The 94,958-nt window shown below is 69.2% G+C and carries 89 protein-coding genes and 1 CRISPR repeat array; of the genes, 30 read left to right on the forward strand and 59 right to left on the reverse strand.

Annotated features, from left to right (window positions below):
* Positions 1-221: 221 nt before the first annotated feature.
* The 10 genes from rpmG to L3V18_RS17380 all read right to left on the reverse strand — a co-directional run bounded on the left by rpmG (position 222) and on the right by L3V18_RS17380 (position 7,194).
* A complete protein-coding gene (gene rpmG, locus L3V18_RS17335; RefSeq protein ID WP_111265111.1) occupies positions 222-386 on the reverse strand; it encodes a 50S ribosomal protein L33 in 165 nt (54 codons plus the stop codon).
* A gap of 13 nt (positions 387-399) precedes the next feature.
* Positions 400-636 carry a 50S ribosomal protein L28 gene (gene rpmB / locus L3V18_RS17340; protein ID WP_237056612.1) on the reverse strand — a complete coding sequence of 79 codons (237 nt, stop codon included), beginning with the start codon at positions 634-636 and terminating at the stop codon, positions 400-402.
* A gap of 346 nt (positions 637-982) precedes the next feature.
* Positions 983-1,324 carry a lipid-A-disaccharide synthase N-terminal domain-containing protein gene (locus L3V18_RS17345; protein ID WP_237056613.1) on the reverse strand — a complete coding sequence of 114 codons (342 nt, stop codon included), beginning with the start codon at positions 1,322-1,324 and terminating at the stop codon, positions 983-985.
* Positions 1,325-1,327: 3 nt separating this feature from the next.
* A complete protein-coding gene (locus tag L3V18_RS17350) occupies positions 1,328-2,056 on the reverse strand; it encodes a glycosyltransferase family 2 protein (protein ID WP_237056615.1) in 729 nt (242 codons plus the stop codon).
* 126 nt (positions 2,057-2,182) lie between these two features.
* The gene (locus L3V18_RS17355) at positions 2,183-3,181 is read right to left on the reverse strand and encodes an NAD-dependent epimerase/dehydratase family protein (RefSeq protein ID WP_237056616.1); all 999 of its coding nucleotides are present in this window, start codon (positions 3,179-3,181) and stop codon (positions 2,183-2,185) included.
* Entirely contained in the window at positions 3,178-3,645 is a 468-nt protein-coding gene (locus L3V18_RS17360; RefSeq protein WP_237056617.1) for a hypothetical protein, read from the reverse strand. The genes L3V18_RS17355 and L3V18_RS17360 overlap by 4 nt, the downstream gene beginning before the upstream one ends.
* A 47-nt stretch (positions 3,646-3,692) precedes the next feature.
* On the reverse strand, positions 3,693-4,646 hold the full coding sequence (locus tag L3V18_RS17365) for a ParB/RepB/Spo0J family partition protein (RefSeq protein ID WP_237056618.1): 954 nt from the start codon (positions 4,644-4,646) through the stop codon (positions 3,693-3,695).
* Entirely contained in the window at positions 4,643-5,470 is an 828-nt protein-coding gene (locus tag L3V18_RS17370; protein WP_237056619.1) for a ParA family protein, read from the reverse strand. Before L3V18_RS17370 ends, L3V18_RS17365 begins: the two co-directional genes overlap by 4 nt.
* A 266-nt stretch (positions 5,471-5,736) precedes the next feature.
* Positions 5,737-6,393, reverse strand: coding sequence for a 16S rRNA (guanine(527)-N(7))-methyltransferase RsmG (gene rsmG, locus L3V18_RS17375; protein WP_237056620.1), 657 nt, complete (start codon positions 6,391-6,393; stop codon positions 5,737-5,739).
* A gap of 186 nt (positions 6,394-6,579) precedes the next feature.
* On the reverse strand, positions 6,580-7,194 hold the full coding sequence (locus L3V18_RS17380) for a 4'-phosphopantetheinyl transferase family protein (RefSeq protein WP_237056622.1): 615 nt from the start codon (positions 7,192-7,194) through the stop codon (positions 6,580-6,582).
* A 196-nt stretch (positions 7,195-7,390) separates the two neighbouring features.
* Here L3V18_RS17380 and L3V18_RS17385 point away from each other — a divergent pair, with 196 nt between their 5' ends.
* On the forward strand, positions 7,391-8,758 hold the full coding sequence (locus L3V18_RS17385) for an AMP-binding protein (RefSeq protein WP_237056624.1): 1,368 nt from the start codon (positions 7,391-7,393) through the stop codon (positions 8,756-8,758).
* A gap of 236 nt (positions 8,759-8,994) precedes the next feature.
* Complete coding sequence (locus L3V18_RS17390) at positions 8,995-9,249, forward strand: GlsB/YeaQ/YmgE family stress response membrane protein (protein ID WP_237056627.1); 255 nt, start codon at positions 8,995-8,997, stop codon at positions 9,247-9,249.
* Positions 9,250-9,308: 59 nt separating this feature from the next.
* On the opposite strand, the gene L3V18_RS17395 is transcribed toward L3V18_RS17390, so the two are convergent.
* The 4 genes from L3V18_RS17395 to L3V18_RS17410 are packed head-to-tail and all read right to left on the reverse strand — an operon-like array spanning position 9,309 to position 12,188.
* On the reverse strand, positions 9,309-10,151 hold the full coding sequence (locus L3V18_RS17395; RefSeq protein WP_237056628.1) for an N-acyl homoserine lactonase family protein: 843 nt from the start codon (positions 10,149-10,151) through the stop codon (positions 9,309-9,311).
* Between the two features lie 15 nt (positions 10,152-10,166).
* Positions 10,167-10,664: an HPP family protein gene (locus L3V18_RS17400; protein ID WP_237056630.1), complete on the reverse strand. Its 498-nt coding sequence runs from the start codon at positions 10,662-10,664 to the stop codon at positions 10,167-10,169.
* 52 nt (positions 10,665-10,716) lie between these two features.
* The gene (locus L3V18_RS17405) at positions 10,717-11,616 is read right to left on the reverse strand and encodes a 2Fe-2S iron-sulfur cluster-binding protein (RefSeq protein ID WP_237056632.1); all 900 of its coding nucleotides are present in this window, start codon (positions 11,614-11,616) and stop codon (positions 10,717-10,719) included.
* Positions 11,617-11,633: 17 nt separating this feature from the next.
* Positions 11,634-12,188 (reverse strand): carboxymuconolactone decarboxylase family protein, encoded by a 555-nt coding sequence (locus tag L3V18_RS17410; protein WP_237056634.1) that lies wholly within the window; start codon positions 12,186-12,188, stop codon positions 11,634-11,636.
* Between the two features lie 97 nt (positions 12,189-12,285).
* On the opposite strand from L3V18_RS17410, the gene L3V18_RS17415 reads away from it, so the two are divergent.
* Positions 12,286-13,176 carry a LysR family transcriptional regulator gene (locus L3V18_RS17415; RefSeq protein WP_237056636.1) on the forward strand — a complete coding sequence of 297 codons (891 nt, stop codon included), beginning with the start codon at positions 12,286-12,288 and terminating at the stop codon, positions 13,174-13,176.
* Between the two features lie 18 nt (positions 13,177-13,194).
* Here the strand turns inward: L3V18_RS17415 and xth are convergent, their stop codons facing one another.
* Positions 13,195-13,962 carry an exodeoxyribonuclease III gene (gene xth, locus L3V18_RS17420; protein ID WP_237056638.1) on the reverse strand — a complete coding sequence of 256 codons (768 nt, stop codon included), beginning with the start codon at positions 13,960-13,962 and terminating at the stop codon, positions 13,195-13,197.
* A gap of 829 nt (positions 13,963-14,791) precedes the next feature.
* Positions 14,792-16,219, reverse strand: a complete 1,428-nt coding sequence (locus tag L3V18_RS17425; protein ID WP_237056640.1) for an aldehyde dehydrogenase family protein — start codon at positions 16,217-16,219, stop codon at positions 14,792-14,794.
* Positions 16,220-16,389: 170 nt separating this feature from the next.
* On the opposite strand from L3V18_RS17425, the gene L3V18_RS17430 reads away from it, so the two are divergent.
* From L3V18_RS17430 to L3V18_RS17470, 9 genes are all read left to right on the forward strand, one after another.
* Complete coding sequence (locus tag L3V18_RS17430; protein WP_237056642.1) at positions 16,390-16,929, forward strand: gamma carbonic anhydrase family protein; 540 nt, start codon at positions 16,390-16,392, stop codon at positions 16,927-16,929.
* 46 nt (positions 16,930-16,975) lie between these two features.
* Positions 16,976-17,410, forward strand: a complete 435-nt coding sequence (locus L3V18_RS17435; protein ID WP_237056644.1) for an energy transducer TonB — start codon at positions 16,976-16,978, stop codon at positions 17,408-17,410.
* A gap of 43 nt (positions 17,411-17,453) precedes the next feature.
* The gene (locus L3V18_RS17440; RefSeq protein WP_237056646.1) at positions 17,454-18,149 is read left to right on the forward strand and encodes an RDD family protein; all 696 of its coding nucleotides are present in this window, start codon (positions 17,454-17,456) and stop codon (positions 18,147-18,149) included.
* A 10-nt stretch (positions 18,150-18,159) separates the two neighbouring features.
* Positions 18,160-19,206, forward strand: coding sequence for a stage II sporulation protein M (locus tag L3V18_RS17445; protein ID WP_237056647.1), 1,047 nt, complete (start codon positions 18,160-18,162; stop codon positions 19,204-19,206).
* Entirely contained in the window at positions 19,203-20,981 is a 1,779-nt protein-coding gene (locus L3V18_RS17450; protein WP_237056649.1) for a DUF4129 domain-containing protein, read from the forward strand. Before L3V18_RS17445 ends, L3V18_RS17450 begins: the two co-directional genes overlap by 4 nt.
* Positions 20,978-22,162, forward strand: a complete 1,185-nt coding sequence (locus tag L3V18_RS17455) for a DUF4350 domain-containing protein (protein ID WP_237056650.1) — start codon at positions 20,978-20,980, stop codon at positions 22,160-22,162. Before L3V18_RS17450 ends, L3V18_RS17455 begins: the two co-directional genes overlap by 4 nt.
* Positions 22,159-23,211 (forward strand): AAA family ATPase, encoded by a 1,053-nt coding sequence (locus L3V18_RS17460; protein ID WP_237056651.1) that lies wholly within the window; start codon positions 22,159-22,161, stop codon positions 23,209-23,211. The genes L3V18_RS17455 and L3V18_RS17460 overlap by 4 nt, the downstream gene beginning before the upstream one ends.
* A gap of 237 nt (positions 23,212-23,448) precedes the next feature.
* Positions 23,449-24,780 (forward strand): DUF58 domain-containing protein, encoded by a 1,332-nt coding sequence (locus L3V18_RS17465; protein ID WP_237056652.1) that lies wholly within the window; start codon positions 23,449-23,451, stop codon positions 24,778-24,780.
* An 84-nt stretch (positions 24,781-24,864) separates the two neighbouring features.
* Positions 24,865-25,278 carry a hypothetical protein gene (locus L3V18_RS17470; protein WP_237056653.1) on the forward strand — a complete coding sequence of 138 codons (414 nt, stop codon included), beginning with the start codon at positions 24,865-24,867 and terminating at the stop codon, positions 25,276-25,278.
* 268 nt (positions 25,279-25,546) lie between these two features.
* Positions 25,547-30,077: a CRISPR direct-repeat array (repeat unit 28 nt; unit sequence TTTCTGAGCTGCCTGTGCGGCAGTGAAC).
* Between the two features lie 129 nt (positions 30,078-30,206).
* Here the strand turns inward: L3V18_RS17470 and cas6f are convergent.
* From cas6f to cas1f, 6 genes are all read right to left on the reverse strand, one after another.
* Entirely contained in the window at positions 30,207-30,773 is a 567-nt protein-coding gene (gene cas6f / locus L3V18_RS17475; RefSeq protein WP_237056654.1) for a type I-F CRISPR-associated endoribonuclease Cas6/Csy4, read from the reverse strand.
* A 4-nt stretch (positions 30,774-30,777) separates the two neighbouring features.
* Positions 30,778-31,815, reverse strand: coding sequence for a type I-F CRISPR-associated protein Csy3 (gene csy3 / locus L3V18_RS17480; protein WP_237056656.1), 1,038 nt, complete (start codon positions 31,813-31,815; stop codon positions 30,778-30,780).
* A gap of 27 nt (positions 31,816-31,842) precedes the next feature.
* Positions 31,843-32,844 (reverse strand): type I-F CRISPR-associated protein Csy2, encoded by a 1,002-nt coding sequence (csy2, locus tag L3V18_RS17485; RefSeq protein WP_237056658.1) that lies wholly within the window; start codon positions 32,842-32,844, stop codon positions 31,843-31,845.
* Complete coding sequence (gene csy1 / locus L3V18_RS17490; protein ID WP_237056660.1) at positions 32,841-34,184, reverse strand: type I-F CRISPR-associated protein Csy1; 1,344 nt, start codon at positions 34,182-34,184, stop codon at positions 32,841-32,843. The genes csy2 and csy1 overlap by 4 nt, the downstream gene beginning before the upstream one ends.
* A 73-nt stretch (positions 34,185-34,257) precedes the next feature.
* Positions 34,258-37,677 (reverse strand): type I-F CRISPR-associated helicase Cas3f, encoded by a 3,420-nt coding sequence (cas3f, locus tag L3V18_RS17495; RefSeq protein ID WP_237056662.1) that lies wholly within the window; start codon positions 37,675-37,677, stop codon positions 34,258-34,260.
* A complete protein-coding gene (gene cas1f / locus L3V18_RS17500) occupies positions 37,674-38,648 on the reverse strand; it encodes a type I-F CRISPR-associated endonuclease Cas1f (protein ID WP_237056664.1) in 975 nt (324 codons plus the stop codon). The genes cas3f and cas1f overlap by 4 nt, the downstream gene beginning before the upstream one ends.
* Before the next feature lie 322 nt (positions 38,649-38,970).
* On the opposite strand from cas1f, the gene L3V18_RS17505 reads away from it, so the two are divergent.
* On the forward strand, positions 38,971-41,202 hold the full coding sequence (locus tag L3V18_RS17505) for an NADP-dependent isocitrate dehydrogenase (RefSeq protein WP_237056666.1): 2,232 nt from the start codon (positions 38,971-38,973) through the stop codon (positions 41,200-41,202).
* A 90-nt stretch (positions 41,203-41,292) separates the two neighbouring features.
* Here the strand turns inward: L3V18_RS17505 and L3V18_RS17510 are convergent, their stop codons facing one another.
* The 3 genes from L3V18_RS17510 to L3V18_RS17520 form a co-directional block, all read right to left on the reverse strand.
* Positions 41,293-42,366, reverse strand: coding sequence for a DUF4344 domain-containing metallopeptidase (locus tag L3V18_RS17510; protein WP_237056668.1), 1,074 nt, complete (start codon positions 42,364-42,366; stop codon positions 41,293-41,295).
* Positions 42,367-42,465: 99 nt separating this feature from the next.
* Positions 42,466-44,166 (reverse strand): phosphoethanolamine transferase, encoded by a 1,701-nt coding sequence (locus L3V18_RS17515; RefSeq protein ID WP_237056670.1) that lies wholly within the window; start codon positions 44,164-44,166, stop codon positions 42,466-42,468.
* Positions 44,163-44,885 carry a phosphatase PAP2 family protein gene (locus L3V18_RS17520; RefSeq protein WP_237056671.1) on the reverse strand — a complete coding sequence of 241 codons (723 nt, stop codon included), beginning with the start codon at positions 44,883-44,885 and terminating at the stop codon, positions 44,163-44,165. Before L3V18_RS17520 ends, L3V18_RS17515 begins: the two co-directional genes overlap by 4 nt.
* A 293-nt stretch (positions 44,886-45,178) precedes the next feature.
* Here L3V18_RS17520 and L3V18_RS17525 point away from each other — a divergent pair, with 293 nt between their 5' ends.
* A complete protein-coding gene (locus L3V18_RS17525; protein WP_237056672.1) occupies positions 45,179-45,880 on the forward strand; it encodes a response regulator transcription factor in 702 nt (233 codons plus the stop codon).
* On the forward strand, positions 45,870-47,183 hold the full coding sequence (locus L3V18_RS17530; RefSeq protein WP_237056673.1) for a sensor histidine kinase: 1,314 nt from the start codon (positions 45,870-45,872) through the stop codon (positions 47,181-47,183). Before L3V18_RS17525 ends, L3V18_RS17530 begins: the two co-directional genes overlap by 11 nt.
* A gap of 41 nt (positions 47,184-47,224) precedes the next feature.
* Here L3V18_RS17530 and L3V18_RS17535 read toward each other — a convergent pair whose 3' ends face one another.
* The 3 genes from L3V18_RS17535 to L3V18_RS17545 are packed head-to-tail and all read right to left on the reverse strand — an operon-like array spanning position 47,225 to position 49,517.
* Complete coding sequence (locus tag L3V18_RS17535; RefSeq protein ID WP_237056674.1) at positions 47,225-47,431, reverse strand: hypothetical protein; 207 nt, start codon at positions 47,429-47,431, stop codon at positions 47,225-47,227.
* Positions 47,432-47,457: 26 nt separating this feature from the next.
* A complete protein-coding gene (locus L3V18_RS17540; RefSeq protein WP_237056675.1) occupies positions 47,458-48,075 on the reverse strand; it encodes a glutathione S-transferase family protein in 618 nt (205 codons plus the stop codon).
* A 26-nt stretch (positions 48,076-48,101) separates the two neighbouring features.
* Positions 48,102-49,517, reverse strand: a complete 1,416-nt coding sequence (locus L3V18_RS17545) for a M20/M25/M40 family metallo-hydrolase (RefSeq protein WP_237056676.1) — start codon at positions 49,515-49,517, stop codon at positions 48,102-48,104.
* A 119-nt stretch (positions 49,518-49,636) separates the two neighbouring features.
* On the opposite strand from L3V18_RS17545, the gene L3V18_RS17550 reads away from it, so the two are divergent.
* Positions 49,637-50,113, forward strand: a complete 477-nt coding sequence (locus L3V18_RS17550; RefSeq protein WP_237056678.1) for an Lrp/AsnC family transcriptional regulator — start codon at positions 49,637-49,639, stop codon at positions 50,111-50,113.
* 106 nt (positions 50,114-50,219) lie between these two features.
* A complete protein-coding gene (locus L3V18_RS17555; RefSeq protein WP_237056680.1) occupies positions 50,220-51,254 on the forward strand; it encodes a pyridoxal-phosphate dependent enzyme in 1,035 nt (344 codons plus the stop codon).
* Here the strand turns inward: L3V18_RS17555 and L3V18_RS17560 are convergent.
* Positions 51,226-51,420, reverse strand: coding sequence for a hypothetical protein (locus L3V18_RS17560; RefSeq protein ID WP_237056683.1), 195 nt, complete (start codon positions 51,418-51,420; stop codon positions 51,226-51,228). The genes L3V18_RS17555 and L3V18_RS17560 overlap by 29 nt on opposite strands.
* Positions 51,421-51,566: 146 nt before the next feature.
* Here L3V18_RS17560 and L3V18_RS17565 point away from each other — a divergent pair, with 146 nt between their 5' ends.
* The 5 genes from L3V18_RS17565 to L3V18_RS17585 all read left to right on the forward strand — a co-directional run bounded on the left by L3V18_RS17565 (position 51,567) and on the right by L3V18_RS17585 (position 55,911).
* The gene (locus L3V18_RS17565; protein WP_237056684.1) at positions 51,567-52,472 is read left to right on the forward strand and encodes a LysR substrate-binding domain-containing protein; all 906 of its coding nucleotides are present in this window, start codon (positions 51,567-51,569) and stop codon (positions 52,470-52,472) included.
* 95 nt (positions 52,473-52,567) lie between these two features.
* Complete coding sequence (locus L3V18_RS17570; RefSeq protein WP_237056685.1) at positions 52,568-53,467, forward strand: class I SAM-dependent methyltransferase; 900 nt, start codon at positions 52,568-52,570, stop codon at positions 53,465-53,467.
* Positions 53,468-53,571: 104 nt separating this feature from the next.
* Positions 53,572-53,988: a pre-peptidase C-terminal domain-containing protein gene (locus L3V18_RS17575; protein ID WP_237056686.1), complete on the forward strand. Its 417-nt coding sequence runs from the start codon at positions 53,572-53,574 to the stop codon at positions 53,986-53,988.
* A gap of 56 nt (positions 53,989-54,044) precedes the next feature.
* Complete coding sequence (locus tag L3V18_RS17580) at positions 54,045-54,599, forward strand: pseudouridine synthase (RefSeq protein ID WP_237056687.1); 555 nt, start codon at positions 54,045-54,047, stop codon at positions 54,597-54,599.
* 160 nt (positions 54,600-54,759) lie between these two features.
* Positions 54,760-55,911, forward strand: coding sequence for a hybrid sensor histidine kinase/response regulator (locus L3V18_RS17585; protein WP_237056688.1), 1,152 nt, complete (start codon positions 54,760-54,762; stop codon positions 55,909-55,911).
* A 180-nt stretch (positions 55,912-56,091) separates the two neighbouring features.
* On the opposite strand, the gene L3V18_RS17590 is transcribed toward L3V18_RS17585, so the two are convergent.
* A complete protein-coding gene (locus L3V18_RS17590) occupies positions 56,092-56,478 on the reverse strand; it encodes a hypothetical protein (RefSeq protein WP_237056689.1) in 387 nt (128 codons plus the stop codon).
* 128 nt (positions 56,479-56,606) lie between these two features.
* On the opposite strand from L3V18_RS17590, the gene L3V18_RS17595 reads away from it, so the two are divergent.
* On the forward strand, positions 56,607-57,284 hold the full coding sequence (locus L3V18_RS17595; RefSeq protein ID WP_237056690.1) for a Fe2+-dependent dioxygenase: 678 nt from the start codon (positions 56,607-56,609) through the stop codon (positions 57,282-57,284).
* 64 nt (positions 57,285-57,348) lie between these two features.
* On the opposite strand, the gene L3V18_RS17600 is transcribed toward L3V18_RS17595, so the two are convergent.
* The 4 genes from L3V18_RS17600 to L3V18_RS17615 form a co-directional block, all read right to left on the reverse strand.
* Positions 57,349-58,377: a sulfotransferase family protein gene (locus L3V18_RS17600; protein WP_237056692.1), complete on the reverse strand. Its 1,029-nt coding sequence runs from the start codon at positions 58,375-58,377 to the stop codon at positions 57,349-57,351.
* Between the two features lie 21 nt (positions 58,378-58,398).
* Positions 58,399-60,948: an ATP-dependent helicase HrpB gene (gene hrpB / locus L3V18_RS17605; RefSeq protein ID WP_237056695.1), complete on the reverse strand. Its 2,550-nt coding sequence runs from the start codon at positions 60,946-60,948 to the stop codon at positions 58,399-58,401.
* A 60-nt stretch (positions 60,949-61,008) separates the two neighbouring features.
* A complete protein-coding gene (locus tag L3V18_RS17610) occupies positions 61,009-61,449 on the reverse strand; it encodes a hypothetical protein (protein WP_237056697.1) in 441 nt (146 codons plus the stop codon).
* 93 nt (positions 61,450-61,542) lie between these two features.
* Complete coding sequence (locus tag L3V18_RS17615; RefSeq protein WP_237056699.1) at positions 61,543-62,016, reverse strand: hypothetical protein; 474 nt, start codon at positions 62,014-62,016, stop codon at positions 61,543-61,545.
* Between the two features lie 162 nt (positions 62,017-62,178).
* Between L3V18_RS17615 and L3V18_RS17620 the strand changes: the two genes are divergently transcribed.
* Positions 62,179-62,982 (forward strand): TatD family hydrolase, encoded by an 804-nt coding sequence (locus L3V18_RS17620; RefSeq protein ID WP_237056701.1) that lies wholly within the window; start codon positions 62,179-62,181, stop codon positions 62,980-62,982.
* Positions 62,983-63,045: 63 nt separating this feature from the next.
* On the opposite strand, the gene L3V18_RS17625 is transcribed toward L3V18_RS17620, so the two are convergent.
* From L3V18_RS17625 to L3V18_RS17730, 22 genes are all read right to left on the reverse strand, one after another.
* Positions 63,046-66,201 carry a spermine/spermidine synthase domain-containing protein gene (locus tag L3V18_RS17625; protein ID WP_237056703.1) on the reverse strand — a complete coding sequence of 1,052 codons (3,156 nt, stop codon included), beginning with the start codon at positions 66,199-66,201 and terminating at the stop codon, positions 63,046-63,048.
* A gap of 284 nt (positions 66,202-66,485) precedes the next feature.
* Positions 66,486-67,484: an OmpA family protein gene (locus L3V18_RS17630; protein ID WP_237056705.1), complete on the reverse strand. Its 999-nt coding sequence runs from the start codon at positions 67,482-67,484 to the stop codon at positions 66,486-66,488.
* A gap of 119 nt (positions 67,485-67,603) precedes the next feature.
* Positions 67,604-68,227, reverse strand: coding sequence for a hypothetical protein (locus tag L3V18_RS17635; protein WP_237056706.1), 624 nt, complete (start codon positions 68,225-68,227; stop codon positions 67,604-67,606).
* Between the two features lie 2 nt (positions 68,228-68,229).
* The gene (locus L3V18_RS17640) at positions 68,230-68,934 is read right to left on the reverse strand and encodes a TadE family protein (RefSeq protein ID WP_237056708.1); all 705 of its coding nucleotides are present in this window, start codon (positions 68,932-68,934) and stop codon (positions 68,230-68,232) included.
* Positions 68,931-69,461 carry a tetratricopeptide repeat protein gene (locus L3V18_RS17645; protein ID WP_237056709.1) on the reverse strand — a complete coding sequence of 177 codons (531 nt, stop codon included), beginning with the start codon at positions 69,459-69,461 and terminating at the stop codon, positions 68,931-68,933. The genes L3V18_RS17640 and L3V18_RS17645 overlap by 4 nt, the downstream gene beginning before the upstream one ends.
* Positions 69,449-69,799, reverse strand: coding sequence for a DUF192 domain-containing protein (locus tag L3V18_RS17650; protein ID WP_237056710.1), 351 nt, complete (start codon positions 69,797-69,799; stop codon positions 69,449-69,451). The genes L3V18_RS17645 and L3V18_RS17650 overlap by 13 nt, the downstream gene beginning before the upstream one ends.
* Complete coding sequence (locus tag L3V18_RS17655) at positions 69,796-70,677, reverse strand: type II secretion system F family protein (RefSeq protein WP_237056711.1); 882 nt, start codon at positions 70,675-70,677, stop codon at positions 69,796-69,798. Before L3V18_RS17655 ends, L3V18_RS17650 begins: the two co-directional genes overlap by 4 nt.
* Complete coding sequence (locus L3V18_RS17660) at positions 70,674-71,510, reverse strand: type II secretion system F family protein (RefSeq protein ID WP_237056712.1); 837 nt, start codon at positions 71,508-71,510, stop codon at positions 70,674-70,676. Before L3V18_RS17660 ends, L3V18_RS17655 begins: the two co-directional genes overlap by 4 nt.
* 15 nt (positions 71,511-71,525) lie before the next feature.
* Entirely contained in the window at positions 71,526-73,274 is a 1,749-nt protein-coding gene (locus L3V18_RS17665; RefSeq protein ID WP_237056713.1) for a TadA family conjugal transfer-associated ATPase, read from the reverse strand.
* A gap of 8 nt (positions 73,275-73,282) precedes the next feature.
* Complete coding sequence (locus L3V18_RS17670; protein ID WP_237056714.1) at positions 73,283-74,521, reverse strand: type II and III secretion system protein family protein; 1,239 nt, start codon at positions 74,519-74,521, stop codon at positions 73,283-73,285.
* 99 nt (positions 74,522-74,620) lie between these two features.
* Positions 74,621-75,430 (reverse strand): Flp pilus assembly protein CpaB, encoded by an 810-nt coding sequence (cpaB, locus tag L3V18_RS17675; protein WP_237056715.1) that lies wholly within the window; start codon positions 75,428-75,430, stop codon positions 74,621-74,623.
* Between the two features lie 13 nt (positions 75,431-75,443).
* Complete coding sequence (locus L3V18_RS17680) at positions 75,444-75,653, reverse strand: hypothetical protein (protein ID WP_237056717.1); 210 nt, start codon at positions 75,651-75,653, stop codon at positions 75,444-75,446.
* 26 nt (positions 75,654-75,679) lie between these two features.
* On the reverse strand, positions 75,680-76,360 hold the full coding sequence (locus tag L3V18_RS17685; protein WP_237056718.1) for a hypothetical protein: 681 nt from the start codon (positions 76,358-76,360) through the stop codon (positions 75,680-75,682).
* 4 nt (positions 76,361-76,364) lie between these two features.
* On the reverse strand, positions 76,365-77,213 hold the full coding sequence (locus tag L3V18_RS17690; protein ID WP_237056720.1) for a TadE/TadG family type IV pilus assembly protein: 849 nt from the start codon (positions 77,211-77,213) through the stop codon (positions 76,365-76,367).
* Between the two features lies 1 nt (position 77,214).
* Positions 77,215-78,135 carry a hypothetical protein gene (locus tag L3V18_RS17695; protein ID WP_237056722.1) on the reverse strand — a complete coding sequence of 307 codons (921 nt, stop codon included), beginning with the start codon at positions 78,133-78,135 and terminating at the stop codon, positions 77,215-77,217.
* Entirely contained in the window at positions 78,132-79,742 is a 1,611-nt protein-coding gene (locus tag L3V18_RS17700) for a TadE/TadG family type IV pilus assembly protein (protein WP_237056724.1), read from the reverse strand. Before L3V18_RS17700 ends, L3V18_RS17695 begins: the two co-directional genes overlap by 4 nt.
* Before the next feature lie 117 nt (positions 79,743-79,859).
* Complete coding sequence (locus tag L3V18_RS17705) at positions 79,860-80,132, reverse strand: pilus assembly protein (protein ID WP_237056726.1); 273 nt, start codon at positions 80,130-80,132, stop codon at positions 79,860-79,862.
* A gap of 279 nt (positions 80,133-80,411) precedes the next feature.
* Positions 80,412-80,777 carry a hypothetical protein gene (locus L3V18_RS17710; RefSeq protein WP_237056727.1) on the reverse strand — a complete coding sequence of 122 codons (366 nt, stop codon included), beginning with the start codon at positions 80,775-80,777 and terminating at the stop codon, positions 80,412-80,414.
* A 255-nt stretch (positions 80,778-81,032) separates the two neighbouring features.
* Positions 81,033-81,551, reverse strand: coding sequence for a hypothetical protein (locus L3V18_RS17715; RefSeq protein ID WP_237056729.1), 519 nt, complete (start codon positions 81,549-81,551; stop codon positions 81,033-81,035).
* 96 nt (positions 81,552-81,647) lie between these two features.
* Positions 81,648-82,700 (reverse strand): OmpA family protein, encoded by a 1,053-nt coding sequence (locus L3V18_RS17720; protein WP_237056731.1) that lies wholly within the window; start codon positions 82,698-82,700, stop codon positions 81,648-81,650.
* 406 nt (positions 82,701-83,106) lie between these two features.
* Positions 83,107-83,919: an ABC transporter permease gene (locus L3V18_RS17725; RefSeq protein ID WP_237056733.1), complete on the reverse strand. Its 813-nt coding sequence runs from the start codon at positions 83,917-83,919 to the stop codon at positions 83,107-83,109.
* Positions 83,916-84,950: an ABC transporter ATP-binding protein gene (locus tag L3V18_RS17730; protein ID WP_237056734.1), complete on the reverse strand. Its 1,035-nt coding sequence runs from the start codon at positions 84,948-84,950 to the stop codon at positions 83,916-83,918. The genes L3V18_RS17725 and L3V18_RS17730 overlap by 4 nt, the downstream gene beginning before the upstream one ends.
* 172 nt (positions 84,951-85,122) lie before the next feature.
* Here L3V18_RS17730 and L3V18_RS17735 point away from each other — a divergent pair, with 172 nt between their 5' ends.
* From L3V18_RS17735 to L3V18_RS17755, 5 genes are all read left to right on the forward strand, one after another.
* Entirely contained in the window at positions 85,123-85,890 is a 768-nt protein-coding gene (locus L3V18_RS17735; RefSeq protein WP_343226358.1) for a ferredoxin--NADP reductase, read from the forward strand.
* On the forward strand, positions 85,887-87,083 hold the full coding sequence (locus L3V18_RS17740) for a site-2 protease family protein (RefSeq protein WP_237056736.1): 1,197 nt from the start codon (positions 85,887-85,889) through the stop codon (positions 87,081-87,083). The genes L3V18_RS17735 and L3V18_RS17740 overlap by 4 nt, the downstream gene beginning before the upstream one ends.
* Before the next feature lie 110 nt (positions 87,084-87,193).
* Complete coding sequence (locus L3V18_RS17745; RefSeq protein ID WP_237056738.1) at positions 87,194-88,714, forward strand: alpha/beta hydrolase; 1,521 nt, start codon at positions 87,194-87,196, stop codon at positions 88,712-88,714.
* Positions 88,715-88,767: 53 nt separating this feature from the next.
* Positions 88,768-89,514, forward strand: a complete 747-nt coding sequence (locus L3V18_RS17750) for an ABC transporter ATP-binding protein (RefSeq protein ID WP_237056740.1) — start codon at positions 88,768-88,770, stop codon at positions 89,512-89,514.
* Positions 89,511-90,710 carry an ABC transporter permease gene (locus L3V18_RS17755; protein ID WP_237056743.1) on the forward strand — a complete coding sequence of 400 codons (1,200 nt, stop codon included), beginning with the start codon at positions 89,511-89,513 and terminating at the stop codon, positions 90,708-90,710. Before L3V18_RS17750 ends, L3V18_RS17755 begins: the two co-directional genes overlap by 4 nt.
* A 533-nt stretch (positions 90,711-91,243) precedes the next feature.
* Here the strand turns inward: L3V18_RS17755 and L3V18_RS17760 are convergent.
* Together L3V18_RS17760 and mnmE are read right to left on the reverse strand one after the other, a co-directional pair.
* Entirely contained in the window at positions 91,244-92,272 is a 1,029-nt protein-coding gene (locus L3V18_RS17760; protein WP_237056744.1) for an energy transducer TonB, read from the reverse strand.
* 212 nt (positions 92,273-92,484) lie between these two features.
* On the reverse strand, positions 92,485-93,849 hold the full coding sequence (gene mnmE, locus L3V18_RS17765) for a tRNA uridine-5-carboxymethylaminomethyl(34) synthesis GTPase MnmE (protein WP_237056745.1): 1,365 nt from the start codon (positions 93,847-93,849) through the stop codon (positions 92,485-92,487).
* Positions 93,850-94,357: 508 nt separating this feature from the next.
* On the opposite strand from mnmE, the gene L3V18_RS17770 reads away from it, so the two are divergent.
* Positions 94,358-94,633, forward strand: coding sequence for a hypothetical protein (locus L3V18_RS17770; RefSeq protein WP_237056746.1), 276 nt, complete (start codon positions 94,358-94,360; stop codon positions 94,631-94,633).
* 68 nt (positions 94,634-94,701) lie between these two features.
* Here the strand turns inward: L3V18_RS17770 and L3V18_RS17775 are convergent.
* Positions 94,702-94,958: transposase (locus L3V18_RS17775; protein WP_237052576.1), on the reverse strand; the 257-nt coding region annotated here is incomplete at its 5' end.

The following is a 94,958-nucleotide window of genomic DNA, read 5'->3' on the forward strand; positions in this document are numbered from 1 at the left end:
CCCCCCCCCCGGGGGGGGCGCCCCCGGGCCCCGGGGGGCGGCGGGCCCCGCCCCCGCGCGGGCACGGCGGCAGAACCGGTCGGCCGGGCGCGGTGCGAACGCCCCGCGCCCGGCTCGGCCCCGGAAACGCAGACAGCCCGCCGAAGCGGGCTGTCGGTGTCCCGGCAAGGACCGGGAGAAGTGTGGCAAGGGCGGCCGCGGGAAGCGACCGCGCCGCTACCTCACTTGATCTTGCCTTCCTTGTAGATCACGTGCTTGCGAACGACGGGATCGTACTTCTTGATCTCCATCTTGCCTGGCGTGTTCTTCTTGTTCTTGTCGGTGGTGTAGAAGTGGCCGGTACCGGCCGAGGAGATCAGGCGGATCTTGTCGCGCTTGGAAGCCATGGTTCAGTTCTCCTCAGATCTTCTCGCCGCGTGCGCGAAGCTCGGCGAGGACGGCATCGATACCGTTCTTGTCGATGGTGCGCAGGGCCTTGGTGGAAACGCGCAGCTTCACCCAGCGGTTTTCGCTGGCGACCCAGAACTTGCGCTCGTGCAGGTTCGGGAGGAAACGGCGACGGGTCTTGTTCATCGCGTGCGAGACGTTGTTGCCGGTCGTCGTACGCTTGCCGGTGACTTGGCATACTCGGGACATTACGCACCTCGTAAATTGGAGAGTCCGGCCATGGAGGGCCGGGCTTTTGCGGAAGGATCCGCAAACCAGTGGTGTCTCCCTTGGCCAGGGAGGCGTCGGCCCCAGCGCCGCCGGACCATCCGGGGCGGTGCGCGATACGGGAGGGTGGAACCCCGCCGGACGGCGGGTCGCTGCCAATGGCGGCCGGAATCGCGCTTCCGGGGTCGCCCGGCGGGTCGTCAGACCCGCCCGGACACAGCGAGCCGGGCATTATGCCCGTGTCCCGCCGCATGCGCAAGGTTATCCACAGCCCGGGGCCGCAGGCCGGTCCGCCGCCCGCCACCGGGCAGGCCGGACCCGGTCCGCCTCAGTGGCTGGCCTTGTCGCGGTGCCAGCCGCGGTGGCGGATGTCCAGGTACAGGCTGTAGGCGGCGGTGAACGACGGGAACAGGTTCTGGATCACCCCGACCGCGTCCTGCTTCTGCGAGAACACGAAGTAGCTCAGGGTCATCGCGCTGCCGCACAGGCTCATGTACCAGAACAGCCGCGGGATCACCGGCTTGCCGTGCCGGCGCGAGGCGATGAACTGCACCAGCCAGCGCGCGCCGAACATGAAGGCGCCGGTGAGGCCGATCAGCTTCCACGGCGACATGTGGATGCCGGTCCATTCCAGCCAGCCGATCGGGTCGTTCATGAAGTCGCCGGTCATCGCTCAGACCTCCTCGGTCCGGGTCACCTTGCCGCGCCTGATCAGCCAGGCCACACCGCGCAGGTCGCTGATGCCGACCAGCGCGCGGCCGAGGTTGTTGTACTTGGAGACGCCGGCGGTGCGGTGGCGATGGTTCACCGGCACGCTCACCGTGCGGTAGCCGGCGCGCTGCATCAGCGCCGGCAGGTAGCGGTGCATATGGTCGAAATGCGGCAATTCGAGGAAGGCCTCCCGCTCGAACAGCTTGATGCCGCAGCCGGTATCGGGCGTGTCGTCGCGCAGCATCCGTGCGCGGATCGCATTGGCCCACTTACTGGCCCAGCGCTTGCTGCCGCTGTCCTGGCGGTTCACCCGCCAGCCGGCGAACAGCCGGGTGTCGGGATCGGCGCGGTCGCGCTCGGCCAGCAGCTTAGGGATGTCGGCCGGATCGTTCTGACCGTCGCCGTCGAGGGTGGCAATCCACGGCGCGCGCGCGGCCTTGACGCCGTTGCGCACGGCGGTGCTCTGGCCGCTCTGGGTGACATGGTGGATCACCCGCAGCTCGGGCACCTCGGCCTTCAGGCCCTGCAGCACGTCGAGGGTGTCGTCGCGCGAATGGTCGTCGACATAGACGATCTCGAACGGCACCACGCCGCGCAGGGCGGCAGTGATCTCGTGCACGAGCGGGGCGACGTTGTCGCGCTCGTTGAACACGGGCACGACCACGGAGAGCGAGGGCTGGGTTTGCGTCATCGGAATGGACGGTGTCGGGGGCCGTGCGGGACGGCGAAACGGGAGCCGCGACCGGTCGCGGCGCGCACATCCTACCGCCCCCGGGCGGCGATGGCCGACTCCCCGTTCAGCCGGCGGCCTGCACGCTCAGGCGGCGTCGCCGAAGTAGTCGCGGCACCAGGCCACCACCGGCGGCAGGCCGTCCTCGATCGCGGTGCTCGGCTCGAAGCCCAGCACCTCCTGCGCACGCGCGGTGTCGGCCATGGTCTCGACCATGTCGCCCGGCTGCATCGGCTTGTAGACCTTCTGCGCCGGGCGCCCCGCAGCGCCTTCGATCACCGCGATGAACCGCTCCAGCTCGACCGGCGCGTGGTTGCCGAGATTGAACACCCGGTGCGGCGGCACCCCGTCGACGCCGCCCGGCGGCGGACGGTCGAGCGCGGCCAGCACGCCGTCGACGATGTCGTCGACGTGGGTGAAATCGCGCCGCATCCGGCCATTGTTGAACACGTCGATCGGCCGCCCCGCCAGCACCGCGCGCGAGAACAGCAGCGGCGCCATGTCCGGACGGCCCCAGGGCCCGTAGACGGTGAAGAACCGCAGCCCGGTCGCGCGCAAGCCGTACAGCTGCGCGTAGGTGTAGCCCATCAGCTCGTTGGCGGCCTTGGTCGCGGCGTAGAGCGAGCGGGGCTTGTCGATCCGCTGGTCCTCGGAGAACGGCGGCGTCGCCGAATCGCCGTAGACCGACGACGAGCTGGCATAGGCCAGGTGCTCGACGCCGCGATGGCGGCACAGCTCGAGCAGGTTGACGAAGCCGACCAGGTTGCTGTCGACGTAGGCGTGCGGGTTTTCCAGCGAATAGCGGACGCCCGCCTGCGCGGCCAGGTGCACCACGCGGACCGGCCCGAACGCATCGAACAACGCGGCCAGTCCGTCGCGATCGCACAGGTCGAGCTCGCGGATCTCGACCTCCGGGCACAGCGCGGCGATGCGGTCGCGCTTGAGCCGGGGGTCGTAATAAGCATTGAAGTTGTCCAGGCCGATCACCGCATCGCCGCGTGCGCGCAGCGCGCGGCACACGTAGGCGCCGATGAAGCCGGCGGCGCCGGTCACCAGGACGGGAGGCGGAGTGTCGTTCGTCGTCATCGGCCAAGGGTCTCGCGCGGTCGCTCGCCGGCGTCGGGTTGGATGTCGAAGGCCAGCGACAGGCGCAGGCGTGCGGTCGCCTCGCACAGCCAGGCGCTGAGATCGAAGCTGATCGGGTGCGCGCTGCTCAGTCCGATCGCCAGTTCGCAGCGGCCGCCGTCGCGGACCAGCGACTGGAATGCCGGCTGGTGCGGCGCGAGCCGGTCGAGCTGGCGGCGCAGGAAGGCCTCGAACGGCTCGTCGGTCCAGCGGCGTGCGACGTCGTCGGCAGCCGGGCCGGCCAGCTCCGCGGTGGCATAGCTGTCCCGGTGCACGCCTTCGAGCCGGTTGCCGGCCTCGGTCCGGCGCGGTTCGCCGGCGCGCCAGGCGCGCGACGGCCGCAACCCGATCTCCTCGAACAGCGGAGCCAGGTCGGCGCTGGGATGGGTGGCGCGCAGCGCCACGCGGTAACGGTAGGGATTCACGACGTCACTGTGGCGGGATGGCGTGCGTCCAGGTCGTGCGATGCGCGTCAGTCGCTCTTGCCGCGCAGCTTCTCGAGCACGCCGTCGAGCGCATCAAGGTCGCTGTAGTGGATCACCAGCCGGCCCTTGCCGCCACGGCCGTGCAACACGTTGACACGGGCATTGAGGGATTCCGAGAGTTCGCGCTCCAGGCTGACGATGTCCGCCTGCGGCGCGGCCTTGGCCGGCTTGTTCCTGCCGCTGGCCGGCAGCTTGCCGGAGGCGAGCTGCTGGACCCGGTGCTCGACCTCGCGCACCGACCAGCCATGTTCGGCGGCCTGCCGCGCCAGCGCGATCGCCGCCTGCGGCGTCAGCGTCAACAGCGCGCGCGCATGGCCCATCTCCAGCGTGCGGGTCTCGACCAGCACCCGGATCTCCGGCGGCAGCTCGAGCAGGCGCAGCAGGTTGGACACCGCCGCGCGCGAACGTCCGACCGCCTCGGCGGTCTGCGCGTGGGTCAGGTCGAACTCGTCGATCAGCCGCTGCAGCGCCTGCGCCTCTTCCAGCGGATTGAGGTCCTCGCGCTGGATGTTCTCGATCAGCGCCATCGCGACCACGGTGCGGTCGTCGACCTCGCGCACCACCACCGGAATCTCGCTCAGGCCGGCGCGCTGGCTCGCGCGCCAGCGGCGCTCGCCGGCGATGATCTCCCAGGTCTTGCCGCCGCGCTCGGCGATCTCGCGCACCACGATCGGCTGGATCACACCCTGCGCGCGGATCGACTCGGCCAGCTCGTCGAGCTTGTCCTCGTCCCAGTGCTTGCGCGGCTGGTACTTGCCCGGCGCCAGCGCATCCACCGGCAGCGTGCGCAGCACGTCGCCCGGGGCCGCCTCCAGCGCCGGCGCTTCGGCCGCGCCCTTGGGTCCGAGCAGGGCCTCGAGCCCGCGGCCGAGTCCGCGCTTCTTCGCCGCGGCGGCCTTGCCCGTCGCGTCCTTGGCGGTTGCGTCCCTGGCTGCGGTCATGCCGCCACCTCCGGTGCGCCGCCGGCGGCGACGGGCGCCGCGGTCCTGGCGGCCTGGTCGCGCTCGCGCTGGCGGCGGATCACCTCGCCGGCCAGGCCCAGGTAGGCGATGCCGCCGCGGCTGGCGCGGTCGTAGCCGACGATGCTCTGTCCGTGGCTGGGCGCCTCGGCCAGGCGCACGTTGCGCGGCACGATGGTGCGGAACACCTTGTCGCCGAAGTGACGGGTCAGCTCGGCCGAGACCGCGTTGGCGAGGTTGTTGCGCACGTCGAACATGGTCCGCAGCACGCCCTCGATCTCCAGCTTCGGGTTCAGCCGCTGGCGGATCGCCTCGATGGTCTCCAGCAGCGCGCTGATGCCTTCCAGCGCGTAGTACTCGCACTGCATCGGCACGATCACCGCATCGGCGGCGGTCAGCGCGTTGAGGGTCAGCAGCGACAGTGCCGGCGGGCAGTCGACCAGCACGTAGTCGTAGTTGCCGGCGACGTCGGCGAGCGCGAGCTTGAGCTGCTGTTCGCGGCCGTCGCGTTCCATCAGCTGGATCTCGGCCGCGGTCAGGTCGATGTTGCCCGGCAACAGGTCGAAGTCCTCGGCGGTGCGCACGATCGCGTCAGCGGCGGCGGCTTCGCCGAGCAGGACGTCGCAGATCGAACTCTCCAGCTCGCGCTTGTCGACGCCGCTGCCCATCGTCGCGTTGCCCTGCGGATCGAGATCGATCAACAGCACCTTCTTCGGCGTCCGGGCGAGTCCGGCGGCCAGGTTGACGGCGGTGGTGGTCTTGCCGACCCCGCCCTTCTGGTTGGCGATGGCGATGATGCGGGCCATGCGACTGGTTCCCCTGGCGTGTTTCGCGCGGCATGCGGCGCGCGCGGTTCTTCGGATGGCGCCCCCGGAAGGGCGGACGATGCGGGTGACCGGCGATCCCTGTCCGGGGCCGCACGCGGGGCGGCGGGCCCGATCCGGACGCAGGCCGGACTGGTGATTATGCCCGCCCCGGCCCGCCTGTCCCACCTCGCGGTCACGATCCGTTGCATCTTCCGCAGCTGAACCGGCGATCGGCGTCGCCGGACGCACGCGGACGTGCCGGACCGTCAGCCGCGCCCGACGACGACCAGGTGGCGCTCAGCGTCGAGCCCGGGCACCTCCAGCCGGACGCGGGCACGGGCCGTCCATCCGTCCGGCAGCGCGGCGATTTCATCGACCGGATCGGCCCCCTTCATCGCCAGCAGCACGCCACCGGGCCGCAGCAGGTGACCGCCGAGCTCGATGATCAGCGGCAGGGTCGCGAGCGCGCGCGCGGTGATCGCATCGAAGGCTCCGGCCTCGTCGACCGCCTCGATCCTCGATTCCAGCACCCGGACCCGGGCCCCCAGCCCCAGCTTACGTACCGCTTCGCGCAGGAAGCGCGCCTTCTTGCCATTGCTCTCCACCAGCGCGACCCGCAGGCCCGGCTTGGCGATCGCCAGCGGGATGCCGGGCAGCCCGGGGCCGGTGCCGAGGTCGGCCAGCTCGCCGCCGGCCTCGGCGATCGCGTCGACATGGGGATGCATCGCCAGCGAATCGAGCACGTGCTTGACCAGCATCTCGCGCGGGTCGCGGATCGCGGTCAGGTTGTAGGCGCGGTTCCAGCGCGCCAGCAGCGCGAGGTAGTCGAGCAGCGGCGCGGCCAGCCCGGGATCGAGCCCGAGCGCGCGCAGGCCCGCCTCGAGGGTCGGACGCAGATCGGCGGGAAGGGCGGGGACGTTCATCGGACACGCAGTTTAGGGCCTGGCCCGAGACCTGTTAAGGAAGGTCCGGGCGGATTCTCCCGGAGTTCGGCCGGAAGACGTCGATGCCCGGTTCCGATCGGTGCCCGCCCGGCACCCGCAGGTCCGGTCCAGCCACGTGAATCCTGTCGTGCGGCGCGCTCCGGACCGGCCGGAGCATTGTCGGCGTCACGAACCGCTGACGGCGCCACCCGCCGCCGCGGGGCGCCACGCCAGTGCGCCGAGATAGCCGGGTGCGGGTTCGAGTTCGCGCAGCTGCCAGCCTGCCGGCGTCCCCAGGTCCGGGTCGCAGGCCACCAGGCGCAGCCCGCCGGGCCCGTCCTCGAAGCGCAGGCGATCGAGCCCGAACGCGAGCCCGCGTCCGTGCGCCTTCAGCACCGCCTCCTTCGCGCACCACAGGCGCAGGAACGCCCGTTCGCGCGCCTGCGGATCGGCCATGCCGGCGAGCCAGGCGTGTTCGGCGGCGGCGAAGTAGCGCTCCGCCAGCATCAGCGCCCGCGGCCGCGGGCGCTGCCATTCCAGGTCGACGCCGACCCGCACTCCGCTGTCGGCCAGCGCGACCAGCAGGCCCTCGCCGCTGTGGCTCCAGTTGATGTCGCGGGCCTCGAACGGCGCCGCGATCCACGGCCGCCGCCAGGCATCGCGCTGCAGCGACAGCGCTTCCGGCGGTGTATCCAGCTGGGCCGACAGCCAGCCGCGCGCCTGCAGCTCGGCCGGTACCCCGGGCTGTCGCGGCAGCCAGGTCCAGCGGGGCGATACGGGGGCGGACGTCGGCAGGGACACGCGGTCGGGTCTCGGTCAGGTGGGGGGCAGCAGGATGCGGGCGACAAGCATGCGACCGCTCCGCCACGGACGCGCCGGCTTGGCGCCAGCTCGCCCTGCCAGCGTAAGCTACCCGGCAGGGGGCGGCCGAGGCCGCATGCAGGAATGCCGTCTGGATACACCGGCACAGGCCGGGGATCCTCCAGGACTTGGGACGATGTCAGCCGTAGTCAACTCGCCGACAGCCGACGCGACCGCCGCGCACGAACTCGCGGCCGGCGATCCCGCGCGCACGATCTGCTTCGGCGGCGACGGCGCGGTCACTCTGGCGCGGTTCCGCCGCGAGGTTCACGGCGTCGCCGCGGGTCTGCCGGACGCACCGGCGGTGATCAACCTGTGCGAGGACCGCTACCGCTTCCTGGTCGCGTTCTGCGCCGCCGCGATGCGCGGGCAGACCACCCTGCTGCCGCCGTCGCGCGCACCGGCGGTCATCGACGAGGTGCTGGCCCGCCACCCGGGCAGCTACGGGCTGGGCGACTTCGCGCCGACGGCGGCATCGTCGCGGCTGTACGCGTTGCCGGAACGCCTGCCGGAACACGACGATGCGCCGCTGGCTGTCGCCGACGACGCCCTGATCGCGGTCGGCTTCACTTCCGGCAGCACCGGCCAGCCGCGGCCGAATCCGAAGACCTGGGCCGCATTCCGCGCCAGCACCGTGCAGAACCTGGCGGCGCTGGCCGACCTGTTCGACGACCCGGCCCACCCTGCGGGCACGACTCCACTGATCGCGACGGTGCCGCCGCAGCACATGTACGGCCTGGAGATGTCGGTGCTGCTGCCGCTGCTCGGCCGGCTGGCGGTGCACCGTGGGCGCCCGTTCTTTCCCGACGACGTGGCGCGGGCCTGCGCCGACGCGGCCGCGCCGCCGCTCCTGGTCACCACGCCGGTGCATCTGCATGCGCTGGTCGAATCGGGAATCCGCCTGCCGGCGCTGGCCGGCATCGTCTCGGCGACCGCGCCGCTGACGGCCGGGCTCGCCCGCGCGGCCGAGGTCCGCTTCGGCTGCGAGGTCCGCGAGGTGTTCGGCTCGACCGAGACCTGCGTGTTCGCGCGCCGGCGTACCGCCACCGAGGACGCCTGGACGCCGCTGCCGGGCGTGCGCCTGCAGCCGCAGCCGGACGGCACCGCGGTGCAGGCGCCGCACCTGCCGGAGCCGGTGGTGCTGGCCGACCTGGTCGAGGTGCGGGGCGACGGCCGCTTCGTGCTGCACGGCCGCAATGGCGACCTGCTCGAGATCGCCGGCAAGCGCGCCTCGCTCGGCGACCTGACCCGCAAGCTGCTGGCCGTGCCGGGCGTCGAGGATGGCGTCGTGCTGCAACTGGACGAAGCCGATGCCGCCGGAGTGCGCCGGATCGCCGCGCTCGCAGTCGCGCCCGGCCTGGATGCGGCGACGATCCTGCGGGCGCTGCGCGAGACCGTCGACCCGGTGTTCCTGCCGCGGCCGCTCGCGTGCGTGCCGGCGCTGCCCCGCAACGAAACCGGCAAGCTGCCGCGGGCTGCGCTGCTGGCGCTGCTGCGAAGCTGACCGGACGGCAGCGGCGGCGCCCCGCCGCTCCGCCGTTGCTGAGGGACCTTCCTCCGCAGCCGCCATGCGTCGCCGCGCACCGGTCTGACCGGCCTGCAGGGCACGCCGACCTGCCGGGGGGCGGCTGGCGGACCCTGACGTTTTCGTCACGTCTGCCGTACCAGAGTGGGCCGCGATCCCGCGCCGGGCCACCCCGGACGGGATCGAACGACACCCCTTACTCCGGGAGGCATCGCATGGAATTCCTCATCATGTTGATCGTGGGCGGCATCGCCGGCTGGCTCGCCAGCATGGTCATGAAGACCAACGCACAGCAGGGCATCATCCTGAACGTGATCGTCGGCATCATCGGCGGATTTCTCGGCGGAATCCTGCTGCCGATGCTCGGCATGCAGCTGACCGGCTGGCTGGGCTACCTGATCACCGCGCTGATCGGCGCAATCGTGTTGCTGGCGATCGTCAACCTGTTCCGCCGCGGCAAGGTGCGCTGACGCCCGCATCGCCCGATGAAGGCCCGGCGCCTGCCGGGCCTTTTTCGTTGCCGCGGCCGTCAGTCCAGATGGCCGGGCAGGCGCGGCAGCATCTGCAGATGCTCCGGTGCATGCTGGATCACCACCCGGGCGCCGAGGTTGGCGACGATCCTCTCGATCCGGTCGATGGACGCCAGCGTATCGGCACGATCGACATTGAAGGCCGGTATCCGGCGCTGCCCGCGGTTCTCGCGGGTGTGGTACAGGTCGCCCGACAGCAGCACCGGACCGGTCCGCGGCAGCCTGACCAGCAGGACCTGGTGCCCGGGCGTGTGGCCGGGCGCGGACAGGATCCGCACCGAGCCGTCGCCGAACACGTCGTGATCGCGATCGATCGCGATCATCCGCTGCTTCGGAAGGTTACGGATCAGGGCGGGGTCGGTCCGTTGCGGCGCGGGCTGCTGCCGCAGCCACGCCAGCTCGGTGCGATTCACGATCCACGTTGCCCGGACCAACGCATCGGCATTGCCGAGATGATCGGCATGGCCGTGCGAGAACGCGAAGTAGTCGATGTCGCTGAAGTCCAGCCCGATCGACGCCAGCTGCGACGCCATCGTCACCGGCACCGTCATCGTCAGCTCCGAGCCGAGCACCCGTAGCCGCCGGCCATCACGCGTGGCCGCAAGGCCGTCGCCCAGCCCGGCATCCCAGAGCAGCACGCCGTCCGGATGCCGGATCACGAAGCAGGACGCCTGCATCGTGCGCGAATGGCCTTCGTACTCGAAGGTGTCGGAGAACTGCCCCAGGTCCTCGAACGCGAGGCGGCCGCAGTCGAGCGCATACAGACGCAGTTCCCGAGGCGGCTCTGCGGGGGCCGCGAAGCTTGCACACGCGAGCGACAGGGCGAGCAGGAGCTTTTTCATCGGATCCTCGTGGTTTCAGGTCGTGGAGCGGGGCAAGGGGTAGCGGTCGCCGCCGGGCAGCCGGTGCACGAACCAGGCGAGCAGCACCAGCGCGAGGCTGCCCGCGGCGACCGGGAACAGCAGGAAACTCCATTCCGGTCGCGCGATCAGCACCAGCAGCGGATCGGCGCCGGCCGGCGGATGGGTGACGCGCAGCACGGCCATCGCCGCGATCGCCAGCGCGACCGCCAACGGCATCGCCCACGCCGCGTCGGGCAGCCAGTGGACGGCAGCCAGCCCGATCGCGGTCGCGACCAGGTGCCCGCCGATCACGTTCGCAGGCTGCGACAGCGGGCTGGCCGGGGCCGAGAACAGCAGCACGCAGGAAGCACCGAACGGCGCCATCAGCCATGGTTGCTGCGAAACGTGCGCGAGCGCGAGCAGCACGGCGATCGCACCGCCGCCGCCCAACCCCGCGCGCAGGGCAGCCGCCCAACCGACCGCAGGCTGCGGTCTGCGCAGGAACTCATTCATCGTTGCGGCTCACGAACGCGGCGTGCACGCATCCAGGCCTCATGGGTCGGCCTCACAGATCAAGAACCAGGGTGCCGCGGGCGCGCGACACGCAGCTGCACATCACATCGCCGGCGGCGTACTCGGCCTCGCTCAACACCTCGTCCCGGTGCAGCAGTTCGCCGTCGACCACCGGTACGACGCAGGTCGCGCATTCGCCGCTCCTGCAGCTGTAGGGAATCTCGTGGCCATTGCCGATCAGCACGTCGAGCAGGTTTTCGTCGGCGCCGACCTGCAGGCGCTGACCGGACCGCCGCAACAGCACCTCGAATGCCGCATCCGCATCGTCGGCGACGGCCGCGGCGGGCACCTGCACCGGGGCCGCAGCGGCCCGCAGGCGGTCGATCTCGGCCTGCAGCGCCTGCAGCCGCGGCGCGATCTCCGCTTCGGTGTAGCGCGGGGTGATGTGCTGCGGGCAGTTCCAGTCGAAGGCCTCGACTTGCAGCACGATCCCGCGTTCGACCCGCGCGCGGTAGTCGGGCGACTCCAGCCGTGCGAGCAGCAGCGGATCGTCCTGGAACTCCACCACCCGCGCGCGCGCCCACAGCTTCAGCCGGCGGCGGCCGGGGTAGTCGACCAGGATCAGCGACACGCGGTCGTCGGCCGACACGTTGCCGACACTGATGTACTGCCGGTTTCCGCGGAAGTCGGCAAAGCCCAGGGTGCGGTCGTCCAGCACCCTGAGAAAACCGCGCGGCCCGCCGCGGTGCTGCACGTACGGCCACCCCTCCTCGCCGACGCTGGCGATGTAGAACGAATCGCGCTCGGCGATGAACGCCGCCTCGGCCGGACCGATGCGGTCGCGGCGGTCCTCGGCCAGCTCATGGCCGAGGTTGCCCTCGCGCGAACCGTGGCGCTGCTGTGCGGCCTTCACCGAAGGAGTGAAGGCCAGCTCGGCGAAACGGCGTGCCATCGGGATCTCCCCGCCGCTCAGGCGGCCCGCGCCAGGTCGCCGGCCACGACCCGGGGGAAGTCGATGTCGACGCGGCTGGCGCGGCCGATCATGTTGGTCAGCGTGTTGAGGGCGACATGGACGACGATCTCGACGATCTCCCCGTCGTCGTAGCCCGCGTCGCGCACGGCCTGCAGCTCGGCCTGGGTCACGTCGCCGAGGTTGTCCATCACCGCGCGGGCGAAGGCCACCGCCGCCGCCGCACGGGCGTCCTGCGAACCACCGGCGCGGTTGAGCAGGATCTCTTCGCCATCCAGGCCGGCCTGCGCGGCCAGCGCCGAGTGTGCGGACAGGCAATAGTCGCAGCTGTTCTGCTGGGCGATCGCCAACGCGATGCGCTCGCGCGTGGTCGGCTCCAGCCGGCCGGCACCGGCGATCGAGAACAGGCCGAGGAAGGCCTCCAGCGCGGCCGGCGACTGGCCGAGCACGCGGATGAAGTTCGGCACGCCTCCGAGCTGCTGCTTCACGGCGTCGAACAGGGGAAGGGTGTCGGAATCCGCCTGGCGGGGATCGATCAGGGCGATACGGCTCACGGTGTGCTCCAGTGGTGGGGGATGGGCACACTCTATTGATATCCAGAAATTATAGAATTCATCCATTCTGTAAATTTCTATTTCATTATTCGCAGCAATGGACCGTTTCAACGAGATGCTGGTCTTCCAGACGGTCGCCGAACGCGGCGGCTTCGCGGCGGCCGCGCGCCAGCTCGGCACGTCGGGGCCGAGCGTGACCCGCGCGGTGGCGGCGCTGGAGTCCCGGCTCGGTGCACGGCTGTTCCACCGCACCACCCGCCGGGTGCAGCTCACCGACGCCGGCGAGCGGTTCCTGCAGGAATGCCGCCGCCTGCTCGCCGATCTCGCCGAGGCCGAGGCCGTCGCCGCGGGCACCCACGCCACGCCGCGCGGCCTGGTCGGGGTGACCAGTTCGCAACTGTTCGGCCGCGCCCATGTCGGCCCGCTGCTGTGCGCGCTGCTGCGCCGGCAGCCGCTGATCAGCGTGCGCACGCTGTTCGTGGACCGCGTCGTCAACCTCTACGAAGAGCACATGGACATCGCGGTGCGGTTGGGGCCGCTGACCGAATCCTCGTTGCGCGCGGTGCCGGTGGGACGGGTGCGCCGCGTGGTGTGCGCATCACCGGCCTACCTGGACGCGCATGGCGTTCCCGCCAGTCCCGACGACCTCGCCGACCATGCCTGCATCCAGTTCACCGGCCAGAGTCCGGGGCCGGAGTGGAATTTCCGGCAGGGCCGCAGCGTACGGGTGCAATCGCGGCTGATCACCGACAGCGCCGACCTGGCGGTCGCCTCGGCGATCGCCGGCGACGGTTGCGCACGCCTGCTCAGCTACCAGGTCGAACCTGCGCTGCGGTCGGGCCGGCTGGTCGTCCTGCTGGCCGGATTCGAGCCCGCGCCGCTGCCGGTCCACGTGCTGCACCACGAAGGCATGCGCGTCTCGGCCAAGGTGCGCGCCGTGTTCGATCACCTCGTCGACGGCCTGCGCGCGGATCAGGCGCTGGCCTGAGTTCGGCGGATCGCGCGCTCAGCCCAGCTCGACCCAGGCCGGCGCATGGTCGCTCGGCCGCTCCCAGGTACGCGGTTCGCGGTCGATGCCGGCGCCGGCACACGCACCCCGCAACGCATCGGAAACCAGGGTCAGGTCGATGCGCAGGCCGCGGTCGCGGCGGAAGCCGGCCTGGCGGTAGTCCCACCAGCTGAACACCCCGCCCTCGTCGTGGTGCAGGCGGTAGCCATCGTGCAGGCCGAGCGCGTACAGCCGCTTCAGCGCGTCGCGCTCGGCGGTCGAGGTCAGGATGTGGTCGTCGTTCCAGATCTCCGGGTCGTGCACGTCGCGATCATCGGGGGCGATGTTGAAGTCGCCCAGCACCACCAGGTTCGGATGCTCGCGCAGCTCGTCGGCCAGCCAGTCGTGCACCGCATCGAGCCAGCGCAGCTTGTAGGCATATTTCTCGGTGCCGACATCCTGCCCGTTGACCACGTACAGGTTGACGATACGGAGATCGCCGACGGTCGCCGCGATCACCCGCTTCTGCTCGTCGCCGAACCCTGGAATGCCGATCTGCACGTCGCTGGCCGCTTCGCGCGAGAGGATCGCCACGCCGTTGTAGGTCTTCTGCCCGGAAAACACGCTGCGCCAGCCAGCCGCGGCCAGCGCGTCGTCCGGAAAACGCTCGTCCTCGAGCTTGGTCTCCTGCAGCGCGACGATGTCCGGCGCCGCCTGCGACAGCCACTGCTGCAGGTGCGGAAGGCGGACATTGAGCGAGTTGACGTTCCAGCTGGCGATCTTCATGGCGCGAAGTGTAGTCGACAGTTGCCGTTGCCGTTGCCGTTGCCGTTGCCGTTGCCGTTGCCGTGGATTTTGACTTTGACGTTGACCTTCAGCGACTTAAAGCCCGCCGCGCACCGCAGGCCGGAGCGGCCGTAGAGGTGCCCATGTCTGAGCGCCGCCCAGCGGCGCGAGTTTGGGCACCGTGCCGCTTCGGGCGAGGAGCACAGGGGACCGGGGCGGCATGGCCGCCCCGGCGGGCGTCAGGAGCCAGCGGTTTTGGTTACTTTTGCCAAGACAAAAGTAACCCGCCGAAGGCGGAAGCCTTTGATCTTGCTCCAAGGAATGGGAAGCCTCTGTTCAAGAGCACGGAGGCGGGAGGCCTTTGGCCTGTTCCGAGTGGACACCTGGATCGGCATGGCCAGAATCAACAGCTTCCGCCGCTGTAGCGGCGGGTGACTTTTCTTTGCCGGCCCAAAGACCGGCCCAAAGAAAAGTCACCAAAAGAAGGTGCCTTTCCCGGCACACCTCCATCGCGAGCAGACAGCCTGCCGGGATTTTTCGACACGACATCCTGTCGTGATCGAAAAACGGCGCGCGTCCATGCGCGTCGCCCTCCGGGTCTCCAATCGATATGGGCGGCTTCCTTTCAGGCACCGTCAACAACTACTCCAGAAGGAACCGCGAAACCTGGGCACGACCGTCTTTGCGACAGCTCCGGTCTGCGGTACGGGCCGAGGCGTGTCCATGCGCTTGCCTGGGCATCTTCGGAGACCCGGATCGCTCCGGGCGATCTGTCGGCGGGCTTCAAAGTCGCGGAAGACCGGATCAGAAGCGAAGCGGGGCTGGGCGGCTACTTCGCCAGCCAGCGGATCATCCGGTCGATCTTCCCGGTGTACGGCGGCTTGATCAGGTCGCTGCCGGCCCAGTGCGCCTGGCGCAGCACCGGCAACTGCTTGCTGAAGGTGTCGAAGCCGTGGCGACCGTGGATCTGACCCATGCCGCTGGGGCCGATGCCGCCGAACGGCAGGCCGTGCACGCCGAAGTGCACCAGCGTGTCGTTCACCGTCACGCCGCCGGGCAGGATGCCGTCGAGGATCCGCGCGAGGTCTGCCTCGTCGCGGGTGAACGGGTACAGCGCCAGCGGCCGCGGCAGGCGCTGGATGATCCCGATCGCGTCGTCGAGCGAGGTGTACGACAGTACCGGCAGGATCGGCCCGAAGATCTCGTGACGCATCACCTCGGCGTCCGGGCCGGGCTCGATCACCAGCGTCGGCGGCAGCAGGCGTCCGACTTCGTCGGCGGCGCCGGCCGGACTGGCACCGAACGGCGCGATCACCTGCAGGCCGCGGGCACGGGCGTCGTCCAGGTATCCCTGCAACCGGGCGTGCTGGGCCTCGTTGATGATGCGGGTGTAGTCCAACGATCCGGCGATATCGCCGTAGCGAGCACGCAGCTCGGCCACGACCGCGTCGACGAAGGCATCGCGCCGGGCGGCGTCGACCAGCACGTAATCGACGCCGATGCAGGTCTGGCCGGCGTTGATCCACTTGCCGGTGGCGATGCGGGCGGCGGCCTTGTCGACCGGAAAGTCCGGGCAGATCACCGCCGGCGCCTTGCCGCCGAGTTCCAGCGTCACCGGGGTCAGGTTCGGCGCCGCCGCCGCCATCACCTTGCGGCCGACCGCGGTCGAACCGGTGAACAGCAGGTGGTCGAACGGCAGCCCGGCGAAGGTGGCGCCAACCCCGGGACCGCCCAGCGCGACTGCGACCCGGTCGGCCGGGAAAACCTCGGCCAGCAGCTCGCGCAGCCATGCACTGGTGCGCGGGGTGTGTTCCGAGGGCTTGAGATAGACGTGGTTGCCGGCGGCGATCGCCGATACCAGCGGCATCAGCGCGAGGTTCACCGGGTAGTTCCATGGCGACAGGATGCCGACCACGCCGACCGGCACCGGGCGCACCTGCGCGCGCGCCGGCCAGAACCGCCAGCCCACCGCCGCGCGCCGGGGCCGCGCCCAGCGGCGCAGGTGGGCCAGCGCGTGGTCGATCTCGGCGATCACCACCATCGCTTCCGAGATCAGGTTCTCGTGCTCGGAGCGATGGCCGAAGTCGGCGCGGATCGCCGCATCCATCGCCGGCACCTGCGCGCGGAACGCATCGCGCAGCCGCTTCAGGTCGGCGCGGCGCTGGTCGAGATCGGGCCTGCGCGCCTGCCAGGCCGTCCGCAGCGCGCGGTGGGTGGCGACGAGCTCGTCGGGCGTGGTGTCGGCGGTGATGTCCATGCGACCGAGTGTAGTCGCACGGACGTCATGGAAAAGGGGCGATTCCGGCCGCCACCGATGGCCGGTTTGCCCCGTCCGGATTCGCGGCCGCGATCTTCCGCCGCGCCCGCATGGCCGGCGTCGTCCCGATCGCCACGCGGGCGCCACCGGCGGCCCGGTAGAATCGCGTCATGACCCTGCGCTCCTATCTCGACACCTTCCCCACCGTGGGCGAACGCGTATACGTCGACCCCGCCGCGACCGTGATCGGCGCGGTCGGCCTCGGCGACGATGTCTCGATCTGGCCCGGCTGCGTGGTCCGCGGCGACGTCAACACGATCTCGATCGGCGCCCGCACCAACATCCAGGACGGCAGCATCGTCCACGTCACCCACGAGGGCCCGTTCACCCGGCCGGGCGGGCTGCCGACGGTGATCGACAACGACGTCACCGTCGGCCACGGCGCGATCATCCACGCCTGCACCGTGCGCGAGTTCGCGTTGATCGGGATGGGCGCGAAGATCCTCGATGGCGCCGTGGTCTCGCGCTTCGGCTTCGTCGGCGCCGGCTCGGTGGTGCCACCGGGCAAGACCGTCGGCGAGGCCGAGCTGTGGCTTGGCAATCCGGCGCGGTTCGTGCGAAAACTGGAAGCGCGCGAGATCGAACAACTGCAGTACAGTGCGCAGCACTATGTGCGGTTGAAGGACCGCTACCTCGACGGGCGGAGCTGAGCCTGTCCGGTGCCACGGGAGCGGGCGGGGAGAACAGAGGCAGGGAATGGAAGGCAAGAGCGCGGCGCTGGCCGCATGCATGGCGGCGCTGGCGGGCTGCACGTTCGGGAACAACGACTACCTGCGGCCGGGCGAGTCGATCGTCGACGACGGCGTGGTCCCGGCCTGCACGGGCGACTACGACACCGCGCCGGCGCTGGTCGCGGCCAAGGCGCCGGTCTTCCCGGTCAGCATGCTCAATCCGACCCTGATCGAGGACCGCAAGACCCGCCGCCTGCCGATGAGCTGGCAGGTCGATTCCAGCTTCGATGTCGGCGCCGACGGCGTTCCGGCCAACATCCGCACCTCTGCGACCGACCCCACCAGCTTCGGCCACCACACCACGATCGCGATCCGCGCCTGGCGCTTCGCGCCCGCGACCCGCGGCGGCCTCCCGGTGACGGCGGCATGCACGTTCTCGATGTCGTTCGACCTGGGATGAGCGGATCCGTCGCACATCGCGGACGATGGTGCCGGGCCTGCTGATGCGCGGTCCGATCCTCGACACCTGTCGCGAGGTGGTCACGCCCGAGGGCGTGGCGCTGCGCCTGCCCGCCGCCGGCCCGATGCCGCGCGCACTGGCGTGGCTGATCGATCTCGCCCTGCGCCTGGCCCTGCTGTTCGTCGGCAGCCTGGTGGTCGGCGCGCTCGGTCGCGGCGCGGTGGGGCCCTTCCTGATCATGCTGTTCTCGGTGTTCTGGCTCTATCCGATCGCGTTCGAGGTGCTGTGGGGCGGCCGCACACCCGGCAAGCGCGCGCTCGGGCTGCGGGTGATCGCCGCCAACGGCGCGCCGGTGGGCTGGTTGCCGGCGTTCTCGCGCAACCTGCTGCGGGTCGTCGACATGCTGCCGTTCGGCTATGCGCTGGGCCTGCTGGTCAGCTTCGGCGACCCGTGGGGGCGGCGGATCGGCGACATGGTCGCCGGCACCCTGGTCGTCCACGACAGCCGCACGCCGCCGCCGGCCTCGACCCCGCCGGCGGACGCGCTCGCGCCGCCGATCGTGCTGCTGCCGCACGAGCAGGCCGCGCTGGTCGCGTTCGCCGAGCGCGCCCCGCGGCTGACCGCGGCCCGCCAGGCCGAGCTCGCCGAACTGGCCGGACCGTGGCTGGGCGTGCGCGGGCAGACGGCCGTGCAGCGGCTGTACGGCATCGCCAACGGCCTGCTGGGGCGGCGCCGGTGAGGGCGGAACGATGAAACAGGAAGTCTTCGTCCGCCGCCACGAGGCCGAATGGCAGGCGCTGGAACGCTGGCTCGACGCCCGCAGCGTGGCGCGCCGCGCGCGTGGCGAACGGCGCGGCTGGGACGGCATTCCCGACCACGAGATGCCGGCGCGCTACCGACGCCTGTGCCAGCAGCTGGCGCTGGCGCGCAGCCGCGGCTACAGCCCGGTGCTGACCGAACGCCTGCAGCAGATCATGCAACGCGGCCACAGCCTGCTCTACCGCACGCCACCGCCGCGCTGGCACGCCGCGCTGGAGTTCCTGCTGTCGGGCTTCCCGCGCCAGGTCCGCTCCGAGCGCGCCTGCATGTCCGCCGCGCTGGTGCTGTTCGTGCTGCCGCTGGTCGCGATTTTCGTCGCGATCCAGTTCAAGCCCGAGCTGGCGAGCAGCCTGTTCGACCCGATGCAGCTGGCCGGGTTCGAGAGCATGTACGACCCGGACGATCCCGACCGCAAGCTCGGCCGCGACAGCGAGACCGACCTGGCGATGTTCGGCCACTACATCTGGAACAACGTCAGCATCGGCTTCCGCACCTTTGCCAGCGGCCTGCTCGCCGGCGTCGGCACCGTGTTCGTGCTGCTGTTCAACGGGGTCTTCATTGGCGGGGTCGCCGGCCACCTGCAGGCTGCCGGCCACGGCGATCCGTTCTGGCGCTTCGTCGCCGGCCACTCGGCGCCGGAACTGACGGCGATCGTGATCGCCGGCGGCGCCGGGCTGCGGCTGGGGCTGAACCTGGTCGCGCCCGGACGGCGACGCCGGATCGATGCGCTGATCGACGGCGGCCGGCGCGGCGCCCGGCTGTGCCTGGGCGTGTTCGCGATGCTGGTGTTCGCCGCGTTCGTCGAGGCGTTCTGGTCGTCGATCGGCTGGATGCCGGCGGCGGTCAAGTACGCGGTGGGCGCGCTGCTGTGGGCCCTGGTGCTGGGCTGGCTGCTGCTTGGTGGCCGACACCTGGGCCCGACCTCCGCCGATGTCGACCCGATCCGCGACCCGGCCCACGGGGACGGCGGCGCATGAACCTGGAGTCGCTGACCGTCGCGCTGCGCCCGCGCACCGCCTGGGAGGCGGTCGAGCTGGGCACCTCGCTGACCCGCCGCCATGCCGCTGCGATCTGGGCGCCGTGGCTGCTGCTGACCGCGCCAATGCTGCTCCTGTGCAGTCTGCTCGCGTGGTCGCTGGAGGCGATGTGGCTGGCGCCACTGCTGATGTGGTGGCTGAAGCCGGTGTACGACCGCATTCCGTTGTACGTCCTCTCGCATGCGGTGTTCGGCGACGTGCCCGGCGTCGCCCGAACCCTGCGCGCGCAGCTGCACTGGGGCCTGCGCTGGATGCCGGCGTACCTGAGCTGGCGCCGGCTGAGCCCGGTACGCGCGCTGAACCTGCCGATCGACATGCTCGAAGGCGGTCGCAGCGCCGCCGCGCGCCAACGCCGCCGCACCCTGACCGGGCCGGTCTACGGCGTCGCCCTGCTGGCGACCGTGATCTGCCTGCATTTCGAGTTCGCGGTCTATCTCGGCCTCAACGCGCTGGCGGTGCTGTTCGTCCCGCCGGAGTACCTGTCCGACGCGTGGAGCGACTTCATGACCGTGGTCCGCGAGCAGCCGCTGTGGCTGGACCTGGTCAGCAACACCCTGATGTGGCTGGCGACCTGTGCGGTCGAACCGTTCTACGTCGGCGCCGGCTTCGGGCTCTACCTGAACCGGCGTACCGAGATCGAGGGCTGGGACATCGAGATCGTGCTGCGCCGGCTTGCCGCGCGCCTGGCCGGTGCCGCCACGCCGCTGCTGCTGGCGGTGGCGCTGGCCGGCGGCCTGCTGGTCGGCGGCGGCCTCGCGGGAGCGCCCGCCCATGCGCAGGATGCATCGCCCGCACCCGCGGACGCGCCGCAGGTCCGTCCGCTGTCGCAGCGCGGGCTCGACAAGGCCGAGCTCGACAGCGAGCGGAAGCCCGGCGCCAACGACGCTTCCGTCGCCATTGAAGCCGCCACCGACGGCGGGACGGCCGTCGACGGTGACGCGGACTCGCCGGCACGCCGCGGCGAGAGCCTGCGGAAGGCGACCCTGCCGCGGGTGTTCGGCCGTCCGCTGGCGGACGCGGACTCGCTGCGGGAGGCGGTCGTCCGCGCGTACGAGGACCCCAGCGTCAGTCCCAAGCGCAAGGTGACGACCTGGCAGCGCCGCGATCGCGACGATGACGACGAGGAAGAGGACGACGACGATCCATTCGACGGCTCACCGCTGCTGGAGGCGATCGGTGCCGCGGTCGCGCTGGTCGGCGAGTACGGCCTGTGGGCGCTGCTCGCGGTGCTGGTCGTGATCCTCGCCGCGACCTCGCCGCGCTGGATCGGCTGGCTGCGCGGCGCGGTCGCCGCGCAGCGACGCGAACCCGAGCCGGTCGCCCGCGATGCGCTGGCGGACACGGCGCCGCTGCCCGACGACATCCCGTCCGCGGCACGGAAGCTGTGGGCGGCGGGCCGGCAGCGCGATGCGCTGGCGCTGCTGTACCGCGCCGGCGTCGAGGCGATGAGCGCGCGCGCCGGCGTCGTGCTGGTGCCGGGCGCGACCGAGGCGGCCTGCCTGCGCGCGTCACGCAAGATGCCCGACACCGCCGACCGCGACGCGTTCGCGGCGATGGTGCGGTTGTGGCAGTACGCCGCCTATGCCGGGCGCCTGCCCGACTCGGCGGTGTTCGAGCAGCAGCTCGACACCCTGTCCGGGCGCTTCGGCTGGAACCGTCGCGGCCCCGTCGCGCACCGCCATCCCGATGCCGCGACCACCGGAGCGGACGCATGAGCGCGGCATCCGCCAAGGCACCGGCGGCGCGCCGTCCCGCACGGATGCTGTTGACCGCGCTCGCCGTCGTGGTCGTGCTGGCCCTGCTGGGCGCGTTCGGTTACTGGTGGTTCCAGACCCACGAGCGGGTCGACGAGGAAATCGATCTGCCGCGCAGTGGCGAGATCACCTACAACCCGCTGTACGTGCTCGGCCTGGCCCTGCGCGAGGACGGCTGGACGGTGAACGCGCGCCAGCGCCTGGATCCCGACGAGGTCGAACTCGGCGCGCGCGACACCGTGGTCGTGCTCAACGATCCGCGCCGGCTTTCGCGCACGGATGCCGACGCGCTGCTGCTCTTCGTCGCCGACGGCGGCCACCTGGTCGTGCGCACGCCGCCGCGGCAGGGTCCGGCCGGCGAACCGATGTCGCTGCAGGCCCCGTTGCTGGAGGCGCTGGACCTGGAGGTCCACGAGCGTTCGGCCGGCTGCGTGTCGCTGTCGGTTGCCGACGAGAGCGAGCACGTCGAGTTCTGCCAGGGCCGGCGCTTCGACATCGGCGGGATCGCGCCGCTGCATTCATGGCGGGACAAGGACGGCGATACCGTCTACGCGCGCATGCCGCATGGCGACGGCACGGTCGACGTGATCGCCGACCTCGATTTCGTCACCAACGACAGCCTGGACGACGGTCCGCACATCGTGCTGGCCCGGCAGTTGCTGGCGCCCAACTGGAAGGCCGGCACCGCGCACCTGTTGTACGCGGCCGAGATGCCTTCGTTCTGGCGCTGGCTGGCGGGACGCAGCTGGATGGCCTGGCTGCCGCTGCTGCTGGCACTGCTGGCGTGGCTGTGGTCGCGGATGCAGCGCTTCGGGGCTCAGCTGCCGCCGCCGATCGGCGAGCGCCGTTCGCTGCTCGAGCACGTCGTCGCCAGCGGCGAGCACATCTACCGCTACGGCTACGCGCATGTCCTGCACGGCGCGGTCCGCGCGGCCTTCCTCGCCCGCCTGCGCCGCCGCGATCCGCAGGCCGCCGCGCTGGAAGGCGAAGCCCAGGCCGCGCTGATCGCCGAACGCTTCAAGGACACCCTCGCGATCGGTGCCGACGAAGTGCGCACCGCATTGTCCACGCCGACCGCGCGCGATCACGCCGCGTTCCGTTCCCGCATTGCCACCCTGATCCGGTTGAGGAATCAGCTATGACCGCCAACGACCTCCCGCTGCCGCCCGACACCCCGACCGCGGGATCACCGTCCGCGGCCCCGTCCAACCTGCCTTCGGCGGTCGTGCCGCTGACCGGTGAAGCGCTGGCCGGGCGCGCCGCCGCCCTGCGCGACGAGGTCGGCAAGGCCTTCATCGGCCAGCCCGAGGTGCTCGACCAGATCCTGGTCGCGCTGCTCGCCGGCGGCCACGTGCTGATCGAGGGCGTGCCCGGCCTGGGCAAGACCCTGCTGGTACGGGCGCTGTCGCAGGCGCTGGACTGCAGCTACGCACGCGTGCAGTTCACCCCCGACCTGATGCCAAGCGACATCAGCGGCCACGCGGTGTGGAACCCGAAGAGCGAGACCTTCAACATCCGCCGCGGGCCGATCTTCACCCACCTGCTGCTCGCCGACGAGATCAACCGCGCGCCGGCCAAGACCCAGTCGGCGCTGCTGGAGGCGATGGCCGAGCTGCAGGTGACGATCGAGGGCAGGAGCTTCCCGCTGCCGCCGCCGTTCATGGCGATGGCGACCCAGAACCCGGTCGAGCAGGAAGGCACCTATCCGCTGCCGGAAGCCCAGCTCGACCGCTTCCTGCTGAAGGTGCTGATCGGTTATCCGGACCGCGAGGACGAGAAGCGGATGGTGGCCGCGGTCAGCCAGGGCCGCAACGCGGCCGCGTTCGAGCTGTCGCAGGTGCAGAGCGTGCTGGGCCCGGAGGACATCGTCGCGATGCAGGCCGGCACCGCCCTGGTCGCGGTCGACGACGCGGTGATCGACTACGCGGTGCGCATCGTCGCCGCGACCCGCGACTGGGCCGGGATCGCGCTCGGCGCCGGCCCACGCGGCAGCCTCGCACTGGTGCGGGCCGCGCGCGCGCAGGCGGTGCTGTCGGGCCGCGACTTCGTCACCCCCGACGACATCCGCGAAGTCGCGCTGCCGGCACTGCGCCATCGCATCGCGCTGGCGCCGGAACTGCAGATCGAGGGCCAGACGCCCGACGCGGTGCTGAAGGCGCTGCTGGCCAAGGTCGAGGCGCCGCGGCAGTGATCGCTGTCGTTTGCGCAGCCCGGCGCCGGCTCCGCTCCATGTGCGGCACGGGCAGGCAACCGGGCACGGCCGGCTCCGTCGCTGCCGCGATTCCTCCGTTGCCGGCCGGGCTGACGGTCGGACTCGGCCGGCATGCCCCCGCCACGGGGCGGGCCGGCGGCTCGCGATCCTCTCCACTCACCCCCTTCGCCGCCGGCGCAACAGGGGCAGGAACGGTTGCGTGATATGAGTAGCGCCATGTCGGCCCGCACCCTTCCCCGCCCTGCGCCGCTGCTGCTGGCCCTGCTCGTGCTGTGGGCCGCGCTCGGCCTCGCCGCGAGCACCGGCACCGTGCCGCCGCGCTGGTGGCAGGGCGCCGGTGCCGCACTCGGTCTGCTCGCCCTGATCGACCTCGTGCGCGTATGGCGGTTGCCGTTGCCGCAGGTCGAACGCAGCGTCCCCGACACCTGGCCGATCGGCATCGAGCGGCCGGTCACCCTCGCCTTCGAATCCGCGCGCCCGCAGCGCATTGACGTGTTCGACCTGCACCCGGTCGGCTGGCAGATGCATGGACTGCCGCGCCGGCTCGACCTGCGCCGCGGCGAATCGGCGCGGTTCGACTACCACCTGCGCGCGCACGAGCGTGGCGATTTCGTGTTCGACGGCACCCACCTGCGCGTGCACTCGCCGTGGCGGTTGTGGCGGCAGCGGCGTACCGCCGGTGAACTGCAGCCGGTGCGGGTGTTCCCGAACTTCGCGCCCCTGGCGAAGTTCGCGATGTTCTCCGCCGAGCAGGCGTCGCGGCTGGTCGGCGCGCACCTCAAGCGGCGTCGCGGCGAGGGCACCGACTTCCACCAGATGCGCGAGTACCGGATCGGCGACAGCCTGCGCCAGATCGACTGGAAGGCCACCGCGCGCTCGCACAAGCTGATCTCGCGCGAATACCAGGACGAGCGCAACCAGCAGCTGGTGCTGCTGCTGGACACCGGCCGCCGCCTGCTCGCGCGCGACGAACTCGCCAGCGGACGGGGCATGGCGCATTTCGACCACGTGCTCGACGCGGCGCTGGTGGTCGCCTACCTGGCGCTGCGCCAGGGCGATGCGGTCGGCCTGCTCGCCGCCGGCGGCGACAGCACCTGGGTGCCGCCGCGGCGCGGCGCCGGCGCGATCGAGGGCCTGCTGCGCGGCAGCTACGCGCTGCAGCCATCGCCGGTCGCCACCGACTTCCTCGCCGCCGCCACCGAACTGTCGGTGCGCCAGCGGCGCCGCTCGCTGGTGATGATGGTGACCAACCTGCGCGACGAGGACATGGACGACGTGCTGGCGGCGGTGCAACTGCTGCGCAAGCGGCACCTGGTCTGCGTCGCCAGCCTGCGCGAGGTCGCGCTCGACGAGACCCTCGCCCGCGAGGTCCACGACCTGCCCGGTGCGATCCGGGCCGGTGCCACCGCGCAGTACCTGCAACAGCGCGCCGTCGCGCACGATGCGCTGCGCAACCATGGGGTGATGGTGCTCGACGTCACCTGCGACCAGCTCGCCGCCTCACTGGTCGAGCGCTACCTCGCGGTCAAGCGCGACGGCCTGCTCTGATCCGGCGGCGCCGGCGTTCACAACCCGCGCCGACCGACGTTCCAGACGACATCCGCGGCCTTCCGCCGCTCATCGAGGACCGTCATGCGCAAGCTCAACGTCACCGCCATCCTGCTCGCCGCCGCGCTCGCCCTGGGCACGTTCGCCGCACCCGTCGCCGCCCAGCAGGTCACCTTCCCCGCGCCGCTGTTCGTCACCTCCGGCACCAACTGGAACATCACCCTCGACGACAGCGATCCCAACGAGGGCGTGAGCTACACGCTCGTGCCCGCAAACGGCAACAAGAGCACGGGCTGGCTCACGCTGACCTATTCGCAGGGCGATTACCTGCTGACGAACATTCCGGGCGGATCCCGGATGAACATCACCATCAGCCCCATTCCCCTGGGCAAGTCCTGTCCGTATTCGAGGACGGCCGACAACGCGACCTACACGATCCAGGTCGCCGCCGGCAGTGTCACCTATTACGGCTGCGGCTACTTCACCCAGCAGCAGTAACGGACGCCACGGTACCGGTCGCGTCCACGCTTCGACGGCTTGCGGCGGTGGTCGCGGCGCTCCTCGCCCCCGAGCGCGCCGCGCCACCGCCGGGCCGTCACCGTCGCCCCGTCCACTGATTGCCTTCTGTCCAGGCAGGGCGCGAGCCACGACGAAATCCGTCGTGGGAGCGGCGTGAGCGGCGTGAGCGGCGACAAAGCTTTCCCAGGACGGCCACATCACGGCGTGCGCCCACAACCGCTCCTGCGTGCGCTGCCAGGTGCCCATGTTTCTGAACTGCCTGTGCGGCAGTGAACAGGCGGCCGGATCCTCGGTGTCCATCTGCGGCTTTCTGAGCTGCCTGTGCGACAGTGAACACTCAGTGGAACCCTGATACTGGGCAATGCCATTTCTGAGCTGCCTGTGCGGCAGTGAACGGAATGCGGGCACACGCTGAGCAACACCTATCTTTTCTGAGCTGCCTGTGCGGCAGTGAACCGCTTCGCTGGCGCCACCGCCGCCGGCGAACATTTCTGAGCTGCCTGTGCGGCAGTGAACCGCAGCCGACCTCGGCTGCCGCATCCAGATCTTTTCTGAGCTGCCTGTGCGGCAGTGAACGGGATAGGCGTCGCCATCGTTGGCGACAGTCATTTCTGAGCTGCCTGTGCGGCAGTGAACGCACAGCAATAAGGAACGCGATGATCGCGCACTTTCTGAGCTGACTGTGCGGCAGTGAACAGTCGCGTCACGAACGACCCGGATTGTCGCCTTTTCTGAGCTGCCTGTGCGGCAGTGAACTGATCATTCTGATTTCCGGGCAACCGGGCAACTTTCTGAGCTGCCTGTGCGGCAGTGAACTCGGTCAGTTGTCATTGGCACTTGCTCGTGAATTTCTGAGCTGCCTGTGCGGCAGTGAACGTGAGGTATTCGACATCACAAATGTCGTTTATTTTCTGAGCTGCCTGTGCGGCAGTGAACGTATTTCCGCCGTTGTCATAAATGCGCAAGACTTTCTGAGCTGCCTGTGCGGCAGTGAACGCGAGCGACTTGGATGTGCTGGTCGCGAATGTTTTCTGAGCTGCCTGTGCGGCAGTGAACTCGCAATGCTCTAGCCGTCTGACGCGCGATCTTTTCTGAGCTGCCTGTGCGGCAGTGAACCGCCTCGGCCACAAGGCGGCCCTTTGCGTCCTTTTCTGAGCTGCCTGTGCGGCAGTGAACGCCAAGAGCAGCCCGGAGGCGCGCTTCCGCCATTTCTGAGCTGCCTGTGCGGCAGTGAACTCGAATGTGTGTCCGGCCAAAGATTCCAGCAGTTTTCTGAGCTGCCTGTGCGGCAGTGAACAGTTCGAACTGGCGTTTCGTGATCGTTTGCTTTTTCTGAGCTGCCTGTGCGGCAGTGAACGTCTTCTGGAACTTGCGACCGCCGATGCATTTTTTCTGAGCTGCCTGTGCGGCAGTGAACGCGGCATCGTCGGCAACGTCGCGTTGATGTTCTTTCTGAGCTGCCTGTGCGGCAGTGAACGGCGCTTCAGGCGCTGGCAGCGCCGACCGGCATTTCTGAGCTGCCTGTGCAGCAGTGAACGACGGTTGGTGGGGCGGGGCGCCGGCGGTTCCTTTCTGAGCTGCCTGTGCGGCAGTGAACGACGGCAGCGTGCGCGTGCTGATGCCCGGCGATTTCTGAGCTGCCTGTGCGGCAGTGAACTCCTTGACCGCCTCGCGGTGGAGCTTCTGCAGTTTCTGAGCTGCCTGTGCGGCAGTGAACCGCAATGCGAGCTGTTGCGATTGCGCGAGGGATTTCTGAGCTGCCTGTGCGGCAGTGAACCCGAGGATGTTGCGTCTCGTGACGTGGCTTGCTTTCTGAGCTGCCTGTGCGGCAGTGAACCTTTTGCGTTACGCCAAACACGGCCGCCAGTCTTTCTGAGCTGCCTGTGCGGCAGTGAACTTGCAGTCAAGGCATTGCCTATGCCGCCCGTCTTTCTGAGCTGCCTGTGCGGCAGTGAACCACCGCCCGTCCGGCAGCGTCACGACGTAGAGTTTCTGAGCTGCCTGTGCGGCAGTGAACATCCGTGTGTATACGCCGGCCTGGCTGCGTCTTTTCTGAGCTGCCTGTGCGGCAGTGAACGCGTTGCGGGTGGTGCGGCGGTGGGCCAGCCATTTCTGAGCTGCCTGTGCGGCAGTGAACAGCTCGGGCACTGCGTGAAGTCGGTGATCTCATTTCTGAGCTGCCTGTGCGGCAGTGAACTCATGTCTTTGCCCTCCGCGCGGCGATGTTTCTTTCTGAGCTGCCTGTGCGGCAGTGAACTCCCGTCAGCGCGAGCTACGCGCGCCGGGTGGTTTCTGAGCTGCCTGTGCGGCAGTGAACTGCGGCGCCGGCAGATGAGCCGGTTGCCATCATTTCTGAGCTGCCTGTGCGGCAGTGAACGGCGCATCAGATGGCCCTCCCGATGATCTCGCTTTCTGAGCTGCCTGTGCGGCAGTGAACATGCGCCGCGCTCGAGCGCGAAGTGCGTCGATTTTCTGAGCTGCCTGTGCGGCAGTGAACCGACCGTCGGCCATCTTGTGCTTTTCCTGATATTTCTGAGCTGCCTGTGCGGCAGTGAACGGAATGCGGGCACACGCTGAGCAACACCTATCTTTTCTGAGCTGCCTGTGCGGCAGTGAACAGGTAGACCGCCGCAGCGACCGCGAGCTCCTCTTTCTGAGCTGCCTGTGCGGCAGTGAACTCCGGCGGCAAGACCGTCCGCGTCGAGATCGATTTCTGAGCTGCCTGTGCGGCAGTGAACTCCGGCGGCAAGACCGTCCGCGTCGAGATCGATTTCTGAGCTGCCTGTGCGGCAGTGAACACCATGCTGCTGATCACAGGGACCACGGCGGCTTTCTGAGCTGCCTGTGCGGCAGTGAACCGCAGGCGATGACGATCCGCTCGATCTCGTCATTTCTGAGCTGCCTGTGCGGCAGTGAACGACGGAATCTTCTACGCGCTCGCCGGCTACCATTTCTGAGCTGCCTGTGCGGCAGTGAACGATCCAGGGGAACGGGTTAGCCGCAGGCTGGTTTTCTGAGCTGCCTGTGCGGCAGTGAACCGTGCGACGAGTTCCGCAAGATCCGGATCGGCTTTCTGAGCTGCCTGTGCGGCAGTGAACCGTGACCAGCTGCGCGCGGTACAGGAACGTGTTTTCTGAGCTGCCTGTGCGGCAGTGAACACGATCTCTCGGCCTGGCGACAGCTCGATAACTTTCTGAGCTGCCTGTGCGGCAGTGAACTGAACCCGGGCCTCCGGATCGCCGAAGTGCTTTTTCTGAGCTGCCTGTGCGGCAGTGAACGCCGCGGTCGACGACCTCGAGCGCGCCCTGGATTTCTGAGCTGCCTGTGCGGCAGTGAACGACCAATCTCAGCACCTATGCCGGCACCCTCTTTTCTGAGCTGCCTGTGCGGCAGTGAACCTCAACGCCCTGCTCATGTATGGCGGCGACTTTTTCTGAGCTGCCTGTGCGGCAGTGAACGACAAGACCGGCCACGTAGCACCCGACGTGGTTTTCTGAGCTGCCTGTGCGGCAGTGAACCGTACCCGCGCGCGGTTCGGCAAGCAACGGACTTTCTGAGCTGCCTGTGCGGCAGTGAACTGGACTGCGCCTGTGTTCGATCGACGCGAGACTTTCTGAGCTGCCTGTGCGGCAGTGAACGCATGGCCGGGGCCCGACTTGTGTCGCCGTCATTTCTGAGCTGCCTGTGCGGCAGTGAACGACCGCCAGGGGATGCGGGCAGGCGTGGAAGCTTTCTGAGCTGCCTGTGCGGCAGTGAACTCACGTTCTGCCTCGCGCCTGTCGTGCTTCATTTTCTGAGCTGCCTGTGCGGCAGTGAACGCCAGCGAAAATGGGGAAGCGCCTCACGTGGCTTTCTGAGCTGCCTGTGCGGCAGTGAACTTGTGCAAGCGAGCCCTGATGAAAGATCCAGCTTTCTGAGCTGCCTGTGCGGCAGTGAACCACGTATCCGCCGGTCTTCTTGTCGGGACTCATTTCTGAGCTGCCTGTGCGGCAGTGAACGTCCATGCGCGGCACCGTTTCCGGGCCGATCATTTCTGAGCTGCCTGTGCGGCAGTGAACACCTCCCGCGTGCGGAATCGCAGCGGCCATACTTTCTGAGCTGCCTGTGCGGCAGTGAACCGTCCCCCTTCGCGCTCTGGGCGCTCACGTCATTTCTGAGCTGCCTGTGCGGCAGTGAACTGCGCCGCCGTCGCCCACCCAGGTTTCGGTGCTTTCTGAGCTGCCTGTGCGGCAGTGAACGGGGAGACGCCCTGCGGCACGATGACCGTCTTTTTCTGAGCTGCCTGTGCGGCAGTGAACGAGCGCCTGGAGCGCCTGGAGCGAGACAGGCATTTCTGAGCTGCCTGTGCGGCAGTGAACCACCAGGGCGTCGATCTTGTGCTTCGGGATTTTTTCTGAGCTGCCTGTGCGGCAGTGAACTCGAGCTGACGCCAGGGCCGCAGGGACCGCAATTTCTGAGCTGCCTGTGCGGCAGTGAACTCTGAGGCACCCATGCAGATGCCGCCCTGTTCTTTCTGAGCTGCCTGTGCGGCAGTGAACGCCTTACAGCTGGCGCCGAGGGACCTACTTCATTTCTGAGCTGCCTGTGCGGCAGTGAACAGATGAACCTGCCGGCCGTGTTCGACCTGGCTTTTCTGAGCTGCCTGTGCGGCAGTGAACGGATGAGGCAATGGTGTTTCGGCTTGCCTATTTTTCTGAGCTGCCTGTGCGGCAGTGAACCATCGTGATGGAGCGGGCTGGCTCCCCAATACTTTCTGAGCTGCCTGTGCGGCAGTGAACTAGAGCAGAACGCCAGCGAGCCCTTTCAATTCTAGCCCCATAGACAAAAATGAGGGCTGACACCCTTTTGAGGCGTCAGCCGTCAAGTCATTGATTTTCCTGACTCTATCGGCAAGCGGAAGAAAAGGGTCAGAACCAGGGGATCGTGGCCCCCTGGCCGAGACCATAGCTGTTGAACGTGCCGGACATCGGTTCTGCGAGCAGAGGACCATGGCGAATGAACAGCGGAAACGAAGCTTGGCCGGTGCTCCGACTTCCAAGCACGACGAACGGGAGCCTCAGATGTTCAGCTACAGAATCCGGGATGCGCTTCATCGCCGTCTCGGCATCCAGGCCATGGCGGCGCATGGCGCGGCGCCGAAGCCGACTTGGGCTGCTCTTGGCCTGTACCCGGCTCACATGTCGATGACTGGTGCCGGCGGGCACCGGCTTGATCGCCAATACCTTCACGTGGTCGAGCATTCCTTTGAGCCAGGAAGTAGCCACGAGCGCCTGCAATGAGGTCTCAGGCCCGTGCAGCCTCAACTTGTTTCCCAGGGTGGGCCTGGCGTCGTCGTGCTCGGGAAAGCTGACGCCAATGTCCTGACTTCCCAGTTGCACGAGGGCGCGGTGCAACCGGGCGTAGAGGCCGTTGAGCAGGTGTTGCGACGTCAGTTCCGGATCGGGACGGATATCTATATCCAGATAGTGGCTCATGGCATCAGCCCGCGTCGCCGAACACGCCGCCACGAATGAGAGTAGCAACGACAAAATGCTGCTGCTCCAGGTTCGGCGCCTTGTCCTTGATGATCCAATTGTCCAGCAGGTTGTAGAAGTCCATCTTCTCCTTCGGTTGGCGATAGGCCCTGCCCTGGGTGGTAACCGAGCCATAAGGCTCCACGGCGATGGGTCCGTTCTCGTCGGCATCCGGGTACCAGGTGTCGATTGTGCGCAGGGCATTGCCGACCTTCTGCGAGTGGATGGCGGCGATGGCCTTGTCGCCTTCGCCCACCGAGTACAGCGTCTTGCTCTTGTCGCCCCGGCCGCGGTCGAGAATCAGTTCCTGTGAAGGGAACACCTCCTGGCCGGCGCCGATACGTACGTAGGCGGTGATCTGCAACAGCACATGGGAACTGCCCGCCAGGCCGGATTCGATCAGCGAAGCAAGCGCGCTCAGATCGGCCGCCTCGCTGACTGGGGGCGCCAGGTCGCGCAGGGAGTGTTCATGCGCCTGGAACGTCCACCGCGTGGCGGGCTGGCCGCCACGCAGATGGGCCACATGTATTTCCACCTGCTCGGCCCCGATGCGATTGCGCCACAGGAACCGGCCGTTGGCCAGATTCGCGGCATAGCGCCGCGCCAGTTCGCCAAAGCCCTGCTGGCGCACGTATTCCGTCACGGTAGAGATGAGCTTGTTGCGGTAGTCGGCATCGTTGCAGGCGGATGGCTCGCCGGTGCCGCCGAGCACGCGAAGAGTGAACTGTACCTTCAGCGTATCGGCGTCCAACGGCAGGGCGGCCACGTCCACGGTCTGCAGGTTGGGGTTCTCGATGGCGGCATCGAGTTTGGCCGGGTCCTGGTCCTTGGTCTTGAGGCGATTGGAGATGGTGCCGCGTACGGACTTTTCGCGGATCTTCACCGGCTCCCAGGCATCGGAACGGTCGCGCGCAGTCCAATCTCCGGCGAAGAACAGCGCATCGGACGGGTCGAGCTTGCGCTCGAAGGCGAGGACGGAAGCGGTCTTGAGTTCTTTGGACATGATCGGGTTCCTTGTCGTGATGGACTGTCAGTCGAGGTCGTAGAGCTGCTCGATCAGTTCGGCAGTGGGCTGGTAGTCATTGCGGCATCGGTAGAGGCCGTTTCCGGGCTGGCTGTCGGCGTACCAGAGCAGTTGCTGGGGCGATTGCAGGCGGTGCGGGCTGATCCATTCGCCGATCGAGTAGAGGCTTTCGACGAAGCGGAACGGAGTAGTGGTATCGCGTGCATTGGCGACGCTGCCTGCCTCGCGGAGATCACCCAGGGCGCCGTAACCGACAGGAATCGGCACGGTCCAGCCCTGGCTCTTGCGGTCGTTGAGCCATTCACCCTTGGCGCCGTCCTTCTCACCCGGCTGGTAGCGCCAGTTGATGCGCGATAGCGAGAGCCAGGCATCGAGGCGGGTAGCTTCGGGATTCATGGACTGAAGCTCGGCCAAGCGTGTATCGAGCCGATCATCGCGCGATACTAGGGCGAAGCCTGGCAGCAGGCGCATACGCGCCTTGCGGAACTCCGCCAGCCGATCTTCCTCGGCGCCGGTCAGCTCCAGGATCCAAGGCCTGTCGCGAAACCGTCCAGGTCGTAATGGAGGCAACAGACTGCCACCTGCGATGCGCATCCCGGCCAGCAGATCGGCAACGACGGCACTGTCCGTGTCACGCATCTCTGGATCGCGGCTCCAGCGCTCGCTGCGGACGGCGAGCACCAGGCTCAGCTTCAGGTGGATACGGCCTTCCTCGACGATGGCAGCAGTGCCGCCGTCCTTGCCGACGGGGTTACGGGTGAGGCGAAAGGCCTTCACGAAGCCACCTCCGGTGACCTGTTCCTGGTGGTCGTGACAGACCGTGCCGATCGCCCGGAACGCGATGTCCAGTCCGGCGGCCCGAGTCCTGCGCTCCAGCGCCCACATCAAGCCCAGGAACGCCGTCATCGACGGAAAGCCATGGGTCAGCGGGCTGGACACAGCGTTGGCGTTCTGGACTCGCAGATGCGGCAGCACCAGCAGATGATCGAAGCGTGGGCAGCCACTCATGAGGACGCTCCTTCTGGTGCCCGACGTTGCATCGGCACCGGCCAGGCGGCGTCGACGATGGCTTGCCTGGCCCAATGCCCATACTCTGCATCGCCGACAGCGACCAATCCTGCTTCGCGCAGCTGCGCGTTGACCCAGTTGGCGAAACGCCCGGCGACTTCATCGGGCCAGTCACCACGGTGATAGGCAGCGATGAAGGCGTCGTCCTCCTGCTCGTGTCCCTCCCGGGGTGGCAGCTCAATCCGCTCGGGGTCGAGCCAAAGCTGCTCACACAGCGGGAGGGCACAGTCCGATGCACGGGTCCAGCCGGGTTCAGAGTTGGCCTGAATGCTGGCAGCGAAGACCTGCAGCTGGAAACCGAGAGCCTGTTCGATGGCCTTGCGCCGATCCCGCGTGTCCATGTTCGGGTTGGGATTGGAGAGCAGGAAATCGGCCAGCGTCCTCACCAGGAAGCGCACGCCCTTGAAGTGGGCAAACCGGTCGAGCGCCGTCTCGATGTTCAGCAGTTGCCGAAATCGGTCCTGATCCCATTTCGGGGGCGGCAGCGAAGCCAACAGGTAATTGATGCCGCCGCGTTCGCTGTTGAGCTGGCTGATGTTCTGGGGCTTCGTGCCGCCCAGCTTGCGAGCGACCAGGTTGCGGTAGTCGCGGTAGACGGCTTCGTGGGCTTCCCTCGCCCGGAATGCCTGCCGGGCCCTTTTGTTGTCATCGCCGAAGCGGGCATCCTGGATGTCCGCATGCACCGCATGAGCCAGACTGCTGGAAAACAGCGGTTGCAGGAGGTGATAGTCGGCGTCGTTCGAGGGTCGCTCCCCGGTCAGCCAATAGACCTGCTTGGCCGCTTCGTGCGACACCGGCTCCGGATCGCTACGCACCAGCCCGCCGAAGGCTTCCATCCAAACGGAGGCCATTGCGGGATCGGGGTGCAGGGCGTGGCCCAGGTCGCTGTCGCCGGTCTGCATCCAGTCCAACAGTCGGCGGCCTTCGACTTCGATCTTGAGGAACTTGAAGACGTCCAGCGCCGCCGCGTTCCCGACCACATCTTCGGCAAACTCCTCGCCGAGCAGATGGCTGCCGATCTCGACATGCTGCGGCAGCTCAGCCGGCGCGGCATGCAGACTGCTGCCGCGCGCCTCGGGGTGGGTGGCCTTGAGCACATGGGTGACGGCCTGGATCTGTCCGACCCGACGAGCCGCATCGGCCAGCCACGTCCCGTAGTCGTATTTCGACGCCGCATCGGCATCGTCCTCCTTGCCCTTCAACTTGGCCTCGCGCCGCGCTTCGATGAAGGCGGCAATGGCCGAGCGGAAAGCTTCTCCCCGGCAATTCAATCCCATCATCCATCTCTCCTCCATGTTTGGGCCTTCGGTGGACTCGTTGGTCGTTCGTTTCGAAACTTGAACTCGGTGAATGTCATCTCGAGAACCCCAGCCACGGGTGATGCCGCCATCCTTGCTCGCTGTGCGGAACCTCCACCGCCGCCAGCCGTTCAGCGCAGTGGCGCAGCGCCAGGTCGAGGTGTTCGGCCTGCTCGGCGAGCAACGCCATCAGGTCGAACTCGCCCCATGGGGTGATGCGCTGCCCAATCGCCAGCTTCGCCTCGTGGCGCTGGCTGCGGTCGATCGGGACGTAGAGATTCCAACCGCGATGGCCGGGGTCGTCCTCGATGCGATGCAGAACCAGATACTCCTCGTCCTCATCCGGCAGGAAGACCAGACTGGCCTTGCGCAGGGTGTCCTCGCGGAACGGCTGCTGTTGAGGCAGTACGCCGGTCAGGGTCGCCTGCGGGTACTGCCATGACCAGGCGGCTTCATCTCGCCCCATGGGCGCGCCCTCGGATGGCGCCAGTGCGTCGGGCAAGCGCTGCCTGGGCAGCATGCCGGCTGCGATGCGTGCCTGCTCCAGGTCCACCAGCCGCTCGCGACTGGCCCATTCCGCTTCCGGACGGGGCCGAATGCGCGGCAGCGCGGTGAGCGTCCGGTACTCGTCGGGCGATAGCAGCCGGTTCAGGCGGTGGCTGCGCAGGCGGAAGCGATGGCTGTCGTCGTGCCGCTCGAAGCCGGGACGGACGAACACGGGGGCAGGATGGCCATTGGCCAGCGTCCTATCTTCCAACGATTTCAGATTGCGCTCGAATATCAGCATGTTGGATCGCTCGGCTGGTTGGCCACGATGCCGCTGCACGCGCCCGGCAAGTTGGATCAGCGAGCGCATGGAGGAAGGTTCGGCCACGGCCCAATCGGCGTCCCAGTCGCGGCCGACCTCACAGACCGGGGAGGCGAGGACGACGAACAGATGATTACGCTCCGGGTGGGCGTCGAGCGCGGCGCGGATGGCCGGCAGGCGGTACACGGCCTGCGCGTCGCCGCGCCGGTTGAATACGGTGTCGAGTTGGCGCTCGATGGCCGAGCGCTGCACCAGCGGAAAACGAGCGTGATAGACGCACAGGTGGATGCGTGTGTTCTCCGGTGCGCCGAGCGCGTACAGCGCCTGGGCCACGTCGAACAGAGGGTCGATGTTGGCCATGCGTACCAGCCCGAAGCTGACGCACTTGCCGCTGACGGGATCAGTTTCCGCATGGGCTTCGTGCAGGCGCAGGCAGGACTCGCGGATATGTTCGGCGAACTTGGCGCGGGTCTTCTCCTTAGACCCGCCCGCGGCGATATCCAGTGCGACCAGTTCGGCGCGTCGGAGCGGTTCGGCCTTCTCCAGCCGCGCCGTCCGCTTCTCGACGAATTGCATGTGTTGGCTGGCGAAGGCGGCCGCATCGGTGCTGGTGGCCGTCCGCACGCCGAATTCGTCCGTCCATAGGCAGGGCACCTCGATCCGCTCCGTGTGCTGCCCGCCTCCGGTGCCGCGATTCCGCCGGTACTGAAGGCGCCCGGCCCGGTAGGCGAGGAACATGCCTTCCACCAATGCCGGCGGCAGCGTGGCCGAGGACAGCACTACCCGCGTGCCAAGGAGGCCGGCCCAATGCACCAGCCGGGTCAACGCAGGCAGATCGTCCAGGTCGTAATCATCCAACTCGTCCAGGACCAGATCCGCGCTCATCAGCCGAAACATTGGCGCGATCTGGCGACCGGCGCGCAGCGACTCGGTGGCCGGCACTATGTGGTCCACCGTGCAGACCAGCATCGGAGCCGACAGCAGCCTGCGGATATCGGGGTCGTGCAGGGCGCGCGCGAGCAATGGGTGGTCAGCGGTGACGCCTTCGTAGAGCACGTGGCTGTCTTCCTCGATCAGGTCCTGCACCGATGCCGAGCCATGCGCTTCGGCCTTCTGTTCGTAGTATTCGAACAGGGCGCGGCTGGCAGTCCCGCCCACGTGGATCGCCAGTTCGTCCTCGCCCAGGTGCAGGTCGGTGCGATAGCTGCGACCGGTCTGCAGTGTCAGCGTGCGCAAGCCCAGGGCATAGGTGGCGCGCAGTCCCTGCTGGGGGTCGGCGAGCGCATAGAGGATCCGTGCATTGGCCAGTGTCTTGCCGCAGCCGGTAGAGGCCATGTTGACGATGAAGGCGCCGTTCTCGCGCGCGGATTCCCGCAGCGAGACGGCGGCATCGGCAGCCTTGTCCTGCCAAGAGAAGCGCGGATCGGCGCTGCGCTTGCGCAGGCCACGATGGTTGGCCAGGCGCGGCAGGTAGCGTTCGAAGCCTGGCAAGGCATGGGCGACGAGGCCGGCGTCACGCGTCACGCCGAGCAGGTGTTCCAGCAGGGACTGTTTGAGATGCGTGCGGTCGTGGCGATCCCGCCATGTATTGGCGAACAGGGTTTGTTCCTTCTGCACGAACGGTCGCCGTGCAGGGACAGGACAGCCTTGGCCATCCACGCCAAGGCTGGAGTAGTGATGGTCCGCCAACATCAGGCTAAGGCGGGCCAAGTGCATGACGTAGGTATTGTCCAACCACTCGGCATCGCGTCGCCCGCGCAGCTCCAGCAGGCGCCTTGCCAGGCGGGCGGCCTGCGCTCGCCACGACGGTTCGACCACCGGCAGCGGGCCCGCGGGTTGCCAGTACCGTTCCACGTGCTTGGGTTCGGCTGGCTGGCGGATTTCGTTCCAGTCGTGCGCGACCTGCTGCAGCGGCGTTTTCAGCCATGAGGCGTTGAACTGGCGCGAACGCTTGCCAAGCCAGTCCTGGGTACCATCGTCCTTCTCGGCAGGCACTACAGGAAGGCGATGGTGGGTCACGACCAGCCAGGCCACGGCGGCGGCCAGCGGCGGTAGGTTGCGGAAGGGATATCGGTCGATCGCATCCAGACCATCGCGCTGGTAGCGGCCGGGCCCGATCCAGTCCTGCTCGTTGAAGGCATCCGGATCGGCCAGCCGACGCAGCCAGTCTTCGTCGCCATCCTGGCCGACGAAGGCCAGGAACAGACGCAGCGAAACCCACTCGTGCCGGTACAGGTTCCGTTCCAGCAACTTTCCGCGCAGGCGCTGCTGGAACGCAATGCTGGCCTTGCCAAGATCGTGCAACAGCGCCGCCAGTTGCGCCAACAGGCGGATATCCTCGGCTGTATGCCAGTCGTTCTCGTCCTCGCGTCGCAGCACGTCGCGGATGGTGGTGTTGGTGGGCACAGCGCCCTCGGAATTGAAGCGGCGCGCGTCGCCGACTATCCACAACAATTCGCTGTGGTCACGTCCACGGAGCCAGTGACAGGCGACGGCCGTATTCTTTCGTGCGGTGCGACGCAGCAACTTGCGTAGAGTGTCGAGGCCCGCGCCAGTGATCGGCGTTTGCCATGTGCGGTCGCCACGGCGCTCGGCAAACTGGTCGAGGATGCGCCGGGTCTCGGTCAAGGCTCGCTTGTCGCATTGGGAGATCAGCAGAACGTTCATGCCGTCTTGCCCGCGATCTCCAGGGCGACGGCCTTGATGGTGTCGATCATGAAATCCAGCGATTCGCTGCGTGTGAGCGATTCGATGCAGCCGCGCCTGAACTCCTGTTCATCGTCGCCGCGCATCGCCGACAGAAACGCCTGTGGCAGGATGCTGGCGTCCTTGATCAGATCGGCCGTGTCGAAGACCAGGCCGCCGCGCCGGGTCTTGCCATGCAGCACCGCCAAGCCGTGCGGCAGACCAAGCACCCAGGTGGCGGTGGCACCCAGGCCATAGGCCAGATAGTTGCCATGGTCGAGGAAGCGATTGGCCGGATCACTGCCAGTGCCGCGCTTGGCGCGGGTGAAGTCACCGTAGCCGACGGTGTCCACCGCCAGCTTGAACAGCGCCTTGGTCAACCGGGCTTCCTCGGTGAGGAGAGCGGTGTTGTCCTGCGCAAGCTCGATCTGCCTTTCGGTGCGCTGCAGCAGCTCGTCCAGGCGTCCGGGGTCCGCCCCGAAACCGGCGTCGCGCAGGTGCCGGTGCGTCCATTGCTGGCGCAGTCTTGCCACCCGCGAACGCTGGAACGCTTTGGCCGCGCACAGGCGCAAGTCGTCGTCGAACCAGAACTTCACCCACGCCTGCAGGTACTCGGTGGGCCGGTATTCACTCTGCGGCGAGAGCCAGGAGACGTCCACGTCGACTTCGTTGGCGGAGAACAGGGGCGTTCCGCCGCCGCCACAGAACCCCACCAGCACGCCGGCCTTGGCCAGCTCGCGCATCGCCGCCTGGGTGATGGACGTGCCGATGCCGAGCAACACGGTGGTGGTGTTGGCGATCGGTATGTTCCAGTAAAGCTTGCGTTTGCCCTGATCGGTGACGTACTCGACCCGGCCGCCGTTGACCAGTACGCGGCAATGTTCCAGGTAGTACAGATTCGCGCGCTTGGAGTGCAGGATCGTTTTCAGGTCGGACGGCGACAAATCTTCCATTCGAGGTCCCTCTCGCGTGCCAATCCCGCCACCAGCAGCTGTATGGGCCGCGATGGCCGATTCTGTCGCATACATTTATCTCACAGGCTGAGACACAACTGTTTCGCCCCCGCCCTTGGTGCTAAGTCCCGAGCCACGCCATCCCTGCCCTCTTCCCGCCCGGTACCGGGCCTCATGCCCCGTCGGCATGCCCCCATGTCCTCCCGTAGGGACCGCGCCTTTGCCCCGATCCGCCGCGGTTGCGACAATGGCGGGCCTTTGCGCGCCGCGGTCACCACGACCGCCGCCGTGTCCATCCATTGCCTGCGAGCCGAGTCCCCACATGCCCAACACTGCCAGGATCATCTACACCCTCACCGACGAAGCGCCGCTGCTGGCGACGCAGTCGCTGCTGCCGGTCATCGAGGCCTTCGCCGGCACCGCCGGCGTGGCGGTCGAAACGCGCGACATCTCGCTGGCCGGCCGCATCCTGGCGCAGTTCCCGGACGTGCTGGCCGACGGCCAGAAGGTCGCCGACCACCTCGGCGAGCTCGGCGAGCTCGCGAAGACGCCCGAGGCCAACATCATCAAGCTGCCGAACATCAGCGCGTCGGTGCCGCAGCTGAAGGCGGCGATCCGGGAGCTGCAGGCGCAGGGTTATCCGCTGCCCGACTATCCGGAGGAGCCGAAGGGCGAGCAGGAAAGCGAGATCAAGGCGCGCTACGACCGGGTCAAGGGCAGCGCGGTGAACCCGGTGCTGCGCGAGGGCAACTCCGACCGCCGCGCGCCGGCCTCGGTGAAGAACTACGCGCGCAAGCACCCGCATCGCATGGGCAAGTGGAGCGCCGATTCGAAGTCGCACGTCGCGCACATGGACGACGGCGATTTCTACGGCAGCGAACAGTCGGTGGTGATCGAGCAGCCGGGCACGCTGAAGATCCGCCTGACCGGCAGCGACGGCCGCTCGAGCATGCTCAAGACCGGCATCCAGGTCGGCGCGGGCGAGGTGGTCGACGCGACCTGCATGAGCACGAGAGCGCTGGCAGCGTTCGTGCGCGCGCAGATCGACGATGCGCGCGAGCAGGACGTGCTGTTCTCGCTGCACCTGAAGGCGACGATGATGAAGGTCTCCGACCCGATCATCTTCGGCGTCGTGGTCAGCGAGTTCTACCGCCCGGTGCTGGAGAAGCACGCCGCCGCGCTGGAGCAGGCCGGCTTCGACCCCAACAACGGCATCGGCGACCTGTATGCGCGGCTGCCGTCGCTGGACGCGGCCGTCGCCGACGAGATCCGCGCCGGGATCGACGCGCTGTACGCGCAGCGGCCGCCGCTCGCGATGGTCAACTCCGACAAGGGCATCACCAACCTGCACGTGCCCAGCGACGTGATCGTCGACGCCTCGATGCCGGCGATGATCCGCGACTCGGGCCGCATGTGGAACCCGGCCGGCGAGCTGCAGGACACCAAGGCGGTGATCCCGGACCGCAACTACGCCGGCATCTACCAGGCGGTGATCGACGACTGCAGGACCCACGGCGCATTCGACCCGGCAACGATGGGCAGCGTGCCCAACGTCGGCCTGATGGCGCAGAAGGCGGAGGAGTACGGCAGCCACGACAAGACCTTCCAGATTCCCGCCGACGGCGTGGTCGAGGTGCTCGACGACGCCGGCAACGTGCTGATGAAGCACGAGGTCGCGGCCGGCGACATCTGGCGCATGTGCCAGACCAAGGACGCGCCGATCCGCGACTGGGTGAAGCTGGCGGTCGGCCGGGCCCGCCTGAGCGCGACCCCTGCGGTGTTCTGGCTCGATCCGCAGCGCGCGCACGACCGCAACCTCGCCGCGAAGGTCGAGCGTTACCTGGAGGATCACGACACCAGCGGCCTCGACATCCGGGTGATGTCGCCGGTCGAGGCGATGAAGCTCTCGCTGGAGCGCATCCGCCGCGGCGAGGACACGATCAGCGTCACCGGCAACGTGCTGCGCGACTACCTGACCGACCTGTTCCCGATCATGGAGCTGGGGACCAGCGCGAAGATGCTGTCGATCGTGCCGCTGATGGCCGGCGGCGGCCTGTTCGAAACCGGCGCCGGCGGCAGCGCCCCCAAGCACGTGCAGCAGTTCGAGCAGGAGAACTACCTGCGCTGGGACTCGCTGGGCGAGTTCCTGGCCCTGGCCGCGTCGCTGGAGCACCTGGCCGAGACCACCGGCAACGCGCGCGCGAAGGTGCTGGCCGACGCGCTGGACACCGCCAACGGCCGCTTCCTCGACGAGAACAGGTCGCCCTCGCGCAAGCTCGGCGGCATCGACAACCGCGGCAGCCATTTCTATCTGACCCTGTACTGGGCGCAGGCGCTGGCGGCCCAGGACGATGACGCCGCACTGAAGGCGACGTTCGCGCCGCTTGCGCGGACGCTCGCCGACAACGAGGCGAAGATCGTCGAGGAACTGATCGCGGTGCAGGGCCGGCCGGTCGAGATGGGCGGCTATTACCACCCGGACTTCGCGCTGCTGGCGAAGGCGATGCGCCCCAGCGCCACGCTCAACGCCGCGATCGACGCGCTGGCCGGCTGACCTCCACACGGCGATCTCCGGCAACGCAGGGGCCCGGCACCGCTGGGCCTTTTCGTGTCCGCACACCAACCGCCGCGAATGCCGGCGGCGTCACTGGACGTACGGTGCGTCCGCGTTGCGCGCGCGTTCGCGGGCACGCTCGCGGAACAGCTGCTCGGCTTTCTCCTCGCTCATCTGGAACTTCGGCGCGACGTGCGGCAGCAGCAGCCGCAGCCACGCGCTGCTGACCCGGCGTGCCTCCTCCGGGCATTGCCGGGCACGCGCCTCGGGCAGGTCTCCGCCGGTGACCACGTCGAGGTAGCGGGCCGGGTCGCTGCCGTACAGCAGGCACTGCAGGTTGAAATAGCGCTGCTCGCCGAGCGCGTGCGCGTCGGCATAGGCATCGAGGTTGTACTGACCGGTGCTGCGGACCAGGAACCAGTGCGAGGCCATCCGCAGGTTCTCGGCGACCGTCGCCGAGGATTCGTCGATGCCGGCGAAGCGCAGCATCAACGTGGTCGCCAGCTGGTCGACCGCGTCCTCCTCGCGCCCGGTGATCGGGATCTCCAGCATCGTGATCAGCGCATGGCCGGTCTCGTGCAACAGGATGAAGCGCACGTTGGCGTCGAGATACCTCTGCGCGAACGCGTCGGCATCGGCACCCTCGATGCCGTTCTGCGCGGCCAGTTCGAGGCCACGCTCGCGCAGCACCCGCATGGTCTCGTAGCAGAGCACCACCTCGCCGCGCGGGTCGGAATAGAACGCGTTGATCTCGCCGCATTCGGCGGTCACGAAGCGGATCGGCCGCGGCAGCACGAACATGCCGTCGATGGCCTGGATCTCCGGCTGATGCCGGAACAGGTCGCCGTCCACGGCCTCGCGGTGGAACGGCGCGAGCGCCGGGCTCTTCGGCTCGCGGTACGTGTAGGCGAACTCGACGCCGCCGGCCTTGTTCTCGGATGCGGGGGCCTCCTCGATCCGCAACGGCCTGAGCGCCGCCAGCTCCCGCTCCAGCTGTTCCCGCGCGGCGGCCTCGCCGGCCACGCGGCCTTCCTCGCGCGCCTGTCCGCGCACCGCCTCGATCGTCGCGGCCCGCTGCCGGGCGGCCAGCAGCGAATAGCCGAACGCACCGGTCACCAGGCCGAGTGCCAGCGTCAGCAGCAGGATCAGGGTTCGTGAGGACATCGGCTCCCCGGCATGCGCGCCCCCGGTGCATCCGGCATCCGGCGGTGGTGCTTGACGGGGATCGTACCGGACCGGCTCCGCAGGCGGAACGGGAGGCGCTCAGCCGGACGCGCGGACGCAGCCGCGGAACAGGTCGAGTCCAGGATCGTATTCGGGTGTCGTCACCTGCATCAGCCCGAGCACCGAACTGAACAGGTTGTCGTGGCTGGCCGGCTTGATCGCCCGCCTGCGCAGGCAGCCGACATCGAGACCGCGACTGGCAACGAGGCCGGGGGAGAACCACATCACCATCGGCACCCGGGTCTGCACCTTGGGCGCGATCGCGTACGGCAGCCCGTGCAGGTAGACGCCGTCCTCGCCGAGCGACTCGCCGTGGTCGGACAGGTAGACCAGTGCGGTGTCGTGGGTGGCGTCGGCCTGCAGGCGGGCGATCAGCCCGGCCAGCACAGCGTCGGTGTAGCGGATCGCGTTGTCGTAGGCATTGACGATCTGCGAGCGGTTGCAACGGACCAGTTCCTCGCTGGTGCAATCGGGCAGATACGCGCGGGCATCGGGCGGATAGCGCTTGAAGTAGGCCGGGCCGTGGTTGCCGAGCATGTGCAGGACCACGACCTGGTCCGCGTCGCCCCCGGCGAGCGCGGCGTCCAGCCCCCCCATGAGAATCCCGTCCAGGCAATGATCGCCATCGCACAGCTGCGGATCATCCGCATGCGCCAGCGAGGTGTAGGCCAGGCTTTCGCAGACGCCCTTGCATCCGCTCTGGTTGTCGAACCAGTGGGTCGCGATGCCGGCATGTTCCAGCACGTGCAGCAGCGACTCGGAGTTCTCGATCCGGCGCTTGTCGTAGTCGGCGCGACCGATGTTCGAGAACATGCAAGGAAGCGATACCTCGGTGTTGGAGCCGCACGCGGTCACGTTGCCGAAGTTGACCGGGTCGATCCGCCGCAGTGCCGGCGTGGTGTCGCGCGCATAGCCGTTCAGGCCCCAGTTCCGGGCGCGTACGGTTTCGCCGACGACCAGCACCAGCAACCGCGGTTTGGCGCCCGCCGGCCGGCCGACGACCCTGGCCTGCCGACCCACCGGTGTTCTCGGCCCTTCGGGGTCGCGATGGTCTTCCACGGCGACCCGGACCAGCGAGACCAGGTAGTTGCCCGGCGTGATCAAGTGGCGCAGCTCGCGATGATTGCGCATCAGCGAGGACGTGGTCTGGAACGACACCAGGATCGCGCCAGCGGCCAGCAGCACGGCAAGCGCGATGCTGCCGGCGCGGATCAGCAGGGAGCGGCGCCACGTGCGGCGCCGGATTCGTACCCGCAGTACCAGCAGCGCCGGCAGCAGGCCGCGCAGCAGCAGGTCCGGCAACAGGCTGGACGTCACCAGCTCGCCGGACTCGGCGCCGTCGGTATGCAGGATGTTGCGGATCATGTCGGTGTCGAAATACACGGTGTAGTCGCGCATGAAATGCGTCGCGAGCGCGCCGCTCAGCAGCAACGCGATCAACACCGGTTTCGCCGTCCAGCGGGTGAACAGCATGCCCAGCAGGATGAAGTGCAGGGCGACTATCGCGACGAACAGACCGACGCCCGCGATCCAGCCGTCGCTCCCCTGCAGCCCGCCGCTGTCGATCGCCGCGGAAAAGAATGGAAGATTGAAGGCGGCGGCGAAGTACAGGCTGGCCAGCAGGGCGAGCTGTTCGCTGCCCAGGCTCACGCCCAGCCGCCGCCACGGGCCGCGCCACGCGGCCAGAATCGGCCCGGCGACCGCCGGGAACGTTGGCCGCGCGGAACCGACCGCGCTCATGCCGGCGCCCTCGCGGATGCGAGCTGCCGCGGCCAGAACGCCAGATACAGTCCGAGTGCGACGAACCAGCAGATCGCCGCGGTCCACACGTCATGCGACAGGAAGTGGGCCCCTCGCAGTTGCTGGGCGATGCCGAACGCCAGCCCCATTGCCAGCCCAAACGCCAGCCCGGCGTGGCGTGCACGCGGCCACGCGACGCGCAGGAAGAAGTACGACGCCAGCCACGCATAGCCTCCGCTTGCGTGCCCGGCAGGAAAGCAGGCCGCCACCGGCAACTCCGGAGGCCGTGCCGTCAGCAGCCCGATCATCGGCAGGCGTCCGCCGTAGCGACTCAAGTCCCACGGGCAGTCCATGGCGGTGACGCCTTTCAACAGCGAAACCGCGGCAGCGGCGCCGGCGGTCGCCAGCAGCAGATAGCCCAGCGGCCTGCGCAGCGGCGCCCAGCCGCCATGCAGGCACGCGGCCAGCCACGCCGCCAGCATCGTCAGCCACAACAACGCACTCAGGTTGCGGCCGCCCAGGTGGAGCACCTGCCGGGTCATCCAGGCCTCGCGCAATGCCCAGCGACCGCCCTCCCAGGCATACAGCCGGTCGGCCAGCCACAGGTCGCCGTTCCCGGCCATCGTCGCCGTCACCAGCACGACGAAGGCCAGCAGCGGCCAAGCCGCGTGGCGACGCAGGAACCCCGGTGCATGCGGCATCGGCTGCAGCGCGCGCATTCCGTCCGTGGACGGCCGCCATCCCGGCGCGGGCCAAGCGGAGCCGACGCCTCGGGGGTCTTGCAGTCGCGGATCGGAAGACATGCGGGGCGGTGCGTTGGATGGCAGCGGAAACCGCGTGCATCCTCATTGCCGCGATGTCGGACAAAGGTCGGAGCCGGATTCGCCTGGCGTTAACCGTTCAGGATTCCGACGTGTTTCCGACATCCCGCCGGCCAGGCTGGAGGCGGTCGGCTCGCGCCGATGGGTGCGACCGCCCGACAATGGCACGAGCCCGGTCCCCAGGAGTCCCGATGCGCCTGCTGGTGGTGGAAGACAACCGCAGCCTGATGTCCAACCTCTTCGAGTATTTCGAGGCGCGCGGCCATCACCTCGACGCGGCACCCGACGGTGTCACCGGCCTCCACCTGGCGGTGACCCAGGATTTCGACGCGATCGTGCTCGACTGGATGTTGCCGAGGATGGATGGCCCCACGGTGGTCGCGGCGCTGCGCGATGCCGGGCACGAGGTGCCGGTGCTGATGCTGACCGCGCGCGGGGAGCTGCCCGACAAGATCGCCGGCTTCCGCGCCGGCGCCGACGACTACCTGACCAAGCCCTTCGAACTGGCAGAGCTCGAAATACGGCTGGAGGCGCTGGTCGCGCGTGCGCGCGGCCGCCGCCAGCCCCGCGTGCTCCGGGTCGGCGATCTGAGGCTGGATCTCGACACCCTGGAGGCAAGTCGCGGAGGACGGCCGCTGCACCTGTATCCTGCCGGCCGCAAGCTGCTGGAGGTCCTGATGAAGGCCAGTCCCGCCGCGGTACCGCGCGAACGCCTCGAGCAGGCGCTGTGGGGCGACGACCCGCCCGACGGCGACATGCTGCGTTCGCACGTCTACGAGCTGCGCCGCGCCGTCGACGGCCCGTTCCAGGCCAAGATGATCCGGACTTTGCCGCGGGTCGGCTACCGGCTCGCGGTACCGACCGCGGGCGAGGAGGACGGCGATGACGAATGATGGTGGCAGCCGTTCCGCACGGCGCCCGAGCCTGCGCAGCAAGATCCTCCTGGCGATGGTCGCGACGATGGCGGTGCTGTCGGTGGCTGTCGTGTTCCAGGGCCTGGCGGTGAACGAGTACGTCGAGCGTATCGTCTGGAAGACGCTGCTGGACGGCGAGCTCGACCACCTGCTGCAACGCTATCGGGAAGAACCCGGCTATCGCTGGGTCGACTCCGACAACATCTCGCTTTACGGCGGCCCCGGCGGCAACCCGATCCCGCCGGCGCTGGCCGGCTTCGGTCCCGGACTGCACGACGACATCCTGTTCGAAGACCGCGTCACCGTGCTGCTGGTCCGCGAACTCGTGGAAGGTCCGGTGATGCTGACCCTGGACGCCGAACCGCTGGAAGCGCACGAACGGGAGCTCGCGGCGATGATCGTCGCTGCCGCGCTGGTCACCCTGCTGCTGGCGGCGCTGGCGATCGGCTGGAGCGTCAGCCGCCTGATGCGGCCGCTCGACACGATCGCCGCCCGCATCGGCGCCCTGCGCCCGGACCGCTCCGGTCAACGGCTGCCGGTGCCGGCGGGAGCCAGCCGCGAAGTCGCGCTCATCGCCGAGGCCTTCGACGGCTTCCTCGAACGCAACGACCGCTTCGTCGAACGCGAACGCGACTTCATCAACCAGGCCAGCCATGAGCTGCGCACGCCGGTCGCGGTCATTGCCGGCGCCACTGCGCTGGCCCTGCACGAGCCCGGCCTGCCGGATGCCGCTCGCGGCCAGCTCGAACGCATCCGGCGCACCGCGCGCGATGTCGAACAACTGATCTCGCTGCTGCTGGTGCTGGCCAAGGATCCCGAACGCCTGGCCGCATCCGACGGACCGATCGCATTGGACGCGCTGCTGCCGGTGATCGTCGACGATCACCGGCACCTGGCCGAGGGCAAGGACCTGACGATCGAGATCGCCGTGCTGCCGCCGTGCACGCTGCGGGCCCCGCTGCCGATCGTGCAGGCGGCGATCGGCAACCTCCTGCGCAACGCGATCGAGAACAGCGACCGCGGCCTGATCCGGATCCGGCTGGAGCGGCCGGCACGGGTGGTGATCGAAGACCCCGGACACGGGATGGCGCCGGAGGAGATCAGCGCGATCTACGCACGGATGGCCCGTCACGGCGACGGCGGCGGCGGCATCGGGCTGGAGCTGATCGCACGGCTGTGCGAACACCTGCACTGGCGGCTGGACATCGCCTCCGATCGTGGCCAGGGCACCACCACGGTACTCGACCTCGATACGGCGGATGCCGACGCCGACCCCGCCTGACGTCGGCGGGACGCCCGCCGCGAAACTGCGCCGCCGCCGGCTCAGCCGCAGCAGCCGAAACGGAACCCGGGCATCGGGCGATCCGCACGGGCGGGTGCCGTGCGGGCCGGGCTTCGGGGCGCGGCCGGCGAGGTGGCCGGCGCCGGGACGCCCGCGATGTCCGGCACCGCATGCGATGCCGGATCGCCGACCCCGCGGAGATCGCCCAGGTGACCGTGCAGGAACAGCAGGTCTTCGTAGATGCTCATCATCGCTCTCCCGATGCGCCGTCCGGTCAGTCGTGGGTGTCGCCCGACAGGGGCGTGGCGCGCATCGACGCGCGGCCGGCGAAGCGATCAAACCAGTCGGACAGGCGCGGCCGGCCGGTACGGAAGTCCGGCAGTTCACGGAAGTGGAGCCAGTCCAGCGCGGTCGCGACCGCGATATGGCCGACGTGCAACGAAGCGTCCACGTCCAGCTCCGCCTCGAGCCAGTCGTAGCCGGCCACCAGCTTGCCCAGGTAGCCGTCGCGCAGCGGCGGATAGCGCAGCTCCGCCGGCCGGCGCACGGTTTCCCAGCGCACCGCGATGCCGGCATCGGCCAGGCCCTGCGCCACCGCCTGCAGGCGCAGCGCGCGCCACCGCGCCTCGCCTTCGGCCGGGATCAGCGCGGGGCCGCCATGCTGGGTGTCGAGATAGGCGCAGATCACGTCCGAGTCGAACAGCGGTGGCAGGCCCGGGCGCAGCAGCACCGGCACCTTGCCGAGCGGGTTCTGCGCGAACACCGCTTCGTTGCGGCGGGTCGGACTGGTCTCGTGGTGGATGACCTCGATGCGGTCGGCCAGGCCGGCCTCGTGAGCGAATACCAGTGCCTTGCGCGCGTACGGAGAATGGGTCTGATAAAGCAGTTGCATGGAAGGGGTCCGGTCGGAGGGAAAGGTCAGACGGGCGCGTCGGCGGCGTCGCGCAGCAGCAGCGCCAGCGCCACGGTGAGGCGCTGCGCATAGGGCAGGTGCAGAAACTCGTTGGGGCCATGCGCGTTGGACTGCGGGCCGAGCACGCCGGTGACGACGAACTGCGCCTGCGGAAAGCGCGCGCCGAGCATGGCCAGGAACGGGATCCCGCCACCGCCGCCGAATGCGGCGCAGGGCGCGGCGAACGCCGCCTGCGAAGCGCGCTCCAGGGCGGCCTGCAGCCACGGCGCGGTGGCCGGCGCATGCCAGCCGGGCGAGATCATCTGCGGCAGGAAGCGGACCTCGGCGCCGTCCGGCGGGTCGGCTTCGAGCAGGGCCTGCAGGCGCTGCGCCGCCGCATCCGGGTCGAGCGTCGGCGGCAGCCGCAGGCTCAGCTTCAATGCCAGCGCCGGCGCCATCACCGCCGCGGCGGCGTCCACACCCGGCAGGCCGTCCAGGCCGGTCACCGTCAGCTGCGCACGCCAGGCGCGGCCCAGCAGCTGTTCGCTGCCCTGATCGTCGAGCGGGCGCACGCCGTCGGCCAGCGGCAGTTGCCGGTGCAGTCCGTCGCCCAGGGCGAGCGCCGCGCGTTCGGCTTCGCTGCGCCGGTGCGCCGGGATCTCGACCTGGAACGCGGGATCGACCGTGCCGCTGCCGGGGTCCTCCAACCGCGCCAGCAATTGCGTGGCGATGCGCCACGGCGAGGCGACCACGCCGGAGGCGTCGCCCGAGTGCACGCCGTGGGTCAGCGTCCGCACATGCAGGGTGCCCGCTACCTGCCCGCGCAACGAGGTGGTCAGCCACAACTGCGCGTAGTTGCCGCAGCCGGCATCCAGCGCGATCACCAGCGCCGGTGCGCCCAGGCGCGGCGCCAGGTGCTCGATGTAGGCCGGCAGGTCCGGGCTGCCGGACTCCTCGCTGGCCTCGATCAGCACCGTGCAGCGCGGATGGGCGATGCCCTGCGCGTGCAGCGCGCGCAAGGCCAGCACCGCGGCGAACGGAGCGTAGCCGTCGTCGGCGCCGCCGCGACCGTACAGGCGCTCGCCCTCGAGCACCGGCGTCCACGCGCTGCGGCCCGGCGCCCAGCCGTCCATCGCCGGTTGCTTGTCCAGGTGGCCGTAGATCAGGGTCGCGCCCTGGCGGGTGCCGGGCACGTCGATCAGCAGCAGCGGCGTGCGCCCCGGCAGGTGCAGCACCTCGACGCTGGCGCCGGCGACCTCGACCAGCTGCGCACGCGCCCAGTCGGCGAGCAGGGTCGCCGCGCGTTCGAGTTCGCCGCGCGCCGCCCAGTCCGGGTCGAATGCCGGCGATTCGCACGGAATCGCCATGTAGTCGCACAGCGCGGGCATGGCCAGCACGTTCCATTCGCGCTCGATCGCGGCGAGCCATCGTTCGGATTGCATCGTGTCTTCCAGGTCGGGAGTCGAGGCCGTGCATGCTAGGACCGCGACTGCGCCGGCTGGCGGCGATCTGCGCCCTCCCGATGCGGTTTTCCGGCACGGGCGCTGCTTAAGATGACGGCATGAACCTCGACCGCTTCGATCGTGAATTGCTGAACCTCGTGCAGGAAGACGTCGGCCGTACCGCCGAACAGCTGGCCGCACAGGTTGCACTGTCGCCGTCGGCGATCCAGCGCCGCCTGCGCCGTCTGCGCGAGCAGGGCGTGATCGAGCGCGAGACGGCGATCGTCGACCCGAAGCACGTCGGCCGGCCGACGTTCTTCATCGTCGGCCTGCAGGTCGAACGCGAGCGCCCCGAACTGCTGGCCCAGCTGCGCCGCTGGCTTGCGGCGCAGCCGCAGGTGCAGCAGGCGTTCTACGTCACCGGCGAGGCCGATTTCGTGCTGGTGATCACCGCGCCCGACACCGAGAGCTACGACGCGCTGATGGCGCGCATGGTCGCGGAGAACCCGAACGTGTCGCGCTTCACCACCAATGTCGCGCTGAGCGTGGTCAAGCGCGGGCTGGCGATCCCGGTTCCGTCATCGGAGGCGGACTGACACCTCGTCCGCTTTCGCCCCGGCCGCCGTGCGATGCGCCGTTTCCACGCACGACGACGGCGCCGATCGCGGCCAACCGACGCCGTGGCCGCGGCAATCTGGCGGCATGGACAGCCCCTTCCCGAACGCCGCGACCGGCGACCCGCGCATCGACCCGCATGCGCTCTGGCCCGACTACCGTCCGACCCGGCTGCTCGCGCTGCCGGCGCTGGCCCGGCACCTGGGCATCGCCCAGGTCTGGGCCAAGCTCGAAAGCGAACGGCCGCTCGGCAATTTCAAGTCGCTCGGCGGCAGCTTCGCGGCGACCCGCGCGCTCGCGCTGGCGATGTCCCGCGCACCGGACCGGCCGCCGCCCCGGCTGGTCTGCGCCAGCGACGGCAATCATGGCCTCGCGGTCGCGGTCGCCGCCCAGCGCGCCGGCACGACGGCCACCGTCTATCTGCCCGGCTCGGTCGATGCGGTCCGGGTCGCCCGCATCGCCGCCGCCGGTGCGGAGATCGTCCGCGTCGACGGCCGCTACGACGACGCGGTCGCGATGGCCGAGGCGGCGGCCGGCGACGGCGCAGTGCTGATCGCCGACACCTCGGACGATCCGGACGATCCGGTCGTCGCCGACGTGATGAGCGGCTACGCGGTGCTGGTGCGCGAGCTGGCCGCGCAGCTGGCGCAGGCGCAGGCACGGCCCAGCCACGTGTTCGCCCAGGCCGGCGTCGGCGGACTGGCCGCGGCCCTGGTCGAAGGCCTGCAGGAGCGGATGGCCGGGGCGTCGCGGATGCTGGTCGTGGAACCGGCCAGCGCCGCCTGTGTCGGCCACGCGCTACGCCTGGGCCGCCTCGCGACCGTCGAGGGCGCGCTGGCGACGTCCGCTTCGATGCTGTCCTGCGGTCGTGCTTCGGCGCCGGCGCTGCGGATCCTGCTGCGCCACCGGGCCGGGGCGATCGCCGTCGACGAACCGCGTCTGTCCGATGCGGTGGCGCAGTGGCGGAAGTTCGGCGAAGGCACGACCACCACCTCCGGCGCGGCCGGCCTGGCCGGCCTGCTGCACGTCGCCGCCGCGCCCGCCCGCCGCCGGCGCCACGGGCTGGACGCCGACAGCGTCGCCGTGCTGGTGATCAGTGAGGCCGCACCGCCGTCAGGCTGATCCACGCCCGGCCCAGCATTCCGCCACGGCGTCCACGGGCGGCCCGCCGGGCTGGCTTCGGCTGCGCCACCGGCCGCTTCTGCGGGGCGGCGGGTTCGATGTCGTCGGCCACCGAGAGGTCGCGCAGGTAGCCGTGCAGGAACAGCAGATCCTTGTAGATGCTCATCGTCGCTCTCCAGGTCGGGGGCCGTCGGGTGGGGGAGGGAGTGGACGACCCTTAAAGTGCATTGCAAGATACGCCTGCAGAACACCTCTAAAAAGCGACACTTTTGCAAGTGTTCGTTCAATTCAGTTCAAGTCGAGTCCGCCGCCATGGCCCGCCCTCCACTGCATGCCCTGCTCGGTTTCGCCGCCGCCGCCCGCGCCGGCAACCTGACCCGCGCCGCCGAGTCGATGCACCTGACCGTCAGCGCGCTCAGCCACCAGATCCGCGGCCTGGAGGAACGCCTGGGTCGGCGCCTGTTCGAGCGCAATTCGCGCGGCGTGCGCCTGACCGGCGACGGTCAGCACCTGATGAACCGGGTCGCTCCGCACCTGGACGCACTGGAGCAGGCGCTGCGCCCCTACGGTCCGCGCCACGACGACATGCTGACCCTGAGCATGACGCCGTCGATGGCCTCGGCCTGGCTGGTGCCGCGACTCGGCGGCTTCCTCGCCGCGCACCCGCAGGTGCAGATCAGTCTGCAGTCGACCGCTGTCGCAATCGACTTCGAGCGCGAGCGCGAGGTCGATGCCGCACTGCGGATCGGCAGGGGTCACTGGCCGGGGCTGGTCAGCGAACACCTGTTCGACGAATGGGTCGCGCCGGTCGCCAGTCCGGAACTGGTCGCACGCCTCGGCCCGGCGCGGATGGCCGGGTTGCAGGACTGGCCGCTGCTCGGCGAACCCGACGACGGCAACGAACAGTGGCTGGCGTGGTTCGCCGCCCACGGCGGCGAGCCGCCGGTGCGCTACGCGGCCCACTTCGACGACACCGAGGCGCTGCTGCGCGCGGCGGCCAGTGGCGTCGGCGTCGCGCTGGGCCGACTGACCCGGGCGCGCCTGCTGATCGAATCCGGCCAGTTGGTACGGCTGAGCGACGAACGCCTGCGCACCCAGTACGCGCACTACCTGGTCTATCCGCAGCGCTCGGCCGACCACGCCGGCCTGCAGGCCTTCCGCCAATGGCTGCTGGCCGAGGCCGAGGCCTACGAGGTGGCATTGGAGGCCGGCACCTGAGACGCGTCGCGGGCGCGCAACGCGCTCCCGCAGCACGGCAACGCCGGTGACGGCCATCGGGTAGGCTGGGCACCCCCATCCGCTGGAGGCACCGCATGACCCGCACCCTGCTCGCCACCCTCGTCCCGATCCTGTTGCTCGGCGCCTGCACCGCGACCGAGGCGCCGCCCGCGACCGACACGCCGGCCACCGAAGCGGCCACCGAAACCGCCGGCGCAACGGCCGAACCGACGACCGGCACGTCTGCCGACGCCCTCGCCGCCGCCGTCTCCGGCGACTGGCGCGATCCGGCCAATACCGCCCGCGACCGCTACCGGCATCCCGCCGAGACCCTGGCCTTCTTCGGCATCGCCCCGGACCAGACCGTCATCGAGATCACCCCGGGCGGCGGCTGGTACGCCGAGATCCTCGCGCCCTACCTGCGCGAGAACGGCCATTACATCGCCGCGGTCTGGGACGACGCGATCGAGGGCCAGCCCGACTACCGCTACCGCCTCAACAAGGAGTTGCGCGGGAAGTTCGCCGGCAACGCCGCCGTCTACGGCACGCCCGAGGTGCGGGTGTTCGATCCGAAGGCACCGGTATTCGGCCCGGCGGCATCGGCCGATGCGGTGGTGACCTTCCGCAACGCCCACAACTGGGTCGCCGCCGGCGACGGCGCCGCCTACTTCAAGGCCTTCTTCGACGTGCTCAAGCCCGGCGGCACCCTCGGCGTCGTCGATCACCGCGCCAAGCCCGGCACCGACGCGGAGACGATGAACGAATCCGGCTACCTAACCGAAGACCTGGTGATCGGGCTGGCCACCTCGGCCGGATTCGAGTTGGCGGAGAAGAGCGAGGTCAACGCCAACCCGGCCGACACCGCCGATCATCCGAACGGCGTGTGGACGCTGCCGCCGAGCAACCGCCACGACGAGGCCGACGACGCCAGGTACCAGGCGATCGGCGAAAGCGACCGCATGACCCTGCGCTTCGTCAAGCCGGCCGCCCCCTGACCGGCTTCTTCAATCCGGCGCCGGCGCCGGCAATAATGCCCGTCGCCGGCGCCGCTCGAACCCGGGGCGGCGCCGGTCCCTCTTTCAATGCATAAGGACATTGTGTGCACAAGCTTTCCCTGACCGCCCTCGCCGCCGGCCTGCTGATGGCGGCCACCGCCGCCCACGCCGCCGACCCGACCCTGACCCTGGGCCGCCTCGTCAACGACAGCCTGTCGACCTCCAGCCGCCCCAGCGACGGCGGCGGCCGCAGCCAGGACTACACCCTGCAGCTAGGCGCCAACCAGTTGGTCGCGATCAGCGCCAAGTCGTCCGAATTCGATCCCGTGCTGATGCTGTTCGCGCCCGACGGCAGCCGCCTGGCGGAGAACGACGACCGTGCCGACGGCGACACCAATGCGCTGATCGTCGCCTCCACCACCGAAGCCGGCGAGTACCGGGTCCGCATCAACTCGCTCGGCAGCGGCGAGGATTCGGTCGGCGCCTACACGATCAAGGCCAGCGTCGTCAGCGACGACTGAGCCTGCGACGGGCGCGGTCCCGCGCCGGTCGACGCCTGCGTGCCGATCGAACCGACGTGCTGATCGCGTTCAACAAGCCGTTCAACGTGCTGTGCCAGTTCACCGACCGCAGCGGGCTGCAGGACGGCGCGCAGGCACGGCGCACGTTGGCCGGATTCGGGCTGCCGGCCGGGGTCTACCCGGCCGGCCGCCTCGACTACGACAGCGAGGGCCTGCTGCTGCTGACCGACGACGGCCGCCTCGCCCATCGCCTGAGCGATCCGCGCCACAAGCAGCCCAAGACCTACCAGGTGCAGGTCGAAGGCGGACCGGACGACTTCCAGCTGCAGGCGCTGCGCGACGGCGTCGTGCTCAAGGATGGCCGGACACGGCCGGCACGGGTGCGCCGGATCGACACGCCCGACCTGTGGCCGCGCGACCCACCGGTGCGCTACCGCAAGACCGTGCCCGATGCGTGGCTGGAGCTGACGATCACCGAAGGACGCAACCGCCAGGTGCGGCGGATGACCGCGGCGGTCGGGTTGCCGACGCTGCGCCTCGTCCGGGTCGCGGTCGGCGCCATCCGGCTCGCCGGGCTCGCCCCCGGCCAGTGGCGCATCGAAGCCCCGTAGCGTGCATGCGCACGCGTCTGCGACCGCCGCCTCGCCGACCTGTGCAGGTTTACAGGATGTACGGCAGGGCAGTCGTCGTGGATTCTGATAACGTGCATACCTGTTCAGAGACGGACCGCCGCGGGCCTGGGGAAACCGCGCCACCCGGGGGCAACACCGCATGACCACACCCGCCAACAGCCAGGGCCGCATCCTGGTGGTGGACGACCAGGCCGCCAACCTGCGCGTCGTCGGCGCCCTGCTGACACGCCAGGGATACGCGGTGACCACCGCATCGAGCGGCGACGAAGCGCTCGCGCGCTGTCGCGAGGCGGATTTCGACCTGATCCTGCTCGACGTGATGATGCCGAGCATGGACGGCTTCGAGGCGCTGGCCGCACTGCGCAACGCGATGGGCAACGGCCGCGTGCCGGTGATCTTCGTCACCGCCGCGCATGACCGCGACCTGCTGCTGCGCGCGTTCGACGCCGGGGTCGTCGATTACGTCACCAAGCCCTTCCTGCCGGAAGAGCTGCTGGCGCGGGTCAACGCGCACATCGGCCTGAAGCTCACCGTCGATCGCCTCGAGCGGGTCGCGCGCGAACGCGAGGAGCTGGTCAGCCTGGTCGCGCACGATCTCAAGAATCCGCTGACCAGCGCCCTGTTCGCCAGCGAGCTGCTGCTCGAGGACCAATGCAAGCCCGAGCGGGTGCCGCGCTACCTGAAGATCATCCACGAGAGCGCGACCGACGCGCTCGGCTACATCCACCACTACCTGGAGAGCCGCCACGACAGCCGGCGCGGCAACGGTCGCGCGCGGGCCAGCGTCACCGCGACCCTGCACTGGCTGCTGCAGCGCTACGAGGTGCAGCTGGAGGCGACCGGGATCGAGGCCGAACTGCACCTGCCGCCGCGCGATGCGCTGGTGGCGATCGACGAGCGGGTGCTGCGCCAGGTCACCGAGAACCTGGTCACCAACGCGATCAAATACGCACCCGGCGCACCGCTGACGATCGCCGCGCGGATGGGCGCGCCGGGCTACTGGCAGATCGTGGTGTCCGACCGCGGCCCCGGCATTCCCGCCGCCCACCAGCGCGACCTGTTCAAGCCGTTCACCCGCCTGACCGAGGAGGAGGACGGCATCTCCAGCGGCCTGGGCCTGTCGCTGGCGCGGCAGATCGTTTCCGCGGCCGGCGGCCAGCTCTGGTACGAGCCGCGGCGACGCGGCGGCGCTCGTTTCATCGTCGAGTTGCCGGAAGCCGCGACCGGCTCCGCGGAAGACGCCGCCGAGGCGTCGGAGGTCGAGGGCACCGCGGCGGTGCAACGGGAGTGAGCGGCTGACGCTGTCGGCACGGCGCCGACGGCAGGGACGGCGATCCGGACCCGCCGCATCCCGGCGGCGGTGTCCATCGAACACGCAACGGGCCTGGTCGGGCTTCGGACGGAGGCGGCGCCATCCGCGCGGCGGACGACCTCTGCGATGCGACGTCCGGCACGGGCGCCGGGCGCCAGCCTACTCGGCCGCCGGCGTCACCGCGGGCTGCGCCGCATCCGCGCCGGCTCCGCCCCTTCGCGCCTCGACCCGCTGGGCGCGGCCTTCGAGCAACGGTCTGTCGCCTGCTTCATCGGCGGTGTTCGAGGCCGCGGCACGCAGGCGCTGCCGGTGCCGATAGGAGGCGTAGCAAAGCAGGCCGGCACCGGCCACGGTCGCGATCGCCACCGCCGGATGACGCCGCGCGAAGCCGCCGATCACCCGCGCGCCGGTGCGCAACGCTCCGATCTTGAGTCCGGCTTCGAGCCATTTCGCCGCATCGCTGCGGCGCAACGAGTCACCGACCGATCCCACCCATTGCTGGGCGCTCTCGGCGGCATGGCGTGCGTGTTCGGCGGTCCTGTTCATGGTGGAGATCCAGTGACGTGCGGGACCGGCAGTGTGCACACGACGATGTCGAACGGCCGTGAGCGGTTGCCGGCCCGCGACTGAATGCCGATCATGGTGCGGTCATCGCAGCTGCGCCGAGCCACCTCATGATCCGAGTCCTGCCCGATGTCCTCAGCGCCGCGGAACTGCAGGCGGTGCGCGAGTTGCTGCCGCGGGTCGGCTTCGGCGACGGCCGGGTCACCAATCCCGGCTCGACGGTCAAGCACAACCTGCAGGCGCCGCAGGAGGACCCGGCCAACGCGCGCATCGCCCAGCTCGTCCGCGACGCGTTGTTCCGCTGCGCCGAGCTGCGCACGTTCGCGCAGCCGCGGACGATGGCGCGCACCACCGTGGTCCGCTACGAACCGGGCATGGACTACGGGTGGCACGTCGACGAGGCGCTGTTCCCCTCGCAACCGCCGATCCGCAGCGACCTGTCGTGCACGATCTTCCTCAACGACCCGTCCGAATACGACGGCGGCGCGCTGACCATCCAGCTCGGTGCGCAGGAACTGTCCTACAAGCTCGACCCGGGCAGCGCGATCCTGTATCCGTCCACCACCATCCACCGGGTCACCCCGGTCACCCGCGGCGTGCGCATCGCCGCGATCACCTGGCTGCACAGCTGGATCGCCGACAGCAACCGTCGCGAGTTGCTGGTGCAGCTGGACGAGGCGCGCGCCCTGATCGCGCGTGGTGCCGCCGGCGAGACCGAGCGCCAGCGCGTGCAGGTGCTGCTGGAGTCGCTGCGCACCAACCTGTTCCGGATGTGGTCCGACACCTGAGCGCCTTCGCGCAGGCGGCCGGCACCGGCTGAACCCGCCGGCCCGGCCCAGGACCCGCGCGTCCTCAGGCGTCGCGGGCGAGGACCGCGGCCACTTCCGGGTGGCGTCGCGCCTGCGCCGCCAGCCATGCTTCCGCCGCCGCGATTCCGGAGGCGTTCCGCTGCAGGGCCAGTTCCAGGTCGTGACGACGGTCCCTCGGCCCGTACTCGTGCGCCTGCGCCTTCGAATAGCGCCCCCACACCGGCGAAGCCAGCGCCACCGGCACGCTGCCATCGTCGAGGCCGAGGTGCCGCGCGATCGTCGCCAGCGTCGGCCCCGGGGCTTCGAGCAGCGTCTCGAAGTCGACCCGCAGCACGCGCGCGCCATGGGGCCCTGCGGCCAGCGCGCCGAAACGCAGGCGCTCGGCCAGCCAGCCCATCGCGCACTGCTCCGGCAGCGACATCGCGTGCAGGGCGAGGCCGTCGGCGAAGCCGCAGGCCTGCAGGTGGCGCAGGCGCTCGGGCGCGGCGCTGGCGGCGTCGTTCACCGAGTCCGCCGACTTGAACAGCGTCGCCAGCCACGGCCGCAACGGCATGTCGAGCAGGACCGCGCGCATCGCGGGATGCAGGTCGAGCAGGGGCCCGATCAGGCCGTTGCAGCTGCTGGTCGCCTTGACCAGGCTGCGCGTGCACGGCGGTAACGGCCGCGACCATGCCGCCCACGCCGCCTGCAGCAGGCGTTCGGCGCCATCCACCGACAGCCGCGCGTCGGCCTGGCCGCGGGTCGGCCAGGCCTCGGCCAGGATCCTGAGCGGCAGCGGTTCGCGCAGCGACTGCAGTTGCGGCCAGCTTTCCAGCAGGCGCGCGAGCAGGGTCGAACCGCAATGGCCGATGTGGAAGATCGCATCGGCCGGCATGGCCGTTCCCGGCTCCGCCTGCAGCCACGCCGGCAGCGGCAGCCAGCCGCCCTCGGGTTCGGCCGGCAGCGCGCGCTCGTCGAGGAAGGCGGCAGCGTGGCGGCGGGCCTGGCCCAGGCGCACCCACAGCACGCGCTGGCCAACCAGGTCGAGGCGGAACGGCAGGAATTCGGGATCGTGCAGCGGCGACGGCATCATCGCCGCAGTGTAGCGGGCGGCTCAGCGCGGACGCGGCTTGGCCCGGTGGGTGGCCTGCGCGGTCCAGGGGTCGTCCGGCCACGGATGTTTCGGGTAGCGCCCCTTCATCTCCTTCCTGACCTCCGGATAGGTGCGGTCCCAGAAGCCGCGCAGGTCGCGGGTGATCTGCAGCGGCTTGCCGCCCGGCGACAACAGGTGCAGGGTCAGCGGAATCCGGCCGTCGGCGATGCGCGGGCCGTCGGCGAGCCCGAACAGTTCCTGCAGCTTGACCGCCAGCACCGGCTCCACCGGCGCGTCGAGGGCGTCGTCCCAGGCGTAGACGACCGGCCGTTCCAGTCCCGACGGCACCGCGATCCGGGTCGGCGCCAGCGCGTCGATCCGCTGCCGGGTGCTCCAGTCGGCGACGGTCTTCAGCGCCTCTGCGAACGCCTGCGGGTCGAGCGTGTCGAGCCGGGACCGGCCTTCCAGCGCCGGCCGCAGCCAGTCGTCCAGCGAAGCCATCAACGCCGCGTCGGACAGATCCGGCAGTGCTTCGGCCTGTTCCGGCAACCATGCGCGCAGGCAGCGCGTCCGCGCCCGCCACTGCCGCAGCCCCTCGCTCCACGGCAGCGCGTCGAGGCCGAGCTGGCGGACCGCATCGACCAGTGCATCGGCGCAACGCGACGGATCCGGCCGCGCCGAAGGCCGGCTGTCGAGCACGATGCGGTCGTAGCGCGACTCGCGTACCGCGGCGATGCCCCGCCGGTCGGCATCCCAGTACACCCGCTCCTCGCTGACGAAGCGCTGCGGGAATTCGCGGCGCAGGCGCGCCTCGTCCAGCGGCGCCGCGCGCAGGATCCGCGCCTCGCGCGCCTCGTCGCGCAGTTCGGTCACCACCAGCCAGGGCTCGCCGTACAGCGCACTGTCGTCGAACAGCCGGGCCATGCGGCCGTTGGCGAGGGCGTAACGCAGCGGGTCGCCCGGGTGCTGGCGGGCGATCCGGTCCGGATAGGCATGCAGCAACAGGTCGCCGAGCGCGTGCGCCGGCAGGTCGGACGGCGGCGGCGCGTCGATCCGCATGCGGCGGCGCCACTGCTTCGCCGCCTGGTCGATCGCGAGCAGCGCCGAACGCGACGCCGCAGCCGGCAGCCGCCGTTCGCGGAACGCCGCCAACGCCTGCCAGCGCTCGGCCAGCGCGTCGCTCCGGGGCGCACCCGGCGACGGCCGCAACGGGTCACGCGCCTCGATCAGCGCGGCGAGGTCGCAGGCCAGCGCGATCTCCTCGCTGTCGGTAGGCGCGAGCAGCATCGCCGCCAGCCGCGGATGGGTGCCGAGCGCAAGCATGCGTCGACCGGCCGCCGTGATGGTGCCGCCCTCCAGCGCGCCGAGCCGTTCCAGCAGCGTGTGCGCGGCGGCCAGTGCGCCAGGCGGCGGCGGATCGACGAAACGCAGCGCCTCGTCGCCCCAGGCCGCCAGTTCCAGCGCGAGCGCGGCCAGTTCGACCTGGACGATCTCCGGCCGTCGCTGCGGCTCCAACCGCTGCGACTGCGGCCACAGCCGGTAGGCCCACCCCTCGGCGACCCGGCCGGCACGACCGGCTCGCTGGTCGGCCGAGGCCTGCGCGATCGCGACCACGTCCAGACGCGCGAAACCGCTGTTGGGGTCGTAGCGCGGCTCGCGGGCGAGACCGGCATCGACGACCACGCGCACGCCGGGCAGGGTGACGCTGGATTCGGCGACGTTGGTCGCCAGCACCACCCGTCGACGGCCGTCGGCGGCAGGCTGCAGCACCCGGGCCTGCTGTTCGACCGGCAGATCGCCGTGCAGGGCCAGCACCTCGACGCCGGCCCCGGCGGTCGCACCCACCCGCTCCGCCTCCAGCGCCGCCGCGACCCGGTCGATCTCGCGCCGGCCGGGCAGGAAGGCGAGTACGTCGCCGGGATGCGCATCCAGTGCATGCGCGATCGCACGCCGCATCTGGTGTTCGGGTTTCTCGTCGCGGCGCGCCGGGAAATGCTCGATCGCGACCGGAAAGCCGCGCCCCTCGCTCGACAGCCGCGGCGCGTCCAGATGCCGGGCCAGCCGGTCGCCGTCGAGCGTCGCCGACATCACCACGACGCGCAGGTCCTCGCGCAACTGCGCCTGCACGTCCAGCGCCAGTGCCAGGCCGAGGTCGGCGGCCAGATGGCGTTCGTGGAACTCGTCGAACAGCAGCGCGCCGATGCCCTCGAGGCCGGGATCGTCCTGGATCATCCGGGTCAGGATGCCCTCGGTGACGACCTCGATCCGGGTCGCCGCGCAGACCCTGTTCTCGAAGCGGATCCGGTAACCGACGGTCTGGCCGACGTCCTCGCCGCGCTCGCGCGCCATGAACATCGCCGCCGCACGCGCGGCGACGCGGCGCGGTTCCAGCATCACGATGCGTCGTCCCTGCAGCCACGGCGCGTCGAGCAGGGCCGGCGGCACCCGGGTGGTCTTGCCCGCGCCAGGCGGCGCCTCCAGCACCAGCCGCGGGTGCGCCGCGAGGCTGTCGCGGACGCGCGGCAGCAGCGGATCGATCGGAAAGGCGGGCGTATCGTCGTTCGATTTCACCCGCGCAAGGATACGGGCTGGGCCGGCGCATGCGCGCGGCGGCGCCGTCCGCCTGCCGCGTCAGCCGTCGTAGTCGCCGCAGCCGTACAGCACGCTGTCGCCGACGAGCAGCAGGATCGCGTGCGGATAGCGCGTACCGCGCCGGTCCTGGCACGGTGCATCCGCGGCACTGGGCGCGATCATCAGCCTGATCGAGGGCGAGACGCCCTCGGCGCTGGCGAGTCCGTACTTGCCTTTCAGTCCAAGCCGGCCGAACTCCGGCTTCACCGACTCCAGCAGGCCGTCGCCCTTCGCCGGCCGCGACGTGAACTGCAGCGTGTAGACGACCTGGCCGGGCGAGATCCGGACCAGGCGGATGGTCCAGTCGGTATTGCCGCCCTGGAACGGGCGGGTCGAGAAGTCGTACCCGGACCCGTCGGCCGAAGCCGGAGGCACGTGACCGGAGGTCAGCAGCGCACAGATCGACAACAGAACGATGGCGAGGAATCTGGATGGATGCATCGGGGTCTCCATGATCGGGACGGTCCTGTCCTGCGGGCTTCGAACGCCGCTGCGGCCACGCTGTGAAAGGCCACCGGCTGCGGCGCACCCCGCTCAGTCACGTAGATAGCGGCCGCAGCCGTACAGGATCCGGCTGTCGTCGATGCCATGCGGGTCGGAACGTCCCACGCTGACCAGGATCGCCTGCGGATAGGCGGTTCCGGTGCGGGTCCGGCACGGGATCTCGCGCGTGGCCGGAGCGAGCAGGACCTTCATCGAACGCGTCCTGTCGTCGACATGCAGGGTTCCGGCAAGTCCGAACTCGCCGTGCATGCTGCCGATCAGGCCGTCGGGATCGACAGACCGCAACGTGCCGGTGGTGGTGTCGCCCCGGCCGGGCGGTTCGAACACGAAGATCGCCTCGCCCGGTCCGTATCGCTTCAGCACGATGCGCCAGTCGCTGTTGCCGCCCTCGAACGGGCGCAGCGGAAGATCGTGGCTGACGGCAGCAGGCCGGAGGTCCCCGTCCCCCGGCCCGGCAAGCACGCCGAGCGCGGCCATCCAGCCCAGTACGAGCAGCAGGCGCACGCAGCGCATCCCGGCTCCTTCCAACGACGGCACCGCGCCGTCTCCAGCGACAGGAACGCCTTCGCGGGCCGGCTGTGAAAGCGGCGGGCCGGCGTGTCGTCGGGCGGGCGCGGCCCCGAACGGTACACTGCGCGCTCCCGCACGTCCCGCGCAGCACGTTCCATGCAACTGATCGACATCGGCGCCAACCTGACCCACGACTCCTTCGACCACGACCGCGACGCGGTGATGCAGCGCGCGCGCGCGGCCGGCGTCGTGCAGATGGTGGTCACCGGCGCCAGCCGCGAGCATTCGCCAAAGGCGCTGGCACTGGCGCAGGCGCATCCGGGCGAACTGTTCGCGACCGCCGGCGTGCATCCGCACCATGCCAGCGAATACACCGCCGAGTGCGATGCGGAAATGCGCGCGCTGCTCGCGCACGACGAGGTGGTCGCGGTCGGCGAATGCGGGCTGGACTACTTCCGCGATTTCTCGCCGCGGCCGGCGCAGCGGCGCGCGTTCGAGATGCAGTTGCAGACCGCCGCGGACACCGGCAAGCCGCTGTTCCTGCACCAGCGCGACGCGCACGACGACTTCGTCGCGATCATGCGCAACTTCGAGGGCCGGCTCGGCCGCGCGGTCGTGCACTGCTTCACCGGCAGCCGCGAGGAACTGTTCGACTACCTCGACCGCGACTGGCACGTGGGCATCACCGGCTGGCTGTGCGACGAACGCCGCGGCCTGCACCTGCGCGAACTGGTGAGGTCGATCCCCGCCGGGCGGCTGATGATCGAGACCGATGCACCCTATCTGCTGCCGCGCACGGTGAAGCCGGCGCCGTCGCATCGACGCAACGAACCGATGTATCTGGCCCACATCGTCGAGGAACTGGCCCGCGATCGCGGCGAGGACATCGCCACCACCGCGGCCAACGCGACCGCGGCCACCCGCGCGTTCTTCGGACTGCCGGCTCCGCCGCAGGGCTGACCGCACCGGCCTGGCGCTTCGCCGCAGCGCCTCGCGTGCCGACGGGCGGCTCCGGCCAGCGGCTCAGTCCGCCCGTATCGTGCCGCTCTCGCCGCCCGCCGTGGCCGGCACCGGCACGTCGCCGGCGTGCGGCGTGCAGCCGGACGCCAGTCCGGCGTCGACCCAGGCCCGCACGAACCGCCGCACCGGCGCCAGCTCCGGGCGGTCGCCGAGCGTCGGCGCCCAGCGTCGGTCCAGCTCCGCCACCGCCTGCGGCCGGCCGGCACCGATCTCGCCGAGCATCGCGATCAACAGCATCTGGTCGCGGACGTCGCCGGCCACCGACGCGGCCGGCAGCTCCAGCACCTCCAGCGCGTGCGCGCGCATCGCCTCCGGGTCGCGCTGCGCGGCGGCGCGGTAGCCGGCCATGATGCTGGTCACGCCCGGCATCGCCGCGGCGTCCGCCGGCAGCCATTGCGGCTGCGCCCAGACCGCGGCCAGGTCCTCGGCCGGCAGATGGCCGATCGTGCCCTTGGCCAGCGACGCCACGCCTTCGCTCCAGGTCTGCAGCAGCGCCGGGTTCCCGCCCAGATGCTGCGAGGTCAGCAGCAGCGCCGGGAGGGCACGGGCCAGGTAGGGTTCGTGCCCGGCCAGCCAGGGGTCGAGGCGGCCGGCGGTCATCGTGCGCACCGATGCCGCGGCGACGCCGTGCCATTCGCTGGTCCAGACGCCGGGGACCGGCTGCAGACCCGGCGCCAGGCCGATCGGCCGCCGGCATTCCAGCACGTCGAGTACCGGCATGCCGTTGGTCGCCATGCGCAGCAGCAGGTCGGCCTCGCCGTCCATGTAGCGCGCGATCGGCCCCAGGTGCGAGACCGTCGGGTAGTAGTCCGAATGCGGGGCGACGCCGGTCATCTCGACATAGGCGTGGATCAGGTCGGCGCCGCCGATGCGGCGCAGGCGCAGCTGCTCGGGACTGTCCAGGCCGACACGCTCCAGCTCGGCGCGGATCGCGCCGTCGAGGTTGTTCCAACGCGCCCGCAGCGGCTCGCCGTCGGCCCGGGCGACCATCACCAGGTCGGTGGTGTTGCTGACGTAGATGTCGATCTGCGGGAATTCCTCGACCAGCGCGGCCAGCATCGTCGCCATCAGCGCGTCGCTGGTTTCGTAGGAATGCAGCCACTGCACCAGCACGCCTTCTTCCTTCAGATGGCGCTTGACGAACGCGTAGAACTCACGCGTGAACAGGCTGGCGACGCCGCTGACCCACGGATTGGAGGGCTCGGAGACGATCACGTCATACTGCTTGCCGTTGCGCGCGAAGAACGTCCGTGCATCGTCGATCCACAATCGCGAGCGCGGATCCTCGTAGGCGCGCGCGACCTGCGGACCGAACGTGCGAGCGGCCTCGACCATCTTCGGCTCGATCTCGATCGTGTCGACTTCCCTCGGCACCCGGCTGCCGAGCACGGTGTGGGTGGTCATGCCCGAACCCCAGCCGATGATGCCGATCTGGCGCGGCTCGGGGTGATAGACCAGCGGCAGCAGCCCGGTCAGCACCATCGTGTGCTCGTCGTCGCCGGGTTCGACCTCGCGGATGCGGATCGCCGCATCGGGCTTGCCGTTGGTCGAGATGATGCGATTGGTGTCGCCGGCGAGCACGGTGATGGTCGAGGTCTTGCCGTCCTCGATGAACTCGACCCGCGGCGAGTCGGTGAAGATCGCGCCGGTACGGAACACGCCCGAGGCCTGGGCGACCGGGTCGGGACGCCCGTAGACGATCCCGGTGAACAGCGCGGCCGCGGCGACGGCGACCGCGGCCGCCATTCCGCGTCGCGAACCGGTCGCCGCATGGCCCCCGGCGCCGGACACGCGCGAGCGCTGCGCCAGTGCGAACAGGCCGATGCCGATCGCGATGTCGATCAGCGCGGCGGCCACCACCGCGCCGCGCACGCCCAGCAGCGGAATCGCCACGTGGACCATGCCGGCGACGCCGATGATCGCGCCCAGCGTGTTGGCCGCGTAGATCCGGCCTATCACGCCTTCGCCCGCGCCGTTGCGCAGCAGCACCAGGGTGAACAGCGGCAGGGTCATGCCGGCGAAGAAGGCGGCCGGGAACATCACCAGCATCGCGATCGACGCCGACGCGAGCTCGAACAGCGCGTAGCCGTTCCAGCTGCGCTGCAGCGCGTCCATGATCCACTCCATCCACTCGAAGCTGCGCGCGAAGACCGGCAGCGACAGCAGGGCGGCGATGCCCATCAGCACCTGCGCATGCCCGAGATAGGTCAGCGGACTGGCGATGCGGTCGGCGCGCTTGCGTATCCACAGGCTGCCGCAGGCCAGGCCGAGGATGAACGCCGCCAGCATCAATTCGAAACTGTGGACGGTGGTGCCCAGCACCAGGTTCAGCATCCGTACCCAGCCGATCTCGTAGACGAACGACGCCGCGCCGGATGCCATTGCGCCGAAGGTCAGCGCGCGCAGCAGGAACCGGTCGGCGACGACGGGACCGGCGACGCCAGGGCCCCGCTTCGCCGCATCGGCCGGCGCCGCTTCCATCGCCGGCCGGTCGGCCTGCTTGCCCAGGCCCCACGCCAGCACCGCGACCAGGATGTTGAGCACGCCGGCGGCGGCCACCGTTCCCGGCAGGCCCATCGTCGGCAGCATGAGGAAGGTCGATGCCAGGGCGCCCAGCGCGGCGCCAAGGCTGTTGGCGAAGTACAGCCCGCCCAGCACCTCGCCCTTGCGCTCGGGCCTGGCCCGGATCAGGCCGGCGCTGAGCAGTGGAAAGGTCGCGCCCAGCATCACGCTCTGCGGCAGGATCAGCGCAGCCGCGCTGGACCATTGCAGCAGATGGGCGGCGCCGGAACCCGGCAGCCACGGCAGCAGCTGGTCGCGCACGAACCCGGTGTAGGCATGGAACACCGGATGGAACAGGATGCCGGCCAGGCCGATCGCGGCCTCGACCACGGCGTAGCACGCGATCAACCGCTTCCAGCGCACACCACGGCGGCTGGCGATCCACGCGCCCACCGCCATGCCGCCCATGTAGATCGCCAGCACCAGAGTCTGCGCATGCGCCGCGTGGCCCAGCACCAGACCCAGGTACTGCGACCACACCGACTGGTAGATCAGTCCGGAGAATCCCGACAGCACGAACAGCAGCAGCGCGACCGGCAGCACCGGCGCCACCCCGCGGCCGGCCCCGACGCCTGCGCCTGCGCCTGCAGTGTGCATCCCTTCGCCACGCATCCCTTCAACCGACATCGACCTTCCCCCAATCGCCCGTTTCCATCCATTCCACCGTTCCGGTCGGGCCGTCGGACGACGGCCCGATGACGCGACCGACGAGAGCCGCATCGACCAGACCGGCGCGCCTGCGTCCGATCCGTCGCGTTCGGAGTCCGGACGCGTGCCGGATCCGCGACCTTGCTCCGCAAAGCCGGCCTTGCGGGTCGTGTGGCGAGACGCAGGGGCGCGCCGGATCAGGACGTGCCGACGGTACGTCCTTCACCCACGTGTCATGCGCCAGTCCCGGCATTCGATGCCTGGGCGACGGTGACGCCCGCCGCTTCCGTCTCGGTCGAGGCCGTCACCTGCAGACGATCGCCCGCCACGCCGGCAGCGGTCAGCGCCTGGTACAAGTGTCGGGCGCGCGCCCCGGCCAGTGCCTCGCGCTCGGCGACGGACAGGCCCGGGCCCGCCTTTCCGCGCAACGTCAACACCGCGTCGGGGGTTTCGCTCATGAACTGGACCAGCGCCGCAACCTGCGCATCCGCGTCGAGCGGCACTTCCGCGCCGGCCCGGTAGGTCAGGCCGAGCTCGGCCTCGCCTTCCTCGCGCAGCGCGCTGGCAAGCGCCTGCGCCGACAGCGCGGGACGTTCCGGCTTGTCGACGGGAATCTCGGCGATGACCCAGCCGCCGCCGATGTCGCCATAGGTGCAGGCATGGACCCAGACGTGCCGGTCGAGGTCGCGGACCACGTAGGTACGCACCGGCTCGGTCGGCCAGCACAGGCCCTTGTTGTACTCGGCGGTGAACTCGCGGGTCAGCACCACCGCACGTGCGCTGCTGGGTACCACCGAGTCGGTGATCAGCACGCCGCCCTTGCCGGTGATCTGTTCCTCCAGCGCCAGCGCCAGCTCGGAACCGGAAAACACCTTGCCGTCGACGGCCTGGATGTTGCCCTGGTAGATGCGCCCGTTCGCCTCGATGTAGTCGGTGCCGTTCCAGAACGCGAAATGGCCGATCGCCTGCGTCGATTCGTTGCGCGGCTTGGTGTGGTAGCCCTCGGGCAGGTGGAAGAACGGGAATTCGCCCAGCCGGGCATCGGTCATCGGCAGCGTGTCGGGATCGAAGGCGGGTTCTTCTTCCTTCTGCTCCGGGTCCGCTTCTTCGGACCCGGCTTCGGAGGCTTCGCCTTCGGCTTCGGCCTCGACGGCGGCCTCACCGCCGTCGCCGGTGGAACACCCCGGCACGGTCAGCGACATCGCCGCGAGCAGCGCGGCCAGCAGCGTCATCCGGGAAACAGTGAATCCGCAGTACACGTGTTCGATCCTCGTTGAAACGGGTTCGGGCCGGCACATCGTGATACGCCAGCCCGGCATGAAATGAAAGTCCCTGTCGCCCGGCGCCGGCGTCAGTGCCGTGCATCGCTCCCTTCCGCGGCATCGGGCAGTTCGAACAACGACGCCGCGTCCTCGACGGCAGCGACGCTCATGACCTGCATCCTGCAGGCCCTCGAGCGCCCGGACCGGTAGCCCTGGTAGCCGAGGATCAACCCGCGTGCCTCGTCGACCCAGAATTCACCGCGGGCCGTGCCCCCTGGCCCCCGCTGGCCGGCATCGAGGTAACGCCAGCCTTTCGCGCGGACGCCGGCGATCACCTTCGACGGAATCGGCCGGCAACGGACGCCGAAGTTCTCGCAGGGCTGCCGCGGATCGACCCGGAGCTCGGCGAAGCCGCGGGCCTGCAGGGGCCTCGCCGCCGACTGCCCGGCGTCGATCAGCCAGCCCTGGCGTGCCTGTTCGTCGATCAGCATGTAGATCCCTTCGGCGCCACGCTGGTTGAAATCGACCCGCGACATGCCCGGCTTCAGATGCAGGGTGACCGGTATCGGCCGCGGGCTTCCGGCAAAGCCGACGCCCTCCTGCCCTTCGACGATCGCCTTGATCCGCAACACCTCCCCGGCGCCGGCGGGGCCGGCTCCGGCAAGGATCAATGCGAGGCCGGCAGTTGCGAGCCGCAGGGCGGAAGGCTTCATCGCTACGGCAGCACGTTCTGGTTGTATATCGGCGTCTGCATCCGCACCACCGCGTACGATTCGATCGGGATGCGGTAGTGGCTCCATACGCCGAACCGGTTGCTCATCCTGACCTTGCCCGGGTCGGTGAAACCGGACGGCTTCACGTAATCGGAGTCACCGCGCATCACCCGGTCGACGAACGGCACGACCAGCGGATAGTGATAGGTCACCTTGATCTTCAGGATGTTCGCATCCTGCACGTTCATGCCGCTGCTGCCGACCCGCTGGTCGCGGAAGGCGAGGCTGTCGTTGGGCAGCGCGAACCGGCCGTTGTACTGGCGCTCCTTGTGGTCGTTCCATGCACGCCGGGTCGGACTGATGATGTCGATCGTCGCCGCGCGCCCCAGGTCGATGTCGGCCTTGGCCCGCCCCCACGCGGCGGCCGCGCCACCGGCGCCGGCCGAGTTGGCGTACAGCGGCATCAGCCCGCGGATCAGCCCGCGCTTCATCGCCGCCTTGTCGGCACCCTTGACCGCGCCCATCCGCGCCGCCTCCAGGGTGGCGTAGTCCAGGGTGGTCTTGGCCCGGTAGATCAGCACCATCTGGAAGATCACCAGCACCAGGAACAGGAACACCGGAACGACGATCATGAATTCGACCAGGGACTGGCCGGTCGAACGTGCCCGCCGGGGTGCGGAGCGGCGACGTGGAATTCCGGTATTCATCGGCTGTCTCCTGCGTCTGCGTCCTCGTCCGGCTGCGGCGACGGAGCGCCGTCGGGTGCCGGACGGACCGAAGCATTGTGTCCTTCGTCCAGGATGCGCGAGGTCGCGTCCGCGAGCCGCTGGTTTTCCGCATGCACCCGCGCGCGTTTGCTGCCCCGCGCCTCCCCGGCGGCGAACGCCTCGTTGGCCAGTTTCAACTGCATCATCCCGAGGTTGTGCCAGCCGCGCGCATTGCTCGCATCCAGCGCGAGCGACTGCCGGTACGACAGCGCCGCCTCCTGGCTCAACCCCTGGCGGGCATAGGCGTTGCCCAGCCGATACCAGTATTCGGCCTGGTCGGGCATCGCCTCGACGATGCCGGCGTACAGGTCCGCCGCCCGCACGTAGTCGCCCTGCCGGTAGGCCCGTGCGGCCATCTCCTCCATCGCGAGAAGATCGTTGCCGCGCGGCGTGCCCGCGGTGGATGCGCAGCCGGCGAGCCCCGCCAGCAGCAGGATCGGCAGCAGGCAGCGGCTCAGGCGGCCCATCGCAGCACGTCTCCCACCTTCAATCCGACCCGCTCGGCGACCCCGCCGCGCAGCTCCAGCGCATCGTGCGCGCCGAACTGCACGCAACCCCGCCAGGGCCTGACATTGGAATGGATCGACATCACCTTCCCATCCCTGGCAAGGAACACCACGTCCAGGTCATAACGCATGCCGATCGTGTGGATCGACGAGCACGGCCGGATCAGCAGCGCATCGCCGCCATCGGCCGGAAGCGGTGGCGAGAACAGCAGACCACGCAGACGCTGCAGCCAGGTGACCGCTCCCCGCACCTTCGGCAGGACCAGCCTGTCGCCGTTGTACAGCGGCCCGATCTTCATAGGATGCCGTCCTGCACCATCTTCAGGTAGATGAAGTAGGCGAGCACGAGGAAGATCAGCGGGAAGAAGCAGGTCACCAGCGGGAACATCATCTTCACCGGCGCCTCCATCGCCAGTTTCTCCGCCAGCAGGAAGCGCTCCTCGCGGCGCTGCATCGACTGCGCGCGCAGCGTGTCGCCGAGGCTCGCACCGACACGGTCGGCCTGGATCAATGCGCTTGTGAAACTGGAGATCTGCGCGATGTCCATGCGGTCCGCCAGGCGACGCAGCGCCTCCGACCTGGGCAGGCCGGCACGCAGGTCGCGCAGCATGCGGGAGAACTCCTGTCCCAGAGGTCCGGCCGGCCCCTTCTGCACCGCCTGCTCGATCGCGCCGGTGATGTTCAGGCCGGCCTCCACCGACATCGTGATGAAGTCGAGGAAGATCGGCAGGTCGCGGATCACCTTCTTGACCCGGACCTTGCGCCTCTCGCTCAGCCACAACGTCGGGTACAGCCAGCCGATCGGAACACCAATGGCGACCGCCATCATCAGACTGCCGAAGCCGGGCTTGAGCATCATCATCAACGCGAACAGGATCGCGGTCGCGATGCCGGCGCCGACCACGCGCAGGCCCACCAGCTCCTCGGGCGAGACCAGGTAGTCCTGGCCGGCGCTCTGCAGCGCCCGGTGGGACTTTTCCATGGTCTCGGAACTCATCCGCGGACCGACGACGTGGGTCGCGATCGTGACCAGCGGCCAGATCATCCGCAACATCGCCGGCAGCGGATCCTGGTATTCGCGCTCGGTCTTCGGCGCGGACTGCAGGATGCCACGGATCGCCAGAAGCGCCAGGACGATTGCCGCGCCTACCATCAACGGGAGAATGATCAGCATCATATGTCGATCGTCATGATCTTCAGGCAGATCTTGTAGCCCACGTACTCGAGGATGAAACCGACGGCGATGACGGCGTACCCGGGAATGCTGTCGAACATCGGCGCCATCGTGTCGGGGTACATCCAGGTCAGGTAGGCGACCAGGCCGACCGGCAGCATCGCCATCACGATGCCCTGCAGGCGGCCCTGCGCGGTCAGCGCCTTGACCTTGTTCTCCATGATCAGGCGGCGGCGCAGGGTCTCGCCGAGGGTGGCCAGGCTCTCGGCCAGGTTGCCGCCGACCTCGCGCGAGATCTGCACCGCCGAAACGAACAGCTTGGCGTCGAGAATCGGGACCCGCTCGGCGAAGTGCTCCATCGCCTCGTCGGTCTTCACGCCGATGCGCTGCTCGCGCAGTACCAGCGCGAGCTCCTGCGCCAGCGGCGGATAACCGTCCTTGACCAGCCCTTCAAGCGCGGGCGAGAAGCCCAGCCCGGCCTTCATGCTGCCCGACAGCATCAGCAGCGCGTCGGGCAGCTGCGACTGGATCTTGTTGAGCCGGCGTTGCTTGAGGAAGGCGTACAGCTTTTTCGGCAATACCGCCACCAGCACCGCGGTGATCAGGGCAATCAGCCAGTGGCCGCTGATGACCCATGCCAGCAGCGGCAGGATCACGAACAGCGCGATGTTCGCCGCGAACAGCCGCGAGGTATCGATGAACAGGAACATGTCGGCCAGGTTGGTCTTGGCCTGGTCCATGAACGCGTCCTGGTAGCGGACCATGAACTTCTCGCCGGCACTGGCGAGGTAGAGCCCCGCCAGCAGCATCGAGCAGAACGCGAGTACGGCAATCATCCATATCATCGCCGGTCACTCCTCCGGTTTCCGGAAGATGTCCAGATCGATCGGCACGCCGCGGTCGGCCAGCTCTTCCATGAATTCGGGGATCGAGCCGGTCGCGACGAAGCGGCCTTCGACCTTGCCGTCGTGTCCGGTGAACGTGGTCACCTTGAAGTTGAAGATGTCCTGCAGCTGGATCGTGCCGCTTTCGATGCCGGTCACCTCGGTGATGTGGCTGACCTTTCGCGACCCGCACGGATAGCGCCGCTGATGGACGATCAGGTCGACCGCGGACGCGATCTGCTCGCGTACGACCGCCATCGGCAGGTCCATGCCGGCCATCAGCACCATCACTTCGACACGCGATATCGCGTCGCGCGGCGAGTTGGCGTGCGCGGTGGTCAGCGACCCCTCGTGGCCGGTGTTCATCGCCTGCAGCATGTCCAGGGTCTCGCCGCCGCGGCACTCGCCGACGACGATGCGGTCCGGGCGCATGCGAAGCGCGTTCTTGACCAGGTCGCGGATCGTCACCTGGCCCTTGCCCTCCAGGTTCGGGGGACGCGCCTCCAGCGCGACGAGGTTCGGCTGGACCAGCTTCAGCTCGGCCGCGTCCTCGATCGTCACGATGCGGTCGCGGTCGGGAATGAAGTTCGACAGGATGTTCAGCAGCGTGGTCTTGCCCGAGCCGGTACCACCGGTCACGACGATGTTCTTGCGCTCGCGCACGGCGATCTCCAGGAACGCCAGCATCGAATCGTCGAGCGATCCGAACGCGATCAGATCACGTCCCTCCAGCTTGCGCTTGGCGAACTTGCGGATGCTGATGCTCGGGCCGCGCAGGGCGATCGGCGGGATGATCGCGTTCACGCGCGAACCGTCCTTCAGTCGCGCGTCGACCATCGGCGAGCTCTCGTCGATGCGACGTCCCAGAGGGGTGACGATGCGCTCGATCGCCGACAGAACCGCCCGGTCATTGGTGAAGTACACCGGCGACTTCTCGATCCTGCCGGCCCGCTCGATGTAGATCTGGTCGTGCGCGTTGACCATGATCTCGGTCACGCTGTTGTCCTCGATCAGGTTCTCCAGCGGACCGAGCCCGATCGCCTCGTCGAGCACCTGCTTGGCGAGCATCTTGCGATTGATCACCTTCGGCAGGTCTTTGTATTCCTTGTCGAGCACGGCGTCGATCAGCTCGCTGGTCTTGACCCTCAGTTCCTCGTCGCTGAGGCTGTGCACGTCGATCCGGCGCAGGTCCATCTGCTTGAGCAGGGACGCATGCACCCGCTCGCGCCAGACGACGATGTCGGGCGGGACGTCGTCGGTCGTGGCCAGGTCGGTCGAGGTCGAGGTCGACGCCGGAGCGGGAGGCGCCGCGACCGGACGCGGCGCGGGTGCGGGCGCTTCGCCGGCGACGCTGTCGTTGGCGGCCGCCGGCGCCGCCGCCTCCCTGTGCTTCTGCTCGGCGGCACCGCGCCGCGCCTTGCCCAGCTCGGAACTGATCCGCAGCGTGTAGTCCCCTATCTCGACCACGTCGGCCGCCTCGAGCGGGCCATGCTGGCTCTTGATCGCGGAGCCATTGACCCGCACCGCGGCGCGACTGCCGCTGCTTTCGATGTAGATGGCCTCGTCGATCACGCGGATCGTGGCGTGATGTCTGGCGATGCTCCAACCCTGCAGGATGACCAGATTCTCGTCCGAACGCCCGATCCCGCACTCCTTGTGCAGGCACCGGATCGTCCTGGGGCCGGATTTACCCGTTTCTACGACGACACTGAACATCTGCGGCCTCAGTCGAAGATTTCCGGACCCACCGTTTCCTCGAACTCTTCGAGGAGGCGGTCGCTCTTCTGGATCGCGTCGACGTTGGCGGCGTGGCCCGGCGTGATCACGCGCGGAGTCACGAACACCACCAGGTCGGTACGACCCTTCTGGAAATCGTCGGAGCGGAACAGGCGACCGAGGATCGGGATGTTCGCCAGGCCGGGGATACCGCTGAAGCTCTTGCCACCGGCGATGTCGACCAGACCGGACAACACGATGGTTTCGCCGTCCTTGACGTTGAACTCGGTTTCGGTCTTGCGCGTCAGCAGCCCCGGGATGTCGGCGACGCTCACCGAGGGGTCGATCTTGCTGATCTCGGTCATGATCGTCGCCGAGATCTCGTTGTTCCGGTTGACCACCGGCTGGATGTTCAGGCGGATGCCGTACTCCTTGAACTCCACGCTGGTCTGGCCGAACGACCCGACCAGCGGCAGCGGGATCTCGCCGCCGGCGAGGAACGTCGCCACGCCTCCGCTGCGCGCGCTGAGCTGGGGAGAGGCGAGCTCGTAGGCGTTGCCGGTCTGGGTCAGCAGGTTGATCTTGGAGGAGATCGTGGTCGCGATGCCGAAATAGGTCTGCATCGGATTGATCCGCGCCGGCAGGCTGTCGGCGATGTCCTCGAACGGGCTGCCTTCCGGGATTACCCGGTAGAACGAGCTCGAGAAATCCTTGATCGCACCGCCGCTCGGGCCGTCGATCTGGTTCTGCCAGGCGATGCCGAGCTTGCGCAGGCCGTCGCGCTTGACCTCCATGATCCGGACGTCCATCAGCACCATCGGCTGCATCGCCACCAGGTCGGCGGTGCTGAGGTCGACGACGTTCGGGAACAGGCCCTTGATCGCCTCGATCTGCGCGGTGTCCTCCGGACGCAGCTCGCCGGTGATCACCACGTTGCCGGCGACGTCCGACACTTCGGCGGTGGAGTCGGGTCCGAGCATCTGCCGCACCGCCGCGGACGTGGCGCTGGTGTCCTTGGCGTTGACGTTGACCTGTATCGAGCGCTGGCCGCCATCCTCGTACCACAGGTGGACGGTGGTCTCGCCGGTCTTGCCGGCACCGGCGATCAGCACCAGCTGGCGCTTCTCGATCGTGGTGACCTCGAGCACGTCGCCGTTGCCGACCGCGACCCGCGCCAGCGGGCGGCTGCTGGTATGGACGAGAACCTGCCCCCCGTACATGTTGAGTTGATTCGGAAGCGTCGTCATCTGCGCATTCGAGACACCGACCAGACCAAACATCGCGGCGGTGAACAGCACGCACCGCAAAAAGACATTCCTTGCCATTATCGAACGATCCCCAGGCGTTTAATTGCTGCCGCCGATGATGTACTCGACACCATCGGCCTTGATTCCCCCAAACGAAGCCATCAGCTCGTTCTCGGTCAGTCCGTCGAGGTTGAACGGCGTCTTGTCATCCAGGTTGCGCAGGATGATCCTCAGGTCGCCCGTCTCCTCGGCGACGGTGAGCCGCTGCGCCTGGTCCGGCGTCAGCTCCAGCGTCATCGTCGAGTACGCGTCGCTTTCCTCGCCGCCCAGCGTTTCCCCGACCCGGGCGCCGGTGGCGAGCACGGTGATGTTCTCCAGCAGCGGGAAGACCCGTTCGCCGGTCGATCCATTGCGCTTGGCCGCGCCCTCCTCGGACTCCGCCGCACCCACGGTGAAGAAGATGTCGACCGCGTCGCCGGGCGCGATCATGCCGGAGACGGAATTGTTCTCGTTGACCGACAGCGTGTAGCCGACCTTGCCCAGCGGGATCACCCGCGAGAATTGCTGCGCGGCCGGCACCAGCGCGCTGGCGCTCAGCGGTGCGCCACCCCTGACCGGCGACCGGACCAGACGGTTCACGTACTCGCCGTAGTTCTCGGCGGTGACCGCGTCGGCCGGCACGAACTCGGTGGGCACGCTGCGCAGGACCATCTCGCTCTCGGTCACCGACTGGCCGACTTCCAGGTCCTGGTTGGTCACCACGACTTCGGTTTCGTCGACCTGCGCCTCCGCGACCGCCCTGGAGATCGTTTCCTTCACGTAGGTCACGCTCATCAGCGCCGCAAGGCCGCCGAGCAGCAGCGCTCCGCCGATGAAAAGCACATTCTTGTTCAACTTGGGCAATGCCACGATTACCTCTTGCTCACAGGTTCGGTAGTGGGAAGGTGGTCGACAGACTGTAGGCGAACGCCTCGTACATGCTCTTGATCGCGTTGAGCGTCTCGGCGACGACGTTCGGGTTGGAGACCAGCACCAGCACGGCCAGGCCGGTGATCAGCGTGTACTCGACGATCGCGTTGCCGCGCTGCCCGCGCGCGGGGCGCGGATGGTGGGAACGGCGTAGGGTCCTCATGGCGTTGTTCTCCCGCGCTGTCGGAGTCATTCGATGTTCACGACGATCGACGTGTCGGGCGGCTGCTCCCGGGTCAGCGCCAGCGACAGCTTCGCGTCGCCGGAGCCGGTGAAGTTGACGACGCAGTCGCTCGATGAGGCTAGGCAGCGCTCCGGGTTGCGCTCGAGGTTCCAGCCATGCACGGGCATGCGCTGGACGTAGTAGCGCATGTTCACGTAAGGCGTCAGCCGGTTCCTCATCACGATCGTGCGCGCACCGCCGGAGTCCAGATAGCGGATGTCGCTGATCACCTCGGTGTTCGCCGGTTTGTCGAATCCCTTGCCGAGATCGGCGTCGACGGGCTTGTCGGGCAACTCCATGATGCCGATCGTGCCTTCCGAACGCGATCCCATTCCGGTGAGCTCGACGGTCACGTAGTGCTTGCCTTCGAGGTGGCCGACGATGGTCTTGCCATTGATGCGGTCGACCACGACGTCGCCACCCCATTGGGCCCGGTAGAACTCGACCACCTCGTCCAGCTCGAGCGGCGCCGAGATCCGGCTCGCCCGCATCGGCACGCCGTTGTAGAGCATGTGCCTGCTGACCGCTTCGCCGGTGGCCCCCGGCGGCAGCGGCACCTTCGGCCAGGCAACGACCGGCGTCGCCACCGCGAACAGCAGCAGCGACGCGGTCAACCGCTGCCCTGTGTGCGCATGCGAACCACGCATGGGGTCAGCGTCTCTTCAACTTGTCGGACGGCACGATGTCCGGCTGCACGTAGCCGGGGCGCAGACGCGCGATCGGCCCGACGATGGGAAGGAAGTCGGCGCCTTCGATCTTCTCGAAGAAGTCGCCGGCGCCGTCCAGGGCCGATGTCGGTGCGAGCGTCTTCACCTGGTTGAGCACACTGCGCTCGCGCCGGGCCGACGGCTGTCCGTCGAGGCCGTTGCCGGCGGCGTTCCACTCGTCCGCGAGCAGGGTGTGGTGGCTCCTGAGTTCCAGATTGATGCGATCGAACGGGGCCAGATAGCTGGCGCCGGCACCGTTGCGCGTCTTCAGGTTCTGCGGCCGCAGGGTGACCTGGGCGGTGACCAGGCCGTTCTTGTTCGGCGGGAACTCGCCGGGGAGCTTCTCAAGCAGGCCGCCGATACGTCCGAACAGGCCGCTCAGCCCCGATGGAGCTTCGTTCCGGTATGCGTCCAGGGTGATGTCCTGCGCACGCACCAGTTCCCGGTTCGAGAAGGTATTGAGCATTTCGTTCTTCAGGCGCCCGGTCGCGTTGCCGCTGATGTTCGACCGGATCACGGTGTCGGCGTCGCCGAAATTGTGCTCGCGAATGAAGGCCAGCTGCGCTGCGCGGCCGCCATTGAGCTGGTTGAACTCGAAGTCGCGCGTCACCGTCGCCTCCCACGCCGCCGCACGTGCCGCCTGCTGGGCCATCTGCTTGGCGTGGAAGTACTTGGAAAGGGTCGGCACCAGCAGGAACAGCGGCACCAGGACCGCTGACAGCACCGCCATCTCGACCATCGCCTGCCCCCGCTGGCGACCGCGCGTACCGCTCCTGCGCAAACCCGTGCTCATGTCACACCCCCTCCTGTCCTTCGGCTTCCGCCGGCAGCAACGCATTCCGGCTCCAGGGCTCGCCAAGCATGAACCGGCTCAACGTGATCCGCACTCCGTTTCCGTTCGCCGGCTCCTGGCGCAGGATGATCTCGTGCTCGGACAGGCTGTCGGTGGTCTGGAAATAGCCGGGCGACGCCTGGAACCCCCATTCCCCGCCACCGGTCCACTTGCATACGGTCCCCTGCGACGAGCTCCACTCCCGGCAGGGCTGCCCCTGCACTTCCATCTTTGCCGAGCCTTCCGCTCCGGCCGCCGTATCGAGTTCCGGATCGACCGCGTAGCGAAGCAGCCCGTCCGGATCCCCCGGTCCATCGCTCGCCACCGTCATGCCGGGCAGCTCGTAGGCGACCGACTGTTCGGCATCGAAGTACTCGTGGACGCCGGAATGGGCGAGGGTGAAATGACACTGGTTGACGTCGCCACTGTTGGCCAGATCCCAGTATTCCCGGCGCAGGGCGATGCGTTCGGGGGTGACCCACCACTGCAGCCGTCCGGTGCCCAGCAGCGCGCTGTCCTCGGCCGACAATGGCATGGTCGACACGCCGGCCTGCTGGCAGGCATCCAGCATCGCCCGGTACTCGGCCTGTCCGGCGTTGCCCCCGTCGACCAGGGTCTCGACCCGCGCATCGGCGTACACGGTGGGCATGTCGGCCGAGGCTGCGACCTCCCCGTCCGCTTCCGCGGCGCAGCCCGCCATCGCGAGCGCCGCCACCGCCAGCAACGATGCGGGCAGACAGGCGCGGCGCCCGTCTCGGCGGGTGCCCTTCGATTCCGGGTACTTCGACTTCTCGTCCATCGACTCCAGGTCCTTCGACTTCGTGCGCTTCAACTGCAGGCTCTTCAACTGCAGGTCCTTCAACTGCGAAACCGTCCCGGTCATGGACCGGTCACCAGCGAACCGATCCCGACCTTCGTGTAGACCGAGTTCGGTGTTTCGATCAGGCGCGCCTGCCAGTACGGACTGAACAGGTTGCCCATCTCGAGCTGGTCGTCGCTGGACGGCCGACCGTTCCAGCTGCGCGGGACCATGCGCCTGAACAGCGCGCTGTATGGCGCCCGGTTGAAATAGACCTGCGCCGTCGAGATCGCGGTCAGCTTGCTGGCGTTGCTCCTGAGTTCGAGCTTGCCGCCGGCCGGCGCACCGATGCCATCGATGTCCTGGCTGGTACGCGCGTTCCTGCGGTCGCTGGAGACGTAGACCGAGAAGATCGGTCCGGCCTTGTCGTTGTCGGCATCCGGATTCTCGGCGAAGCCGCGACGGACATCGTCGTAGTCGCGCAGCCCCTGATAGCCGGTGAAATAGGCGTCGTCGCGCTTGGTGTAGGTCCGCTGGGTGATGTTGCGGTACGGGAACGGCTTGGACAGGTTCACCGAGGGCTGGTTCGCCGCCAGCTGCTTCGCCACCCAGTTGGTCGCCCCGCTGTACTGCGCGTAGGTCGGCTGGCGGTTGTGATAGTAGGCACGCCAGCCGTTGCCGCGGCCGTTCCTTCCGCCCGCACGGATGCCGGGAAAGAACTTCGGTCGCGGCTGCATGTTCTCGACCGCCTGCGCGCCGCCCCAGCCCATCGGCACGCTGATGTCGTCCAGCGGCCACGGCAGGTTGATCTTCAGTTGCAGGGTGTCGACGGCCGCCCAGCGGTTGTAGTCGACCATGTCGGTACCGCCGTTCGCCGGGAGCTTGATGATCAGCAGACTGTTGCGCTGGCTGCGGTCGGCGCTGAAGCGGTCGCGCGACTCCATCACCACGTTGCGGTAGCGGTCCATGCCGGCCGTGCGCCGGTTGCGGCCGGGCAGGTCGTGTTTCTGCAGGAAGCTGTTGGGCCCGTCGGACGCTGCCTGCGTCAACTGCTGGCCCAGCACCACCCAGCCGGTCGCATCGATCTCGGCGGTGGGATCGTTCTCCTTCAATACGTCCTTGGCGATCTGGGCGGCTTCGATGCCGCCCCAGCGCACGAAGGTCCGCGCCGCGCCGGCCAGCAGGCCGTTGAGTCCGTCCAGTGCCTGGATCGCGGTGGAGGCCACCGGCCTGTATGCGGTACGAATGCCGCCGACCACCACTTCGCCGGCCTTGTACACGGCCTGCATGGCCGCGAACACGGAGCCGACGTAGGGGATGTATTTGAGCCAGTCCAGCGCCTCGATGAACAGCGCGGTGTGCGCATGCAGGTAGTTGGTCCACGACCAGATGCTGACCAGCTGCGCGATCGCGACCTCGTTCGCGACCCGTCCCCGGTTCATGTAGGCGGCGAAATTCAGCGTGCGCGCCTGCTGCACGGCCACGCTGTAGGCCGCAGCATCGGCGCTGTTGACCAGTTGCACCTTCTTGTTGACCGACTGTCCGGTGTCGAACACCAGGATCAGGCCCAGGCACAGGATCGATACGAGCACGACAAACAGCACCAGCGCCTGGCCACGGACGTTGTTGCGGCCGCCAGGACGTCGGGCATTGCGCATGCGTGCGCGCAGGTTTGGCGTAGACAGCTGCATGACGGCTCCTTCCCTTTCGAGCACGAACGCCGACCAGCAGCCGGCTCAAGCCCGCTGGTCGTTCATCGTCAGCACGGGTCCCGTGCCCCGGTCAGCACCGGGGCACGGGCAATGACATCAACGCGCGTTGTCGTTGGTGTACTTGTCCAGACCCTTGTTCTTGCTTTCCTTCTCCGCCTTGTCGGCGGACTTCTGGGCCTTGTCGATGGCCGAGCCGGCCGACTGACCCGAAAGCTCCTTGGCCATGCCGCCGACCTGCGAGCGCACGGTACCGCCGAAGAAGGTGAACACCGCGATGGCGGCGATAGCGATCAGCGCGACGATGACGATGTACTCGGTCATGCCCTGACCGCGCTGACGGGTTCCAAAACGACGCTGCTTGAGTTCCATGAGAAAAATCTCTCCATCTCGATTGCACGAATCCCTGGCACCACCACGGCATCCAGGGTGTGGCGTGTGAGGTAGCGGAAGCTACCAGTCCCCATCCTGCGCCCCCGCAAAAAGGACGAACTACGTCACATTTCGCCGCGCAGGGTTAGGACGAACGTACACTGCCGAAATGACAAGTTCAAGACTCGGGCGTACGGCGCGCCTGCGCGGACGCCGCCCGCACGGAAGCGCAGGCACGACGCCGGACCGGTTGAACCCAGACGGAAAGAGAAGCGAGGGCTACTGCGACATCGCCGACATCTGCTGCCTGATGTCGTTGCAGGCCCGGGTGCGCTCGGCCGGCGACATCGCGCCCCAGCGTCGGGAGATCTCGGCATCGGCGGCGGCGAACGCCTGCTCGAACGAGGCGGCATCCAGGCCCCGCTCGAGATGGGTCGCCTTCTGCTGCTGCTTCAGCGCTGCGAGCTCCTGGTCGGAATAGTCGCCGCAGGCCTTGGCGGTCGCATGCATCATGCCGCCGAGCTTGGTCATCTGCGCGGCCATGCCGGCAGGCCCGCCCTGCTGGGCGAACGCGATCAGCGGGACGGCGGCAGCGGCGAGGACGAGGCTGCGGGCGGAGGAATGGATCTTCTTGGTTGCGGACACGGAGGCGCTCCTTGCGTTCAGAGAATCTGGAGGCGGGGCGGAATTACCGAGACAGCACCCAACCTTCGGAGCCAGACCATACCAACTCGCAGGAGCCGCTTTCGCGCATGCAACGCCCGGCATTCAGCGTGATATCAGAAACGGAGCGTGTCGCATGACATCCGTCACGCGGTCACAGTGACTGGATTCAATCCCGCCGTGCCGGCCGCATTTCGACTCGCGACGAGCGGACCCCAACCTGTACCGCCGCATCGCTCAGGGCCGATACGGCGGTATCCCGTAGTCCTTCGCCAGATCGTCCGGACAGCCGTTGAAACGCAGGATGGATTCGATCTTCCCGCGGTTGATCGCATCCTGCACCTGGCCCAGCGTCCGCGAGGACTCGCCCTTCAACGCCGGGATCGATGCCGCGATCTCGTCGCGATAGTCGTCCCACCTGGACCGCGGGATGATCGACAGCAGCCTGTCCACTTCGGCGCCGGCAACGCGCGCGTATCGAGTGCTCTCCTCACTGCCGGATCGCGTGCCGGTGGGGGCCCGTCCCGAACGGACCGCGATCCGCTCGTCGATGATCTCCACCAGTTCCTCGAACCGGCCGATCAGCACCTGCCTCTCCGCTTCCGGCAGTCGGTCCAGCGGAGGAATCTCCTCACGCCTGGCGCGCTCATATTCGGCGATCGCCGCGCTGGGGTCGCAGGAGATGCGCACCGGCTCATCCGCATGGGCGGCCGAAACCAGTCCGAACGCAAAGACGCTGGACAACAGTCCCTTCATCTCCATTCTCCCTGGCCCGCCGTTGAAGGCGGGCCGCTTCCGCCACCTACGCGATCGTTCCGCGCCGCACACGACACACGCATGCGCCGCGATCGATCAGATCCTGACCAGCTCGACCCTGCGGTTCTTCGCGCGTCCGCCCTCGGTCGCGTTGTCGGCGACCGGCTCGCTCTGGCCCAGCCCCTGCGCCTGCAGTCGCGAGCCATCGATGCCGCGCGCGATCAGCGCGGCGACCACGGATCGCGCGCGGGCCTCCGACAGCGCCTGGTTGTGGGCGGCGTCGCCGGTCGCGTCGGTGTGGCCGTTGATCGACAGCTTCAGCGCGGGATCGCCGTTCAGCAGGTTGGCGACCTGCTCGATCTGCGGCATCGAGCCGGGCAGGATGTCGGCCTTGTCGACCGCGAAGTTGACCTGCATCGCGACCTTGCCGTGGGTGTCGATCTCGCGCTTGAGCGCATCGGCCGGCAGCAGGCTGGCAGTGGGTTCGAACGCCCTGGCCTCGACGATGATCAGGCCGGCGCCGGCGCTGTCGCTGCACAGGTGCAGCCAGACGGTCTTGTCGGCGTTGCGGATCACGTAGGTCTGCACGGGGTTGTTGTAGACGTCGCCCCAGCCGTCGACCAGGTTCTTGCGGACGTCGCGGCTGACGCCTTCGAGCACCTCCGGCGCGATCGCCGAGTCGGTCACCATCACGCCGCCGGCCTGCTCGACCACGTGCTGGATGTTGCGCTCCAGTTCGAGGTCGGAGTAGGTGTGTCCCGATCGTTCCTGGATCGTCGCCAGGTAGGCCTTGCCCTCGACGTCCTCCAAGCGGTCGCCGGTCCAGAACGGCACCCGGGCGAGACTCAGCGTCTGCTCGTTGATCGCCTCGTAGCCGTCCGGCAGCGTGATGAACGGAAACGCGCCCAGCGCGCGATCGGACACCGGCACCGACTCGAGGTCGAAACCGGCGGGCTTCGCGGGTTCGGACGCCGGCGCCGCCTCGGGGTCGGCGTGAGCGTCGCCCGTGGCCTGGTCGGCCGCCGCCGTGGTCTCGGTGTCCTGCGCCGCGACGGGCGGCTCCTGACGGTTGCAGGCGGCCAGCACGCCGATCGCCATCGCCACGATCACGCCCTGTCGCATCATGCTCTTCGAACGCCGGATATCCATTCTCGCTCCTTGCTGCTGTTGTGAGATCTGTTGCCGTGGGAGACGGACCGCCGCTGCGCGCGAACCTGCCTGCACAGGAACGGCAGGTCGGCGATCCCGCGGGTCGTACTGCACGGGCCGACACGGGCCGGTCCCGTGCTCCGCCGTTGCGATCCGCTCCGGCCATCATATCGGCGCGGGTACTACAGATTGTCGGTGCGGTTCGGAACGGTGACCGGGATAACACCCCGGGGCCGCCGATCGCACGCGGCCCGGGCAGCGCGCGGCGGCGACCTTCGATGGGCGCGGTTGTCAGGCCGCGCCAGCGCGGTTGTCGCCAAGTCGAGCGAGCCGGTCCGGGCCGGCGTGCACTGCAGCATCGCAGGCGTCAGGGCCGGTGCTGCGGCGGCCGACGCGGCCAGTGCCCTCAGCTGCGCAGGCCGACGCCTCTCTTCAGGAGGGTCAGGCCGACCGCGGCGAGCACCACGACGAAGCCCAGCATCAGCGCGTAGGCCACCCACAACGGCACGTCGCTGACGCCGAGCAGGCCGTAGCGGAACGCGTTGACCATGTAGAAGATCGGGTTGGCGTGGGTCATCGCCTCGGCCCACCCCGGCAGCAGGGTGACCGAATAGAACACGCCGCCCAGGTAGGTCAGCGGCGTCAGGATGAAGGTCGGAACGATGGCGATATCGTCGAATTTCTTCGCATAGACCGCGTTGACGAAACCGGCCAGGGCGAAGATCGTCGCCCCCAACAGCACCGTGCTCAGGGTCACGAACGGATGCGGGATGCGCACGGTGGTGAACAGCATCGCGATGCACAGCACGATCACGCCAACCGCCAGGCCGCGCGCGACCGCTCCGGCGACATAGCCGGTCAGGATCACCCAGTTCGGCATCGGGCTGACCAGCAGCTCCTCGACGTGGCGGCCGAACTTGGCGCCGAAGAAGCTGGACGAAATGTTGCCGTAGCTGTTCTGGATCACGCTCATCATCACCAGGCCCGGGACGATGAAATCCATGTAGCCGATCCCGTCCATGGTGCCGATCCGCGAGCCGATCAAGCCGCCAAAGATCAGGAAGTACAGGGTCATCGTGATCGCGGGCGGCACCAGGGTCTGGCCCCAGATGCGCAGGATGCGGGTGATCTCTCGGCGCACGATCGTGCCCAGCGCGACCAGGTTGCGGCGCGTGGGCGTGGTGGCCTCGAAGCCGGTGTCGGTATCGCGGATGTTCATGCGGTGGGCTCGGGTGCGACCTGCGCGGTACTGCCGGCGGCGCTGTCGACGGCGTTCTCGCCCGTCATGCGCACGAACAGTTCCTCCAGGCGGTTGGACTTGGTGCGCATCGAACGCACGCGGATGCCGGCCTCGCCGAGGGCCGCGAACACGCGGTTCAGATCCATCGAGCGCGGCATTTCGACATCAAGGGTGTGATCGTCCGTGGCGACGATGCTCGTACCCTCGATGGCCGGCAGCCGCGCCGGCAGGGTGCCGTCGATGTCGAACAGGAAGCCCTCGACATCGAGCCGCGCCAGCAGCGCCTTCATCGGACCGGCGGCGACGATGCTGCCGCGGTCGATGATCGCCAGGTTGCGGCACAGGCTCTCGGCTTCCTCCAGGTAATGCGTGGTCAGGATGATCGTGGTGCCGGCGGCGTTGATCTCGCGCAGCGTCTGCCACATGCCGCGGCGGATCTCGATGTCGACCCCGGCGGTGGGCTCGTCGAGGATCAGCAGGCGTGGCCGGGTCATCATCGCGCGGGCGATCATCAGCCGGCGCTTCATGCCGCCGGACAGGGTGCGGCTCATCATCCGCGCCTTGTCCCACAGCTGCGCGCGGCGCAGTTCCTGTTCGGCGCGGACCAGCGCCTCGGCGCGCGGGATGCCGTAGAAGCCGGCGTAGTTGACCAGGATGTCGAGCGGCTTCTCGAACATGTTGAAGTTCAGCTCCTGCGGCACCAGGCCGATCAGGCGCATCGAGGCCTCGCGGTCGCGGGACAGGTCGGTGCCGAACACCTCGACCGAACCGCCGCTGAGGTTGACCAGCGAACTGACGATGCCGATCAGGGTGCTCTTGCCGGCTCCGTTGGGGCCGAGCAGGGCGAAGAAGTCGCCCTGCTCGACGTCGAGCGAAACGCCCTTCAGCGCCTCGACGCGGGTCTGGGCGCTGTTGCCGGCGTAGGTCTTGCGCAGATCGCGCACACTCAGGGCCGGCACCCTCGGGACCGGAGCCTGCGGTGCCGCGTCCGCGGCGGATTGCTCGTTCATTGCGGGGGTCATGACCAGGCCTGTGCCGCAGTCGTCGCGGCGATAGCCGTTATTATAGGCGGCCGACTGTACGCGCCTCCGGGCCACAGTGTTTCACCCGGTGCGGCGCGGCCTGGCGTAGCCTGAGCCGCCCCCCGTCGCGCCCGTACGACCCAGAGGACCGACCGACTCCGTGGCCATCCAGCACTTCCCGCTCAAGCTCGTGTCCCGTCGCATGCTCGCCCCGGCAGTGGGCCACTACGCCTTCGTCCGCGACGACGGCCAGCCGCTGGACTTCGTCCCGGGCCAGTTCATCCAGGTCCATTTCGCCTACGCCGACGGCACCGCGACCAAGCGTTCGTACTCGCTGGCGACCATCCACGACCACGCGATGGGCCCGGGCGAGGCGGTCGAGATCGCGGTCAGCTACGTGCCGGGCGGCGCCGCGACCGCGCTGTTCGAGAGCCTGGAGGTCGGCGGCAGGATCGATGCGAGCGGGCCGTTCGGCCGCTTCTGCCTGATGCCGGGCGATGCCAATGCCCGCTACCTGCTGATCGCGACCGGCACCGGGGTCACCCCGTACCGCGCGATGCTGCCGCAGCTGGAGGCGGCGATCCGCGATCGCGGCGTGCAGGTGGTGCTGCTGTTCGGCGCACGCACCCCGGCCGAGCTGCTGTACGGCGAGGAGTTCCGTGCATTCGCCGACCGGCATCCCGAACATTTCCGCTTCATCCCCTGCTTCTCGCGCGAGCTGCCTGCCGAAGGCAGCGCACATGCGCACGCCGACGTGCGCCATGGCTACGTGCAGCAGTTCCTGCCCGAGTTCGCGCCCGACCCCGCCGGCGACATCGCCTACCTGTGCGGCAACCCGAACATGGTCGACGCCTGCTTCGAAGCGCTGAAGGCGGACGGACTGGAGGTCAGGCAGATCCGCCGCGAGAAGTACGTCAGCAGCAAGTGAACGACACCGGTGCCACCACCTCCGATGCGCATGCGGCATTTCTCCCGCCGGCCGCAGCGGACACCGGCAGCACCCGGCGCCCGGGCAAGGCCGGCTTCCTGGTTTCCCTGTTCGCATGGATGCTGCTGGGCGGCTTCGTGGGCGCGCTCGGCGGACGCCTGGGGATCAGTCCTTCGGCCTGGATCGCCGACTGGGCGCCCACCGCCTCGGTGCCGCTGGCGCTGCTGTTCGCGCTGCTGACGGTCTGGCCCAACATCGTCGTGCACGAGGCCGGGCATGCGCTTGGCGGGATCGCCCGCGGCATGCACGCGATGGCGTTCGGCGTCGGTCCGCTGCGCTGGGAGCGCGGCGAGCACCGCTGGCGTTTCCGCCGCGGCCCGTGGCTGCGCGGCATCAGCGGCTTCGCCGCGCTGCTGCCGAAGGGCCGGCGCGGCCTGTCGCGCTTCGACCAAACTTGCTTCCTGTTCGGCGGCCCGCTCGCCAATCTGGCCACTGCCGCCCTGGCGCTGGCGCTGCTGACGTCCTGGATGGCTCCCGTGGCGATCGCGTCACTGCTGCTGGGAACCGCGCTTTCGGCGCTGTTCCTCGGGGTCCTGAACCTGATGCCGTTCCAGACCCAGGGCTGGCAGTCCGACGGACGCCAACTGCTCGACCTCGCCCGCCATTCGCCCGACGCCGTCATCCGCCAGCAGATACGACAGTTGATGGCCCTGACGCTGGCAGGCGTGCGCCCGCGGGAATGGCCCGAGGCGCTGATACCGGACCCGGCCGACGGCATATCGCCCGGGCTGGCGGTCAATGTCCAGATGCTGCGATTGAGCCGTGCGATGGACCGCGACGATGCCGTCGCCGCTGCGGAGGCGGCGCGACGCGCGACTTCGGGCTTCCATGAGCTGCCCGTTTCCGTGCGTCCACACCTGGCGATGGCGATGGCCGGCTATGCCGCCGTCATGTTGCGCGACCGCGCCGTACTGGCCGCATGGCGGCCGCTGTGCGAGGGCGGCCTCTTCGATCTGTCGGTGTTCCTGGACTGGCTCGACGCGGAGTCGGCCGCCCTCGACGGCGATGCGGCAACGGCCCGGGACAGGATATCGTCGGCCCGCGCCGGCCTGGACCGCCTGCCGGACCCGGTATCGGTGATGCAGCTGACGGAGTCCCTGGACACGCTGCAGGCCCGGCTTGCCGCGGGCTGACCGCATCATCGGCCTGCGCATCGCCGTCGCGCCCTGGACATCGGTCACGTTTATCGCGTCATGGCCGTCTGTCATGCTGTAGCGGATTGGCAAGGACAGATGGGGAAATCATGCGCACCACCCGATTGATGCCCGCCGCCGTGGCGCTGGCGCTTGCGGCCGCAGGATGCCAGCCGGCGGCACCCGCGCCGGAGACGAGCGATGCGAGCGTCCACCGCTACGGCGAGATCGCATTCGACCCCTGCGTGCTCGGGGGCGAACGCGGGATGCCCACGCTGGAAGCGCAATGCGGCAGTTTCGAGGTCGCCGAGAACCCGGCCGCGTCCGAAGGCCGCCGGATCGCGCTGGACATCGCCTGGCTGCCGGCCACCGGCAAGGGCGGCGGAACGGAAGACCCGGTGTTCTTCCTCGCCGGCGGGCCGGGCCAGGCCGCGACGGAGGTCGCGCCGGTGGTCGACATGGCGCTGAAGGACGTGCGCAAGCAGCGCGATGTCATCCTCGTCGACCAGCGCGGCACCGGCGGCTCCAATCCGCTGGACTGCCGCGATGCCGACGGCGAACCGCTGCAGATCGACCCCGCCGACACCGTCGACGCCGCCGCGGCCGAAGCCTATTTCGCACAGTGCCTGCGCTCGCTCGAGGGACGTGCCGATCCGCGCTTCTACACCACCGCGCATGCGGTCGCCGACCTCGACACGGTGCGCCAGGCGCTGGGCGTGGAACGGATCAACCTGGTCGGCGGCTCCTACGGCACGCGCGTGGCGCAGCAGTACGCGATGCGCCATCCGCAGCACACCCGCAGCGTGGTGCTCGACGGCGTCGCCCCGAACCGGCTGGTGATCGGCGGAGAGTTCGCGCGCATGCTCGACCGCGCGCTCGACCGCCAGTCCGCGCAGTGCGCGGCGCAGCCTGCATGCAAGGCTCGCTTCGGCGACGACCTGGTCGGCCGCATCCGCGCGCTGGAGACGACGCTGCGCGCCGCGCCGGTGGAGGTCGCCTATCACCACCCGACCACGTTCGCGGCGGATTCCGGCACCCTGGGCGCGGACACCGTCGTGGGCCTGGTCCACGGCGTGTCCTACGTCCCGCAGCTCAGTGCGCTGCTGCCGCTGGTGGTCGACGAGGCCGTGGACGGCCGCTACCAGCCGCTGATGTCGCTGGCACAGCTGTGGTCCGGACAGATGGAAGGCATGATGAACCTCGGCATGCAGCGCTCGGTGGTCTGTGCCGAGGACGCGCCCCGCTACACCCCCGACCCGGCCGACGCCGGCACCCTGATGGGGGCGGAAGCGGGCCCGCGCTTCTTCAGCGGTTGCGACAGCTGGCCGACCGGCGAGGTCGCCGAGGACTTCACCCGTCCCTATGGCGGCGACACCCCGACCCTGCTGCTGTCGGGCGAGCTGGATCCGGTCACCCCGCCCGAGTACGGCGAGGAAGTCGCCAAGGACCTGTCCAATGCGCGCCACTTCACCCTCAAGGGCCAGGGTCACGGGGTGATGGGGATCGGCTGCATGCCCCGGCTGATCGCGCAGTTCGTCGAATCGACCGATCCCGCTGCGCTCGACGCCAGCTGCCTGGACAGCCTCGACTACATCCCGCCGTTCACCTCCTACAACGGCTGGGCGCCCTGAGCGCGACGCCCGACGGCGGACGCGACGGCTCTCCCGGCACCACGGATCCATACATGATCATCGCAAACGACCTGCACAAGGCGTTCAAGACCAAGACCGGAACGGTCAAGGCGGTCGACGGCGTCAGCTTCCAGGCCCATGACGGCCAGATCACCGGACTGCTCGGCCCCAACGGCGCCGGCAAGACCACCACCCTGCGCATGCTGTACACGCTGATGACACCCGACTCCGGCGACATCCGCGTCGACGGCCTCGACGTCGCCGCCGAACCGACCGCGGTGCGGCGCGCGCTCGGCGTGCTGCCGGATGCGCGCGGCGTCTACAAGCGGCTGACCGCGCGCGAGAACATCGCCTACTTCGGCGAGCTGCACGGGCTGCCCGCGGCCGAGATAGCGCGCCGCACCGAGGCCCTGTCGAAGGCGCTCGACATGGACGACATCCTCGACCGCCAGACCGAGGGCTTCAGCCAGGGCCAGCGCACCAAGACCGCGATCGCGCGTGCGCTGGTGCACGACCCGCGCAACGTGATCCTCGACGAGCCGACCAACGGCCTGGACGTGATGACCACCCGGTCGATGCGCGAATTCCTCAGGCAGCTGCGCGCCGAGGGCCGCTGCGTGATCTTCTCCAGCCACATCATGCAGGAGGTCGCCGCGCTGTGTGACCGCATCGTGATCATCGCCAAGGGTCACGTGGTCGCGGCCGGCACCGCCGACGAGCTGCGCGAGCGCTTCGGCGAGCCCAACCTGGAGGACGCCTTCGTCAAGGCGATCGGCAGCACGGAGGGCCTGCAGGCATGAGCACGGTCAAGGCGCCCGGATTCTTCGCCACCCTGCTGTCGGTGATGCGCAAGGAACTGCGCGACATCGCCCGCGACCGCCGCACCCTCGCGCTGACCCTGCTGCTGGGGCCGCTGCTGTACCCAGCGATGCTGCTGGGCATGGGTTACCTGGCCGAACAGCGCGCGCGCACCCAGCTGGAGAAGGAGCTGGAGCTGCCGGTGGTCGGTGCCGAGCACGCGCCCAACCTGATCAAGTTCCTGGCAAGCCAGAGCATCAAGGCGGTGCCGGCGCCCGACGACCTGGAGGCGGCGATCGTCCGCCAGGACCACGACGTCGCCCTCGTCATCGGCGAGGACTACCGCGAGGACTGGGTGCAGGGCCGCTCGGCGTCGATCGAGATCCTCGCCGACAGCACACGTCGCAATGCCGAGATCCCGATCGCACGGGTGCGCGGCGTGCTCGACCGCTACCGCAGCCAGGTCGGCGCATTGCGGCTGATGGTGCGCGGCGTCGACCCGGCGGTGGCGCAACCGATCGCGGTCGGCACCCGCGACCTCGCCAGCGCACAGGCCAAGCGCGGGCAACTGCTGTCGGTGCTGCTGCCGTACCTGCTGATCCTCAGCTCGTTCCTCGGCGGCGCCTACCTGATCATCGACGCCACCGCCGGCGAACGCGAACGGCAGTCGCTGGAACCGCTGCTGGCCACGCCGGCCCCGCGCGGCGGCATCGTCAGCGGCAAGATCGCCGCCGCCTGCGCGCTCGGCCTGGTGTCGCTGCTGCTGACCCTGCTCGCGTTCAAGGGCACCGCGCTGATCGCGACCGACGTGGCCAAGATGCTCGACGTCAGCTTCGTCGCGATCGCCAAGATGCTGTTCATCCTGCTGCCGATGCTGCTGATCGGCACCTCGCTGCTGACCTTCCTCGCCGCCTCGGCCAAGAGCATGAAGGAGGCGCAGAGCCATACCGTCTGGCTGATGCTGCTGCCGATGGTGCCGACCTTCGTGTTGATGGTGAACCCGATCAAGTCGCAGCTGTGGCAGTACGTGGTGCCGTTCCTGGCCCAGAACCAGCTGCTGCTGAAGGTGATCCGTGCCGAGCCGATCAGCACCCAGGTGTGGGCGGTGTACCTTGCCGCGGGCCTCGGTCTGGCCGCGCTGCTGTGGTTCGCCGCCGTGCACCGCTACCGCCAGGAGCGGCTGGCGATCGCCGGCTGAGCAAGGCATCACCGCGACACGGACGGGCCCGGCCGATGTCGGGCCCGTCTGCGTCCGGGGCGGGAATCGCGGCTTACGCCGCTCCTACGAAATCCCGGGGCATGCGCTCGCGACGGGTGCCGCCTCTCCTACGAAATCCCGGGGCATGCGCTCGCGGTGAGCGTCGCCTCTTCGCAAGAGCGGCGTAAGCCGCGATGGTTTCCCGGAACGCGAGCTCGTGCGCATGCATGAAGGCCGATGCACGGAGCATCGGCCTTCTCAGGGCTCCGCGCTCGATCCGGTTACCGGGCGGGCTCCGGTCTTGGTGGGCGGCTTCTGGACATGCCCGATGCCGTCCTTGGCGTCACAACATCGGCTTCGGGTCGTCCGGCCTGATTGGCCGGCCCGTCGCAGCGGGATGAGCGCTCACCCGCGGCGCGAGGAAGTGTCTCGGTGCACGGCTTTTGAAGATGATCGATGCCATCCATGGCGTCATATCGTCGGCTTCGGGTCGTCCGGCCCCGCGCGGGCCAGCGGCCCGCGGGTGCGGGGGCTCACCCCCCCGGGTTGAAGCCGATGGTGCGGCGGGTGGTCACTTCATTGGCGAGCGGCTGGAAGCGCCAGCTGCGGACCGCGGCGACCGCTTCGCGATCGAACACGCGCGGCGGGTTGGAGCGCACCACGCGGGCACTGGTCACCGAGCCGTCGGTGCCGACGGTGAACTCGATCTGCACCTCGCCCGAAGTGCCGGCGCGCAGCGCTTCCGGCGGGAAGCGCGGGGCCGGGGTCGACAGCGGGCGCAGGTCCGCGGCGGTCGCCCGGACCGGCTCGGCGGCGCGCTGCTCGGCGGCACGGCGTTCGGCGGCGCGGCGCTCGGCGGCCTGCTGCTCGGCGGCGATCCGGTCGGCCTCGGCCTGCTCGGCACGCTGGCGCTCGGCTTCCTGTTCGGCGGCGAGCTGGCGCGCGGCCTCCTGCTGCTGGCGCTGCTGATCGGCCAGGCGCTGGCGCTCCAGCTCTTCCTGGCGGCGGGCCTGCTCCTCGGCGGTGACCTTCTCCTGCTCGGCGCGCTGGGCGGCCGCGGCCTGCTGGGTGCCGATGCTGCTCTTCAGGCGCGCCAGCGCCGGATGCTGGGCATCGGCCCTTTCCAGAAGCGCCGCCAGGCGTTGCGCCTCGCTGAAGTCCTCACGCTGCACACTCTGCTCGATCGCGATCACGGTCATCGGCAGCAGATCGGTCAGCGCGCTGGACACCGCGGCGTCGGCCGGCGCCTTCTCGCGCAGGGCCAGGTAGTACTCGACCGCGTTGTCCTCGGCCGGCGCGTACAGGCGGTTCTCGGCATAGGCGTTGCGCGCGGCCTCGCGCAGCTCGTCGGCGCTGAGGGCGTTGACCTTGTCCGAAACCGCGGTTTCAGCGGTGACCGCCGGCTCGGCAGGAGCCTCGGCCGTCGCTGCGGGCGCGGGCGCGGTGGGTGTCGGCTCGTCCTTGCCGCAGGCGGCGAGGGCCAGAGCGAGCGCGACCAGCAGCACGGTGCGGCCGACCCCGCGCTGCGAACGCGCCTGATCATGGATACGGTGTGACGTCATTGCTGAAACTCTCCCCTGATTTGCTCGTGTGCGAGCCGCGCTCTTCATCGCCTCTTCACGGGGGCTTTGTCAAGCGCGTCCGCCTGCCGGGGCCATGATACGCCGCACGGCTCCCATGGACCGGAGGACCGGCCCTCGCCGCGGCGATTCCATGCCGAAAAGCTGAACAGGCCGACTGCGATCGCCGGGGCCGCCGGACGGCCATCCGTCGCCTACTTGCCGATGCAGAAGCTGGAGAAGATGTGGCCGAGCAGGTCGTCGGCATGGACCCGGCCGGTGATCTCGCCGAGCCGGTCGTGGGCCTGCCGCAGCGCCTCCGCGGCCAGTTCCAGCACTTCGTGATCGAGCTGCAGCCGGGCCTCGCCCAGCTCGGCGGCGGTCGCCTGCAGCGCCTCGACGTGGCGCGTGCGGGCGGTGAACGCACCCGCCTCGCCAGCACCGGCATAGCGCCGTGCCCGCTCGCCCAGCGCGGCGTGCAGCGCGGCCAGGCCGGCGCCGGTGTGCGCCGACACCCGCAGCGCGACCGCGTCGCCTAGGGTCGCGTCGGTGGTTTCGCTGGCGGGCGTGCCGAGCAGGTCGATCTTGTTGTGGACCCACAGGTGCTGCGGGACTTCGGCGATCGCATCGGCGACCGCGCGGCGGCCGGCCGCCGGGTCGCACGCGTCGAGCACGACGATCGCCAGGTCGGCGCGGCCCAGCTCGGCACCGGCGCGGCGCATGCCCTCGCGCTCGATCGCGTCGCCGCCCTCGCGCAGGCCGGCGGTATCGACCAGGGTCATCTCCACGCCATCGACCCGCAGGGTCTCGTGCAGCAGGTCGCGGGTGGTGCCGGCGATCTCGGTGACGATCGCCCGCTCGCTGCCGGCCAGCGCGTTGAGCAGCGAGCTCTTGCCGGCGTTGGGCGGGCCGACGATCACCGCGTGCAGGCCGTCGCGCAGGCGGCGGCCGCGCTCGGCGGCCTGCAGCAGGGCGTCGAGGTCGTCCGCGATCCGCGCCAGCTTCGCCTTCAGCGCGCCGCCGCCGAGGGTGTCGATCGGCTCGTCGACGAAGTCGATCGCCGCCTCCACGTGCACCCGCACCGCCAGCAGATCGGCAGCCAGCGCCTCGACCCGGCGCGAGAACTCGCCGTCCAGCGCGCGACGGGCCGCCCGCGCGGCCTGCAGGTCGGCGGCGGCGATCAGGTCGGCGATCGCCTCGGCCTGGGCCAGGTCGACGCGGCCCTCCAGGAACGCACGCTCGCTGAACTCCCCCGCCCGCGCCCGCCGCGCGCCGAGCGCGACGCAGGCGGCGACCAGCGCCTGCAGCACCGCCGGACTGCCGTGCGCCTGCAGCTCGACCACGTCCTCGCCGGTGAAGCTCGCAGGCGCGGCGAAATACAAAGCGATGCCGTCGTCCAGCACCTCGCCGGCACCGTCGTGGAAGCGTGCGTGATGCGCATGCCGCACCCGCAGCCCGCGCCGGCACAGCGCCTCGCCGATCGCCCGCGCCCGCGGCCCCGACAAGCGCACGATCCCGACCCCGCCGGGACCTGCGGCGGTGGCGATCGCGGCGATGGTGTCGCGGTGGGCGGTGGTCATGCGGATATGGTCGCATGCAGGGGTGGGGCCCGGCCTGATCGCCGGGCTGCTGGGGCTGTTGGGAACGTCGTTCGGCATGGCATGCGGGAGCAGACACAGCGGGTGAGCTTGGGAAGGAGCCAGGTCCGCCGCCTGCGGAATGTCGGTAGCGCCAATCCGTGCCGGGTGGCCGAACGCAAGCCATCGCAACCCGACACCTTCATGCCCCGCCGCCCCGCCAGTGGCGATGCGCCTTGCCCCGCTCGAGTGGCCCCGCCCCAAAAAGCTGCTTCTGCCGGGATTACCGTCCGGATAGCACCTCATTTTCGGGCTGATACTTCATGGCAGCCCGAATCCGGGGCATCCGACGGCGTGATGACCGGTCCAGCATCCCGGCCGCCACGAGAAAGTCATTGATCCTTCCCGGGAACTTTCCGATTGACGCGCTTCAACAGCCAGTCAAGAATCGGATATCACCCCGTTTTGGGGGTCTACTAGTAAGTTAGGCCGCTATCAGGAGTTATCGCAAATGGAAAGAGCACAAGCTGACGCAGCCGCTCAAGCCGTCTTGGAACCGCACCTTCGCGCGCAAGAAGCAAGGAACGAGGAGATTCGTGCCAACCGTGCTGCGGAGGATGCGCTTATTGCCCGCAAACGTCGGATTGCATGGTTCGTTCTTGCTGGGTCCGGTGTCGGCGCTGTCATCGCCCACTTCAGTGGGTTCCGCTTCTCCCTTGGCATCATTTGGGGCGGTCTGGCGGGTTCTGCAATCGGCTGGCTGGCCACGCGTCGGGCAGCGGCCTAACAATTCATTCAAGCCGAAGCCGCTTCGCGGCTCGGCTTAATTCAGCAACTGTCTTGTGAGCCTAGCTGTCAGGCAGTTAAGGCCCCTTCCGCACGCAGCTCGTCACGCCGTCTGGCATTGACGATGCCCAGCAGCTTGCGCATGCAGGCGACCAGCGCGACCTTGCCCAGTTTTCCGCGGGCCCGCAGTTGCTGATAGTGCGCTTTCATCAGCGGATCCCAGCGTACGGCCGAGAGCGTGGCCATGTAGAGCGCCACCCGCATCGGGGCTCGTCCGCCACGAACGCGGCGCTTGCCTTGGCTTTGCCCGCTGTCGCGATTCATCG

It is taken from the genome of Marilutibacter chinensis (genome assembly GCF_021725675.1).
Lineage (GTDB): Bacteria > Pseudomonadota > Gammaproteobacteria > Xanthomonadales > Xanthomonadaceae > Marilutibacter > Marilutibacter chinensis.

What these genes read in the sequence shown, in the direction of transcription:
- L3V18_RS17415 (WP_237056636.1), top strand. Translation starts at nt 12,286, where the DNA reads ATGGACCGTTTCAACGAGATGCTGGTCTTCCAGACGGTCGCCGAACGC.
- L3V18_RS17540 (WP_237056675.1), bottom strand. Translation starts at nt 48,075, where the DNA reads ATGCAACTGCTTTATCAGACCCATTCTCCGTACGCGCGCAAGGCACTG.
- L3V18_RS17665 (WP_237056713.1), bottom strand. Translation starts at nt 73,274, where the DNA reads ATGTTCAGTGTCGTCGTAGAAACGGGTAAATCCGGCCCCAGGACGATC.
- L3V18_RS17390 (WP_237056627.1), top strand. Translation starts at nt 8,995, where the DNA reads ATGGAATTCCTCATCATGTTGATCGTGGGCGGCATCGCCGGCTGGCTC.
- L3V18_RS17730 (WP_237056734.1), bottom strand. Translation starts at nt 84,950, where the DNA reads ATGAACGAGCAATCCGCCGCGGACGCGGCACCGCAGGCTCCGGTCCCG.
- L3V18_RS17515 (WP_237056670.1), bottom strand. Translation starts at nt 44,166, where the DNA reads ATGAGCGCGGTCGGTTCCGCGCGGCCAACGTTCCCGGCGGTCGCCGGG.
- xth (WP_237056638.1), bottom strand. Translation starts at nt 13,962, where the DNA reads ATGAAGATCGCCAGCTGGAACGTCAACTCGCTCAATGTCCGCCTTCCG.
- L3V18_RS17655 (WP_237056711.1), bottom strand. Translation starts at nt 70,677, where the DNA reads ATGATGCTGATCATTCTCCCGTTGATGGTAGGCGCGGCAATCGTCCTG.
- rsmG (WP_237056620.1), bottom strand. Translation starts at nt 6,393, where the DNA reads ATGAACGTCCCCGCCCTTCCCGCCGATCTGCGTCCGACCCTCGAGGCG.
- L3V18_RS17570 (WP_237056685.1), top strand. Translation starts at nt 52,568, where the DNA reads ATGACCCGCACCCTGCTCGCCACCCTCGTCCCGATCCTGTTGCTCGGC.
- L3V18_RS17755 (WP_237056743.1), top strand. Translation starts at nt 89,511, where the DNA reads ATGAGCACGGTCAAGGCGCCCGGATTCTTCGCCACCCTGCTGTCGGTG.
- L3V18_RS17670 (WP_237056714.1), bottom strand. Translation starts at nt 74,521, where the DNA reads ATGACGACGCTTCCGAATCAACTCAACATGTACGGGGGGCAGGTTCTC.
- L3V18_RS17690 (WP_237056720.1), bottom strand. Translation starts at nt 77,213, where the DNA reads ATGAGCACGGGTTTGCGCAGGAGCGGTACGCGCGGTCGCCAGCGGGGG.
- L3V18_RS17620 (WP_237056701.1), top strand. Translation starts at nt 62,179, where the DNA reads ATGCAACTGATCGACATCGGCGCCAACCTGACCCACGACTCCTTCGAC.
- L3V18_RS17545 (WP_237056676.1), bottom strand. Translation starts at nt 49,517, where the DNA reads ATGCAATCCGAACGATGGCTCGCCGCGATCGAGCGCGAATGGAACGTG.
- L3V18_RS17635 (WP_237056706.1), bottom strand. Translation starts at nt 68,227, where the DNA reads ATGAAGCCTTCCGCCCTGCGGCTCGCAACTGCCGGCCTCGCATTGATC.
- csy1 (WP_237056660.1), bottom strand. Translation starts at nt 34,184, where the DNA reads ATGATGGGATTGAATTGCCGGGGAGAAGCTTTCCGCTCGGCCATTGCC.
- L3V18_RS17405 (WP_237056632.1), bottom strand. Translation starts at nt 11,616, where the DNA reads ATGGCACGCCGTTTCGCCGAGCTGGCCTTCACTCCTTCGGTGAAGGCC.
- L3V18_RS17550 (WP_237056678.1), top strand. Translation starts at nt 49,637, where the DNA reads ATGAACCTCGACCGCTTCGATCGTGAATTGCTGAACCTCGTGCAGGAA.
- L3V18_RS17445 (WP_237056647.1), top strand. Translation starts at nt 18,160, where the DNA reads ATGAAACAGGAAGTCTTCGTCCGCCGCCACGAGGCCGAATGGCAGGCG.
- rpmG (WP_111265111.1), bottom strand. Translation starts at nt 386, where the DNA reads ATGGCTTCCAAGCGCGACAAGATCCGCCTGATCTCCTCGGCCGGTACC.
- cas6f (WP_237056654.1), bottom strand. Translation starts at nt 30,773, where the DNA reads ATGAGCCACTATCTGGATATAGATATCCGTCCCGATCCGGAACTGACG.
- L3V18_RS17365 (WP_237056618.1), bottom strand. Translation starts at nt 4,646, where the DNA reads ATGACCGCAGCCAGGGACGCAACCGCCAAGGACGCGACGGGCAAGGCC.
- L3V18_RS17465 (WP_237056652.1), top strand. Translation starts at nt 23,449, where the DNA reads ATGTCGGCCCGCACCCTTCCCCGCCCTGCGCCGCTGCTGCTGGCCCTG.
- L3V18_RS17385 (WP_237056624.1), top strand. Translation starts at nt 7,391, where the DNA reads ATGTCAGCCGTAGTCAACTCGCCGACAGCCGACGCGACCGCCGCGCAC.
- L3V18_RS17425 (WP_237056640.1), bottom strand. Translation starts at nt 16,219, where the DNA reads ATGGACATCACCGCCGACACCACGCCCGACGAGCTCGTCGCCACCCAC.
- L3V18_RS17370 (WP_237056619.1), bottom strand. Translation starts at nt 5,470, where the DNA reads ATGGCCCGCATCATCGCCATCGCCAACCAGAAGGGCGGGGTCGGCAAG.
- L3V18_RS17510 (WP_237056668.1), bottom strand. Translation starts at nt 42,366, where the DNA reads ATGTCCTCACGAACCCTGATCCTGCTGCTGACGCTGGCACTCGGCCTG.
- L3V18_RS17610 (WP_237056697.1), bottom strand. Translation starts at nt 61,449, where the DNA reads ATGCATCCATCCAGATTCCTCGCCATCGTTCTGTTGTCGATCTGTGCG.
- L3V18_RS17700 (WP_237056724.1), bottom strand. Translation starts at nt 79,742, where the DNA reads ATGCAGCTGTCTACGCCAAACCTGCGCGCACGCATGCGCAATGCCCGA.
- L3V18_RS17400 (WP_237056630.1), bottom strand. Translation starts at nt 10,664, where the DNA reads ATGAATGAGTTCCTGCGCAGACCGCAGCCTGCGGTCGGTTGGGCGGCT.
- L3V18_RS17430 (WP_237056642.1), top strand. Translation starts at nt 16,390, where the DNA reads ATGACCCTGCGCTCCTATCTCGACACCTTCCCCACCGTGGGCGAACGC.
- L3V18_RS17650 (WP_237056710.1), bottom strand. Translation starts at nt 69,799, where the DNA reads ATGAAGATCGGGCCGCTGTACAACGGCGACAGGCTGGTCCTGCCGAAG.
- L3V18_RS17600 (WP_237056692.1), bottom strand. Translation starts at nt 58,377, where the DNA reads ATGATGCCGTCGCCGCTGCACGATCCCGAATTCCTGCCGTTCCGCCTC.
- L3V18_RS17520 (WP_237056671.1), bottom strand. Translation starts at nt 44,885, where the DNA reads ATGCGCGCGCTGCAGCCGATGCCGCATGCACCGGGGTTCCTGCGTCGC.
- L3V18_RS17630 (WP_237056705.1), bottom strand. Translation starts at nt 67,484, where the DNA reads ATGACGCTGCTGGCCGCGCTGCTCGCGGCGATGTCGCTGACCGTGCCG.
- L3V18_RS17455 (WP_237056650.1), top strand. Translation starts at nt 20,978, where the DNA reads ATGAGCGCGGCATCCGCCAAGGCACCGGCGGCGCGCCGTCCCGCACGG.
- L3V18_RS17595 (WP_237056690.1), top strand. Translation starts at nt 56,607, where the DNA reads ATGATCCGAGTCCTGCCCGATGTCCTCAGCGCCGCGGAACTGCAGGCG.
- L3V18_RS17660 (WP_237056712.1), bottom strand. Translation starts at nt 71,510, where the DNA reads ATGATTGCCGTACTCGCGTTCTGCTCGATGCTGCTGGCGGGGCTCTAC.
- L3V18_RS17505 (WP_237056666.1), top strand. Translation starts at nt 38,971, where the DNA reads ATGCCCAACACTGCCAGGATCATCTACACCCTCACCGACGAAGCGCCG.
- L3V18_RS17525 (WP_237056672.1), top strand. Translation starts at nt 45,179, where the DNA reads ATGCGCCTGCTGGTGGTGGAAGACAACCGCAGCCTGATGTCCAACCTC.
- L3V18_RS17720 (WP_237056731.1), bottom strand. Translation starts at nt 82,700, where the DNA reads ATGGATATCCGGCGTTCGAAGAGCATGATGCGACAGGGCGTGATCGTG.
- csy3 (WP_237056656.1), bottom strand. Translation starts at nt 31,815, where the DNA reads ATGTCCAAAGAACTCAAGACCGCTTCCGTCCTCGCCTTCGAGCGCAAG.
- L3V18_RS17470 (WP_237056653.1), top strand. Translation starts at nt 24,865, where the DNA reads ATGCGCAAGCTCAACGTCACCGCCATCCTGCTCGCCGCCGCGCTCGCC.
- mnmE (WP_237056745.1), bottom strand. Translation starts at nt 93,849, where the DNA reads ATGACCACCGCCCACCGCGACACCATCGCCGCGATCGCCACCGCCGCA.
- L3V18_RS17535 (WP_237056674.1), bottom strand. Translation starts at nt 47,431, where the DNA reads ATGAGCATCTACGAAGACCTGCTGTTCCTGCACGGTCACCTGGGCGAT.
- L3V18_RS17590 (WP_237056689.1), bottom strand. Translation starts at nt 56,478, where the DNA reads ATGAACAGGACCGCCGAACACGCACGCCATGCCGCCGAGAGCGCCCAG.
- L3V18_RS17435 (WP_237056644.1), top strand. Translation starts at nt 16,976, where the DNA reads ATGGAAGGCAAGAGCGCGGCGCTGGCCGCATGCATGGCGGCGCTGGCG.
- cas1f (WP_237056664.1), bottom strand. Translation starts at nt 38,648, where the DNA reads ATGGAAGATTTGTCGCCGTCCGACCTGAAAACGATCCTGCACTCCAAG.
- L3V18_RS17745 (WP_237056738.1), top strand. Translation starts at nt 87,194, where the DNA reads ATGCGCACCACCCGATTGATGCCCGCCGCCGTGGCGCTGGCGCTTGCG.
- L3V18_RS17725 (WP_237056733.1), bottom strand. Translation starts at nt 83,919, where the DNA reads ATGAACATCCGCGATACCGACACCGGCTTCGAGGCCACCACGCCCACG.
- L3V18_RS17560 (WP_237056683.1), bottom strand. Translation starts at nt 51,420, where the DNA reads ATGAGCATCTACAAGGATCTGCTGTTCCTGCACGGCTACCTGCGCGAC.
- csy2 (WP_237056658.1), bottom strand. Translation starts at nt 32,844, where the DNA reads ATGAGTGGCTGCCCACGCTTCGATCATCTGCTGGTGCTGCCGCATCTG.
- L3V18_RS17715 (WP_237056729.1), bottom strand. Translation starts at nt 81,551, where the DNA reads ATGAAGGGACTGTTGTCCAGCGTCTTTGCGTTCGGACTGGTTTCGGCC.
- L3V18_RS17645 (WP_237056709.1), bottom strand. Translation starts at nt 69,461, where the DNA reads ATGGGCCGCCTGAGCCGCTGCCTGCTGCCGATCCTGCTGCTGGCGGGG.
- L3V18_RS17760 (WP_237056744.1), bottom strand. Translation starts at nt 92,272, where the DNA reads ATGACGTCACACCGTATCCATGATCAGGCGCGTTCGCAGCGCGGGGTC.
- L3V18_RS17625 (WP_237056703.1), bottom strand. Translation starts at nt 66,201, where the DNA reads ATGCACACTGCAGGCGCAGGCGCAGGCGTCGGGGCCGGCCGCGGGGTG.
- L3V18_RS17355 (WP_237056616.1), bottom strand. Translation starts at nt 3,181, where the DNA reads ATGACGACGAACGACACTCCGCCTCCCGTCCTGGTGACCGGCGCCGCC.
- L3V18_RS17395 (WP_237056628.1), bottom strand. Translation starts at nt 10,151, where the DNA reads ATGAAAAAGCTCCTGCTCGCCCTGTCGCTCGCGTGTGCAAGCTTCGCG.
- cas3f (WP_237056662.1), bottom strand. Translation starts at nt 37,677, where the DNA reads ATGAACGTTCTGCTGATCTCCCAATGCGACAAGCGAGCCTTGACCGAG.
- L3V18_RS17450 (WP_237056649.1), top strand. Translation starts at nt 19,203, where the DNA reads ATGAACCTGGAGTCGCTGACCGTCGCGCTGCGCCCGCGCACCGCCTGG.
- L3V18_RS17750 (WP_237056740.1), top strand. Translation starts at nt 88,768, where the DNA reads ATGATCATCGCAAACGACCTGCACAAGGCGTTCAAGACCAAGACCGGA.
- L3V18_RS17770 (WP_237056746.1), top strand. Translation starts at nt 94,358, where the DNA reads ATGGAAAGAGCACAAGCTGACGCAGCCGCTCAAGCCGTCTTGGAACCG.
- L3V18_RS17705 (WP_237056726.1), bottom strand. Translation starts at nt 80,132, where the DNA reads ATGGAACTCAAGCAGCGTCGTTTTGGAACCCGTCAGCGCGGTCAGGGC.
- rpmB (WP_237056612.1), bottom strand. Translation starts at nt 636, where the DNA reads ATGTCCCGAGTATGCCAAGTCACCGGCAAGCGTACGACGACCGGCAAC.
- L3V18_RS17680 (WP_237056717.1), bottom strand. Translation starts at nt 75,653, where the DNA reads ATGAGGACCCTACGCCGTTCCCACCATCCGCGCCCCGCGCGCGGGCAG.
- L3V18_RS17695 (WP_237056722.1), bottom strand. Translation starts at nt 78,135, where the DNA reads ATGACCGGGACGGTTTCGCAGTTGAAGGACCTGCAGTTGAAGAGCCTG.
- L3V18_RS17345 (WP_237056613.1), bottom strand. Translation starts at nt 1,324, where the DNA reads ATGACCGGCGACTTCATGAACGACCCGATCGGCTGGCTGGAATGGACC.
- L3V18_RS17555 (WP_237056680.1), top strand. Translation starts at nt 50,220, where the DNA reads ATGGACAGCCCCTTCCCGAACGCCGCGACCGGCGACCCGCGCATCGAC.
- L3V18_RS17640 (WP_237056708.1), bottom strand. Translation starts at nt 68,934, where the DNA reads ATGAATACCGGAATTCCACGTCGCCGCTCCGCACCCCGGCGGGCACGT.
- L3V18_RS17530 (WP_237056673.1), top strand. Translation starts at nt 45,870, where the DNA reads ATGACGAATGATGGTGGCAGCCGTTCCGCACGGCGCCCGAGCCTGCGC.
- L3V18_RS17440 (WP_237056646.1), top strand. Translation starts at nt 17,454, where the DNA reads ATGCGCGGTCCGATCCTCGACACCTGTCGCGAGGTGGTCACGCCCGAG.
- L3V18_RS17585 (WP_237056688.1), top strand. Translation starts at nt 54,760, where the DNA reads ATGACCACACCCGCCAACAGCCAGGGCCGCATCCTGGTGGTGGACGAC.
- L3V18_RS17685 (WP_237056718.1), bottom strand. Translation starts at nt 76,360, where the DNA reads ATGCGTGGTTCGCATGCGCACACAGGGCAGCGGTTGACCGCGTCGCTG.
- L3V18_RS17350 (WP_237056615.1), bottom strand. Translation starts at nt 2,056, where the DNA reads ATGACGCAAACCCAGCCCTCGCTCTCCGTGGTCGTGCCCGTGTTCAAC.
- L3V18_RS17565 (WP_237056684.1), top strand. Translation starts at nt 51,567, where the DNA reads ATGGCCCGCCCTCCACTGCATGCCCTGCTCGGTTTCGCCGCCGCCGCC.
- L3V18_RS17460 (WP_237056651.1), top strand. Translation starts at nt 22,159, where the DNA reads ATGACCGCCAACGACCTCCCGCTGCCGCCCGACACCCCGACCGCGGGA.